The sequence below is a fragment of the Campylobacter sp. BCW_4338 genome, assembly GCF_001763255.1.
In the GTDB taxonomy this organism is placed as follows: domain Bacteria; phylum Campylobacterota; class Campylobacteria; order Campylobacterales; family Campylobacteraceae; genus Campylobacter_D; species Campylobacter_D jejuni.
The window spans coordinates 1-109,062 of record NZ_MJYJ01000066.1 but is presented as its reverse complement, the minus strand read 5'-3'; the positions used below and the strand labels follow the sequence as shown (position 1 = coordinate 109,062).

The 109,062-nt window shown below is 30.5% G+C and carries 118 protein-coding genes, 9 tRNA genes and 2 pseudogenes; 56 read left to right on the top strand and 73 right to left on the bottom strand.

The genetic code is table 11. The features are described 5' to 3' along the window. From AJN69_RS10665 to AJN69_RS09560, 4 genes and pseudogenes are all read right to left on the bottom strand, one after another. Window positions 1-104, bottom strand: a pseudogene (locus tag AJN69_RS10665) (autotransporter); the annotation flags it as partial. 206 nt (window positions 105-310) lie between these two features. Beyond that, window positions 311-1,087, bottom strand: a complete 777-nt coding sequence (locus AJN69_RS09570) for a UDP-N-acetylmuramate dehydrogenase (RefSeq protein ID WP_070288019.1) — start codon at window positions 1,085-1,087, stop codon at window positions 311-313. Further along, window positions 1,084-1,353 carry a flagellar biosynthesis protein FliQ gene (fliQ, locus tag AJN69_RS09565; RefSeq protein ID WP_002851290.1) on the bottom strand — a complete coding sequence of 90 codons (270 nt, stop codon included), beginning with the start codon at window positions 1,351-1,353 and terminating at the stop codon, window positions 1,084-1,086. The genes AJN69_RS09570 and fliQ overlap by 4 nt, the downstream gene beginning before the upstream one ends. An 11-nt stretch (window positions 1,354-1,364) precedes the next feature. Further along, the gene (locus AJN69_RS09560) at window positions 1,365-2,225 is read right to left on the bottom strand and encodes a menaquinone biosynthesis family protein (RefSeq protein WP_070285882.1); all 861 of its coding nucleotides are present in this window, start codon (window positions 2,223-2,225) and stop codon (window positions 1,365-1,367) included. Between the two features lie 106 nt (window positions 2,226-2,331). Here AJN69_RS09560 and recA point away from each other — a divergent pair, with 106 nt between their 5' ends. From recA to AJN69_RS09495, 12 genes are all read left to right on the top strand, one after another. Further along, window positions 2,332-3,363: a recombinase RecA gene (gene recA / locus AJN69_RS09555; protein ID WP_002862302.1), complete on the top strand. Its 1,032-nt coding sequence runs from the start codon at window positions 2,332-2,334 to the stop codon at window positions 3,361-3,363. Continuing rightward, window positions 3,363-4,607, top strand: coding sequence for a phosphopyruvate hydratase (eno, locus tag AJN69_RS09550; RefSeq protein ID WP_002856489.1), 1,245 nt, complete (start codon window positions 3,363-3,365; stop codon window positions 4,605-4,607). The genes recA and eno overlap by 1 nt, the downstream gene beginning before the upstream one ends. Window positions 4,608-4,672: 65 nt before the next feature. Continuing rightward, entirely contained in the window at window positions 4,673-4,876 is a 204-nt protein-coding gene (locus AJN69_RS09545) for a hypothetical protein (RefSeq protein ID WP_002839177.1), read from the top strand. Beyond that, complete coding sequence (gene cgpA / locus AJN69_RS09540; RefSeq protein WP_070285883.1) at window positions 4,866-5,528, top strand: glycoprotein CgpA; 663 nt, start codon at window positions 4,866-4,868, stop codon at window positions 5,526-5,528. The genes AJN69_RS09545 and cgpA overlap by 11 nt, the downstream gene beginning before the upstream one ends. Next, entirely contained in the window at window positions 5,528-6,376 is an 849-nt protein-coding gene (locus tag AJN69_RS09535) for a DNA ligase (protein WP_044778096.1), read from the top strand. Before cgpA ends, AJN69_RS09535 begins: the two co-directional genes overlap by 1 nt. A gap of 42 nt (window positions 6,377-6,418) precedes the next feature. Continuing rightward, window positions 6,419-6,496: transfer RNA gene (locus AJN69_RS09530), tRNA-Pro, on the top strand. Window positions 6,497-6,520: 24 nt separating this feature from the next. Next, window positions 6,521-6,597: transfer RNA gene (locus AJN69_RS09525), tRNA-His, on the top strand. A gap of 4 nt (window positions 6,598-6,601) precedes the next feature. Beyond that, window positions 6,602-6,678 (top strand) — tRNA-Arg (locus AJN69_RS09520). Between the two features lie 14 nt (window positions 6,679-6,692). Then, window positions 6,693-6,769: transfer RNA gene (locus tag AJN69_RS09515), tRNA-Arg, on the top strand. Between the two features lie 5 nt (window positions 6,770-6,774). Then, window positions 6,775-6,859, top strand: a tRNA-Leu gene (locus AJN69_RS09510). A gap of 174 nt (window positions 6,860-7,033) precedes the next feature. Beyond that, complete coding sequence (locus tag AJN69_RS09505) at window positions 7,034-7,477, top strand: hypothetical protein (protein ID WP_070288020.1); 444 nt, start codon at window positions 7,034-7,036, stop codon at window positions 7,475-7,477. A gap of 280 nt (window positions 7,478-7,757) precedes the next feature. Then, window positions 7,758-8,195, top strand: a complete 438-nt coding sequence (locus AJN69_RS09495) for a DUF411 domain-containing protein (RefSeq protein WP_044778617.1) — start codon at window positions 7,758-7,760, stop codon at window positions 8,193-8,195. 9 nt (window positions 8,196-8,204) lie between these two features. On the opposite strand, the gene AJN69_RS09490 is transcribed toward AJN69_RS09495, so the two are convergent. From AJN69_RS09490 to AJN69_RS09450, 9 genes are all read right to left on the bottom strand, one after another. Further along, the gene (locus tag AJN69_RS09490) at window positions 8,205-8,708 is read right to left on the bottom strand and encodes a conjugal transfer protein TraF (RefSeq protein WP_044794077.1); all 504 of its coding nucleotides are present in this window, start codon (window positions 8,706-8,708) and stop codon (window positions 8,205-8,207) included. Continuing rightward, on the bottom strand, window positions 8,669-9,157 hold the full coding sequence (locus AJN69_RS09485; RefSeq protein ID WP_002851267.1) for a TlpA disulfide reductase family protein: 489 nt from the start codon (window positions 9,155-9,157) through the stop codon (window positions 8,669-8,671). The genes AJN69_RS09490 and AJN69_RS09485 overlap by 40 nt, the downstream gene beginning before the upstream one ends. Continuing rightward, a complete protein-coding gene (locus AJN69_RS09480; protein WP_002860103.1) occupies window positions 9,154-9,807 on the bottom strand; it encodes an ABC transporter ATP-binding protein in 654 nt (217 codons plus the stop codon). The genes AJN69_RS09485 and AJN69_RS09480 overlap by 4 nt, the downstream gene beginning before the upstream one ends. Then, a complete protein-coding gene (locus tag AJN69_RS09475; protein ID WP_070288022.1) occupies window positions 9,804-10,922 on the bottom strand; it encodes an FtsX-like permease family protein in 1,119 nt (372 codons plus the stop codon). Before AJN69_RS09475 ends, AJN69_RS09480 begins: the two co-directional genes overlap by 4 nt. Continuing rightward, a complete protein-coding gene (locus AJN69_RS09470) occupies window positions 10,912-12,204 on the bottom strand; it encodes an ABC transporter permease (protein ID WP_083262302.1) in 1,293 nt (430 codons plus the stop codon). The genes AJN69_RS09475 and AJN69_RS09470 overlap by 11 nt, the downstream gene beginning before the upstream one ends. Beyond that, window positions 12,191-13,594 (bottom strand): Fe-S-containing protein, encoded by a 1,404-nt coding sequence (locus AJN69_RS09465; RefSeq protein ID WP_070252315.1) that lies wholly within the window; start codon window positions 13,592-13,594, stop codon window positions 12,191-12,193. The genes AJN69_RS09470 and AJN69_RS09465 overlap by 14 nt, the downstream gene beginning before the upstream one ends. 82 nt (window positions 13,595-13,676) lie before the next feature. Further along, window positions 13,677-14,216 carry an iron transporter gene (locus tag AJN69_RS09460; protein WP_002778842.1) on the bottom strand — a complete coding sequence of 180 codons (540 nt, stop codon included), beginning with the start codon at window positions 14,214-14,216 and terminating at the stop codon, window positions 13,677-13,679. Continuing rightward, complete coding sequence (locus AJN69_RS09455) at window positions 14,213-16,303, bottom strand: FTR1 family protein (RefSeq protein ID WP_070288025.1); 2,091 nt, start codon at window positions 16,301-16,303, stop codon at window positions 14,213-14,215. Before AJN69_RS09455 ends, AJN69_RS09460 begins: the two co-directional genes overlap by 4 nt. Window positions 16,304-16,654: 351 nt before the next feature. Beyond that, a complete protein-coding gene (locus AJN69_RS09450) occupies window positions 16,655-16,867 on the bottom strand; it encodes a hypothetical protein (RefSeq protein WP_002862290.1) in 213 nt (70 codons plus the stop codon). Between the two features lie 360 nt (window positions 16,868-17,227). Between AJN69_RS09450 and AJN69_RS09445 the strand changes: the two genes are divergently transcribed. The 6 genes from AJN69_RS09445 (at window position 17,228) to map (ending at window position 21,849) form a co-directional block, all read left to right on the top strand. Further along, window positions 17,228-17,410 (top strand): YjfB family protein, encoded by a 183-nt coding sequence (locus tag AJN69_RS09445; protein ID WP_002856010.1) that lies wholly within the window; start codon window positions 17,228-17,230, stop codon window positions 17,408-17,410. Window positions 17,411-17,551: 141 nt separating this feature from the next. Beyond that, a complete protein-coding gene (gene nhaA / locus AJN69_RS09440; protein ID WP_032603391.1) occupies window positions 17,552-18,700 on the top strand; it encodes a Na+/H+ antiporter NhaA in 1,149 nt (382 codons plus the stop codon). Further along, on the top strand, window positions 18,697-19,866 hold the full coding sequence (gene nhaA / locus AJN69_RS09435; RefSeq protein WP_070239897.1) for a Na+/H+ antiporter NhaA: 1,170 nt from the start codon (window positions 18,697-18,699) through the stop codon (window positions 19,864-19,866). Before nhaA (AJN69_RS09440) ends, nhaA (AJN69_RS09435) begins: the two co-directional genes overlap by 4 nt. Before the next feature lie 8 nt (window positions 19,867-19,874). Beyond that, window positions 19,875-20,336, top strand: coding sequence for a C40 family peptidase (locus AJN69_RS09430; RefSeq protein ID WP_002862288.1), 462 nt, complete (start codon window positions 19,875-19,877; stop codon window positions 20,334-20,336). Between the two features lies 1 nt (window position 20,337). Further along, window positions 20,338-21,081 (top strand): glutamate racemase, encoded by a 744-nt coding sequence (murI, locus tag AJN69_RS09425; protein WP_002871264.1) that lies wholly within the window; start codon window positions 20,338-20,340, stop codon window positions 21,079-21,081. Window positions 21,082-21,090: 9 nt separating this feature from the next. After that, window positions 21,091-21,849: a type I methionyl aminopeptidase gene (map, locus tag AJN69_RS09420; protein WP_070261500.1), complete on the top strand. Its 759-nt coding sequence runs from the start codon at window positions 21,091-21,093 to the stop codon at window positions 21,847-21,849. 370 nt (window positions 21,850-22,219) lie between these two features. On the opposite strand, the gene AJN69_RS09415 is transcribed toward map, so the two are convergent. The 13 genes from AJN69_RS09415 to dnaG all read right to left on the bottom strand — a co-directional run bounded on the left by AJN69_RS09415 (window position 22,220) and on the right by dnaG (window position 34,234). Then, entirely contained in the window at window positions 22,220-22,720 is a 501-nt protein-coding gene (locus AJN69_RS09415) for a flagellar FLiS export co-chaperone (RefSeq protein ID WP_070288026.1), read from the bottom strand. 55 nt (window positions 22,721-22,775) lie between these two features. Then, the gene (locus AJN69_RS09410; protein WP_052795476.1) at window positions 22,776-23,375 is read right to left on the bottom strand and encodes an ABC-type transport auxiliary lipoprotein family protein; all 600 of its coding nucleotides are present in this window, start codon (window positions 23,373-23,375) and stop codon (window positions 22,776-22,778) included. Further along, on the bottom strand, window positions 23,375-24,265 hold the full coding sequence (locus AJN69_RS09405) for an MlaD family protein (RefSeq protein WP_002862284.1): 891 nt from the start codon (window positions 24,263-24,265) through the stop codon (window positions 23,375-23,377). Before AJN69_RS09405 ends, AJN69_RS09410 begins: the two co-directional genes overlap by 1 nt. A gap of 2 nt (window positions 24,266-24,267) precedes the next feature. Further along, the gene (locus AJN69_RS09400; protein WP_002862283.1) at window positions 24,268-24,990 is read right to left on the bottom strand and encodes an ABC transporter ATP-binding protein; all 723 of its coding nucleotides are present in this window, start codon (window positions 24,988-24,990) and stop codon (window positions 24,268-24,270) included. After that, complete coding sequence (locus tag AJN69_RS09395) at window positions 24,991-26,100, bottom strand: ABC transporter permease (RefSeq protein ID WP_070288028.1); 1,110 nt, start codon at window positions 26,098-26,100, stop codon at window positions 24,991-24,993. It abuts the gene before it with no gap. A 1-nt stretch (window position 26,101) separates the two neighbouring features. Then, complete coding sequence (gene tkt, locus AJN69_RS09390; RefSeq protein WP_070288029.1) at window positions 26,102-28,000, bottom strand: transketolase; 1,899 nt, start codon at window positions 27,998-28,000, stop codon at window positions 26,102-26,104. A gap of 9 nt (window positions 28,001-28,009) precedes the next feature. After that, window positions 28,010-28,855, bottom strand: coding sequence for a polyprenyl synthetase family protein (locus AJN69_RS09385; protein ID WP_002883129.1), 846 nt, complete (start codon window positions 28,853-28,855; stop codon window positions 28,010-28,012). Beyond that, entirely contained in the window at window positions 28,852-29,946 is a 1,095-nt protein-coding gene (locus AJN69_RS09380; protein WP_002862279.1) for a PDZ domain-containing protein, read from the bottom strand. Before AJN69_RS09380 ends, AJN69_RS09385 begins: the two co-directional genes overlap by 4 nt. Then, window positions 29,943-30,254, bottom strand: a complete 312-nt coding sequence (locus AJN69_RS09375) for a YbaB/EbfC family nucleoid-associated protein (RefSeq protein WP_002851172.1) — start codon at window positions 30,252-30,254, stop codon at window positions 29,943-29,945. Before AJN69_RS09375 ends, AJN69_RS09380 begins: the two co-directional genes overlap by 4 nt. A gap of 3 nt (window positions 30,255-30,257) precedes the next feature. Beyond that, window positions 30,258-31,541, bottom strand: coding sequence for a UDP-N-acetylmuramoyl-L-alanyl-D-glutamate--2,6-diaminopimelate ligase (locus AJN69_RS09370; RefSeq protein WP_002862278.1), 1,284 nt, complete (start codon window positions 31,539-31,541; stop codon window positions 30,258-30,260). Beyond that, window positions 31,525-32,076 carry a hypothetical protein gene (locus AJN69_RS09365; protein WP_002855727.1) on the bottom strand — a complete coding sequence of 184 codons (552 nt, stop codon included), beginning with the start codon at window positions 32,074-32,076 and terminating at the stop codon, window positions 31,525-31,527. Before AJN69_RS09365 ends, AJN69_RS09370 begins: the two co-directional genes overlap by 17 nt. After that, window positions 32,063-32,335 (bottom strand): NifU family protein, encoded by a 273-nt coding sequence (locus tag AJN69_RS09360; RefSeq protein ID WP_002866611.1) that lies wholly within the window; start codon window positions 32,333-32,335, stop codon window positions 32,063-32,065. The genes AJN69_RS09365 and AJN69_RS09360 overlap by 14 nt, the downstream gene beginning before the upstream one ends. Before the next feature lie 81 nt (window positions 32,336-32,416). Further along, complete coding sequence (gene dnaG, locus AJN69_RS09355) at window positions 32,417-34,234, bottom strand: DNA primase (RefSeq protein WP_044779895.1); 1,818 nt, start codon at window positions 34,232-34,234, stop codon at window positions 32,417-32,419. A gap of 69 nt (window positions 34,235-34,303) precedes the next feature. On the opposite strand from dnaG, the gene AJN69_RS09350 reads away from it, so the two are divergent. From AJN69_RS09350 to aroC, 4 genes are read left to right on the top strand one after another with little or no spacing between them, the layout of a single operon-like run. Beyond that, window positions 34,304-35,290 (top strand): hypothetical protein, encoded by a 987-nt coding sequence (locus AJN69_RS09350; protein WP_044779894.1) that lies wholly within the window; start codon window positions 34,304-34,306, stop codon window positions 35,288-35,290. Then, window positions 35,277-35,717, top strand: a complete 441-nt coding sequence (rnhA, locus tag AJN69_RS09345; RefSeq protein WP_002851277.1) for a ribonuclease HI — start codon at window positions 35,277-35,279, stop codon at window positions 35,715-35,717. The genes AJN69_RS09350 and rnhA overlap by 14 nt, the downstream gene beginning before the upstream one ends. Next, entirely contained in the window at window positions 35,704-36,378 is a 675-nt protein-coding gene (gene rnc, locus AJN69_RS09340) for a ribonuclease III (RefSeq protein ID WP_002862275.1), read from the top strand. The genes rnhA and rnc overlap by 14 nt, the downstream gene beginning before the upstream one ends. Continuing rightward, window positions 36,378-37,466, top strand: a complete 1,089-nt coding sequence (gene aroC, locus AJN69_RS09335) for a chorismate synthase (RefSeq protein WP_070288031.1) — start codon at window positions 36,378-36,380, stop codon at window positions 37,464-37,466. Before rnc ends, aroC begins: the two co-directional genes overlap by 1 nt. 85 nt (window positions 37,467-37,551) lie before the next feature. Here aroC and AJN69_RS09330 read toward each other — a convergent pair whose 3' ends face one another. Then, window positions 37,552-38,535, bottom strand: a complete 984-nt coding sequence (locus AJN69_RS09330) for an MnmA/TRMU family protein (protein ID WP_044779892.1) — start codon at window positions 38,533-38,535, stop codon at window positions 37,552-37,554. A gap of 94 nt (window positions 38,536-38,629) precedes the next feature. Between AJN69_RS09330 and AJN69_RS09325 the strand changes: the two genes are divergently transcribed. Next, the gene (locus AJN69_RS09325) at window positions 38,630-38,791 is read left to right on the top strand and encodes a hypothetical protein (RefSeq protein WP_002778908.1); all 162 of its coding nucleotides are present in this window, start codon (window positions 38,630-38,632) and stop codon (window positions 38,789-38,791) included. 3 nt (window positions 38,792-38,794) lie between these two features. Beyond that, entirely contained in the window at window positions 38,795-39,664 is an 870-nt protein-coding gene (locus tag AJN69_RS09320) for a hypothetical protein (RefSeq protein WP_044779891.1), read from the top strand. 12 nt (window positions 39,665-39,676) lie between these two features. Here the strand turns inward: AJN69_RS09320 and AJN69_RS09315 are convergent, their stop codons facing one another. From AJN69_RS09315 to exbB, 3 genes are read right to left on the bottom strand one after another with little or no spacing between them, the layout of a single operon-like run. Next, window positions 39,677-40,360 carry an energy transducer TonB gene (locus tag AJN69_RS09315; protein ID WP_044779890.1) on the bottom strand — a complete coding sequence of 228 codons (684 nt, stop codon included), beginning with the start codon at window positions 40,358-40,360 and terminating at the stop codon, window positions 39,677-39,679. Next, a complete protein-coding gene (gene exbD, locus AJN69_RS09310) occupies window positions 40,357-40,746 on the bottom strand; it encodes a TonB system transport protein ExbD (protein WP_002851470.1) in 390 nt (129 codons plus the stop codon). Before exbD ends, AJN69_RS09315 begins: the two co-directional genes overlap by 4 nt. After that, window positions 40,739-41,164 carry a TonB-system energizer ExbB gene (exbB, locus tag AJN69_RS09305; RefSeq protein WP_002851166.1) on the bottom strand — a complete coding sequence of 142 codons (426 nt, stop codon included), beginning with the start codon at window positions 41,162-41,164 and terminating at the stop codon, window positions 40,739-40,741. The genes exbD and exbB overlap by 8 nt, the downstream gene beginning before the upstream one ends. Before the next feature lie 158 nt (window positions 41,165-41,322). Here exbB and AJN69_RS09300 point away from each other — a divergent pair, with 158 nt between their 5' ends. From AJN69_RS09300 to AJN69_RS09285, 4 genes are all read left to right on the top strand, one after another. Beyond that, on the top strand, window positions 41,323-42,066 hold the full coding sequence (locus AJN69_RS09300; RefSeq protein ID WP_044779889.1) for a DUF4261 domain-containing protein: 744 nt from the start codon (window positions 41,323-41,325) through the stop codon (window positions 42,064-42,066). 64 nt (window positions 42,067-42,130) lie between these two features. Further along, on the top strand, window positions 42,131-42,547 hold the full coding sequence (locus tag AJN69_RS09295) for a PepSY-like domain-containing protein (protein ID WP_044779888.1): 417 nt from the start codon (window positions 42,131-42,133) through the stop codon (window positions 42,545-42,547). 259 nt (window positions 42,548-42,806) lie between these two features. Continuing rightward, window positions 42,807-44,057 (top strand): aromatic amino acid transport family protein, encoded by a 1,251-nt coding sequence (locus AJN69_RS09290; RefSeq protein ID WP_044779887.1) that lies wholly within the window; start codon window positions 42,807-42,809, stop codon window positions 44,055-44,057. 14 nt (window positions 44,058-44,071) lie between these two features. After that, a complete protein-coding gene (locus tag AJN69_RS09285) occupies window positions 44,072-45,436 on the top strand; it encodes an L-serine ammonia-lyase (protein WP_002855898.1) in 1,365 nt (454 codons plus the stop codon). A 7-nt stretch (window positions 45,437-45,443) separates the two neighbouring features. On the opposite strand, the gene AJN69_RS09280 is transcribed toward AJN69_RS09285, so the two are convergent. The 7 genes from AJN69_RS09280 to AJN69_RS09250 all read right to left on the bottom strand — a co-directional run bounded on the left by AJN69_RS09280 (window position 45,444) and on the right by AJN69_RS09250 (window position 48,356). Continuing rightward, on the bottom strand, window positions 45,444-45,965 hold the full coding sequence (locus AJN69_RS09280; protein ID WP_002862267.1) for a hypothetical protein: 522 nt from the start codon (window positions 45,963-45,965) through the stop codon (window positions 45,444-45,446). Beyond that, window positions 45,946-46,956 (bottom strand): bifunctional diaminohydroxyphosphoribosylaminopyrimidine deaminase/5-amino-6-(5-phosphoribosylamino)uracil reductase RibD, encoded by a 1,011-nt coding sequence (gene ribD / locus AJN69_RS09275; protein WP_079396962.1) that lies wholly within the window; start codon window positions 46,954-46,956, stop codon window positions 45,946-45,948. The genes AJN69_RS09280 and ribD overlap by 20 nt, the downstream gene beginning before the upstream one ends. Window positions 46,957-47,157: 201 nt before the next feature. Further along, window positions 47,158-47,245 (bottom strand) — tRNA-Ser (locus AJN69_RS09270). Window positions 47,246-47,267: 22 nt separating this feature from the next. Then, window positions 47,268-47,341, bottom strand: a tRNA-Cys gene (locus AJN69_RS09265). An 18-nt stretch (window positions 47,342-47,359) separates the two neighbouring features. Beyond that, window positions 47,360-47,448, bottom strand: a tRNA-Leu gene (locus AJN69_RS09260). A 9-nt stretch (window positions 47,449-47,457) separates the two neighbouring features. Then, a tRNA-Gly gene (locus AJN69_RS09255) sits at window positions 47,458-47,532 on the bottom strand. 71 nt (window positions 47,533-47,603) lie between these two features. Next, window positions 47,604-48,356, bottom strand: coding sequence for a hypothetical protein (locus AJN69_RS09250; RefSeq protein WP_002895360.1), 753 nt, complete (start codon window positions 48,354-48,356; stop codon window positions 47,604-47,606). A 72-nt stretch (window positions 48,357-48,428) separates the two neighbouring features. On the opposite strand from AJN69_RS09250, the gene mutY reads away from it, so the two are divergent. Further along, window positions 48,429-49,448, top strand: a complete 1,020-nt coding sequence (gene mutY, locus AJN69_RS09245; RefSeq protein ID WP_070288033.1) for an A/G-specific adenine glycosylase — start codon at window positions 48,429-48,431, stop codon at window positions 49,446-49,448. Here the strand turns inward: mutY and AJN69_RS09240 are convergent. Continuing rightward, window positions 49,434-50,693 carry an MFS transporter gene (locus tag AJN69_RS09240; RefSeq protein WP_002851199.1) on the bottom strand — a complete coding sequence of 420 codons (1,260 nt, stop codon included), beginning with the start codon at window positions 50,691-50,693 and terminating at the stop codon, window positions 49,434-49,436. The genes mutY and AJN69_RS09240 overlap by 15 nt on opposite strands. Window positions 50,694-50,858: 165 nt before the next feature. On the opposite strand from AJN69_RS09240, the gene AJN69_RS09235 reads away from it, so the two are divergent. After that, window positions 50,859-51,716, top strand: a complete 858-nt coding sequence (locus AJN69_RS09235; RefSeq protein WP_057100607.1) for a radical SAM/SPASM domain-containing protein — start codon at window positions 50,859-50,861, stop codon at window positions 51,714-51,716. On the opposite strand, the gene AJN69_RS09230 is transcribed toward AJN69_RS09235, so the two are convergent. From AJN69_RS09230 to AJN69_RS09215, 4 genes are read right to left on the bottom strand one after another with little or no spacing between them, the layout of a single operon-like run. Continuing rightward, on the bottom strand, window positions 51,713-52,519 hold the full coding sequence (locus AJN69_RS09230) for an ABC transporter substrate-binding protein (RefSeq protein ID WP_002881816.1): 807 nt from the start codon (window positions 52,517-52,519) through the stop codon (window positions 51,713-51,715). The genes AJN69_RS09235 and AJN69_RS09230 overlap by 4 nt on opposite strands. Continuing rightward, complete coding sequence (locus AJN69_RS09225) at window positions 52,516-53,292, bottom strand: ABC transporter ATP-binding protein (RefSeq protein ID WP_002937913.1); 777 nt, start codon at window positions 53,290-53,292, stop codon at window positions 52,516-52,518. The genes AJN69_RS09230 and AJN69_RS09225 overlap by 4 nt, the downstream gene beginning before the upstream one ends. Then, the gene (locus AJN69_RS09220) at window positions 53,292-54,278 is read right to left on the bottom strand and encodes an iron ABC transporter permease (RefSeq protein ID WP_002856526.1); all 987 of its coding nucleotides are present in this window, start codon (window positions 54,276-54,278) and stop codon (window positions 53,292-53,294) included. The genes AJN69_RS09225 and AJN69_RS09220 overlap by 1 nt, the downstream gene beginning before the upstream one ends. Next, on the bottom strand, window positions 54,253-56,385 hold the full coding sequence (locus AJN69_RS09215; RefSeq protein ID WP_070288034.1) for a TonB-dependent receptor: 2,133 nt from the start codon (window positions 56,383-56,385) through the stop codon (window positions 54,253-54,255). Before AJN69_RS09215 ends, AJN69_RS09220 begins: the two co-directional genes overlap by 26 nt. Window positions 56,386-56,578: 193 nt before the next feature. Between AJN69_RS09215 and AJN69_RS09210 the strand changes: the two genes are divergently transcribed. Continuing rightward, window positions 56,579-57,334 (top strand): HugZ family heme oxygenase, encoded by a 756-nt coding sequence (locus AJN69_RS09210; protein WP_052858804.1) that lies wholly within the window; start codon window positions 56,579-56,581, stop codon window positions 57,332-57,334. Between the two features lie 13 nt (window positions 57,335-57,347). On the opposite strand, the gene prfA is transcribed toward AJN69_RS09210, so the two are convergent. The 6 genes from prfA to AJN69_RS09180 form a co-directional block, all read right to left on the bottom strand. Beyond that, window positions 57,348-58,415, bottom strand: coding sequence for a peptide chain release factor 1 (prfA, locus tag AJN69_RS09205; RefSeq protein WP_002858952.1), 1,068 nt, complete (start codon window positions 58,413-58,415; stop codon window positions 57,348-57,350). 18 nt (window positions 58,416-58,433) lie between these two features. Beyond that, window positions 58,434-58,697: a 30S ribosomal protein S20 gene (rpsT, locus tag AJN69_RS09200; RefSeq protein WP_002856547.1), complete on the bottom strand. Its 264-nt coding sequence runs from the start codon at window positions 58,695-58,697 to the stop codon at window positions 58,434-58,436. Between the two features lie 78 nt (window positions 58,698-58,775). After that, window positions 58,776-59,276 (bottom strand): phosphatidylglycerophosphatase A, encoded by a 501-nt coding sequence (locus AJN69_RS09195; RefSeq protein ID WP_002862253.1) that lies wholly within the window; start codon window positions 59,274-59,276, stop codon window positions 58,776-58,778. Window positions 59,277-59,280: 4 nt separating this feature from the next. Next, window positions 59,281-60,441: a sulfate adenylyltransferase gene (locus AJN69_RS09190; protein ID WP_070288036.1), complete on the bottom strand. Its 1,161-nt coding sequence runs from the start codon at window positions 60,439-60,441 to the stop codon at window positions 59,281-59,283. Further along, window positions 60,419-61,306, bottom strand: coding sequence for a response regulator (locus AJN69_RS09185; protein WP_070288037.1), 888 nt, complete (start codon window positions 61,304-61,306; stop codon window positions 60,419-60,421). The genes AJN69_RS09190 and AJN69_RS09185 overlap by 23 nt, the downstream gene beginning before the upstream one ends. Beyond that, complete coding sequence (locus tag AJN69_RS09180) at window positions 61,303-62,418, bottom strand: bifunctional 2-C-methyl-D-erythritol 4-phosphate cytidylyltransferase/2-C-methyl-D-erythritol 2,4-cyclodiphosphate synthase (RefSeq protein WP_070288039.1); 1,116 nt, start codon at window positions 62,416-62,418, stop codon at window positions 61,303-61,305. Before AJN69_RS09180 ends, AJN69_RS09185 begins: the two co-directional genes overlap by 4 nt. 122 nt (window positions 62,419-62,540) lie before the next feature. On the opposite strand from AJN69_RS09180, the gene AJN69_RS09175 reads away from it, so the two are divergent. After that, a complete protein-coding gene (locus tag AJN69_RS09175; protein ID WP_070283259.1) occupies window positions 62,541-63,647 on the top strand; it encodes an Mrp/NBP35 family ATP-binding protein in 1,107 nt (368 codons plus the stop codon). Between the two features lie 25 nt (window positions 63,648-63,672). Then, complete coding sequence (locus tag AJN69_RS09170) at window positions 63,673-64,833, top strand: tetrahydrodipicolinate N-succinyltransferase N-terminal domain-containing protein (protein WP_070288041.1); 1,161 nt, start codon at window positions 63,673-63,675, stop codon at window positions 64,831-64,833. A gap of 23 nt (window positions 64,834-64,856) precedes the next feature. Here AJN69_RS09170 and hisIE read toward each other — a convergent pair whose 3' ends face one another. From hisIE to AJN69_RS09090, 16 genes are all read right to left on the bottom strand, one after another. Continuing rightward, window positions 64,857-65,480, bottom strand: a complete 624-nt coding sequence (gene hisIE, locus AJN69_RS09165; RefSeq protein WP_002928365.1) for a bifunctional phosphoribosyl-AMP cyclohydrolase/phosphoribosyl-ATP diphosphatase HisIE — start codon at window positions 65,478-65,480, stop codon at window positions 64,857-64,859. A 1-nt stretch (window position 65,481) separates the two neighbouring features. After that, window positions 65,482-66,249 (bottom strand): imidazole glycerol phosphate synthase subunit HisF, encoded by a 768-nt coding sequence (gene hisF, locus AJN69_RS09160; protein ID WP_070248928.1) that lies wholly within the window; start codon window positions 66,247-66,249, stop codon window positions 65,482-65,484. Next, window positions 66,250-67,206: a COG2958 family protein gene (locus AJN69_RS09155; protein ID WP_070288042.1), complete on the bottom strand. Its 957-nt coding sequence runs from the start codon at window positions 67,204-67,206 to the stop codon at window positions 66,250-66,252. Continuing rightward, window positions 67,191-67,922, bottom strand: a complete 732-nt coding sequence (gene hisA, locus AJN69_RS09150; protein WP_070288044.1) for a 1-(5-phosphoribosyl)-5-[(5-phosphoribosylamino)methylideneamino]imidazole-4-carboxamide isomerase — start codon at window positions 67,920-67,922, stop codon at window positions 67,191-67,193. The genes AJN69_RS09155 and hisA overlap by 16 nt, the downstream gene beginning before the upstream one ends. After that, the gene (gene hisH, locus AJN69_RS09145; RefSeq protein ID WP_002862245.1) at window positions 67,919-68,506 is read right to left on the bottom strand and encodes an imidazole glycerol phosphate synthase subunit HisH; all 588 of its coding nucleotides are present in this window, start codon (window positions 68,504-68,506) and stop codon (window positions 67,919-67,921) included. Before hisH ends, hisA begins: the two co-directional genes overlap by 4 nt. Then, window positions 68,503-69,561, bottom strand: coding sequence for a bifunctional histidinol-phosphatase/imidazoleglycerol-phosphate dehydratase HisB (hisB, locus tag AJN69_RS09140; protein ID WP_070288045.1), 1,059 nt, complete (start codon window positions 69,559-69,561; stop codon window positions 68,503-68,505). The genes hisH and hisB overlap by 4 nt, the downstream gene beginning before the upstream one ends. Then, a complete protein-coding gene (gene hisD, locus AJN69_RS09135) occupies window positions 69,558-70,844 on the bottom strand; it encodes a histidinol dehydrogenase (RefSeq protein WP_070288047.1) in 1,287 nt (428 codons plus the stop codon). Before hisD ends, hisB begins: the two co-directional genes overlap by 4 nt. A gap of 7 nt (window positions 70,845-70,851) precedes the next feature. Continuing rightward, window positions 70,852-71,751 (bottom strand): ATP phosphoribosyltransferase, encoded by a 900-nt coding sequence (gene hisG, locus AJN69_RS09130; RefSeq protein ID WP_070288049.1) that lies wholly within the window; start codon window positions 71,749-71,751, stop codon window positions 70,852-70,854. Window positions 71,752-71,923: 172 nt separating this feature from the next. Then, window positions 71,924-72,277 (bottom strand): 50S ribosomal protein L17, encoded by a 354-nt coding sequence (rplQ, locus tag AJN69_RS09125; RefSeq protein ID WP_070290235.1) that lies wholly within the window; start codon window positions 72,275-72,277, stop codon window positions 71,924-71,926. Window positions 72,278-72,280: 3 nt separating this feature from the next. Continuing rightward, entirely contained in the window at window positions 72,281-73,294 is a 1,014-nt protein-coding gene (locus tag AJN69_RS09120) for a DNA-directed RNA polymerase subunit alpha (RefSeq protein ID WP_002855748.1), read from the bottom strand. Window positions 73,295-73,306: 12 nt separating this feature from the next. Continuing rightward, on the bottom strand, window positions 73,307-73,933 hold the full coding sequence (gene rpsD, locus AJN69_RS09115; protein ID WP_002856574.1) for a 30S ribosomal protein S4: 627 nt from the start codon (window positions 73,931-73,933) through the stop codon (window positions 73,307-73,309). Between the two features lie 28 nt (window positions 73,934-73,961). Next, entirely contained in the window at window positions 73,962-74,354 is a 393-nt protein-coding gene (gene rpsK / locus AJN69_RS09110) for a 30S ribosomal protein S11 (RefSeq protein WP_070288050.1), read from the bottom strand. Window positions 74,355-74,363: 9 nt separating this feature from the next. Beyond that, window positions 74,364-74,729 carry a 30S ribosomal protein S13 gene (rpsM, locus tag AJN69_RS09105; RefSeq protein ID WP_002800121.1) on the bottom strand — a complete coding sequence of 122 codons (366 nt, stop codon included), beginning with the start codon at window positions 74,727-74,729 and terminating at the stop codon, window positions 74,364-74,366. A 2-nt stretch (window positions 74,730-74,731) separates the two neighbouring features. Further along, entirely contained in the window at window positions 74,732-74,845 is a 114-nt protein-coding gene (gene rpmJ, locus AJN69_RS09100; protein WP_002781429.1) for a 50S ribosomal protein L36, read from the bottom strand. A gap of 171 nt (window positions 74,846-75,016) precedes the next feature. Beyond that, a complete protein-coding gene (gene infA, locus AJN69_RS09095; protein WP_002781436.1) occupies window positions 75,017-75,235 on the bottom strand; it encodes a translation initiation factor IF-1 in 219 nt (72 codons plus the stop codon). Window positions 75,236-75,322: 87 nt separating this feature from the next. Beyond that, window positions 75,323-76,120, bottom strand: a complete 798-nt coding sequence (locus AJN69_RS09090) for an MBL fold metallo-hydrolase (RefSeq protein WP_053872691.1) — start codon at window positions 76,118-76,120, stop codon at window positions 75,323-75,325. Between the two features lie 87 nt (window positions 76,121-76,207). On the opposite strand from AJN69_RS09090, the pseudogene AJN69_RS09085 reads away from it, so the two are divergent. Both AJN69_RS09085 and AJN69_RS09080 read left to right on the top strand, forming a co-directional pair. Then, window positions 76,208-77,502, top strand: a pseudogene (locus AJN69_RS09085) (MFS transporter). Between the two features lie 48 nt (window positions 77,503-77,550). Beyond that, window positions 77,551-79,182: a multidrug ABC transporter permease/ATP-binding protein gene (locus tag AJN69_RS09080; RefSeq protein ID WP_070274068.1), complete on the top strand. Its 1,632-nt coding sequence runs from the start codon at window positions 77,551-77,553 to the stop codon at window positions 79,180-79,182. Window positions 79,183-79,201: 19 nt separating this feature from the next. Here the strand turns inward: AJN69_RS09080 and cgb are convergent, their stop codons facing one another. The 3 genes from cgb to AJN69_RS09065 all read right to left on the bottom strand — a co-directional run bounded on the left by cgb (window position 79,202) and on the right by AJN69_RS09065 (window position 83,027). Next, the gene (gene cgb / locus AJN69_RS09075) at window positions 79,202-79,624 is read right to left on the bottom strand and encodes a single-domain globin Cgb (protein WP_044257687.1); all 423 of its coding nucleotides are present in this window, start codon (window positions 79,622-79,624) and stop codon (window positions 79,202-79,204) included. A gap of 108 nt (window positions 79,625-79,732) precedes the next feature. Then, window positions 79,733-81,217 (bottom strand): DUF2779 domain-containing protein, encoded by a 1,485-nt coding sequence (locus AJN69_RS09070; RefSeq protein ID WP_052776794.1) that lies wholly within the window; start codon window positions 81,215-81,217, stop codon window positions 79,733-79,735. A gap of 73 nt (window positions 81,218-81,290) precedes the next feature. Beyond that, window positions 81,291-83,027, bottom strand: a complete 1,737-nt coding sequence (locus AJN69_RS09065) for a DUF262 domain-containing protein (RefSeq protein WP_079355469.1) — start codon at window positions 83,025-83,027, stop codon at window positions 81,291-81,293. 64 nt (window positions 83,028-83,091) lie between these two features. Between AJN69_RS09065 and AJN69_RS09060 the strand changes: the two genes are divergently transcribed. After that, window positions 83,092-83,520, top strand: a complete 429-nt coding sequence (locus AJN69_RS09060; protein ID WP_052775254.1) for a hypothetical protein — start codon at window positions 83,092-83,094, stop codon at window positions 83,518-83,520. Between the two features lie 87 nt (window positions 83,521-83,607). Here AJN69_RS09060 and AJN69_RS09055 read toward each other — a convergent pair whose 3' ends face one another. The 5 genes from AJN69_RS09055 to AJN69_RS10465 all read right to left on the bottom strand — a co-directional run bounded on the left by AJN69_RS09055 (window position 83,608) and on the right by AJN69_RS10465 (window position 87,968). Next, window positions 83,608-84,171: a molecular chaperone gene (locus AJN69_RS09055; RefSeq protein ID WP_052776797.1), complete on the bottom strand. Its 564-nt coding sequence runs from the start codon at window positions 84,169-84,171 to the stop codon at window positions 83,608-83,610. Then, window positions 84,171-85,037 (bottom strand): DmsC/YnfH family molybdoenzyme membrane anchor subunit, encoded by an 867-nt coding sequence (locus tag AJN69_RS09050; RefSeq protein ID WP_052776798.1) that lies wholly within the window; start codon window positions 85,035-85,037, stop codon window positions 84,171-84,173. The genes AJN69_RS09055 and AJN69_RS09050 overlap by 1 nt, the downstream gene beginning before the upstream one ends. Continuing rightward, window positions 85,024-85,680: a DMSO/selenate family reductase complex B subunit gene (locus AJN69_RS09045; protein ID WP_002866871.1), complete on the bottom strand. Its 657-nt coding sequence runs from the start codon at window positions 85,678-85,680 to the stop codon at window positions 85,024-85,026. The genes AJN69_RS09050 and AJN69_RS09045 overlap by 14 nt, the downstream gene beginning before the upstream one ends. A gap of 10 nt (window positions 85,681-85,690) precedes the next feature. Further along, window positions 85,691-86,974, bottom strand: a complete 1,284-nt coding sequence (locus AJN69_RS10470; protein WP_350223098.1) for a molybdopterin dinucleotide binding domain-containing protein — start codon at window positions 86,972-86,974, stop codon at window positions 85,691-85,693. A gap of 196 nt (window positions 86,975-87,170) precedes the next feature. Next, entirely contained in the window at window positions 87,171-87,968 is a 798-nt protein-coding gene (locus tag AJN69_RS10465; protein ID WP_261664025.1) for a molybdopterin-dependent oxidoreductase, read from the bottom strand. Between the two features lie 295 nt (window positions 87,969-88,263). On the opposite strand from AJN69_RS10465, the gene AJN69_RS09035 reads away from it, so the two are divergent. From AJN69_RS09035 to AJN69_RS08940, 20 genes are all read left to right on the top strand, one after another. Beyond that, on the top strand, window positions 88,264-89,799 hold the full coding sequence (locus AJN69_RS09035; protein ID WP_070274071.1) for an ABC transporter substrate-binding protein: 1,536 nt from the start codon (window positions 88,264-88,266) through the stop codon (window positions 89,797-89,799). Next, a complete protein-coding gene (locus tag AJN69_RS09030; RefSeq protein ID WP_053872620.1) occupies window positions 89,799-90,743 on the top strand; it encodes an ABC transporter permease in 945 nt (314 codons plus the stop codon). Before AJN69_RS09035 ends, AJN69_RS09030 begins: the two co-directional genes overlap by 1 nt. Next, window positions 90,730-91,524: an ABC transporter permease gene (locus AJN69_RS09025; RefSeq protein WP_074487149.1), complete on the top strand. Its 795-nt coding sequence runs from the start codon at window positions 90,730-90,732 to the stop codon at window positions 91,522-91,524. The genes AJN69_RS09030 and AJN69_RS09025 overlap by 14 nt, the downstream gene beginning before the upstream one ends. Beyond that, on the top strand, window positions 91,521-92,231 hold the full coding sequence (locus AJN69_RS09020; RefSeq protein WP_044778686.1) for an ATP-binding cassette domain-containing protein: 711 nt from the start codon (window positions 91,521-91,523) through the stop codon (window positions 92,229-92,231). The genes AJN69_RS09025 and AJN69_RS09020 overlap by 4 nt, the downstream gene beginning before the upstream one ends. Beyond that, window positions 92,224-92,889 carry an ATP-binding cassette domain-containing protein gene (locus AJN69_RS09015; RefSeq protein ID WP_044778688.1) on the top strand — a complete coding sequence of 222 codons (666 nt, stop codon included), beginning with the start codon at window positions 92,224-92,226 and terminating at the stop codon, window positions 92,887-92,889. Before AJN69_RS09020 ends, AJN69_RS09015 begins: the two co-directional genes overlap by 8 nt. 113 nt (window positions 92,890-93,002) lie before the next feature. Then, the gene (locus AJN69_RS09010) at window positions 93,003-93,392 is read left to right on the top strand and encodes an NAD(P)H-quinone oxidoreductase subunit 3 (protein ID WP_002824972.1); all 390 of its coding nucleotides are present in this window, start codon (window positions 93,003-93,005) and stop codon (window positions 93,390-93,392) included. Then, complete coding sequence (locus AJN69_RS09005; protein ID WP_002777888.1) at window positions 93,374-93,877, top strand: NADH-quinone oxidoreductase subunit B family protein; 504 nt, start codon at window positions 93,374-93,376, stop codon at window positions 93,875-93,877. Before AJN69_RS09010 ends, AJN69_RS09005 begins: the two co-directional genes overlap by 19 nt. Next, window positions 93,874-94,668, top strand: a complete 795-nt coding sequence (locus tag AJN69_RS09000) for an NADH-quinone oxidoreductase subunit C (protein WP_079396964.1) — start codon at window positions 93,874-93,876, stop codon at window positions 94,666-94,668. The genes AJN69_RS09005 and AJN69_RS09000 overlap by 4 nt, the downstream gene beginning before the upstream one ends. A 1-nt stretch (window position 94,669) precedes the next feature. Further along, entirely contained in the window at window positions 94,670-95,896 is a 1,227-nt protein-coding gene (gene nuoD, locus AJN69_RS08995) for an NADH dehydrogenase (quinone) subunit D (protein WP_044778690.1), read from the top strand. After that, complete coding sequence (locus tag AJN69_RS08990; protein WP_002824979.1) at window positions 95,893-96,120, top strand: NADH-ubiquinone oxidoreductase subunit E family protein; 228 nt, start codon at window positions 95,893-95,895, stop codon at window positions 96,118-96,120. Before nuoD ends, AJN69_RS08990 begins: the two co-directional genes overlap by 4 nt. Beyond that, window positions 96,117-96,809 carry a hypothetical protein gene (locus AJN69_RS08985; RefSeq protein ID WP_002862215.1) on the top strand — a complete coding sequence of 231 codons (693 nt, stop codon included), beginning with the start codon at window positions 96,117-96,119 and terminating at the stop codon, window positions 96,807-96,809. The genes AJN69_RS08990 and AJN69_RS08985 overlap by 4 nt, the downstream gene beginning before the upstream one ends. Next, window positions 96,806-99,268, top strand: coding sequence for an NADH-quinone oxidoreductase subunit G (locus AJN69_RS08980; protein ID WP_002862214.1), 2,463 nt, complete (start codon window positions 96,806-96,808; stop codon window positions 99,266-99,268). Before AJN69_RS08985 ends, AJN69_RS08980 begins: the two co-directional genes overlap by 4 nt. Beyond that, a complete protein-coding gene (gene nuoH, locus AJN69_RS08975) occupies window positions 99,261-100,259 on the top strand; it encodes an NADH-quinone oxidoreductase subunit NuoH (RefSeq protein WP_002856570.1) in 999 nt (332 codons plus the stop codon). The genes AJN69_RS08980 and nuoH overlap by 8 nt, the downstream gene beginning before the upstream one ends. Before the next feature lie 9 nt (window positions 100,260-100,268). Continuing rightward, window positions 100,269-100,910, top strand: coding sequence for an NADH-quinone oxidoreductase subunit NuoI (gene nuoI / locus AJN69_RS08970; protein WP_044779865.1), 642 nt, complete (start codon window positions 100,269-100,271; stop codon window positions 100,908-100,910). After that, window positions 100,907-101,425, top strand: coding sequence for an NADH-quinone oxidoreductase subunit J (locus tag AJN69_RS08965; protein WP_002856161.1), 519 nt, complete (start codon window positions 100,907-100,909; stop codon window positions 101,423-101,425). The genes nuoI and AJN69_RS08965 overlap by 4 nt, the downstream gene beginning before the upstream one ends. Then, window positions 101,422-101,718 carry an NADH-quinone oxidoreductase subunit NuoK gene (nuoK, locus tag AJN69_RS08960; protein WP_002851490.1) on the top strand — a complete coding sequence of 99 codons (297 nt, stop codon included), beginning with the start codon at window positions 101,422-101,424 and terminating at the stop codon, window positions 101,716-101,718. The genes AJN69_RS08965 and nuoK overlap by 4 nt, the downstream gene beginning before the upstream one ends. Before the next feature lies 1 nt (window position 101,719). Continuing rightward, window positions 101,720-103,510: an NADH-quinone oxidoreductase subunit L gene (gene nuoL / locus AJN69_RS08955; protein ID WP_044779864.1), complete on the top strand. Its 1,791-nt coding sequence runs from the start codon at window positions 101,720-101,722 to the stop codon at window positions 103,508-103,510. Window position 103,511: 1 nt separating this feature from the next. Beyond that, a complete protein-coding gene (locus AJN69_RS08950; RefSeq protein ID WP_070274072.1) occupies window positions 103,512-104,999 on the top strand; it encodes an NADH-quinone oxidoreductase subunit M in 1,488 nt (495 codons plus the stop codon). Next, window positions 104,989-106,377 (top strand): NADH-quinone oxidoreductase subunit N, encoded by a 1,389-nt coding sequence (locus AJN69_RS08945; RefSeq protein ID WP_044779863.1) that lies wholly within the window; start codon window positions 104,989-104,991, stop codon window positions 106,375-106,377. Before AJN69_RS08950 ends, AJN69_RS08945 begins: the two co-directional genes overlap by 11 nt. A gap of 21 nt (window positions 106,378-106,398) precedes the next feature. Beyond that, entirely contained in the window at window positions 106,399-108,765 is a 2,367-nt protein-coding gene (locus AJN69_RS08940; RefSeq protein WP_070274073.1) for a flagellar protein, read from the top strand. A gap of 42 nt (window positions 108,766-108,807) precedes the next feature. Here AJN69_RS08940 and AJN69_RS08935 read toward each other — a convergent pair. Next, window positions 108,808-109,062 (bottom strand): methyl-accepting chemotaxis protein (locus AJN69_RS08935; protein WP_032600453.1); only part of this gene is annotated, 255 nt, incomplete at its 5' end.

Below are 109,062 nucleotides of genomic sequence, written 5' to 3'. Positions count from 1 at the left end.
GCTAAGAAAGAAATAGTAGCTAAAGATAAAACTATCTTTTTAGAATTTAAACAGGGTTCTTTACCCTCTCCTATAGGTGTTTTAGTTAATGTGATATTTTTCATAAGAATTTCCTCCCTTTATAATTTGTTCTATATATTATATTTTTTAAAAATAATATAAAATACAAAATAAAACGACAGAATATTAAAATAGTTATACTTAAAATATTATTAAATACTTATTATAATAAAACTATATGGTTTGAATTTATGTTTTATTTAAAGTTAGATTAAGAGTAAATTTTTTAGACTTTTATTGTTTTCTGTGTTTAGATTATAATCACTTCATTTTCTAAGTTTATGCCAAATTCTTCAAAGACTTTTTTTCTGGCTAATTTGATAAGAAAAAACGCATCTTCAAAACTTGCATTTTTTTTATTGATTAAAAAATTTGCGTGTTTATCGCTTAACATAGCATCTCCTTTGCTAAATCCTTTAAGTCCTACAGCTTCGATTAAACGTCCTGCAAAGTCGTTTTTTGGATTTTTAAAGATAGAGCCAAAGCTTGCTCCACTAGGTTGGTTGTTCCTTGCATTTTTTAAAGCTTTATCTTTAAGGGTATCAAAGCCAAAGTTTAGTTTAAATTCAGCCCAAAAAAAAGGCATATTTAAAGGACAAAAACGATAATCAAAATTTATATTTTCTCTTAAAATTTCGCCTTGAAAAGTAGCAATTTTGATTAAATTTTGACTAATACACTCTCCTTTAAGTCCTGCATTCATTTTCAAAAGCCCGCCAAGTGTACCAGGAATTTTGCTTAAATACTCAAAACCCTTAAGATTATTTTCTTTGGCAAAGCGATATATTTTGCTTGATTTTGTTTTGCAGCCTATGCGAAGATGGGTGAAATCTTTATTTTGATCTAAAATTTGTATAAAATCAAAACTATCTCCTAAAATTCCTATATTTTTAGGTTTAGGGCTGACTAAAAGGTTATTTGCGCCGCCTATTAAAAAACCATCAAAATCACAAATTTGATCCAAAACTAAAACTTCAAATTCATTTCCTATACGCACAGAAGAGTATTTTTTAAAATCAATGATCATTTGATAAAAGTTGGAATTTGATTTAGTATGTTTTCGGTAAAGTCAATCATAGTTGTAGTCATCCAAGGCATTAAAAAGATTAAAATAACTACAACCAGGATGATTTTAGGAACAAAAGAAAGTGTCATTTCGTTAATCTGTGTAGTTGCTTGAAAAATACTGATTACAAGCCCTGCAATAAGCCCTGCTAAAAGCATAGGCAAGGAAAGTAAAAGTGTGATTTTAAAGGTTTGCACTCCAAGAGCAACTAAGGTACTTTCATCCATTTTTATCCTTTTTAAGAATTTCTAGCTTCTTCGTATTCGCTAGGGATAAGATAATCATTTACATGTATGATTTTATCATAAAATTTATAATCATATCCTAGTTTAAAAAGCGTATCTACAGCTAAAAGTTGAGTTTGATTCATGCTAATGGAGTTTTTATTGGCATATAGATTAAGATAAGTATCCAGTTTTTCTTCATCAACACGGATAAGTTTTCTTTCCATAAGCATAGGGGCTAAAATTTTACGATTTGCATCGGCGATTTTTACAGCATTGGTTAAATCCTTTTCGATCTTAATCGCATCGCTTAAAGGCAAAGAGCGACGCAAAGCCATTCCACCTAAAGGCAAAGGTAAATTTTCTTTAGCAAATTCAAGCCATATATCCCAAAGTTCTGCTTCCACGCAAAGACTTTGATCAAATTCTAAAATGCTTTCATGGATCAAAACTCCTGCATCTGCTTCACCACTTAAAACTGCATTTTCAATGTCTAAAAAATTCTTATAAATAATTCTAGCTTCAGGATATTTCATACGAAAAATCAAAGCATTGGTGGTATTTGCTCCACTCAAAGCGACTTTAAAATTTCTTTTTAAATGCGTATCTTTTTTCTTGATGAGTTTTGGCCCATAACCTTCGCCAAAACTCACTGCTGTGCGTAAAAGCGCGTACTCAGAAGCGATTAAAGGATAAAGCCCAAAAGAAATAGCTGTAGCATCAAATTCATTTTTCAAGGCAAATTCATTTAAAGTTTGTATATCTAAAGCTGTATTTTCATAAGCAAAATCATTCCCCATCCACCCAAATTTAATAGCCATATACATAAAAATATCATCAGCATCAGGAGAATGTGCAATAGTAATTTTTTTCATCTATGCTTCCTTGTAAATCTTTGCTTTAATTCTAGCAAAATAAACCATTATTTAATTTTATTTTGTTAGAATTCTAACTAAAAATTTAGAATTTTTAAGGAAAGTTATGGATGATAATAAAAGAAAATCCCTAGATGCTGCCCTAAAAAGTTTAGATAAAACCTTTGGAAAAGGCACTATCTTAAGACTAGGGGATAAAGAAGTCGAGCAAATCGATAGCATAGGCACAGGTTCAGTTGGGCTTGATCTTGCTTTAGGTATAGGCGGTGTTCCAAAAGGAAGAATCATAGAAATTTATGGGCCTGAAAGTTCAGGTAAAACCACTCTAACTTTACACATTATCGCAGAATGCCAAAAAGCAGGTGGAGTTTGTGCTTTTATCGATGCAGAACATGCGCTTGATGTAAAATATGCTAAAAATTTAGGTGTAAATACAGATGATTTATATGTTTCTCAACCTGATTTTGGAGAGCAAGCTTTAGAAATTGTAGAAACTATAGCAAGAAGTGGTGCAGTAGATCTTATCGTAGTAGATAGCGTTGCAGCACTTACCCCAAAAGCAGAAATTGAAGGCGATATGGGAGATCAACATGTAGGACTTCAAGCAAGACTTATGTCTCAAGCTCTAAGAAAACTTACAGGTATAGTTCATAAAATGAATACCACGGTAATTTTCATCAACCAAATTCGTATGAAAATCGGTGCTATGGGTTATGGTACTCCTGAAACCACAACAGGTGGAAATGCGTTAAAATTTTATGCTTCTGTGCGTTTAGATGTTAGAAAAGTAGCAACCTTAAAACAAAACGAAGAACCTATAGGAAACCGCGTTAAAGTAAAAGTAGTTAAAAATAAAGTTGCTCCTCCATTCAGACAAGCCGAATTTGATGTGATGTTTGGAGAGGGTTTAAGCCGTGAAGGTGAGTTGATTGATTACGGTGTAAAACTTGATATCGTAGATAAAAGTGGTGCGTGGTTCTCTTATAAAGATAAAAAACTTGGACAAGGTAGAGAAAACTCAAAAGCTTTCTTAAAAGAAAACCCTGAAATTGCAGATGAAATCACAAAAGCGATTCAAAATTCTATGGGAATAGAAGGTATGTTCAGCGGTAGCGAAGATGACGAAGGAGAAGAATAATGTTAGTAATTGAAGATGTTAGAGCCTATGAAGTTCTTGATAGCAGAGGAAATCCAACCGTAAAAGCTGAAGTTACGCTAAGCGATGGAAGTGTAGGTGCGGCCATAGTTCCAAGTGGTGCAAGTACAGGTTCAAAAGAGGCCTTAGAATTGCGTGATAATGATGAAAGATTTGGCGGAAAAGGCGTTTTAAAAGCTGTTGCAAATGTCAATGAAACCATTGCAGATGAAATTTTAGGGCTAGATGCTTTTAATCAAACTCAACTTGATGATACTTTGCGTGAGCTTGATGGAACAAATAATTACTCAAATTTAGGTGCAAATGCGACTTTAGGCGTATCTATGGCAACAGCTCGTGCGGCTGCGGCTGCTTTGGGAATGCCTTTGTATCGCTACTTAGGTGGTGCAAATGCGAGCATTTTACCTGTACCAATGTGTAATATCATAAATGGCGGTGCTCATGCAAACAACAATGTAGATTTTCAAGAATTTATGATCATGCCTTTCGGTTTTACTAGTTTTAAAGAAGCTTTGCGTTCAGTTTGTGAAATTTATGCGATATTAAAAAAAGAACTCGCAAATTCTGGACATTCTACAGCTTTAGGTGATGAAGGCGGTTTTGCTCCAAATTTAGCTAATAACACAGAACCTATTGATCTTTTAATGACTTGTATCAAAAAAGCAGGTTATGAAAATCGTGTAAAAATTGCTCTTGATGTAGCAAGTACAGAATTTTTCAAAGATGGTAAATACCACATGGAAGGCAAGGCTTTTTCAAGCGAGGATTTGATCGAACGCTATGTAGAACTTTGTGCAAAATATCCAATTTGCAGTATCGAAGATGGTTTAGCTGAAAATGACTTTGAAGGCTGGATCAAGCTGACTGAAAAATTAGGCAATAAAATTCAGCTTGTAGGCGATGATTTGTTTGTAACTAATGAAGATATTTTAAGAGAAGGTATCATCAAAAAAATGGCAAATGCTGTACTTATCAAACCAAATCAAATCGGAACTATTACCCAAACTATGAGAACTGTGCGTTTAGCGCAAAGAAATAACTATAAATGTGTGATGAGTCATAGAAGTGGCGAAAGTGAAGATGCTTTTATAGCAGATTTTGCTGTAGCTTTAAATACAGGACAAATCAAAACAGGAGCCCTAGCAAGAGGTGAAAGAACCGCAAAATATAATCGCTTACTTGAAATTGAACTTGAAAGCGATGAATACTTAGGAGAAAAGCTCTGAGCGATTTACTTAAAGAATACGACGAAAGCACAAGAAAAAAAAGTTTTTATACCCATGTTATAAAAATGATTTTTTGGGCTTTTCTTGTTGTAATTGGAGCGATTTATTTTGGCAATATGTTTTTTGGGCAGTATTCTTTAGACACTTTATTAAGCTTAGAAAATACCAAAGAAGAGCTTAATAAAAAGATTATTTTACTTAAAGAACAAAACGCTAAAGCACAAAAAGATTATTTTGAATTAAAAGGATTATACCCAAATGAAAACTAGAATTTTAGCAATATTTTTTATTTTTACCTCTCTTTTATATTCTGATGAAAATCCTTTCAAGGCAGATCAAAATATAACCTTGGTTGCTCCACCTGAATTTCAAAAAGAGGAAGTTAAATTTAATTCTAGTGCAAGAATTTTAAAAAGCATCACTTTTAATTATATCAATTTAGACGGAAGTGAAGATAAGATTGATTTAGATGTTAATAAAAGTATTGATTGGCACGATACTTATACTATATCAAGATTTAAAAGCCCTGATCCTTCAAAAGTACTTGATGTTTCAGTTACTATACCTGAAAAAAATAGCTCTAAACAAGAATCAAACTCAACAGCCAATGTTGAAATACCTTTACAGGTTGCAAAGATTTATGATTTTATTTCTTACGCGGTTTATAAAAACAAAATAAAACTTAACACTAGTGATGAAATGATCACAGATTTTTCAGTAGGAAATCCAAGCAAAATCGTTATAGATTTTAGATCTGATTTGATTAGCCCTACAAAAAATATACGCCTTAGCAATTCTATTTTTAAACGCATAGACTTTGGATCTCACAAAGGATATTATCGACTTGTAATATATCTTGATGGAACTTATAATTATAATATTCAAAAAGATGCAACTGGATATATGATTAATCTGCTTTAATGAGATTTATTTTTTTAATATGTTGTGCTTGTTTAGTTTTTGCTAATGAAATTTTACTTCTTAGCAAATTCGATAAGCAAGATTTTAACTCTAAAGATTTTAATGCTTATTTGATGAGCGAAAAACTTGATGGAGTGCGTGGAATTTGGGATGGGAAATATCTAAAAACTCGCCAAAATTACCAAATAAAAACTCCTGACTTTTTTACAAAAAATTTCCCTCCTTTTGCTGTTGATGGTGAGCTTTGGATAGCAAGAAATAAATTTGATGAAATTTCAGCTTTAATTCGTAGTGGAGATAGCAATTTGACCTTATGGAAGGAAGTAACTTATAATATTTTTGATGTACCAAATGCTTGTGAAGAATTTCAAATTTCTACTTGCACTCTTAAAAATCGTTTGGCTGTTTTAGAAGAGTATTTGCAAAAATATCCTAGTGCCTATATAAAAATTATTCCTCAAATTCCAGTTGAAAATCAAAATAATTTAAATCAATTTTACGAAAGCATTATAAAAAATCAAGGTGAAGGTATTGTCATACGCAAAAATTTAAGTCCTTATGAAAAAGGCAGAAGTAAAAATGCTATGAAATTAAAACCCTATGATGATGCAGAATGTGAGTTGGTAGGATTTCGCAAGGGTAAGGGTAAATTTGAAAATCAAGTAGGTGCCTTACTTTGTAAAATGCCTAATGGACAAATCATTAAAATAGGCAGTGGTTTAAAAGATGAAGATAGAAAAAATCCTCCAAAAATTGGTAGTATTGTGACTTATAAATTTAATGGATTGACCAAAAATTCCTTACCTCGCTTTCCGGTTTTTTTAAGAATAAGAGATGAAAATCCTTGACTTTAAAATTATTTTGTGATAAAATATTTCCTTTTATTTATTCGGGGTGTAGCGCAGTCTGGTTAGCGCACTTGGTTTGGGACCAAGGGGCCGAAGGTTCGAATCCTTTCACCCCGACCATTTTTTATAAATTTATACAAAATGGTGAGTGTAGCTCAGTCGGTTAGAGCATCAGATTGTGGTCCTGAGGGTCGTGGGTTCAATTCCCATCACTCACCCCACTAAGCGCTCGTAGCTCAACTGGATAGAGCAACAGACTTCGGATCTGTAGGTTATGGGTTCGATTCCTATCGGGCGCACCACCAAGATTTTATATGCGTTCATAGCTCAGCTGGATAGAGCAACGGCCTTCTAAGCCGTAGGTCAGAGGTTCGAATCCTCTTGGGCGTACCACTTTAGCGGATGTGGTGAAATTGGCAGACACGCCAGACTTAGGATCTGGTGCAGCAATGCGTGAAGGTTCAAGTCCTTTCATCCGCACCACTTACTTTTATCATTTTCAAGCAAGAGTTGATTTCTCATAAATTTTTATTTCATTTTAAAATTTCTTATGATTACTAGATAAAATACAAATTTAATTTAGATAAATTTAAAAATTATCTTGCAAAAGATTTGAAAAATAATTAAAATATACAAAATTCAATTCAAGGAGATAAAATGAAAAAATTAGGTTTAGCTTTAGCAGCTTTAGTTGCTTTAAATGTGTCAGCATTTGCAGGGGTTATCACTATACATGATTCTAATTTAGTTAAAGTATCAGGAGGAGATGATGCCTATGCAAAAATAGCTTTAGAAGATGCTAAAGAAGAAATGAAAAATCAATTTAACACTGATAACTTAGAGATTTACGCTATAGAAAGTATCAAGAAAGATGATCCAGAACACTATAATGTTATTCAAAGGGGTGTTTTTAAAGTAATGAAACAAAGGATAGCAAAAGGAAAGATTATTTATTATAATGAATTCTTAGTTGTAGATAGAAAAACAAATTGGGCTGCTGAATGGAATATTGAATGTGTTAAAGGGGATAAATATACAAAATCAAACGATAAGGTTTCTTGTGATGGTGGCGCTGCTGATAAGTTCTATAATTTCAAATAATACTTGAAAGCTCTATTATTTTAGAGCTTTCACACCATAAAGGTTTTGACTATAAACAACATAGTATAAAATATATCTAAATTTTAAGCTTTTTAAGTTAAAAATTTCTAGTTTTTTAAAATCGTTTTATCTTTTATATCTTTGCTGTAAAGACAAAATCAGCACTCATTAAAAATCTTTTTTTGATTAAATTTTTGTAAATTCATTTTTAGTGTTAAAAATGTGATGGTATTAACTTTATAAAAGTATTATTATATATTTTTTACTTAGGATAGCGATTATGAAAAAAACAATTTTAACCATTCTTTTTTTACTTACTCTTACGCAGGCTAAGGAAATACAAGTTTATGAAAGTCCTACTTGTGGCTGTTGTGATCTTTGGGCTGATTATATGAAAGCTAAGGGTTATGAGGTTAGTGTTCATAAAACCAATGATTTTCTTAAAATCAAAGAAAAAATGGGTATAAAAGATGAGTATCAAAGTTGCCATACAGGTGTGATCGAAGGCTATGCTATTGAAGGGCATGTTCCTGAAAGTGCTGTAAGCTGGTTGCTTGAAAACAAACCTAAAGATGTTATAGGAATTTCAGCTCCTGGCATGCCGCAAGGAAGCCCAGGAATGGAACAAGGTTATAGTGAAAAATATCCTGTAATTTTGATGAAAAAAGATGGAAGCTATGAGCTTTATGGATATTTTATAGGGGATAAAAAGCTTTAAAGTAAATTTTTAGCTTTTTACTTTTTTGATTTCTTTTTCAAGTATGCTATAAGGAGTTAAGCCTATGAATTTTTCATCCATTTTTCCTTCTTTGAAAAAACTAAGCACAGGTACTCCATATATTTCCCCAATGGCACTTGAAAGGTATTTAGCTGCTCTTTTTTCATAAAACATTGCTAAATTAGATAAACCTTTTTCATCAGCCCAAGCTTTTGCATCGTTTGCATCGTTTGCATCGCCTAAAACCACAAAGATATTAAAATCATAATTTTTAGCCAAATTCTGTAAAATAGGAATTTGTTCTTTACAAACTCCACAATCTTTTGTGAAAAATACTAAGGCAAAATTTTGTGCTTTATCATTTAGTTTTAGGCTTTTTTCAAAACCATTGTAGGCAAAATTATAGGTTTTATCGTTATTTAAAGCTTTAAAATTTTCTCCACTATCACAAGCTACAAAAAATAAAGCTATGATTAAAGCAAAGAAATAAGCTTGGATTCGAAAAATTCCCATGGTTTTTCTCCTAAAATTCTATCTTTTATCATCCCATCTTTAATGATGATGGTAGTAGGGGTTGCAAACACAGCATAACGATCATTGGTGATTTTAAGATCGTCTTTTAAAACTTTTACATTTTTAAAGTCAAATTGTTCGGCTAAAACCTTAACCACATTGGCATTATCGATGGAATTTATAGCATAAACACTGATTTTATTGGGGTGATTTTGTATGAATTCATCTAAAGAAGGGAGCTCTTTTAAGCAAGAAGGGCAGCCATTTTGAAAAAAGACTAAGACTTTTAAACTTGTATTATCATCAGCAAGTTTTACAGCTTTTCCTAAAGTATCTTTAGCTGAAATTTCAGCGCTTTTTTCTCCAACTTTTCCAGTATCTTTTGAATTTTCAAAAGAACAAGCATTGAGCAAGAACAAAATGCTTAAGATTAAAAGGCTTTTTTTCATTTTAACACCCCATGTTGTAAGATAAGGGTTCGATCTGCGAATTTGGCTAAATCAGGATTGTGTGTGATTAAAACTATGGTTTTGCCTTCATTTTTTAATTTTTGCAAGGTTTGAAGAACGATTTGTTCATTGGCTTCATCTAAATTTCCTGTGGGTTCATCTGCGAGTAAAAGCTCTGGGTTGTTGATCAAAGCTCTTGCTATACAAACTCTTTGTTGTTCTCCGCCACTTAATTGGCTAGGTAAATGAGTGAGTCTATGTGAAAGTCCTACTTTTTCAAGAACCATTTTAGCATCTTCTTCATCTACGCTTGAGTGATAATACTGAGAGAGCATAACATTTTCTAAGGCGTTAAGATAGGGGATAAGATGAAATTGTTGAAAGACAAGTCCTATTTTTTCACGACGCAAGGTGATTTTTTGCTCCTCATCCATTTGCTCTAGGTTTTCATTGTCTAAGATATACTCTCCAGAGCTTGGAGTATCCATGAGTGATAGTATGTTTAAAAGCGTTGATTTTCCACTTCCTGATGGACCCATGATGGCAAGCCATTCTCCTTCATAGACGCTTAAGTTGATATTGTTTAAGGCTTTAACTTTGCCAAATTCTTTATTTAAATTGTTTATTTTAATAAGTTCTTTTTTCATCATTCACCTTTCAAATTTTCACACACATTGATTTTTAATGCTCTTTTTATAGGAAAAAATGCAGCCAAAAAGGCAAAAATCAAAGAAATGATTAAGGCTATAAAAACAGCTATAAATCTAAAATCAATACTAGAATTAAAAATCAAATAACCAAAGACATTGGCTAAAAATATCCCACAAAAAGCTCCGATTAAACTAGCAAAAAAACTTACTATAAAGCATTCACTAGCAAAAAGTTTAAAAATTTCACTTTTTTTTGCACCCAAGGCTAAACGCAGTGCGATTTCTTTTTTGCGAGAAAATATAATAGAACTTAAGGTCGTATTAACGCTAGTAGTGACTATGATCAATACTACAAGTATGATTAAAAACATTAAAGCTTTGATTTTTCCAAGTACTAAACCTTCGCTTAAGGATACTGAAGATATAGGTTTTGCATCGATGAATTCATTGCTGATTGCTTGTGTTTTGGCTTTAACTTCATCAAAATTTCCATAAACTACAGCATTAGCATAGTTAATACCGGTTTTATCGCTTAAATTTTGCACCACGCTTAAAGGAGCTAAAACAATGCTATCAAATTCATCATTGCTTGAAAGTATGCCTTTTATGGTAAGTTTTGTGCTTTTTCCATTGTTTGGATTGTAAATTTGAAGTTCATTGCCTGCTTTTAGGCCTAGTTGCTTGGCTAAATTAACTCCTAAAAAGGCTGAATTTTCATCAAAATCATTTAGAGAAAAGCTTCCTTCTTTAACTTCTAAGAAAGGTTTAGTGATTTTTAAAGCCCTAAAATCAGTGCCTAAAACTACCCCGCTTGTACTGCCTAAATTTAAAAAATCATACAAAAAAGGAGTTAAAGCTCTAGCCTTTAAATTTTCTTTTATTTTTTCATACTCAGCATTGGAGATAAAATTTTCATCCTGTTTAGGGCTTATCATTACATTTGCTCCATAGGCTTTTAATTCTTTAGAAAGTTTGGTGTCAATATCAAAATAAATATTTAAAAAAGCTGAGCAAGTAAGTGCTCCTATAAAAACACTTAAAACTATTATAAAAAGTCTTTGATAAGAAAAGCTAATGCTTTTAAAAAGCTCATTAAGGAAAAACTTATCTACCATAAAGCACTCCTGCAGCTGAAAGTTGTGTGATATTTTTTATAGGAAGCAAGCAACCTAGTAAGGCAATAAGTCCTGCAAAAATAAAGCTTAAAGGTAAAGCTACAAAGGCTATATCAATAAAATATCCAAAAATGCTAAGGCTGATGATTTGAGAAAGGGCTGTGCCAAAAATAAAGCCAAAGAAAGCGGCAAATAAAGCTACGATTAAATTTTCACTAGCAAAGATGAGATAAATTTGAAAAGTATTAGCACCAAGTACTTTTAAAAGTCCTATTTCTTTTTTTCTACGATGAATTTCAGAGCTCATCAGGCTTGAAATCGCAATACTTGCAACAATAAGACAAATAATGCAAGTAATGCCCATTAAGGATTGGATCTTTTTAACCACCAAGCTTTGAGCATCGCTTATAGCATTTAGAGCTTTTGCATCAGCACCTGGTAAGCCATCGCTAATTTGACTAGCGATTGAGCCTACATAGGCTGAGCAATACCATTTGTCATATTCTAACTGATCTAATTTTTCTTCTCCCATGCGACGTACTTTTTCAGAAAGGGCTGATTCAGGTATGGTAAAAGCTCTTACTTCTGCACTTGAGTAAAGCCCTTGTTTGTTGAGTAAATCTTGAGCTAAATTTAAAGGAGCGATGATTTTATTTGACATTTTAGGATTGGCATGAAGTAAAATGCCTGCGATTTTTACTTCTTTGCTTTGATTGTTTTCTCCTATGAGTTTGATAGTATCTCCTAATTTTAGTTTATTGTTTTTAGCAAAGTCTTCGCCTAACATGATTTCATTGCTATCATCTTTTGCCCATTCTCCTTGCACTGCTAAATAAGGATAAAGACTTTTTATACCTGTGATAAAATCATCATCATCTTTAATTTTTATGGCTTTTTGAAAATAAGTGCCATAAATAAGTGCTTTTTGCTGGGAGTTTTCAATGGTGATTTTACCTTCTAAAAAAGGAGCAAGTGCGGTGATGTTGTTACGCCAATAAATGTCTTTAATCATATATAAATTTTTTTCTTCTAGGTAGTTTTTGTTTTTTAAGGGTTCATAAAGTTCATTACCTATTTCTATACTAAGACTTGAGCCTTTGGGTAAAACAAGGATATTAGAGCCATAGCTTTTGAGTTGTTTGGTTACTTCATCGCCTATACTTAGGGTAATATTTAGCATAGTAGAGAGTAAAAGCGTGGCTAAAAAACAAGTAAGAAAGGCTAAAAATTTTTGAATTTTGTTTTTAAATATAGAGTTAAAAATCATTTTAGCCAACATCATTTCTCCTTTGGATTAAAAATTTCGCTTCGTTTTCTTCTACATATTTTGTAGGATCTTTTTTAAATTCTTCATAGTTGTTTTGATTTGAAAAATAATAAGTAATCCCTTTATAGCTATAAGAAAAAGGAGCTTGGGTGTTTATAACCTTTGTTTTTGATACAGGATCTTGCACTTCAATTTCTTTGATTTGACTAAAATAATTAGATCCTGCTATTACATCTTTAACATCTATGGTAATTTTTTTACCATCGTATTCGTATTTGAGTGGGATAGGATTGCAACCCCCGCTTTTGCCTACACTAGGCAAGAAAATACGCACATTGCAAGAAATGCAAATGAGTTGTCCATCTTTTTTGATATAGCCCATATCTCCACAAATCATACAAGCATCAAAAACAGCTACAGGAGAATCCCTATCTTCTCTTTTGTTGATAAGAAAAAACCTTATCACTTTGCCTTCAGCGCTGATATAAGCAAAGCGGTGGAGTTTGTTGTCCCTTAAAAGAGCTATATCAAAGATAAATTTGCCATTCTTATCGGGTAAAATTTCTTTAGGCTCATCTATGGTTAAAGGCTTAGAGCTTACCATAAAAAAGTATAAAATAATGCAAAAACTTATAACACAGGAGATAAAAACACTGGAAAAATAGCGATTAATAAGACTTGTTTTAGCTTCGTTTTTGCGATAATTTATATCTAAAATTTGTTTTTTGCTTATATTTTTTTTGCGAATTTTTAAGCTTAAGAATGCTAAAAAAGCGATGAAAATTAAATAAACATAAATTCCAAAAACACCAAAATAATTACTTTTTCCTACAAAACTTACTAAAAAAGTATGAGTTTCTATGATGGAATTTCGCATTAAAGTAAGCAAGATATTGGCTAGAGCTTTATCGCTTTCTATAAGGATAAGCAGTAAAAACAGCATAAAGCTTGTTTTTTGATTAAAATTTTTTTGCCATTTTAAAAAGAAGAAAATCAAAATACAAACAAGCAAGGCTAAAGCAATAAAACCTAAAGAACTTATACCTTCGCTATCGATTAAAGAGCTAGTAAAAATAGGGAAATCTTGACTTAAAAAATAATAATGCAAAGCGGTGCAAAAACTTAAAATTCCCAATAAAATAAAATTTAAAATTTCAATTTTTTTCCAAAAATAAAATATAAAGCTTACTAGCAATAAACCTATAAAAACAAAATCAAAATTAAAGATTAAATTTTCAGTTTTTAAAAATTGTGCTGCGATAAAAAAAGCAAAATATCCAAATAAAAAGCCCAAAAAGACTACTAAAAAACTTTTAAAAATATATTTTTTATCAGGAGTGATAAAGGCCATTAAAATACTTAGCGGTAAAACACTGATAAGAAAATGCACAAAATATATACTCATAATTTACTCTTTAAACATTGTTATTTTAATTTTTCAAATAAAAATAAAAATATTTAAACACTCGGAAAATCCGAGCGTAAAATCATTTTGGCGTGCCTGTGTATTTGAATTTATAATCTACTTTAAAAGGTTCAAACCACTTACCCACGCCTGTTTCTTCATCAACATGGCGTCCAAAACCTTGTTTTTCTGGATTTGAGATATAAAAAGTAAGTTCATAATTTCCTACGCCAAAGCCACCTTTTTTATCTTTTTCCATAGCGATATTTGCACCATAGTGAGGACCATCATCAGCCACCATAGGCATCAAAGTTCCACGTTTAATCGCACCTGTATCGGTATTTTTAAGTTCATAGGCTATGGTTAAATAAGGCATCCAAAAACCTTCTGGAAAACCATTTGGATTGTTTTTAAGTGCGTGAATGTCAGCTTCTAGGTGAATATCTGCTAAAGATGCAGCTAAATCAATACCTCTTGGCTCCATTTCAATGGGTTGTAAATAAACAGCGGCTATTTCCATACCATTAAGTTCTTTTGGATCACCGATTGGCACTTCGCCTGCAAATAAATTTGTGCTAATAACCGCAGCTGCAGCAACTACTGATAAAACTTTTTTTATCATGATTTTACTCCTTTTTTTGAAATTTGTTTTGTTATTAAAATGCCAATAATTAGCATGATCAAAACTATAAATTGAGGGATTAAAGTCTCATAGTAAGGATAAACTCCAAGCCATAAAATCGGTTCAAAATTCATAGGTATAAGACTAGGAATAATGACTTTTCCTTCTATGAGTTCAGCTATGCCTTTGCCTGTAAAAACAAAAACCATGTAAAAAATAATGTAAGAAGTGATATAGAAAAATTGTTTTACAGGTATGCGAATGGCTCCTGCTTTTAAAAGAAAATATAAAACAATAAGTATTAAAATTCCAAGTCCAAGCCCGCCAAAAACAGCACTAAAATCAGTGCTTGTTTTAGCATCAAAAAGCAAGGCTTGATAAAAAAGCACAGTTTCTGCACCTTCTCTATAAACAGCTAAAAATACGGTGATCCAAAGGGTTTTTGCGCTATTATTTGATATAGCATCTATAGCACCTTGTTTGATAAAGCTTGTCCATTTTTTATTTTGTGCGTTTGAAAGCAGCCAAAAGCCCACATAAAAGAGTAGCAATACGGCTATAAGCATGGTAATACCCTCTATAAGCTCTCTACTTTGTCCTGCGTTTTCTTTAAACAGCCAAGAAACTCCAAAAGCGGTAACAAAACTTAAAATCACTCCTGTAAAAAGAGCACTATAGGCGATATTTAGGCGATTTTTATTACCACTTTGCACAAGATAAGAAACAATGGCTACAACGATAATCAAAGCTTCCAATCCTTCACGGATAATAATGCCTAAAGCCCATATAAATAGCGAATAAGGAGTAGAATCTTGAATTTTGTCCACGCTGCTTGCTATGAGTTGTTCTAAGTCATTAAAAGTGGCTTCAAGCTCTTTTTTATCTGCGCTTGCTTTAATCAGTGCCACACCTTTGGAAAATAAACTTTCTATTTTAAGTTTTAAGCCGCTATCTACAGCACCGATTTTATTTTCCATACCGCTTGCTTCAAAAATATCTAGATAAATTCCTTGTAAATCATCTACTATAGAAGCACTAAAGCCATCATAATTTTTTAAAATTCCATCTAAAGCAAGTTTGATATCATTAGAAACTTTGGCATAATCTTTGCCTTTTGTTTCATCATTAAAGCCTGAAATTTGCAAACTTGAAAGTTCTGAATTTGGAATTTGCAAGAAAACATCAAAAATTTGTTCTTCTATGTTATCTAAGCCATCTCTTAAGCCTTTTTCATCTATTTTTGTATCGTTGATTTGGCGTATAAGGGTGCGTATGGCTTGTTGAATTTTTTGATCGTTTCCTGCTTTGGTAAATTTATTTACTAAAATTTCTACTTTGGTATTGCGATAATCACTAAATAAGGCATCATTTAAAAAATCTTTACTAGCTTGGTAGTTTTTTTCTTTAAAAGCATTAGCTGCCTGTGAAAATTTGGTAGAGATATTATCTAGTATAAATTGCAATCTTGCGTCCATTGCAGCAGCAGCTTGTAAATCAGCGCTTGCATTATCATCTGTAAGTTTGCTCGCATCGTTGTTTGTAGGTGTAGGAACTTGGGTGGTTAAAGAGCTTTGTGCTAAATCTTTTTTATCCACGCCCATCATTTGTGCGATTAAAGCTTCTGCATCAGCTTCGCGTTTGGCATTGGCTTCTAGGCTTGATTTTTCAGCTTTAGCCTTATCATAGTTTGTATCGCTTGCTTCTGCTTTTAAACGATATCCATTTTGTAAGATTGGGGCTACTTCATCAAGATCATAATAAAGACTATCAATTAAAGCATTAATTTGTGTTAAAGGAGCTTCATCTTTATACATGCGACGCAAATTTACAAATTTACGCTCCATGGTGATGGCTTTTCTTCCTATGTTTCTTCCTATAGGGCCTTCCATATTTTCAAAATGTTGAAAATACGCATCTTCGCTAAGCTTTTTAGCACCTAGATTATCACCCTTTTTGTAAGTTTCTATGCTTTGTTTTAGCATATCTTTGATAAGATTTGCTTCATTAATATAATCATCTACTCTAGCAAAAGCTGAGCTTGATAAAAAAATACTTATAATTAAAAATATAATTTTAAAAATTTTCATTATCATTACCCTTGGTTTTTGATAAAAATAATATTTATTATCAAAATAAATAATGGCTAGTATAATATTAAAAATCTTAAATAGAACTAAAAAATAAGCTTTTGTATCGATAATATTTTTTATTAATTATATTTAAGATATATTTTAATAAATTTTTAAATATATCTTATTTTTGTGATTTAATATGGGTTGTTTTTAAGTATCGCAAGGCTTTCTTCTAAGCTATGCACTTTGGGATATTGTTTTTGTATTTTTAATTTTTCATTTTTTAGTGTTTTAAAAGCTTAATAAAAATCAAAAAATCATTTATTGCGTATTCTTTAAGGAGATATAGCTATAGTATATTTTAGACTAAGCAGATATATCCAAAAGTTTATCTTTTTTGTTGGTATCTGTGTTTGTAGAATCGCTATTGTCTTTATTTACTTCTTCTTTCTCAGCTTCAGCTTCTACTTTCTCTTTTTTTTCTTGAGATTTTAAAGAAAAATCTATAGTTTGCCTATTTACTTCACTTTTGCCAAAATTTGTGGTATCCATAACGCCACAAGGTGTTACCAGTATCATTTCATTAACCTCTTAGTTTACAATGTTTACTAAACTTAAGATATTTTTTTCATTTTTTTCTTAAGTTGTAATTTTTGATTATATTATAAATCGTATAAAATAAGATAAAACTTAAATTTATTGAAATAAATTTTTATCCATTTAATTCACTTTTAAAAGTACCAACCATTTATATTTTGCTTATTGTTTCATAGTGTAAAAATTTTTAAAATAGGATTTTATCTTAAAAAATTTATGATTTTTAATTTCAGATATTGGTTTCCTTGAAAAATTTTAAAAAGTTTAGTAAAAAATATTAAGTTTTAAAAATATCATCCGATTTAAATAAAGTCTTAAGACTCAATCTAAAAGGAGGATGATATGGTTTCAGATGTTTCTATGGGTAATGCTAATTTAATGACTGCTGTTAATACTTCAGTTTTGAAAAAATCTATGGACACAAACGAGGCATTGATGAATGAACTCATCGAAGGTATGGAAGGTGTCTCTCAAGCCTCCGCTCCACAAGTTTCTAGCTCTAGTGGTTTGGATATTTACGCTTAAATATCTTAAGAACAAGCTTAAGAACTTGTTGGTATCTTGAGCTTGTTTTTTTAAATAATTATTTCTTTAGTATTTTTTCGTTATAATTTTGCCATTTTATTTATCGTATTAAATTTTTATAATATTTATTTAGGAGCAAGGATGCAAATGATAAAGAAGATGGTTTTAAGTGAAACTTTCCCTGGTATTTTGCTTATATTTTTTACATTTTTAGCCTTATTATGTAAAAATTCTTCTTTAAGTGTTATTTATACAGATTTTTTTCATGCTAATTTTACAGTAGGATTTGATCATTTTCAAATTTCAAAGTCGTTGGATTTATGGATAAATGATGGTTTGATAGCTATATTTTTTCTATGTATAGGGCTTGAGTTAAAATATGAAATTTTACGCGGACAGCTTAAAAATATAAGAGCTGTGTCTTTACCTATATTTGGAGCTTTTGGGGGTATGATTACTCCTGCTTTAATTTTTGCTACTATTAATTATTCCCATGATTTTGCTATGAAAGGTTGGGCAATACCTACAGCAACTGATATAGCTTTTGCAGTAGGCATTTTGATGCTTTTAGGAAATAAAATTCCTACAAGTTTAAAGCTTTTTTTACTTTCTTTAGCTATTTTTGATGATTTGGGCGCTATTGTTATTATTGCTTTATTTTATACAGATCAGCTTTCAGCTTTGGCGATTATTATTTGTTTGTTTTGTATATTTGCTCTGCTTTTGTTAAATTATTATCACATCACCCATCTTTCTTTGTATGTGTTAGTAGGTGTTGTATTGTGGATAGCTATGCTTAAAAGTGGAGTACATGCGACTTTGGCTGGTGTGATTATTTCTTTATTTATACCGCTTGATACAAAAAATAAAAAACCTTATTTGCATGAAGTTCTTAAGGATTTAAATCCTTGGGTGGTTTATTTTATCTTGCCTTTATTTGCTTTTGCTAATGCTGGGATTGATATCAGAGATATGCATCTTGGTTCAGTATTTTCACCTGTAAGCCTTGGAATTATTCTAGGATTATTTTTAGGAAAGCAACTAGGTGTTTTTACTTTTTGTTTTATTGCTATCAAACTTAAGCTTGCAAAACTACCTGAAAATATTAAATATGGAAAATTTTATGGTATATGTATTTTAACAGGCATTGGTTTTACGATGAGCTTATTTATTGATGGTTTGGCCTATAAAAATAGTGATATTTTTGAACATGCGGATAAACTTGCTATTTTAATAGCTAGTTTTTTAAGTGCCATTGTTGGTTTTATTTATCTTAAGATTGTTAAATGAATAATATAGTACATAAATTAAAAACTTTAGTTTTAAATGAGGCTTTTGGTGGTGTTTTACTTATAGTTTGTACTTTGCTTGCTTTGCTTGTGCAAAATGGATCTTTTAGCGAACATTATCGAGAATTTCTAAATTTAAAAGTCGGATTTAGTGTAGGTGAATTTGAGCTTAATAAACCTTTTTTGCTTTGGATAAATGATGGGCTTATATCTATATTTTTCTTTGCTATAGGGCTTGAGCTTAAGAAGGAATTTTTGCATGGGGATTTTAAAAATCCTAAAAATATTGTTTTACCTTTTATGGCTGCTTTAGGGGGTATACTTATACCTGCGATGTTGTTTGCTTTGGTAAATATAGGAGATGCTTATACTTTAAAAGGTTGGGCTATACCTACAGCTACAGATACAGCGTTTGCTTTAGCGATTTTAATGATGTGTGGTAAGCATATTCCATCAAGTTTAAAAATTTTCTTACTTTCTTTGGCTATTTTTGATGATGTGGGTGCTATTTTAATTATAGCTATTTTTTATACGACAAAATTATCAATAGTTGCTTTTGTCGTTGCAGGAATTGCTATTTTGGTAATGCTTGTTTTAAATATTTTAGGAATAACAAGAAAGTCTTTTTATTTTATTTGCTCAGTTATTCTTTGGATTAGTGTTTTAAAAAGTGGTGTGCATGCAACTTTGGCTGGAATCATAACAGCATTTTTTATACCGATGCAAACTAAAAATGGAGAAGCATTTTTAGAAGAAATTTATGAAAGTCTAAAATTTTGGCTCGCTTTTGTTATCTTGCCTTTATTTGCTTTTGCTAACGCTGGGGTAAATTTATCCAATATCGACATAGGAGCAATTTTTTCAGGTGTAAGTATAGGTATTTTCTTGGGGCTTTTTGTGGGTAAACAAGTGGGTGTATTTTTGTTTTCTTATTTGGCAATCCGCTTTAAATTTGCAGCCTTGCCCCAAGGTTCAAATTTGAAACAACTTTATGGGGTTTGTATACTTACAGGTATTGGTTTTACAATGAGTTTGTTTATCGATGGCTTGGCGTATGAAGTCAGTGATATTTTTAATTATGCAGATAATTTAGCTATTCTTATAGCTTCATTTTGTTCTGGGATTTGGGGTTTTATTTATCTTAAATTCTTTGCTACTCGATCTTAAGGGGACTGATGAGGCATATTTTTTTCATCATCACGATTGTATTCTTTATAAGTGGATGTAGTTTTTATCAGAATTTAAACTATACTCGTCCGATTTATAATACAAATAAAGAAACAAAACTTAAGACTATAGCAAATGAATGGAAAAAAACTCCTTATGTTTTAGGTGGAACTACTAAAAAAGGTGCTGATTGTTCAGGATTTACGCAGAGTGCATTAGCTCAGCTTAATATACGCATACCTCGCACTACAAAAACTCAATTAGGTTCTGGGAGAAAAGTTTCTAAATCAAAATTGCAAACAGGAGATTTGGTATTTTTTAAGACAGGTAGAGGGCCAAATGGTATGCATGTTGGTATTTATACGAGCAAGGGAAAATTTATACATTTATCTACTAAAGGTGGAGTAAAAGAAGTCGAGTTAAATAGTTCTTATTGGAAGGCTCGTTATATAGGAGCAAGAAGGTATTAAAGTGAAAATAGGTGTATTTGATAGCGGAGTAGGGGGGCTTAGTGTTTTAAAATCTCTTTATGAAGCTAGACTTTTTGATGAAATTATCTATTATGGAGATACCGCAAGAGTTCCTTACGGGGTAAAAGATAAAGATACTATTATCAAGTTCTGTCTTGAAGCATTGGAATTTTTTGAACAATTTCAAATTGATATGCTTATCATTGCATGTAATACTGCTAGTGCTTATGCTTTAGATGCTTTAAAAGCAAAAGCACATTTTCCAGTATATGGCGTAATTGATGCAGGGGTTGAAGCAACGATAAAAGCTTTACATGATAAAAATAAAGAAATTTTAGTCATTGCAACAAAAGCAACCATTAAATCAGAAGAATACCAAAAGCGTTTATTATCTCAAGGATATACAAATATAAATGCTTTAGCTACAGGGCTTTTTGTGCCTATGGTTGAAGAAGGTATTTTTGAAGGAGATTTTTTGCAAAGTGCTATGGAGTATTATTTTAAAAATATCACAACTCCAGATGCTTTGATACTCGCTTGTACTCATTTCCCTTTACTAGGTCGTTCTTTAAGTAAGTATTTTGGCGATAAAACAAAATTAATTCATTCAGGAGATGCTATAGTTGAATTTCTTAAAGAAAGAGAAAATATAGATTTGAAAAATCATAAAGCAAGATTGCATTTTTATGCTTCAAGCGATGTTGAATCTTTAAAAAATACTGCTAAAATTTGGCTAAATTTATAAGGAAATAAAATGATAGAATTGAAAAAACCAGATGAAATAGAAAAATTAAGAATAGCAAATCAAATTGTAGCAAAAACTTTAAATTTTTTAGAGAATGAAATTAAAATAGGAATGAGTTTAAAACAAATTGATAAAATGGCAGAAGATTATATTTTAAGCCTTGGTGCCAAGCCATCATTTAAGGGGCTTTATGGTTTTCCAGGTGCCATTTGTACATCTTTAAATCAAGTTTGTATCCATGGAATTCCAGATGATAAAATTATCAAAGAGGGTGATATTTTAGGTCTTGATGTGGGAAGTTTGATTGATGGGTATTATGGGGATGCAGCAAGAACTATTGCTATAGGAGAAGTTTCACCCACTGATAAAGCTTTAATCTCTTGCGCTAAAGACGCGTTATATCATGCTATAGATATTATTCATGATGGAATGCGTTTTAAGGAACTTTCAGCTGCTTTAGGCGAATTTATCCATGTAAGAGGTTTTGTCCCGCTTCGTGGATATTGTGGACATGGTATAGGACGAAAGCCCCATGGAGAGCCTGAAATTTTAAACTATTTAGAAAAAGGTGCGAGTGCAAAAAGTGGCCCTAAAATTAAAAATGGAATGGTGTTTTGCATAGAGCCTATGATATGCCAAAAAGATGGAACACCAAAACATTATAATGGAAAATGGGATGCTGGAAGTATTGATGGGCTTAATGCGGCTCATTATGAACATTGTGTTGCTGTGATTAATGGGCGTGCTGAAATTCTTTCTATGATATGATATTAAATTATAAAAATAATATTTTTTTCTTAAAATCCTAAAAATTTAAAATTTTTTAAATAATATTGTAGTAATATTCTTTAATAATTTAAGTTACTAAATAATATTTTTATCATATATTAAGTGTTATTAGAATAAAGTGTCACATCGTATTAAACTAAAACATAAATATGGTTTAGATAATTTAATAATTTTTATTAAATTATCTAAATATTTATTTTAGTTTAAAGAGATCTTTTAAGATCTCGTTTGGGTTAGGCTATTTCCCTCCCCCTTTTTATTCGTAGCCTAACTCTCTTTTAGAGTTTGGAAAATCTCTTTAAGCTAAAATATATTATATTTGCTTAAAGAGAACAAATGATTACCATTCTTATTTAAATAAATTTTTAAAATCCATTGTAGAGTTATAAATTCCAGCATTATCCACAGTTTCGCCCATGGTGATTGCGGTTGCTAACTCTGATAGAATGATTTTTATTTCATCTCTTTTATCTTGTATATAGGCCAATACACCTTCGTAATTACTTGTTTGAAGAATTAAAAGTGGATTAGCAATTTCAAATTCAAAAAGTTTTTTACCAACATAAACATTGAAAATATTTCCAAAAAGGGCTGTTCCCATGAAAGAGCAGTTTTGTATAAGTTGTGATGCTGTGGCATCAAGAGTTCTTTTTTGCATATCATCTGAATTTTCATCTATTCTTTCTAGAATGCTTTTTTCTATTTTTTTTAAAGACATATCAAGTACTTGAAGTGCTCCTATAAAATCATTTGCATCATTGATTTGAGAGCAAATTTGATTTGCTTTAAATTCATCCACGCTTTGAATTTCGCCTAAGTGTTTTTTAAATATATCTAAATCACTTTTCATTGTTTACCTTTCAAAAATATTGCTAAATATTTAAAAAGCAAAAAGTGTTCCTAAATTAGGATAAATTAGAATTTACCCAAAAAATAATCTCATTGCCAATTTTATTCAAGGCTTTTTGAAAAGCATTATAGGTAGAGCGGATATCTTTTTTTTCTATTTTTTCTTTAGTATTGAAAATTTTATGAGCTATTATTTGATTGTTTTCAAGATTTATGAAATTTACACTTACAGAAATTTGAGCGTAGTTTTCATTGTTATTAAGAATTTGCTCAAAAGAGTTAATCCTGCTTTCAAGAGCATAATCCGCACTTAAAGAGCTTGTTGAAGAAAGCAAGGTTGTAAAAATATTGCTTTGTTCAAATTTTGACAAAATTAAAAAAGAATAAAGATTGCTTGGTAAATCTCCCCAGAAATAATGTGCGTATTTGTTGCTAAAACCATTATCTATATAAACAATAGCTCTTGAGTTTAAATATAAAGGTGCATTTGCATTGCGAATTTTAAGAATTTTACCAGTTTTTTTAAAAAAAATATTTGAGTCTATTCCTTCGTCTTTTAATATGATATTTTCATTTTTATTGATGGTTTCGTGTCTTAAAGAGCATCCACATAACATAAAAATAAAAGTCAAAATACAGAATAATTGCTTTAGCATTATTTTTCTCCTGGTCCAAGTTTAGGTTTAGTTTCTTTAAAAATCAAATCAGCAGGGCTGTTTTGTAAATTTTCTATTAGAATATTGCTTTCAATTAAAATTCGTTTAAAAAGCTCTAAATTTTGCATCAAAGATGCTTTAATATCATCATAAGTGTTTAATTTTTCATCAGCTTTTTTTATGAAATTTTTTAAAATCATCGTGCTTTCTTTTATGTCTTTAAGACTGGAGTTGAAATTTTGCGCACTAAGGCTTATATTATCAGCCATTTTTCCTATTTTTAAACTTGTGTTTGAAAGATTAAGGCTTAAATTTTTAGAATTAGCATTTAAATTTGCACTTAATTCTGCTAGATTTTGCAAAAAGATTTCTAGATTTTTAAGATTTTTTTCGCTTAAAAGTTCTTTTGATTTATCATCGGCCGTTTTAACCAAAGAAAAAATATGTTCACTTTGTCTGTCTATGGTTGCTAAAAAACTTTCTTTAAAAGGAATGACTGGAAGTTTTCCCTGTATAGATACTAAATCTTTGCTATTTTTGCTTCCGCCTTGAAGTTGGACAAATTTAAGTCCTGTGATACCTTGAAGTTGCAAAGTAGCAAAGGTGTCTTCTTTTATAGGGGTATTGTTTTTGACCTTAATGCGTATGTTAACGCCGAGTTCATCTTGATTGTAAATGCTGATTTCTTCTACGCTACCTACTTCCACGCCCAAAAGCCTTACGGGTGCTTTTATGCCAAGTCCTGCAACGGATTCTTGTGTGTGAATTTCATAATACTTAAAACTTTCTTCTTTAGAGTATCCACCAAGCCAAAGTATGAAACCAAGACTTGCAAAAAACACTCCAAAAACAAAAAGTCCTACAAAAAAATAATTTGCTCTATTTTCCACTTTTACTCCATAAATCTTTTAAAAAGTCGTTCATTTTGCAGGCGTAATTCTTCATAAGTACCGCAAAATCCAACTTTTTTATTTTCTAAAATGATAAAACGATCGAGTAAATTTTTCATACTTTCTTTATCATGTGTAACCAAAATGATATTTAAATCAAAACTTTTTTTTAATTCTAAAACCAAATCGTCAAATTCACGACTACTATGAGGGTCAAGTCCTGAGGTAGGTTCATCTAAAAAAAGTAACTTACTATCAAGTGCTAAAGCTCTAGCAATTGCCACTCTTTTTTGCATACCACCACTAAGTTCGCTTGGAAATTGTTTTAAAACACTTTCGTTTAAGCCTACCATTTTTAACTTCATTAAAACCAGTTCTTGTATGCTATTTTCATCTAAATGAGTGTATTCTTTTAAAGGAATGGCTATATTTTCATAAACATTAAAAAAGCTAAAAAGTGCAGCAAACTGAAAAACCACACCCCATTTTTTACGCAAAGCAAGTGCATCTTCTTCGTTGATATTTTTAAGTTTATAGCCTAAAATTTCATATTCTCCACCATCAAAATGTTCAAGCATAAGCATTTGTTTTAAAAGGACGGATTTTCCACTTCCACTACCTCCTAAAATACCAAAAATTTCGTTTTTTTTGATTTCAAAACTTACGCCATCATGGACGATTTTTTCTCCAAATTTTGTAATGATATTTTGTGCTTTAATAACCATTTAAATTCCTGCAGAAGTTAAAATAACAGAGAATAAAGCATCAAAAGCTATCACCCAAAAAATAGCATTTACAACGCTTTTTGTGGTATAAATTCCTATGCTTTGTGTAGTGTTTTTTACCTCAAAACCACGAAAACAAGCAATAAGCCCTATTAAAAATCCAAAAATAGGTGCTTTTACAAGTCCTATAAAGATATGTTTTATATCTACAGCTTCTCTAAAGCGTCTTAAAAATTCGGCAAAAGAAATATCAAGATTTAATTTTGCAACTATCATTCCACCTATAATACTGATTGCATCGCTAATGGCAACGATTAAAGGCATAGCCACTACCAAAGCCATGACACGCGGAATAATAATAAATTCAAAAGAACGAAAACCCATAGTATTCATAGCTGCAATTTCATCAGTGATTTTCATCACTCCAATTTGTGCGGTATAAGAGCTTGCACTTCTTCCTGCGATCACTATGGCAGCAATTAAAGGTGCAAGTTCTCTAGTGGCCGAAATTCCCATCAAATCTACTATGAAAATATTGGCTCCAAATTGTGCGAGTTGATAAGCGGCCTGATAGGCTAAAACCACTCCTACTAAAAGAGCAGTTAAAATAACTATAGGCAAGGCTTTAAAAGCAGAATTTTCTATATGATATAAAAAAGCAATAAAGCGAAAATTTTTAGGATTTTTAAGGCATAAAAAAAGACTTGTGAAAAAAGCTCCTGTGAAATTGATGAATTTTCTTAAAATTTTTAAAAGTTCTAAACTTAATTTTCCAAGATCGATAAAGTATTCACTGAAATTTTTATGTGATTTTTTTGTTTTGCTTAGTCTTTGGTAGTTTTTTTCACAAAGTTCAAAAAGGGTTTGAAAGCGTAAATTTAAGCCTTCTTTGGTGATTTTAATATTTTTATCTTTAAGGTCATTTTCCAAAGCAAGGAAAAATCTCACTCCAGCGGTATCGATTGCTTTTAGATCTTTAAAATCAAAAATCACTTCCTTGCTTTGAATCAAAGCTAAAAAATCTTTTATTTTTAACTTATAAATACTTGTTTTATCCCAAATTCCAAAGATAAAAAGAGTGTTATTTTGAAATTTGAAATTTGTATTCATTTTATTTGCTAAGGATAAAATTTACAAGCTTTGAAACGCTAAAGCCAAAGTATTCAAAAACATCCTTGTCTTTGCCACTTTCTCCAAAACTTTCTATGCCATACACTTTATGGCAAAATTTATAAAGTTCATTAGAATGTGCTGCTTCAACACCTATAACTTCACCTTTTAACAATCTTTCTTGATAAGCTTTATCTTGTTTTTCAAAAAGTTCAAAACAAGGCATGGAAACAACATTGCAAGCAAAACCTTGTTTTTCAAGTTCGTTTGCACTTTCTAGACAAAGCCAAACTTCGCTTCCGCTCGCTAAAAGTGTAAATTTAGCATCTTTGCTTTCTTTAAGTAAATATGCTCCGTTTTTTACATCTCCAAAAACGGGTTCATTTAGAGCTTTGAGTTTTTGGCGTGAAAGCACAAAAGCACTTGGAATACCTGCATTTAGGGCTATTTGCCAAGCTTTGACATTTTCCACTCCATCAGCAGGTCTAAAGGTTAAAAAATTTGGCATAGCCCTAAAAGTGCTAAGTTGTTCTATAGGTTGGTGTGTTGGTCCATCTTCGCCCACACCTATGCTATCGTGTGTGAAAATGAAAAAATGTTTGATTTTCATTAGAGCCGCTATTCTTGCAGCAGGTTTTAAGTACTCGCTAAAGATGAAAAAAGTTGCCGAAAATGGTAAGAAAATTCCATATCTTGCAAAAGCATTGTTAATCGCTGCCATAGCGTGTTCTCTGATACCAAAATGGATATTTTTACCTTCTACAAAGTCTCCCATGCCGTGAAGTTCTGTTTTATTTGAAGGGCCTAAATCCGCACTTCCACCTAAAAATCCTTCTAAATTTTTAGCTAAAATATTTAAAATTTCACCATTGCTATCTCTTGTAGCAAGATCTTTTCCTTTAAAATCAGGATAAGCTATCTTGCTAAAATCAGGATTTAATAACCTTTCTAAAAGTTCTTTTTTACCACTTTTTTCAAGCTTATCTTTCCATTTTGCTTCTTCTAAATCCCCAAGTTCTACAGCACTTTCAAAGCGGATTTTGCTTGCTTGTGGGATATGAAAACTGATATTTGGATCAAAACCTGCTTGTGCTTTGGCTTTTTTAATCACTTCTTCGCCCAAAGGTGCACCATGGCTTTTATGACTGCCTTCAAGCTCTCCTGCACCCTTTGCTATAGTTGTTTTTGCGATGATAAGACAAGGTTTTGTGGATTTTTTAGCTTGTTCTAAGGCTTTATTGATTTCTTCGTAATTGTGTCCATTTATACTTAAAACTTCAAATCCTTGTGCTTCAAAACGCATTTTTACATTTTCGTTAAAGGCTAAACCTACATCGCCTTCTATGGAGATATTGTTGCTATCGTAAATAAGTATGAAATTATCAAGCTTGTGAAGTCCTGCTAAAGAACAAGCTTCATAAGAAATGCCTTCTTGCAAATCTCCATCTCCGCAAAGACAATAAATTTTATGATCGATTAAATCACTACCTAGTAAATTTTGTGCTTTTTTTGCCGCCATAGCAAAGCCTACAGCATTGGCAACGCCTTGTCCTAAAGGGCCTGTAGCAATCTCTACTCCAAGAGTTGAAATTTCAGGGTGTCCTGGGGTTTTAGAATGAAGTTGGCGGAAATTTTTAAGATCTTCTAGGCTTAAATCATAGCCACTTAAATGTAAAAAACTATAAAGTAAAGCACTTGCATGTCCACCTGAAAATACAAGTCTATCACGGTTTAGCCAAGTTGGATTTTTGGGATTGTGTTTTAAATGATAACTTAAAACACTTAAAATATCTGCTAAGCCCAAAGGTGCACCTGGGTGTCCTGAGTTTGCTTTTTGCACCATATCGGCACTTAAAAATCTTAGAGTATTTGCCTGTTCTTGTAAAATTTGAATGTCCATTTTTTGCCTTTATAAGTATTGAATTATTAAATTTTGTATCATTTGTGCGAGTTTTTCATTAAGTTTTTCTAAATCTTGTTCGCATTCACTAAGAAGATTTTCTTTTGTTTTTATGGCTTGTTCAAGTCCAAGCAAATTGACAAAAGAATTTTTATGAATATCGTTATTAGTAGGCTTTCCGCTTTGTTCTTGACTTGTAGTTACATCGATAATATCATCATTGATTTGAAAAATCAGTCCTAGTTTTAAACCAAGTTTGTAAATTTGATTGCTTTCTTCGTTGTTAAGTTCGCAAATTTCACAACCCATTTTTAAAGCTGCAGCGATCAATTTTGCGGTTTTATGTGTGTGTAAAAACTCAAGTTCATTTAAACTCAGTCTTTTGTCTTCAAAAAAACAATCAATAGCTTGTCCTATAACCATTCCATTAAGTCCTGCATTAAAGGCAAGGGTTTTGATGAGTTTGATTTTGATTTCATCTTTTAAATGAGCATGACTTAGAACTAAAAAAGCTTCAGTATTTAAAGCATCGCCAACTAAGATGGCTGTAGTTTCATCGTAGCTTTTGTGTAAGGTTGGAATTCCTCGTCTAAAATCCGCATTATCCATAGCGGGTAAATCATCGTGTATGAGTGAATAAGTATGGATAAATTCCAAAGCTAAAGCCACATCTAAAGCTTGATTTAAAAGTTCAGGTTTATTGCTTTGTACTACGCTTAAAAGCAATTGTGCGCGAAAATGCTTTCCTCCCGCTTTTAGCATAAGGGCTAAAGCTTCATTAAAAAAAGGATGAAAGCTTTCAACTTTAGGTAGATTTTTTTCTAAGTGATGGATAAAAAGTTCTTTTAAATTCACTTAGTAAGCCTTATGAAAAATTGAAATTTACCATCGCCACCTGAGTTGGCATTTCCGCCTAGTTCATTGTTGAAATTTGATAAAGGTAATTTAGTACTTTTGCGTTCAATTAAGATGCTAAAGTCATTACCAGCACTTAAAATATTTTGTAATTCTTTAAAATTATTTAAAATAATATTATTAACGCGTAAAATTTTATCTCCTACCATAAATCCTGCATTTGATGCTTTTGATTTTGGATCTATTTTGGTTACAACAAGACTAGTATTAACCGTTAAACCAAGATTGCTTGTGAAATTTGTAATTTTTGGTTTTGGTTTAGAATCAGGAAGGTTAAATTTGCTTAAATCTTTTGCAAAAACTTCAGTAGAAATATTTAAATCCATATTATCACGCAATACTTGAAAATAAAGAGTGCTTCCGCGATCTGCAAAAAGAATTTTTTCATTGAGTTTTCTTAAATCATTGGCGGGTAAGCCATCAACACTTATAACTTGATCGTTGATTAAAAATTGTGGATTTTTTCTTACATTGTTAACATAAATTTTATTTTCTCGAACAACAAAATCAACGCCAATATCCCCCCAATAAACATCGTTATATTTCATAAAATGTTTTAAATAGCGATTGCCTATAAAAGAGCTATTATTTAAAGCAATCCCCATCATTTCACAGCATGGAGTCCCTAAAAGTCCTATTTTAGAATTAAAATCAAGTTGATCTTTTTCATCAATATTTTGAGCTAAATACTTAATATGCCCTATATAAGGTTTATTAGGATCCCAAATTCCAACCCAATCATTACGAGTAAGTTTTTCTTCATCACCCATAGGAGTAGGGATTAGGCTAAAGTCAGTTCTTACAAGATATAAATTTAAAAATGGATCGTATTTTACATATTTGTTAAGCTTAGTATTAGGCTGTTTTAACACAGCAAGTAAATTTTCACTGAGTGCAAAAGCTGGCATTCCTTCATAGTTGAGCATGCTTGCCTTATTTCTTTCATAACCTGCTAAAAAATCTTCAAATTTAGGTCTTTCTATACCAAAAGACAAAGTAAAAAGCATGCAAATAATTAAAATTTTTTTCATAATTTCATACCTCCAAAACCGCCTAAAACATCATTCGCCATACTTGAGCGATTTTGCGCAACCATGGCTAAAACATCATTAATCGCAGAAATAAGTAAAATTTGCAAGGACTCTTTATCTTCAAGTAAAGAATCATCAATGCTAACATCGATAATCTCGCCTTTTCCATTAGCGCTTACTTTAACAAGTCCTGCTCCACTTTTGGCGCTAAATTCACGATTTGCAAGTTCTAGTTCTATATTTTTTGCTTTTTCTTGAACTTGATTTAAAAGTTCACCCATTTTAGAAAAATCCATATTTTCAAACATTGATTATCCTTGATTTTTTAAAATTTCATTAACAACTACTTTATCACTAAAAGGATATTTTATCCCTTTAATTTCTTGAGTAGTTTCATCACCTTTGCCTAAAATAACGACTAAATCGTCATTTTCTTTTAGTTCTAAAGCTTTTTTTATGGCTTCTTTTCTATCTTCTATCGTTAAAACTTTTTCTTTTTTAGCAAAGCCTGATAAAATTTCTTCCATGATGGTTTTTGGTTCTTCGCTGCGTGGATTATCACTTGTAATGATAGCAATTTTTGCAAAATGTTCGACGATTTTTCCCATTAAAGGGCGTTTGGTTTTATCTCTATCTCCACCTGCTCCAAAAACAACGATGAGTTTTTTATTTTTAAGAGTGTCAAGCACTTTTTCAATGCCATCAGGCGTATGAGCAAAATCCACAATCACACCTTTTGCTACTTGTTCTACCCTGCCACAAACTCCGCCAAATCCACTGATAGCTTTTTCCAAATCTTTTAAATCAGGCTTTACAAGTTCATTCACACAAGCACTAGCAACTAGAAGATTGTAAAGATTAAAAAGTCCTAGTAAGGGCGAGTCTATGTGAAAAGTTTGATTTTTATTTGTTACAATAGCACTAATGCCTTCTTCTAAAGAATAGGCTTTGATTTGATATAAAGCAGGATTTTCTATGCCGTAAGTAAAAGCGTTACGCACATTAAATTTAATAGCCAAAGCATCTTTGTTGATAAATTTTAAACTCTCATCTGTAAAAAAAAGTTCTTTTGCTTCTTTGTAATTTTCAAAAGTACCGTGAAAATCTAAATGATCTTGAGTGATATTGGTAAAAATTTTAGCAGCAAAATTTAAGCCTTCGATACGGTTTTGAACGAGTGCGTGTGAGCTTACTTCCATGATGAAAAAATCACATTTTTTTTGAGTGGCTATTTGTAGGTACTCTAAGGTTTTAAGAATAGGGGAGGTGGTTAAGGATTTTTCATCAATTTGTTCATCGTTGATAAAAGCTCCTCTTGTCCCGCAAAGCCCGCATTTATAACCTAAATCCAATAAGATAGAATAAATCGCTGCTGCGGTTGTGGTTTTACCATTGGTTCCTGTGATTCCTATGATTTGAATCTTTTCATCGATTTTTAAAAGTTTTTTACATTCATTTACATCAATGATTTTTGCACCTTTTTCTAAGGCTTGAGCGTGAAATTTAGCATTTTGTGTGGTTTGTAAAAAAAAGCATTCTTTTTCACACTCTAAGGTATTATCTGTAATGAATGAATTTTCAAGTTTTAATTTCACTTTTAAATCCTATGAGTTTTTCTTGGAGTTTGATAAATCTATCATTTGCCCAAAAATGAGGCATAACATTTTCTATATAATTTAAAGTCATATCTTTATAGCCATTATCAAGTAATTTTTCCAAAAAATCTAAAAAATCATCACGATTATCAATAACTAACTTAGTGCTGTTAATGATATTTTCAAAACTTTTTTGAAAACCAAGTTCTTCTTCGCTTTTTAAAAAATCTTGATAATTTAACGCATGCCCATCTTCAAATTCGTTTTCCTGTTTGTTTTCTTGTTTTTTAAATTCAATCGTACTTAAAATTTCTTCTAAGTCTTTATCAATGCTAGAGATTTTGTAATGTTCTATATAAAAATCAAAAAGTAAAGAAGCTTCTTTAGGAGATTTTAAAGCAAGATCACAAAGGCAGATAAAATTTAGCAAGCGTTTATTTTTGCGTTTTTCATAAGCCATAGAAAAATACATTTTTGCAGTTTTAAAATCTTTCTTGTAAAAATGTTCAATTCCAAGTTTTTTATAATTTTGCAAATTCGTCTGCTCCGCCGTTTAAATTGATTATAGTGATTTCTGGATGAATATCAATCTTAAGTTGCCTTTCAAGACCGTATTTTAGTGTCGTTCCACTTGATGCACAACCTTTGCAAGCTCCTATTAAATGGACATAAACAACCCCATTTTTAATCCCTAAAAATTCAAGCCCTCCGCCATCACGTTCAAGCATAGGCAAGCTCTTTTCTAAACTTGCTTTAACAGGATTTATAAGCTCTTCATCACTAAAAGGCATCATAATTTATCCTTAAAAATTTTTATATACTTTAGCGTGATTGTGTTTAAAAAAAGGTAAATTAAGGCTTGAAATTTAAATAAATTAAAAAGGTTCGTCATTATCTTGCGCGCTAAATCCTAAATCATAAGCTGTAAAGTTTTTGTTACTAAAAATTCCATTTAAGTTTCTAAATGATTGTTGCAGAATTTCTTCGTTTTTTTCATATTTTAAGAAGCTTAAATATTCTTTTAAAAAATTATTTAATTCTTCGGTATTTAAATTTTTAATTAAAAGATTTAAATTTTTATCAATAAGCGTAAAAAGTTGTTTTTTTAATGCGAGTGTAGAATTTTTAATTTTTACATTGTTTAAAAAAGCTAAATTAACCTTGCAAATACCTAACAAGAATTCGCTATAGTTTAAATTTTTTCGAATATTTTTACTTTCAAATTCTCTAATATCACTATCTTCATAACCTTTTTTTTCTAAAATTTTATCCAATAAAATTTTATGCTTAAAACAAATACTATCACTAATTTGCTTAAAATCGTTACATATATCTGGATGCTGTTTTAAAAAAGCTATAAGTTCTAATTCTGCAATGTGAATTTTTTCTTTAGGAAAATTGTATTTATTTTGAGAAATTAAAGGGGTTTGTATGGTTTTTTTTGAATTTTGTGATAAGACGATAAATTTTTCATCCACTTTTAATAAATTTGAAACTAGACTAGTGTAAGAATTTGCCACTAAAGGTTCAAGATTAAAGGTGAATTTTTGTATAGTTTCTAAAGCTTTTTGTTTGTCAAGAGCAGAAATTATGGAATGAGTGGATATTAAGCGTCTGATATAAAATTCACCAAGCTCTATTCCTTCATCGAGTATATTATGGAGTTTTGTGCTTTCATTTTTTGCTACGAGCTCAGCGGGATCTTTTCCGCCTTGTAAAATTGCCACTTTACCGTCTATTTTGTTTGTGCTTAATAAAAATGCAGATCGTGTCGCAGCTTTTAATCCTGCTTCATCATTGTCAAAACATAAAATCACTTTTGCATCATAACGGCGGATTAAAGGTAGATGATGTTCGGTTAATGCTGTTCCAAGAACTGCTACAGCATTGTTAAACCCTGCTTTGTGAAAAGCTATTGCATCCATGTAGCCTTCACATACTATTATTTCTTTTTTTTTGGCTATATTTTCTTTAGCGATGTTAAAAGCATAAAAAATTCTACTTTTATCAAAAAGTATATTTTGGGGTGAATTTACATATTTTGCCGGTGCATTGGGATTTAAAGTACGCCCTCCAAACCCTACTAATAAGTCTTTATGATCGTAGATTGGAAAGGTGATACGCCATATAAAACTTGCGTAAAATTCATTATTTTCATCTTTTTTTAAAGCTCCAACACTCATAGCATCTTCTAAAGGAATTTTTTGATTTTGCAATAATCTTATACTATCTTCACTTGCTCCTGCAAAACCTAATTCGAATTTGGCTATATCTTTGTCATTTAAAGCTCTTTGGTAAAGATAGGTTAAAACTTCTTTGTGGTGTTTGAGATTATCTTTAAAATACGCATTTAAGCTTGGTAGTATAGATTTTAGCTCTTTTTTATTTTCTTGTTTTTCTTTTGTATAGCTCAAAGTAAAATTACTAAGGCTTGCAACTTTTTCAACTGCATCGGCAAAACTTAATTTTTCATAATCCATTACAAATTTAAAAGCATCTCCACCAGCCTTGCAAGCAAAACAATGATAAAAACCTTTGGTAGGATTGATATGCATAGACGGGTTTTTATCTGCATGGAAAGGACAGATACATACAAAACTAGAGCCTTGTTTTTTTACTTCAATATAATTTTCTATAACATCAACAATATTAAGTCTTTGGGATAAATTTTCTATACTTTCTTTAGTTATCATTTTACAAACCTTGTTAAAATTATACAAAGATTTGGCTATAATTTGGCATAAAATTTTTAGAGCGAGACTATGGATTTTTTCTTTGTAGAATACAGAGACCCTTTAGTAGGGCTTATAATTTTAACCATTTTAGTATTTGTTGTAGCTGTTGCAAATTATATTTGGAAAATATTTGCTAACAAAGATGAAGAACAAAAGCTTGAAAAATTTATAAAAAAATTTGAAATGGATAACGCTCATAAAGAGTTGTTAAGAAATAGTAGCTTGAGTTTTGGAAATTTAAGTTTTTTGGCCGAAATTTTTACTAAAAGCGGAGAATTTGAAAAAGCAACTCAAATTTATTTGATTGCTCTTGAAAAATGTAAAGATAAACAAGAAAGAGAATTTATTTTCCTTTCTTTGGCAAAAGTTTATTTTAAAGCAGGATTTTTAGAGCGTGCAAAAGAAGTTTTATTACAAGTTTTAAAACTGCGTCCAAGAAATATACAAGCCTTAAAACTTTTAAAAATTGTTTATTTAAAACTTCGTTCTTATAAAGAAAATTTAGAACTTTTAGAATGTCTTTTTGAGCTTAATGAAGATGTACAAAAAGAGCATGATTTTATCAAAGCTTTAGAACTTTGTACTTTTAATATCACTGATGAAGAAAAAAAGAAAAAACTTTTAGAATTTAAAATAGAAGATAATCCTATGTTAGGGCGTTTAGTTTTTGAAAAATATCATATGTTTTTAGGGCAAAATTTTTTTGATATTTGTGATTTGCTTTATAGAGAAAATGAAGCGTTTAATTTAGAAAATCAAGATTTTTTAGAATTCTTTTATGCTTTGGGCAAAATTTCAAAGCATGATGATACACATCAGTTTGTTTTTAAAAATTCTAATTTTAAAATGTTAAAAATTTTAAAAGATAATTCTTTTAATGCGGGGTTAGAATTTTCATATCGTTGTTCTGAGTGTAAAAATGTTATGCCTTTATTTTTTTATCACTGTCCTATTTGTTATGAGTTTAATACTTGTACAATTATTTATGAAGTGAAAAACAATGAAACACATTGAAATTTATACAGACGGTTCATGTCTTAATAATCCAGGTTTTGGCGGATGGGCTTATATTTTGCGTTATAAGGAGTATCAAAAGGAAGGTTTTGGAGCTGAGGCTAATACCACTAACAATAGAATGGAGCTAATGGCAATTATTGAATCTTTGAAGGCTTTAAAAGAGCCTTGTGAAATTTCGCTTTTTACAGATTCTAACCTAATGGTTCAAAGTATTAATGAATGGCTAGAAGGATGGATAAAAAAGGATTTTAAAGGTAAAAAAAATATAGATTTATGGAAGGAATATATTAAAGTGGCAAAATCTCATAAGATTAAGGCTTTTTGGGTAAAAGCACATAATGGACATTTGGAAAATGAAAGATGTGATACATTGGCGCGTGAAGCTGCTTTGAAAATTGCAAGGGAAAATGATGAAAAACATTGAAAAACTAGAGCAGAGTTTAACTTATGAATTTAAAGATAAAAATCTTCTTATACATGCTTTAACCCATAAAAGTTTTAAAAAATCTTACAACAACGAACGCTTGGAATTTTTAGGTGATGCCGTGCTTGATTTAGTTGTGGGTGAATACCTTTTTCATAAATTCGCCAAAGATGCCGAAGGAGATTTATCTAAGCTTAGAGCGGCTTTAGTGAATGAAAAGTCTTTTGCAAAAATTGCAAATAGTTTAAATTTGGGCGATTTTATTTTTATGAGTGTTGCTGAGGAAAACAATGGAGGAAAAGAAAAGCCTTCTATACTTTCAGATGCGTTAGAAGCCATTATAGGTGCTATACATTTAGAAGCTGGGTTTGAGTTTGCAAAAACTATTGCTTTAAGACTTATAGAAAAAAATTTCCCTCAAATTGATGCAAAAATTCTTATAAAAGATTATAAAACAAAATTACAAGAGATTACACAGGGAAAAATCGGACAAACTCCGCAGTATGAAACAGTGCGTGCTTTTGGTCCTGATCATTTAAAGCAATTTGAAATCGCTTTAATGCTTGATGGTAAAGAACTTGCAAGAGCTATTGCGGGAAGCAAAAAAGAAGCACAGCAAATGGCAGCAAAAATTGCACTTGAGAAATTAGGAGCTTTATAGTGAATACCTTTGGTACGAGATTGAAATTTACAAGTTTTGGTGAGTCTCATGGTGTGGCTGTTGGATGTATTATTGATGGAGTGCCTGCTGGAGTTAAATTTGATGAAGAATTTTTACAAAATGAGCTTGATAAACGCAAAGGCGGAAGTAAATTTGCAACACCAAGAAAAGAAAGCGATAAAGCTCAGGTTTTAAGTGGAGTTTTTGAAGGATATACAACGGGTCATCCTATAGCTATAGTAGTTTTTAATGAAAATGCTCATTCTAAGGATTATGATAATTTAAAAGATCTATTTCGTCCTGCTCATGCGGATTTTACTTATTTTTATAAATATGGCATAAGAGATCATAGGGGTGGAGGTAGATCAAGCGCTAGAGAAAGTGTTGCTAGAGTGGCTGGTGGCGCAGTTGCAGCGATGCTTTTGCGTGAATTTGGTATTTGTGTTCAAAGTGGTGTTTTTGGAGTAGGAACTTTTGTATCAAATTTGAAAGAAGAAGAATTTGATTTTGAATTTGCTAAGAAAAGTGAAATTTTTTGCCTTGATCCAAAACTAGAAAGTGACTTTAAAAATGAAATTTTAAATGCTAGAAGTTCAAAAGATAGTGTAGGCGCTGCCGTTTTTACAAAAGTTAGTGGTATGCTTGCGGGACTTGGAGAAGTTCTTTATGATAAGTTAGACTCTAAATTAGCTCATGCTTTAATGGGAGTTAATGCTGTTAAAGCAGTTGAAATAGGTGAAGGTATTAATGCAAGCAAAATGCGCGGATCGTGTAATAATGATGCTTTAAAAGATGGCAAGTTTTTAAGCAATCATAGTGGAGGAATTTTAGGAGGAATTTCAAATGGAGAAAATCTTATTTTAAAAACTTATTTTAAACCTACTCCTTCTATTTTTGCCAAGCAAGAAAGTATAGATAAATTTGGCAATAATTTGGAATTTGAACTTAAAGGTAGGCATGATCCTTGTGTAGGTGTTAGAGGAAGTGTTGTAGCTAGTGCTATGGTGCGTTTAGTTTTGGCTGATTGTTTGCTTTTGAATGCGAGCGCGAATTTAAACAATTTAAAAAATGCTTATGGATTAAAATAAAAAAAGCCCATTTTAATGGGCTTGATTGCAATATTTTGAAAAGATTCAAATACTATATCGCTTGTTTTGCTAAATACTTTATACTTTAACTAATAAAAAATTGATTAATATCAGCCTTATTTTCAAAAGCTATACTTGTATAAGCTTGATTTTTAAATTTAAGTTCATAGTTTTTTCCTGCTTCGTGTTTAGTATAGGTAAGGGCTATTTTTAAGGCAAGTTTTAAGTCTTTTTCTGAAATTTTTTCATCTACCAAAGAGTAAGCTCCGATTAAATCCCCAAGTTCTATTACTTCATATTTAGGAGTTTTTAAACCTTTTAAAAGAGTATTTTCAAGTTCATTTCTACCTATGATCATTTTAGCTCCATTGGGCAATCTTAAATGACGACCATATTTTAAAAGTTGTGCGTCATTAACCTGCATATCTTTGTCAAATTCTATGAAATCTCGAATTTTTTTAGCAAAACTATCAAGAGTTAGCAAACAACCTCCACCTGGACTTTCAAAGTCTTCTAAGCCAAATTTAGCTGCAAGTTCAAGTTGTCTTTTGCGACTTCTTCCACTAATACCTTCGAGTTTTTCTCTATCTACCCAACCTTCTCTTTCAGGTTTGGTTAGAGGTAGGTTTTTTGCACACATAGGACGTAAGATTAAATCTTCTTCATCAAGAGCAAGTTTTTTAACCTTTGCCATCGCATCACTTCTTTGACTCATAGGGCGTTGTCCTAAAACTTCTCCTGTGATGATAAAACTTGCGTTTTCTTCTTTTAACATAGCAAGAGCAGTTTTAAACATAAAAGCATGACAATCTATACAAGGATTAAAATGTTTGCCATAGCCATATTGTGGGTTAAAAAGCACTTCTTGAAGATAGGAATTTCTTACATCTATCATTTCAAAATCCGCACCTACCATTTCCGCACGCTTTTTCATGATTTCGCTTTTATCACTTGTGCTTCCAAAACCTATGTTGATATTTAGAGCTTTAACTTCTATGCCTTGTGCAGTGATGAGTTTCATTGCAAGCATACTATCAAGCCCACCGCTAAAAAGAGCTAATGCTTTCATTGATTCCTTTCTGAGATTATAAAATTTTTTAAGATTTTGTCGATTATAAAAGGTATAATTTTAACTAAAAAATCTTTAAAATAAGGATTGGAAAGTGTTAAAAATAATTTTAGTTTTAAGCATTTTGAGTTCTTTTGCTTTTGCAAATTCTTGTGCTAACTACGAGCAAGAACTTAAAAAGTGTAATTCTTTAAAAAATTCACATGAGAGAAAAATGTGTCGTTTAGGTTTATTTGCAAAATGTAAAAAAGGATAAATAATGAAAATCGATACTTCTGCTAGTTTAACCCATTCTTTAACTAATAATGTTGATAAAAAAGAGCTTAGCGTATTAAAAAAAGAAGATCAAGATAAAATTCCCGTGCAAGATCTTTCGAGTTTAAATAGCGATGGTGTTAAGGTTGTTTTTGAAAATAAGCAAGGTGAACTTATAGCTTTAAATTTAAGCGATGAAAATTATAGTAGTTTGCAAAAAAATTTTGGTTCTTATATGAATTATGTTGCTAGAAATGATGGTAGCATAAGGCTTAATGGCGAAGCAAATCAATTTGTTTCAAATTGGTTTGAAAGTGTAAAAGATAATTTTGGTTCTTTAAATTCAAATTTAAATAATAAACAACAAAGTGTAAAATTAAATTTTAATACAAGCACCCTTCAACAAAGTATGCAAAATTTAGGCTTTAAAACAAGCGATGAAAAAATATCTGATGATGCAAATATAGAAGAAAAATTAAATTTTTTTATTGATAAAGATGTAAATAAAGATGGTAAAGTTGATGATAGCGATGTTAAAGAACCTAGCATGAGAGAAATTTTAAGTGACATTAAAGAGGCATCAGGTGGTGGAGCTAATGCTATGAAAACCATAGATCCGCAAAAAATCAATAAAAAAGATGATAAGGAAAATAATATCAAAGAAAAAGAAGACGAAGATTTGCTTCAAAAAGCCCAAGAAAAAGGTTTAAGTGCTTTAAGTGCTGATGAGCAGGCAAAGCTTGAGGCTAGTAATCCTGAAGAATTTGAAAAACTGAAGCAAAAATCTTTGCAAGAATTAAGTCAGAATTTAAGTAAAGATTTTCAAAATAAAATTGAAAATCAAGAAACACAAATTGTAGATAAGAGAGTGTAGTAAATTATAATTTTACCCTCTTAAGATTTTAAAATCATATATAATAGGTAGTGTAATTCTTAAATCTCCGTTATACTGTGGAAAATTTAAAGAAGCTTTTTTTATGCTTTCTAAAGCACTTTTATCTAACAAATCATATCCTGAGCTTTCTATGATTTTTAAATCTGCTAAAGTTTTATTTTCTTTCCATAAAAATTCTACTTTTACAGTTCCTTGCATACGCATTTTTTTTGCTTGCCTTGGATAAAATTGTGCTTGTTGTATAGCTTTTTGGATTTCTTTTAATACAGGGTGATTATCTTTTCCTTGTGTTAATTGGGTGATTTTAGGTTTGACATTTGTATCAGTTGTTTTTGTAAAAGTTTTAACTTCTTGAGTTGGTGCTATTGGGGTTTTATTTGGTATTGGATGTGGAGGTGTTTTTTTTATCTTTTTTTGCATTTTTTCAGGAGTTTTTTTAATAACTTTTGGCTGAGGTTTTGGTTTGATGGATTCTATAATGGGTTCTGTTGGTTTAGTCTCATTTGTTGGATTGGTTTGGGTAAATTGTTTTATTGCTAAAGAAAAAGAATCTTCGTTTTTAATTTCCATTTTAAAAAAGTCATTCGAGTGAAAAATGACAAAAAGCAAAGATATAAAGACTATAAAAGTTATATAAGAAGCTTGGTATTTATGATTTAAAAATAAAATTTTCATTTGTTTTTCTCAGTAAGAATTTGAAAATTTTCATGTTCTTTGGCTTTTAAAAAATCTATAATTTTTACAAAACTTTCAAATTTAGCATTTTTATCGCTTTTTAGTTCTACTATGGTTTTTTTATCAAGTGAAAAAATAGCATTTTGAACTTCATTTAAATCAGCTAATTTATCATTTAAATAAAAAGTATTTTTTTCGTCTATGGTTATAAGAAGTTTTTTTTCATTATTACTTATATTGGTAGCATTTTCACTTGAAGGAAGTGAGATTTGAATTTTTCCATGCGCAATAAAAGTTGAAATACTAAGTACTATAGCAAGCAAAACAAGCATAATGTCTATAAATGGAACTATATTTAAACCTTCATTTTTTGGTAGTTTAAGCATTTTTATTTGCCTTATAAGCATTGCTTAAGAGGGAAACTTTTCTAAGTAAGGCATTATAAGCCATTAAAGCAGGAATAGCAACCAAAAGTCCCAAGGCTGTAGCTTTAAGAGCTAAAGAAAGTCCTACGACTATAGATTTGACATCTATATTGCCCGCTAAGCCCATTTCGTAAAATGTAACCATGATGCCTATTACAGTGCCTAAAAGTCCTATATAAGGGGCATTGGAATAGATGATATATATAGTGGTTAAATTTTCACTAATCGCATCATCAAATTGCTCTTGATTCTCATAATTTTTAAAGTTAATTTTTCTAAAAAATAGCATTCTTTCTACAACACACCAAAAAGCTATAAATGCCATAATTCCTAGAATTAAAAAGATAATTAAATCGATGTAATCTTTTAGAAATTCCACATTTTTCTCCAAAAATATACTTATAAATTTTAAAAGATTATACTATATAAAAAATAAATTTATAATTAATATCAATTATCATAATTTTATAAGAAATTCTTGTTTATAGTTTTTATTTTTATTAGGTTATAATTTATAAAAATTTAATAGGGTTTAACATGACTATAGATTTAAATCACAATTTTACCTCTTTTGTTCTTCTTGATGAAGTTGATTTTAATTTTTCGGAGTTAAAAAGCATTTTAGAAGATAAATTTAATATAAAAATAACTGATGAAAATTTTACCAAAGAGGGCGTGATTTTTTCATATGAAAATATGTTGGTTACTCTAAATTTGATTAAAAATCCTATACCTAATCACGAAGCAGAATACTATGCAAATTTTAATTTTATATGGAAAGATGCCTTAGAGCAAACTAAAAAACATAAAGCTCACCTTCTTATAGCGGTGCTAAGTCAAGATCAAAGCAAATTAGAACAAGCTAAAATGTTTACGAAAATTGCAGCTTTATGTTTGGATAATAAACATGCTTTAGGTTTTTATACAGGTGCAGTTGTTCTAGAGCCCAGTTTTTATATAGAAAATGCAAAAATGTTAGATGATAATCGCTTACCGGTATATAATTGGATATATGTTAGTGTTTATCCTAGTGAAAATGGAGTTAATGCTTATACTTATGGGCTTAGAAATTTTGATAAATTAGAACTTGAAGTTTGTGATTTAAACATAGAAGAAAAAGAACTTTTCTTTTGTATTTATGATATTGTTTTACATATTTTAACTTATGATATTAATCTAAAAGATAAAGATATTTTAAAATTTGAAGATGGAAAAGAAATAAAATTTATAAAAAGTCAAGGTATAAGTGTTGAGAACGAAAGCTTGAAAATTATTTTTTAAGTTTCACATTCACTTCACAGTTTTGAGTTAAACTTTCGCCAACCAAGACAAAAAAGGAGAAACTATGAAAGCAAAATTAACTTTACTTGCTTTGTTGGGCGCTACGGTGCTTTTAGCTAAAGATATGGTTGTTCCTGCTAGCGAACTTCCAAATAATGCCAAAGAATTTATTTCTAAAAATTTTAAAACCGCTCAAATTGGTTTAGTGAAAAAAGATATAGATTCTTATGATGTAATTTTAAATGATGGAACTGAAATTGATTTTACGATCAATGGAGATTGGAAAGAAGTTGATGGAAAATATAAGGCTTTACCGCATACTATTTTACCTAGTGTTATGAAAAAAGTAAGCGCAACTCAACCAAATGCTCAAATTCTTGAAATAGATAAAGAAATTAATGGTTATAAATTTAAGTTTAATAATAACATGAAAGTTTATACGGATATGCAAGGAAATGTCCTAGGTCAAAAATTAGATTAATTTTTGAAAATTTAACTCCCTTAGAAAATTTGATGCAAAAATTTGGAAGCATAGTCTTCCAAATTTTTATTTTTTGATTGCAAAACCCAAAATATATTTAGTTTTAAAATAATACTTTATTGATACAGGTGATTGTTTTTTTATAAAATTAAATTTACAAAATGTTACATAAGATTTAAAATATTTTTTTTAAAAAATAATTATTTATAAATATTTTGCTAAAATAAAAGAGATGTAATCTTAAATTTAAGGAAGAATAATGAATACTCCTAAATGGACTAGTCACGATACAAGGTGGGTTTTATCTCTTTTTGGAACAGCTATTGGAGCCGGTGTACTTTTGTTACCTATTAGTGCTGGGCTTGGTGGATTGATACCTTTGTTAGTTATACTTGTTTTAGCTTTTCCTATGACTTACTTAGCTCATAGAAATTTATGTCGCTTTGTGCTTTCAAGTTCTAATCCAAAAGATGATATTACTTTTGTTGCAGAAGGTTATTTTGGCAAGGGTGGTGGATTTTTAATTACGCTTTTGTATTTTTTTGCTATTTTGCCCATTTTATTGGTTTATAGTGCTAATCTTACAACAACTTTACTTGAATTTTTAGTCAATCAGTTTAATTTCAATGCAGATCTTACTCATGCTGCTCGTTGGTGGGTGAGTTTTTTGATTGTTGGAGTTTTGGTTTTGATTTCTATTCTTGGTGAAAATGTTGTGACAAAAGCAATGAGTTTTCTTGTTTTTCCTTTTATTATATTTTTATTTATTTTTTCATTGCTTTTAATTCCACAATGGAATTCATCATTATTTACAAATGTTGATTTTTCCGTAATTTCAACAAGTAATTTTTGGGTTACTTTATGGCTTGTTATTCCTGTGATGGTATTTAGTTTTAATCACTCTCCTATTATTTCTTCACTTGCTTGTTATTGTAAAAAAGAATATGGTGATTATGCTGAACCTCGCGCTAGAAAAATTATTTCTTTGGCAATTATTCTTATGGTTTTTGTTGTAATGTTTTTTGTTTTTTCTTGCGCTTTAACTTTTACACCAGAAGATTTTGCATCAGCAAAAGATCAAAATATCAATATTCTTACCTTTATAGCAAATAAATTTCCTGAAGTTTCTTTGCTGACTTATGTTGGGCCTATTGTTGCACTTGTGGCCATTAGTAAAAGTTTCTTAGGACATTATCTTGGTTCTCAAGAAGGCTTAAACGGTATTTTATATAAAGCAAGTAATGGTAAAATTCAAGGTAAATTCGCTCAAACTTTAACAGCGATCATTACCTTTGTTATCGCTTGGCTTGTTGCGTATAAAAATCCAAGTGTTATAGGAATTATTGAGGCTATTGGTGGTCCTGTTTTGGCTATTTTGCTTTTCTTGATGCCGCTTTATTGTATTTATCGTTTTGATATTTTGGCAAGATTTCGTAATAAATTTTTAGATCTTTTTATTTTGGTAATGGGAATAGTTGCAATTTCTGCTGCAATTCACAATCTTTTATAAATTAAGGATAAAAAATGAGTAATTTAAGCATTTTTAAAATAGGTGTCGGTCCTTCTTCTTCTCATACTTTAGGGCCTATGCTTGCTGGAAATTTATTTTGTAAAAAAGTTGCTAAAAAGCTTGATGAAATTGATAGAGTTGAGGTTACTCTTTATGGTTCTTTGTCATTAACAGGTAAAGGACACTTGAGTGATAAGGCTGTAATTTGGGGGTTAAATGGCCTAGAAGCTAAAAATTTAAGCGCAGCAATACAAGATGAAGTAAATAAAAATGCTATTGAAAATGCTCAAATTGATTTTTGTGGTGAGAAAAAACTTTGTTTTAATTATGAAAAAGATTTGATATTTTCCAAAGATTTTTTACCTTTACATGAGAATGGTATGAAGATTAAAGCTTATGATTGTAAAGGTGGGTTAGTTGATGAAGAAACTTATTATTCTGTAGGTGGAGGCTTTGTTTTAACAGCTGCACAATTAGAAAAAAAAGGTAAAAATTCCAACCAAAATAAAAAGAAAAAACTAGATATAGAGCTTAACAATGCAAAAGAAGCTTTAGAGCTTTGCGATAAAAGAGATTGGGATTTAGCAGAGCTTTCTTATCGTTACGAATTGCAATTTCACACTAAAGAGGAAATTCGTGCTTATTGTCTTGAAATTTGGGAAGTAATGCAAGAAGTGTATTATAATGGCACTCATCCAAATGAAGATTATTTGCCTGGAAAACTTCATTTAAAGCGTAGAGCTAAAGGACTTAAAGAAAGAGTGGCGATGACAGCTGATCCTATGGGCATTATCGATTTTATTTCTTTATATGCTATTGCGATTGCTGAAGAAAATGCTAGCGGAGCAAAAGTTGTAACCGCACCAACAAATGGAGCATGTGCTGTTATCCCTGCTGTTATGCTTTATCTTAAAAACCATACTATAGGTTTTAGTGATGAAAAGGCTATAGAGTTTTTATTAACAGCAATGCTTATAGGTTCTTTTTATAAGAAAAATGCAAGCATTAGCGGAGCAGAAGCAGGCTGTCAAGCAGAAATTGGTAGTGCTAGTTCGATGGCAGCTGCGGCTATGGCAACAGTTTTAGGGGCTAATGCTTTTAAAGCATGCAACGCTGCTGAAATGGCAATGGAACATCATCTAGGTTTAACTTGCGATCCAGTTGCAGGGCTTGTGCAAATTCCTTGCATAGAAAGAAATGCCTTTGGAGCTATTAAGGCTATAAGTGCTGCTAGAATGGCAATGACACGTAAATCTACTCCTATGGTAAGCCTTGATGAGGTTATAGAAACCATGTATGAAACAGGAAAAGATATGAATTATAAATACAAAGAAACTTCTTTAGGTGGTCTTGCTACAAATTTAAAAACAGTATGCTAAAGTGTTTTTACACTTTAGTGTATTTTTTCATTCTTTGACTTAAAAATTCTTTCATTTCTTCTTTGGAAAAACTTTTAAGAATACGAATTTGCTTAAAAAGCAAGCCAAGATTAATTACTCCCATCACTAAAAGCAATAAGCAAATCATTAAAAAAACAAGATCTATGGCTCCAAATTCATTAATCATAGCCAAACTTGCAAAAAATACACTCGCTAATAATAAAAAAAATAAAAGCAATATTTGTTTTAATTTTGCTTCATTAAAATTATCGCAATTTTGAGTGAAATTTCTAAAAAGTATGATCTTTTTACCCAAATTTGAAACTAAAATTTCATCATTTTCTTTAAATAAGCCTTCTTTTAAACTTTGATAAAAAAAGATTTCATTGTTTAAATTTAAAGCATCTTTATAGCTTGATAAGGTGTAGTCTTTGTAAAAAAAGGATTTTAATTCATTTTTCTTTTCTATTTTAAATAATCTTAAATCATTTCTTGCATAAAAAAATCCACTAAAGTTCATAAATGCCATAAGTATCACTCCCTAAAAAATTCCTATAAAGTGGCTTGAAATTTAAAGGTATTGTAACATTTTTTTCATCATTTAAACTTGAACTTTGAAAAATCAAAAACATATCTATTTCATCTTTAAAGGTTTTGAGAAAATTTTCTCCACCCTCATACATTAAAAATTTAGTTTCACTTGGAATTTGGGTATAAATTTGGCGATTTGGAACTTTAAATAAAGGGATATTTTTATCAAAATTATCTATATTTTGACGGCTTAAGATACAAAGATTAGGCGCTTTTGCTTTGCAAAGCCTAGCATCTAGTATAGGGTGATCTTTTCTTATGGTTTCTCCACCGACTACAAGTAAATCAATCACCGCTCTAATTTTATGTGCATAAGTACGACTTAGCTCATTGCTTACGATTTTACCAAAAGGTGAGCCGTTCATAGAAAGGGCTAATTTAAAAAGTTTAAATTGCCCTTTTTGCCATTTTAAAAAAGGTTTTAAAAGTTTTTTTCCTTCTTCTTTAAGTATGTCAAATTCAACCTCTACACCTTGTTTTTTTAAAAACTTAGCTCCACCGCTTGCGATTTTATTTTCATCTTTAACGCTGATGAAAATTTTTTTAAAACCTAGCTCGCTAAAGAGTTTTGCGCAAGGAGGCGTTTTTCCTTGATGAGAGCAAGGTTCAAGCGTTACAAAAGCTATGCTATCTTTAAATACACCTTGATGGTTTTTGCAAATAAACTCATGTAAAGCGTTTGCTTCTTTAGGCAATGAAATTTCAGGTCTTAAACTTTTAAAAGCATGAGCTATGGCATTAAGTTCTGCATGAGCCAATCCAGCTTTTTCATGAGCTTTTATGGCTAAAATTTTTTCATTTTTATCTAAGATTACACAGCCTACAGCCGGATTCGGATAGGTTAAAAACTGATATTTCCAAGCCTCATTTAAAGCTAAATTCATATAAAATTCTTTCATTTGGCTACCTTGTATTTTAAAATTTGACATATTTTTAAAATTTTATATTTTTGTTTTAAGATAATAAATTCTAAATTTTCCATTTGTATTTCTTATTTTAGTTATATTAACCATAGTTTTTCTAAGTTTTTTAGGATATAACAAAAATAGTAAGACCGAAATTATTTTTCATCTGTAGCATCCTTTATAATTTTAGGAATGACATAAGCTTGATAAACTAGAAAGTTTTGGTGGCCGGGAGAAAGGGATTCGAACCCCTGGAGGTGTGACCCTCAACGGTTTTCAAGACCGCCGCTTTCGACCACTCAGCCATCTCCCGATAAAGTAAAGTTTTGCCTTTTTGGAGGCGACATCCGGATTCGAACCGGAGATCAAGGCTTTGCAGGCCCATGCCTTACCGCTTGGCTATGTCGCCCTGATAATGTTGAAAAAGTGGTGCCCGAGGCCGGACTTGAACCGGCACGGAAGAAAAATTCCGAGGGATTTTAAGTCCCTTGTGTCTACCAATTCCACCACCCGGGCGGGTGATTATGGAGCGGGAAACGAGATTCGAACTCGCGACCCCAACCTTGGCAAGGTTGTGCTCTACCCCTGAGCTATTCCCGCATAAATTTCTGAAAGAATTGAAGATAAAAGTATAGCAAAATAAACTTAAAAGGAGTTTATTTTGCCTTAAGTTATTTGCAAATAAATAAAGCTTTCGCGCTTAAAATTTGTTCTTTTTCGCTGATAATTGGAGATGAAAGTTCTATATTGTCAGATTTTGCATTTAACATTCTAGGTGCGATATTGGCATTTGTATTTACTTGTAAATTTTTCAATACACAAGTTTTATTAAGATCTAAAGAGTAAGTTTTTTCATATTCGTATGATGTTTTTAAAAGCTCTTTGTAGAGATTTTCTTTGTTGTTGTTTAGTGTATCTTTTGAAAATTTTGTTTGTATGGCTGGTGTTGAAACGCTGATGAAATTATTTTTAGCTATGATAGAATTGATGTCATTTAAAAGCTTGTTAAAATCTGCAAGTTGGTTTTCTTTAAATTCACATTCTAAATTCGCATCAAATCTTTGACCTTTTGGAGTTTGTATACCATCTTTATAGGAAAAATTAGGTTCTAAAGAAAAACTTCCTCCGCTACAAAAATTTTCTTTTTTTGAGCGTTCTAAAATTTGATTGAAAGTATTTGTGATTTCGGCTTTTTCACTATTGTCTAATGTGATTTTTGAACTTAAATTTTCATTTGCCCAAAAATTAATATTTGCATATAAAATATCGGGTTTTAGTGTATTGCTTACTTCTATATTTCTTGAAAAATATAAATCATGATTAGAGTCTTTTTTGCCTAAAAATTCTACATTAAAAACTACTCCTGCAACAAAAAGTAATAAACATAAAAAACCTATACCTAAACCTTTAAAAAAAGCTAACATGGATATCCTTAATAATTTAATTTGAGCTAATTTTAGCAAAAAATTTTAAAATTTTTTGTTATACTCTCATTTATGCAAAAAAAAGAGCTTGAAAAACTACAAGAAAATTTACTTCTTTGGTATGAAAAAAATGGACGCAAAACTTTGCCTTGGCGTAATTTACAAAGTCAAAATTGTGATGAAAGTTTAAAGCATATTGATAGAGCTTATGGGGTTTATATCAGCGAAATTATGCTTCAGCAAACTCAAGTTAAATCAGTTTTAGAAAGGTTTTATTTCCCCTTTTTGAAAAAATTTCCTACTTTGCAAAGTTTGGCTAATGCTAATGAAGATGAACTTTTAAAGGCTTGGCAAGGGCTTGGTTACTACACTCGTGCTAGAAATTTAAAAAAGGCAGCTTTAGAATGTGTGGATAAGTTTGGAGTTAAATTACCCAAAGAAGTTGAGGATCTAAAAAAATTAAGCGGTATAGGAGCTTATACAGCAGGTGCTATAGCTTGTTTTGGCTATGATCAAAAGGTTTCTTTTGTTGATGGCAATATACGCCGTGTGCTTTCTCGTCTTTTTACTTTGGAAAATCCTAGTATGAAAGAACTTGAAAAAAGAGCTAAAGAGCTTTTAAATGTAAATCATGCCTTTGATCACAACCAAGCTTTGCTTGATGTAGGGGCTTTGGTTTGCGTGAGTAAAAATGCAAAGTGTGGGATTTGTCCTTTGTATGATTTTTGTCAAGGCAAATTTCATACAGAACTTTATCCAAGAGCTAAAAAAATACTTTATGAGAGTGTAAATTTAAATCTTTTTTTGTTTGAATTTAATAAAAAATTTGCCATAGGGCAAAGTCAAGATAAGCTTTATAAGGGTATGTATAATTTTCCTTTTTTTAAAGAAGGAGAGTATAAACTTTCTAAAGATATGAGTTTTATAGGGGAGTTTAAGCACAGCTATACTAAGTATAAACTTAATATCAAGGTTTATCATCAAATTTTAAACAATGAAAATAAAAATTATGAATTTAAAACCTTAAAAGAGTTAGAAAGTACCGCACTTTCAGCACTTTCTTTAAAAGCGTTAAAATTAATTAAGCTCTGATTTTTTAGGCAAACATAAAGTAGCTATAAGCATGATGATTGTAAAAATAGCTATATAGATAAAAAAGCCATTTTCTATACCTGCATTTTTAAATTGTAAAGCAACCCAAGGAGCAGATCCTCCAAAAACAGCATTTGAAATAGCATAACCCAAACCTGTCCCTAAAGCTCTTACATGTTCAGGAAAAAGTTTTGCTTTAAAAATCCCAGCAACTGAAGTATAAAAACTTAAAATAACAAACAATAATACCACCAACATAAATGTCAAAGAAGGATTATTTTGTGCGTTATTGGCTATAAGTGAAAAAATAGGATAAATTCCTACCAATGCCAAAATACAAAATACAATTAAAGATCGTTTGTGACCTATTTTATCTCCTATATATCCAAAAAGAGGTTGAATGATCATTAGTATAAATAAAGCACCTAAGAAAAGATTATTAACAAGCATTTTATCCATACCCGTATTTTCCATAAAAGTTTTAGTATAAGTTGTAATAGTATAAAAAGCTAAAGAACCTCCAGAAGTAACCCCAAGCACCATTAAAAAAGGTTTCCAAGATTTGCATAATGCTTTTAAAGTACCACGATCTTCATGCTGGTGAAGTTTTGTAGCACTTTCATTCATCATTTTTCTTACAAAAAGCGAGCCTAGTGCTAAAATTCCGCCTATTACAAAAAGTATTCTCCAAGCATAATCTTTCATATCATCAATGCTAAAAAATAAAAACATTATACTAATGCTTGCAACGGCCAAAAGTTGACCACCTATTAGGGTTACATACTGAAAAGATGAGTAAAAACCGCGTTTTCCTTCTGTAGCAAGTTCTGAAAGATAAGTAGCTGCTATGCCATACTCCCCGCCTACACTAAGACCTTGAATGAGTCTTGCTATTAAAAGTAAGATAATAGCAAGATCTCCCACTGTATCTTTGCTTGGCAAGGCTGCTATCATAAAAGAGCCCAAAGCCATTAAAACCACTGATATAACCATAGATTTTTTACGACCTACTTTATCAGCTAAAGAGCCAAAAAGCCAAGAGCCTATAGGACGCATAAAAAACCCTGCTGCAAAAACCCCAAAGGCATTGATTTGCTGGATAACAGGATTATCTGAAGTTGAAAAAGTATGAGCAAAATAAGTTGCTGTAAAAGCGTAGATATAAAAGTCAAACCACTCTACTAAATTTCCGCTACTTGCAGCAATAATAGAGCGAATTTTTTTCGTGCGAGTAAGCTCTTGCATAAACCCTTCCTTAATTTTAGATTTTTATTTAAGTATAGTGTGATTTTTGTTTAATATATTTAAAAATAAAGAAGAGAAATAAAAAAGATAAAAATATCGATAAAAATGTTACATATTTTAATAAATTTCATAAATTTTGGTAAAATGTTTACTCTAGGAAATATAATGAAATTTAAAAAAATATATATAGAATTAAGCGATATTTGTGGTTTAAAATGTGATTTTTGTCCTTCTCAAAAAGGAATTCGCGGGGTAATGAGTGAAGAAAAATTTCAAAACTTAGCTTATGAAATTTCTAATAAAGCTGAGCTTTTTACCTTTCATCTTTTGGGCGATCCTTTGCTTTTACCTAATTTGGAAAATTATCTAAAAATCTCAAAAAGTGAAGCTATGAAACTTGAAATCACTACAAGTGGCTTTTATCTAAATTCTAAAAATCAAGCTTTATTGTTAGGGTATGAGAATATCCATCAAATCAATATTTCTTTAATGTCTTTTTTAAGTCAAAGCAAAATTTCTTTAGAACAGTATTTTAAGCCTATTTTAGAACTTTGCAAAAAGCATTTAGAGCAAAAAAGCCTTTCTTTTATCAATCTAAGACTTTGGAATTTAGATGCTAATTTTAAAGCACCTAAGTCAAATTTAAAAATTTATGAGTTTTTATCCAAAGAATTTGAAGTTAAGATCGATACAAACTTAAGTAAAAATCGCTTGCAAAGACATATTTTGCTTCATCAAAATAAACTTTTTAAATGGCCAAATTTAAAAGATGAACCCCTTTATAAAAAAGGAAAATGTCATGCTTTAAAAGAGCAAATTGGGATTTTAAGTGATGGAAGTTTGGTGCCTTGCTGTTTGGATACTAAAGCAGATATTAACTTAGGAAATGTTTTTGAAAATAACTTTGATAAGCTTTTTAAATCACCGCGTATAAAGATGATGAAAAAAGCTTTTGAAGAAGATAAACGCATAGAAAAACTTTGTCAAACTTGCGAATTTTTTAAAGCAAGATTGGGTGATTAAAAATTGTTATTTTCTAGCTTTGTTTTAAATTCTTGAATTCTATCTATTATCTTAGGACTAAGACGTAATAATATATGTGTATCTTTGTTAAAATAAATACTTCCTGTTTTAACTGCTTTGGTATTTTTCAATAAAGCATTTGTATCTAAAAGGTTGTTTTTAGCATTAATTCCAAGAATGAGTATGTCTGGATTTTGTTTCAGTATATATTCTGCTGATATAACAGGTCTTGAAATTTGACTTTGCGGGCTTAAATTTTTAATCCCTATGAGTCTTAAAATATCAGCTATTAAAGAATTATCATTAAAGGCCATTAAAGGGTTGCTAGAATAAAGATAAATCGCACTTTTATTTAGGGGTTTATCGCTTAATTTTTTTAAATTTTGGGTAAATTCTTGTTTTAAAAGCTCTGCTTCTTTTTCTTTTTTGGTGATTTGGCCTAAGGTTGTGATATTTTTTGTTATATCTTCTAAACGCTCGGCTTTTAAATTGATACTTTTGATACCAAAATTTTTAAGTCCTTCTTCTAAATTTAAAGAATAAGAGCTTAAAATCACCAAACTTGGTTTTAATGCTACTATTTTTTCAAGTGAAGGATTTGAAAAAGTGCCTACGCTTGTAAGTTTTGAGGTTTGATCTTTAGGATAGATATTTGAGTGTTGTAAAGTGGCAATGCCTACGATTTGATCTTCAGCTTTAAGCATAAAAAGGGTTTCTATGCTTGCAGGATCAAGCACTACAAGGCGTTCTTTTGCATTTAGTGTGATTAAAAATAAACTCATAATAATTAAAATTTTTTTCATTTTTTCTCCTTTAAAGCTAAAATATAAGGTTTAGAATTTTTATAAATAATCTCGCAGTTTAAATCATAAATTTCTTTTAAAATTTCTTGAGTAAAAAGCTCTTTGCTCGTTCCAAAATACTTTATTTCTCCTTCTTTTAAAAAAAGGATTTTATCGCAAAACATGGAAGCTAAATTTAAATCATGCAAGATAGCAACAACGGCTATATTTTTTTCTTTAACTAGTTTTTCGCAAAGAGTTAAAAGCTCTATAGCATAGTTTAAATCAAGGGCTGAAGTAGGTTCATCTAAAAAAAGAATTTTTGGCTTTTTAAGCAAAGCTCTTGCTAAAAGCATTCTTTGAAATTCACCCCCACTTAAAGAAAGTATGCTTCTTTCTAGAAAATTTTCAAGTCTTAAATCCTTAGCAAATTCTTTAATTTCTAAAATATCTTCTTTAGAATAAGAACTAAAAGCGTGTTTTAAATTCGCATATTTGCTCATTAAAAGCACATCGATGACTTTTAAAGGGGTGTTTAATTCTGATTTTTGAGGCACAAAGCCGCAAATTTTGGCAAATTCTTTAAGAGAAAAATCTTTGATATTTGTATTAAAAAGACTTATCTCTCCTTTATTTGGACTTAAATTTTTAAGTATAAGTTTTAAAAGAGTGCTTTTACCTGAGCCATTTGGCCCTAAAATTCCTATAAAAGCCTGATTTTTAAGTTCTAAATGAATGTTTTTTAGTAAATCTTTTTGGTGATAAGCAAAGCTTAAATCTTGTATTTTTAGCATTATAAAAATCTCCTAGCACTTAAAGCCAAGTATAAAAAAATAGGAGCTCCAAAAAATGCAGTTAAAATTCCAATCGGAATTTGTACAGGGGCTAAAAGAGTTCTTGCTAAAGTATCACAAATAAGTAAAAATAATCCTCCAAATGCTGTACATAAAGGGATAACTAAGGCATTATCATAATTTTTAAGCAAAAGTCTTATAGTATGAGGAATGATGAGTCCAACAAAGCCTATAAGTCCGCTAAAAGCAACCGCAAAAGATACAGCCAAAGATGAGACAATGAGTAAATTTATCTTTAATTTTTGAGCATTTACCCCTAGATTTCTAGCTTCATCATCTCCGCTTAAAAGTATGTTTAATTCGTTTTTATGAGCGTAAAAATAAAACAAACAAAAAATTAAAGGCAAGATTAAAATTCCCACACGAAACCAAGAAGCATTGCCTATATTTCCCATAAGCCAAGCGACTATTTTAAAAGAATCCTCGCCTATAAGATAAGTGAAAAAAGAAGTAAAAGCTCCTAAAAAAGATGAAGCTGCTATGCCGATAATGAGTAAAGTCGCTATAGAAGCTTTAGAAGAAATTTTAAAAACTCCTAGGGCAAAAAAGGCAGAGCAAACAAAACCTAAAATTCCATAATAATAATCATTCAATTTTAACAAATACGCCAAAACCGCTCCAAAGGTTGCCGCAGAAGCTATACCTATGATATAAGGATCAGCTATAGGATTTGAAAATACATTTTGAGTGATAGCCCCACTACTAGCTAGAAGCATACCGATTAAAATCGCCATTATAATCCGTGGTAAGCGTCCATCTATGATGATTTGTCTTAAAATTTCATCTTGGCTAAAGATATATGAAAAAAGTTCTTTTGGGTTTAAATTCTCATCTCCTAAGCAAAGTGCTGTAAAAGAAGCGATTATATAAGCTACCAAAAGCCCTATAATCACTAAAATTTTAGAATGCGTATTTAAATTCAACATAGTAGTTTCTGCCATTCCCAACTAGGTATTGATCATTTATACTGTCTTGGTATGTGTAGTATCTTTTATCGAAAAGATTGCGAATTCCTGCTAAAATTTGTAATTTTTTATAATTATATTTCATACCAATATCTGTTAAAAAATAATCCCTTATCCAAGAATTTTTAGACATTTTTCCTGTATTTTCATTTATAGTTCCACCATCTTTTGCTCTAGAAAAATAGGTTAAATCAATAAAATTTGAGAAATTTTTATTCCAAGCGTATTCTAGCCCAGCTGTGGCTTTGATTTTTGAAACATAAGGAATTCTCATGCCGTCATTAACGCCTTTAGAAATTTTAGCATCAAGATAAGTTAGACTTTCTCTAAAGATTAAATCATCATCTAAAAAATTTTGACTCAGACTTAATTCTACTCCTAGACGGCGAGTTTGATCTATATTATAATATTTCCACCAAGATCCACTAGTAGAATGAGGGTTTCCAAGATAAGAAATTTCATCTTTGCTTAGGGTGTAAAATAAAGTTAGATTAAAGCCGTAAAAATCCCACCAAAAATCATCAATACCTAGTTCAAAGGTATCAAAGATCTCAGCTTTTAGGTTCGACGAATAATAGGGTGGTATTCCATTACCAGTTTTGTTGCGATTGGCAAATTGAGCAGGTGTAGGAGAAACAAAACCTCTTTCGTATTTAAGATAAAGATTGCCTGTGTCAGAGTATTTAAAGTTAGGAGTGATTTCAAAAGCAAAATTATTGGTGTTTTTATCGGTATCAAAAAGGGTTGTTGAGTCTGTGATTATAGGATTTGATGATGGCGGTCTTCCGTTTATACTCATTTCATTTCTATAAGATCTATTGGTATTATAAGTGCTAAATTCATATCTAGCTCCACCGGATAAAGTGAAAAATTCATTAAAATTATGAGAATCAAGAGCGAAAATAGAATGGCTTTGTTTAGTCATATCCATTAAAGTTGTCATCCTGTGATAATTTATGACACCTGGAACGCTATAATACACCAAACTCTTTCTTTTTGCATCATGGTTTGTAAATTCATAACCAAAAATAAAATAAGAATTATTTGCATAATTTAGTTTGTTTTTTAAACTTATCCCTGTAAGTGTGTCTTCAAAACCACTTCCATTTTGATAAGCTGTAGTTCCCATCATAGAAATTTCATCTTTTAGATAATTGATCTTTTGATTTTGCCAAAAAGCTTCTAGGTTAAATTCCCATATATCATCAAAATAGTAATGATAATCCAAAGAAATTTCAGGGCGATTGATTTGTGTGATATTGTCACTATTGCCTTTTTGGGTTGGATCGCTTTGAGCTTGTGCTTTTGTTAGATAGCCACTGCTGGTATTTTTGCTTTTAAAATAATTATAACCCAAAGTTAAATCGCTATTATCATTGATATTAATATAGGTTTTTGTGTTGATAAAATAACCTTTTTCATTATAACCTTCTTGATATCCATCAAGGTTAAAACTTTGTATATCAAAGCTAAAAGCTAAATTTTCATTTATTTGTTTGGCGCCATTGATACCTAAATTTCCACCTAGTCCGCCATGATCATAAGCACTGCTTTTTAAATTTATAGCAAAAGCATCTGATTTTTGTTTTTTTGTAATGATATTAATCACACCCCCTCTAGTACCACTTCCATAAAGCACAGATCCACCCCCAGGTATGATTTCTATGCGTTCTACATTATCTAAATTGATACTATCTAGTGGGGTCACACCATGGGAATTATCAAGAACATTAATAGCACGCCCATCGATCATAACTTTTACAGCTATATTGGATTTATCTCCTTGTCCACGCATATCTATATTGCGTCCAAGTCCAAAATTTACAAAGCTAATACCCGAAATTCTTTCTAAGGCTTGTTCTAAGGAAACATAACCTTTATTTTGCAGATTTTTGCCTTCTATGCTGATTACATTGCGTAAATTTGAGTCTACATCTTGCTCAAAACCTGTTGCACTAACAACAACTTTTTGTAGATTGATAGCTTCATTTGACTCTTGTGCATTTAAATTAGTTATTAGTAATAATGCAAATAAAGATAATTTAAAAACTTTTTTATTTGGGTACAAATTTTACTCCTTAAATAAAATAAATAATGATAATTTATATCATAATAATTTAGAATGAAATTTATCCTTTATTAACTTAATTTGGTATAAATTTTTGTTAAAATAGATAATTTTTATATTTTAAGTTATTTTTAATTTGATAATTGATACCATTTTTTTTAATATTTTATTTTAAAATCAAGAAAGGATAAAAATGAATTTTGAAAGCATTATTTCTCATATGAATGATCATCATAAATCAAATTTAGTTGATCTTTGTAAAAAATTTGGTGGTATTGAGCAAGTGCAAGATGTTTTTCTAAAAAGTGTTGATTTTAATGGCTTGGATCTTGTTTACAATGATAAAGAAAATTTACGAGTGGAATTTCCTAAAAAAGCCGATGAAAACACGATTAAAGATACTATAATATCCCTTTGCATGAGTGCAAAGAGCGAGCAAAATTTTAGTGGCGTAGAAAAAGAATTAAATGAATTTATGCTAAGTTTTAATTCTGTAGCTTTGGCAACTTTAAATGCAAATGGAGAAGTTGTTTGCTCGTATGCACCTTTTGTAAGCACACAATGGGGAAATTATATTTATATAAGTGAAGTAAGTGAACATTTTAACAACATCAAAGTAAATCCAAACAATATAGAAATAATGTTTTTAGAGGATGAGAGTAAAGCTGCTTCTGTTATACTTCGCAAAAGATTGCGCTATAGAGTAAATGCAAGCTTTTTAGAGAGAGGTGAAAGATTTGATCAAATTTATGATGAGTTTGAAAAACAAACCGGAGGAGAAGGAGGCATTAAAACTATACGCAAGATGCTTGATTTTCATCTAGTAAAGCTTGAATTTAAAAAAGGACGCTTTGTAAAAGGTTTTGGTCAAGCTTATGATATAGAAAATGGAAATGTTTCACATGTAGGTGCTAGTGGAAATCCACATAAATTCCCACATAAGCATTAATTTATATAAAATCTTATAAATTTTGTTCTTGTAAAGCTTGGGCTTGATGATGAGTGATTAAAGGTTCTATGATTTCATCAAAAAGCCCATCTTGCATAATGGCATCTAAGCGATATAAAGTAAGATTTATTCTATGATCACTGATACGATTTTGTGGAAAATTGTAAGTGCGAATGCGTTCGCTTCTATCTCCGCTTCCTACTTGTGATTTTCTTGCTTCGCTTTCTTTTGCTAGTCTTTCACTCTCTTGCATTTCATAAAGCCTTGCTTTTAGGACTTTCATCGCACTTTCTTTATTTTTGTGTTGGCTTTTTCCATCTTGATTGACTACAACTATACCTGTAGGGATATGAGTGATGCGAACAGCTGAATCAGTAGTATTTACACTTTGTCCACCATGTCCTGAAGATCGCATCACATCAACTTTAAGATCGTTTGGATTGATTTCAATTTCTATATCATCAACTTCTGGCATTACTGCCACGGTGATAGCAGAAGTATGCACGCGTCCTTGGGATTCTGTTTGAGGAACTCTTTGAACACGGTGCGTTCCACCTTCATATTTAAGTCTTGAATAAGCTCCTGTTCCTTTAACAAGCATGATGATTTCTTTAAATCCACCTACACTTCCTTCGCTAGAGCTTACAATCTCAAGTTTATAGCCGCGATTTTCAGCATATCTTGCATAAGCTTTTACAAGATCTCCTACAAATAAAGATGCCTCATCGCCACCTGTGCCTGCACGAATTTCAAGAAAAATATTTCTTTCATCATTGGGATCTTTAGGAAGAAGTAAAATTTTAATCTCTTCTTCAAGTTTTGGTTTTAATTCTTCTAAAGTTTTTAGTTCTTCTTTTGCAAGTTCCCCAAGTTCTGGATCGTTTAGCAAAGCTTTATTTTCTTCTATATTGTCTAAAGTTTTTAAATACTCTTTAGCTTTTAAAACGATAGGTTCTAAATTTTTTTGTTCTTTAGAGAGTGTAGTCATTTTACTGATATCGTTGAGTATATCAGAACTGCTAAGAAGAGAATTTAACTCTTCAAAGCGTTTTAAAAAAGGATCTAGTTTGCTAGCTAACATTAAAAACTATATAGAAAATTATGCGATTTTATTTACTAAAAGGGCTAAGCGGCTTACACGGCGAGAAGCAGTTTGTTTTTTAATGAAACCGCGACTTACCATAGCATGAATGCTTTTATTAGCTACTTTTAAAGCTTCATTAGCAGCATTTTTATCTCCATTTGCTGCAGCTTCTCTTACGGCTTTAGTTATATTTTTAAGTCTTGTTCTATAGAATCTATTTCTTTCTGTTTTTTTAATAGTTTGTCTTGCTCTTTTTTCAGCAGATTTATGGTTTGCCATTTATATTTTCCTTTTTTGAAATTAAAGACTAAATTATATAAGAATAAAATTTAAAATTTCATTAATTTAAGCAAAATTTCAAAATAAATCTTTTAAATTTATATCCCAAAAAACTAAATTAAATTTGAGTAAAAATCCATAAATTACCGCACTTAAAAGTCCAGCAAACAATCCTGCTAGCATATCATCAAGCATTACACCTAGTCCGCCTTTGACTTTTTTATCTATCTTGCCAATAATAGAAGGTTTTGTAATGTCAAAGAGTCTAAATAAAACAAAAGCCAAAACAAAATTGACTATCGAGTTTTCAACACTTGCTGCAATAGCACAAGCAAGAAAAACCCCAGCAACTTCATCAATAACTATGTGTTTGTCATCGTGAATTCCTGTTTTTTTTTCATAATCATCTATAACACGAATACTTGCAACAAAAATTAAAATGCTTAGTAAAAACAAAGTATTAATCCCAAGATATTTAAGTATAAAAAAAGCAGGTATTAAAGCAGCGATAGTACCAAAAGTACCACTTGCCTTTTTTATAGAACCTGAATAAAAAAAAGTTAAAAATAATTTTTGCATTTTGTTACACCATATAAGACATTTGATGAATTTCTAAAAGTTTTTGATAAAATTCTTCATCATTTTTGTATTCTAAAATTCCATCAGTTGGAAAAAGCTCATTATAAATTTTTTGCATATTTTTTAATCTATTTGGAAAAAGAGAAGTTAAAATAACACTAGATACTTCCTTGCGTATGAAAATTGCTGGAGGAATGATGCCCGCTCTTAACAAATCTTTTAAAGACTGAGAATTATAGTGCAAATGGTGATGACAGCCATGAGGGCAAGATCTTGTGCTAACAATCATGCGACATTGATCGCAAAATACAAATTCAGGTAAAACAATCACTTCTATGCCATAATCCTTGGAAAAATCATCAAGTATGGTTTTTGGTTGATTATCATCATAAAACATTCCAAGTCCTGTATGATTTTGTCCTACTACTAGTTTGGTGCAACCTAGACTTTTTGCAATAATGCTTTCTAGGCCAGGATTTAAATGAGCGTGAAAAATATTAATATTTTTTAATGGAAAAATGAAAATTCTATCCGGTGGAAGATAGTTTTGAATAAATTTTTTCAAATAAGATTCTTTAAGTTCGAATTCAAACCCATTTGCATCAAAAGATTCTACAAGAAAAATTACAACTAAATCTGCTTTATCAATAGTCCAACGAAATATTCTTTCATGAGCACGATGCAAAGGATCAAAACTTGAAACTATAGCGGTAATTTTTTGTGCATTAAGATTGTTTTTGATTTGTTGAAAATTTTCTTTTATTTTTTTAATTTGAGAATTGTAAATTTCTATTTTTCCACTTATGCAAGTTGTTCCTATGTCTTTTAGAGAGCAAGTGTTGGGATTGAAAATATCAGAAAATTTTTTATTATTTTTAAATTGGCTTTTAAAATCTATATGTCCTACTACTTTTTCATCTAGTATGAGATCGATTCTATCGCCAGATTTTATATCATTTAGTGCTTCTTCAGCATTTTTTGGTGCAAAGCTTAAGGGATAGGGAAAACTTTCTCCTTTAAATTTTCCTGATTTAATGATTTCATTGACTTCTTTTTCATTCATTAAATGAGTGCAAGTGCCTAGCAAACCTTCTTTAATAAGTGATAAGATGCCAAATTCATTTTGATCTATGGTAATGTTTTTATTTTTTCTTGCTAATTTCATATTTCTTCCTTTTTTCCCATAAAGATTTACGTGAAATGCCTAATTTTTTTGAAAGATCAGTATCAGGAAATATATTTTGGTAGTTTATAATAACATATTTTACATACTCATCTATGGTTAAAATTTCGTTGCTATCGATATTTTTTTCATTATCATTTAAATTAATGCAGTTTATTTTTAAATCATCTGTATTTGAATTGGTATGCAAAATAACATTTTTGTTTTGTATAAAATCTAGGAGTTTTTCCTTTTCTGCTGCTTTTAATGCTTGAAAATTACTCAAAAATAAGAGATTGTTTTCTGTGGGAAGTCTCATAACTTTTTCAACTGAATTTGTAGATGTTAAATCAATAAAAGAAAGAGTAATGTCACATTCATTTGCATAATTAAAAACAAAAGCATCAGCACTGCTTTGCTTGTTGGATTTTAATATCAATGGAAGTTTTAATTTTTTATAATTATACTCTGGAATTTTGATTGTTTCTAATCTTGATTTGATATAGCTTTGATAAGCTTTATTAAGGATTGAAAGTTTTCTAAAATCCTGATAATGCTTTATTTTTCTAATCAGCTCTTCTATCATAAAGGGTTTTTGAATATAATCACTAGCACCTAATTTCAAAGGATTTGAAACTGTATCTGTACTTATATAAGAAATAAGCAAAATAATAATACTATGTTTAAACTGACCTACGGCTTTTAGAAAATTATTAGTATTTGTAGAAAGCAGTACAATATCATAGTATTTTTCACCATTGTATTCATCAAACGAGTTGATAATTTCACAGCTATATCCAGCATCACTTAGTTTAATGCTAATGCTTTGCGCTAGATAAATTTCATTTTCAATAATTAAAACTTTCATAATCTTGTCCAATCAAAATATTTTAAATTTACACTACTAAGCACTGCCATACCTTCTTTTCTTCCAATAAAACCCAATTTTTCTGTTGTTGTGGCTTTAACATTGATTCTAAATTCATCTAAATCTAAAGTATGAGCTATATTGCTTTGCATAGCTTGTTTAAAGTCTTTAAGTTTAGGGCTTTGTGCCATGACGCAAATGTCTATATTAATGAGTTCAAAACCTATTTCTCTGACTCTATCATAAGCCTGTTTTAAAAGCTCCATGGAGTTGGCATTTTTAAATTTCATATCAGTATCAGGATAAAGCTCTCCTATATCTCCAAGTCCTGCAGCACCTAAAATCGCATCGGTTAAAGAGTGAGCTAAAACATCTCCATCGCTGTGTGCTTTAAGCCCCATAATAGGATGAATTTGCACTCCTGCTAAAAGCAAAGGGCGATTCTCTCCAAATTCATGCACATCAAAACCATTGCCAGTAAAAATTTCAAAGCTAGGTTTAGGTAAATCAAGCTTTTTAAGATCTTCTTTAAAGGTTAGTTTTCTTGCATTTTCTTCACCTTCAACAAACCAAATTTTTCCACCCATTGCAGCTATAGCTGTGCTATCATCTGTAAATTCTAGGTTTTGATCCAAGGCTTTTTTAAGCAATTTGGTTTTAGAAATTTGCGGGGTTTGAATGAGTTTGATTTTTTCTCTTTGCAAGGCTTCATTGTCAAAAAGTGTTGTATCTGCAACTTTTAAAGCAGGGGTAATACAATCTGCTTTATCTAAATTTTCAATCAAACGATCAAACAAATTTTTACTCACCAATACCCTTGCTACATCACTTACCATAACAAATTCGCTATCTATGAGCTCTAAGGCTTTTTTTAAGGATTCTGCTCTGGTATCACCACCTTCTATGAATTCATAGTTTTTAGTAAATTTTTTCATATAAACGATATTACTAGAGGTAACAACTATTTTTTTAAAAGGATAAAAAGAGCTTAAATTTTTTGTTGCATAAAGCCAAAGAGGGTCATTTCCAAGTCGTAAAAATTGTTTTTTTACCTTTGTGTTAAAACGAGTAGAATTTCCAGCTGCTAACATAATGAGGCTCATTTCACTCATTTTTTCATTCCTCTTTTTAATATTGTTGGTTTTTATAATGTTACCATATTATACACTTATAAAAAGCTAAATTTTATCATTTTATTAGTAAAATTGATTTTTTTAAAAAACAAGGAAAAGACATGAAAGAACAAATTTTAGAGAAATTAAAAACTGTAAAATATCCTGGCTTTGAAAAGGATATAGTGAGTTTTAATTTTGTAAAAGATATTAAAATTCAAGATGATGGTGTATTTATTGATATAGAAATCGTTTCAGCAAATCCTGAAGTAGCTAATGAAATTCGTAAAAATGTTACTGAAGCTTTATCGAGTTTGGCTTTAAAAAGTATTGAACTTAATATCATTACTCCAAAAATTCCTGAAGAAAAAAGTAATTCAAGAAGTGGAAAAAATATCGCTCCACAAGTAAAAAATTTCATCATGGTTTCAAGTGGAAAAGGTGGTGTGGGCAAATCTACAACTACAGTAAATTTAGCAATTTCTATGGCTAAAATGGGAAAAAGAGTAGGTATTTTAGACGCGGATATTTATGGGCCAAATATTCCAAGAATGCTAGGTGAAACCAAAACTCAGCCTGAAGTAGTAGGGCAGAGATTAAAGCCTATTTTAACTCATGGTGTTTATATGATGAGTATGGGGGTTTTGATTGAAGAGGGTCAAGGTCTTATGTGGCGTGGAGCTATGATTATGAAAGCAATCGAGCAACTTTTAGCTGATGTGATTTGGCCTGAACTTGATGTATTGTTTTTAGATATGCCTCCAGGAACAGGCGATGCACAAATTACTTCTGCACAAAGTATTCCTATTACTGCAGGAGTTTGTGTAAGCACACCTCAAACCGTATCTTTAGACGATAGCAAAAGAGCTTTAGATATGTTTAATAAGCTTCACATTCCTATAGCGGGTGTGATTGAAAATATGAGTGGATTTTTATGTCCTGATAATGGTAAAGAGTATGATATTTTTGGTAAAGGAACAGCTGAGGATATGGCAAAAGCTTATAAAAGTGAAGTTTTAGCACAAATTCCTATAGAAATGATAGTAAGAGAAGGTGGAGATGAAGGCAAGCCTGTGAGTTTTTATCACCCTGAAAGTGTGAGTTCAAAGCGTTATTTAATGGCGGCTGAAAAAATTTGGAGCTTTATAGAAAAGATTAATAATGAAGGTGGTGCGGATAATTCTGCTATACAACCTGTGATGAATGGAAAAAGTGCGTGTTCGCATTAAAAATTAAGTGGATAAGGAAAAGAAAATGATTAATACTAAAGAAGATTTTTTACTTTTAATCAAACAAATCGAGCAAAAAAGTGGCTATAAAAAACCTAAAGCTTTTGGTATAGCAAGGCTTGATAGAGGACAGCTAAATAAAAATAAAATCTTGCAAGCAAGTTTTGCTTTGATTAATTATGAGCAAAATTTTGGCTCAGCAGCAATCATGCTTGAAGCTTTTATGCAAAGGGGTGTGGAGATTGATTTTAATGCGAGTGAGTTTGTACAAACTTTGAAATTAGAAGATATTGATTTTGCACTTTCTTGTTTTAAACCTTTTTTAGAAGAAGAGGGGCATCAAAATATTGATTTATTAAAGCTTATCAAAGATAAATTTAAAGACAATGAATTTGCTTTTGTTTGTCTTTTTGAAGATAAAGAACCTTTAAGTGTAGAAAGTGTTTATCTAAAACTTTATTTACTTTCTACTAAAAAAGTGCCTTTAAGAAGTATCAATCTAAATGGAGCTTTTGGACTTTTAAGCAATGTAGCTTGGAGTGATGATAAGCCTATCGAGCTTGAGTATTTAAGAGCAAATGAAATGCGTTTAAAAATGAGCAATCAATATCCAAAAATCGATTTTGTTGATAAATTTCCAAGATTTTTAGCACATATTATCCCTGAAGATAATACAAGAATTTTAGAAAGTTCTAAAGTAAGAATGGGTGCGTCTTTAGCAGCAGGAACAACCATCATGCCAGGGGCAAGTTATGTGAATTTTAATGCAGGCACAACAGGAGCTTGCATGGTTGAAGGGCGTATTAGCTCAAGTGCTATAGTAGGAGAAGGTTCTGATGTGGGTGGCGGAGCTTCAATTTTAGGTGTTTTAAGTGGAACAAGTGGCAATGCTATAAGCGTAGGTAAGGCTTGTCTTTTAGGGGCTAATTCAGTGACAGGAATTCCTTTAGGGGATAATTGTATAGTTGATGCAGGTATTGCGGTGCTAGAAGGAACGAAATTTTTACTCAAAGATGCCGAAGAACTTGCCAAACTTAATCCTTATTTTTCTTTTGATAAAGAAATTTACAAAGGCTTAGAGCTTAAAGGTTTAAATGGGCTACATTTCCGTCAAGATTCTATAAGTGGTGCTATGATAGTAGCTTTAAATAAAAAAGCAGTCAAACTTAATGAAGCCTTGCATTGATATAAATTTATTTACATAAAGCTTTAAGCTTTATGCCTTTCTTTTAACTTTGAAATCACATCTGAGAAGCTAAGATTTGCATCTGCAAGTAAAACACTTAAATGATACATTAAATCCGCTGCTTCACAAATAAGCTCTTCTTTATCTTTTACTGTCGCTGCCAAAGCTGTTTCTACGCCTTCTTCACCAACTTTTTGTGCGATGCGTTTTGTACCACTTTTGAAAAGTTTTGCTGTATAAGAAGTATTTTCATCGGCATTTTTGCGTGAATTGATAAGCTTTTCAAGTCTGGCTAGAAAAACAAAATCCGCATTTTTAGAAATTTTTTCAAAACAAGAAATATCACCCGTATGACAAGTAGGTCCTACAGGATTTGCTAAAATTAAAAGCGTGTCATTATCACAATCTAAGCTTAAATCTACGATATTTAAGAAATTTCCACTTTCTTCACCCTTCATCCAAAGACGCTGTTTTGTGCGTGAAAAAAAGACTACTTTACCACTTTCTAAGCTTTTTTCTAAGGCTTCATTATTCATAAAGCCTAGCATTAAAACTTCACAAGTTTTTGCATCTTGGATGATGACAGGTAAAAGATGATCCACTTTTTGCCAAGCAATTTTTTCATTAAGTTCTTTGAAATTTTGCATATTATATCCTTATACTTAAACCTTGATTTTTAAGATAAATTTTTAATTCTTTAATGTCTATAAGTTTTTGATGAAAAACAGAAGCAGCTAAAGCCCCATCTATACCTAGTTTAAAAGCTTCTAAAAAATGCTGATTTTTTCCCGCTCCCCCGCTTGCAATCAAAGGTACTTTGCAAATTTTATATACAGCTTCTAATTGTTCTAAATCATAGCCATTTTTAACGCCATCTTGATTCATCATATTTAAAACAATTTCGCCTGCACCTAGATCTTGTACTTCTTTAACCCATTCTAAAGTGCTTTTTCCACTATGTTTGCTTGTTTTTTCATCGCCTGTGTATTGAAATACTTTTAAATTTCCATTTTCATCTTTGAAACTATCAATCCCTACTACTACGCATTGCACGCCAAAGCTTTTAGCAAGGCGTGTGATTAGGCTTGGATCATTTAAAGCAGGAGAATTGATAGAAATTTTATCTGCCCCATTAGCTAAAAGTTCAGCTGCATCTTCTTCGCTTTTAATACCCCCTGCAACACAAAAAGGAATATTGATATTTTTTGCTACTTCACTTACCCATTCTCTTGATATGCGTTCTTTTCTAGCACTTGCAGCAATATCATAAAAAACAAGCTCATCAATACCATTTTGAGAATAATACCTAGCAAGCTCTATGATATCTCCCATATCTTTATGGTTTTTAAATTGTGTTCCTTTTACTACTCTGCCATCTTTGACATCTAAACATGCAATTATGCGTTTTGTAAGCATTTATTTCTCCAAAATACATTTTTCTTTAAGATATTTTTCCATTTCTTCATCGCTTTTAATTTCATCAAAATTAGTTTGAATTTTTGCTTCCTTGCCCACTTTAATTTGTTTGTTTATATCATCAATAAATTCTTTAAAATTTGGATTTTTATTAATCAGCATATTTAGTGTTTGAATATCAAGTTCTTTTTCTTTTGCACTAATTAAAATTTGAGAATTTGAAATATCTTTTTCAAGTTTTATCACTCCTATGCCAAAACTTTGATTTAAGCGTCTTAACTCACTTAAAACTTCGCTATCAATTTCTTGTAAAACAACCAAATAGCCCTCATTTGCCCAGCTAGAATTGCTTACAGCTTGAAAATAGCATTCTTTTAAATTTGAAAAATTTAAAGCAATTTTAAGTTCAAAAGAAAAAAGTTTATAGCTATTTTGTTTGATATTTTCTAAAAGTGTTATGGTTTCTTTTTCATAATCATCGTAAGGAAAATAAACCCCTACAATATCAGGATAATTCCACTTATCTTCCCCGCCCTTACCCTTTTTGCTTTGTTCGTGGTAAATTGTTTTGCAATTTAAATTAAAATCTAAATTTTCATATAAAAATTTTACAAGCAAGGGGTGTAAATCTCTTTCATGAAATTTATTTTTTTCTTGTTTTTCATTGGTAATTTCATTTTTATCATCAAGCTTTAAAAGTTCATTTTCTCTTTCTTTTAACCAAAAAGTTCTGGGTTTTTGGGAAGCTTTAATAAATAAAGAATTGTGTTGTAATTCTTTTATATCCACATATATCCTAGCTCCTAAAGTAGCAATTGGAGTTTGCCCTATACTAGAAAGCTTTTTATCTAAGCCTTTTTCAAGAGCTTTTTGCCAAATTTCATTAGCACTTAAAGGTCTGTCACTTTGTTTTAAAATTTCTAAAGCAAGTTCTTTGTAGCTTAATTTACTAGACATCTTATCCCTTCTTCTACACTAAAAACTCCGTCTAATAAAGCTTTTCCTACGATAACCCCACTACAAATTCCTTTTAAGTTTTCAAGGTCTTTTAAGCTCGCTACTCCACCACTTGCTTGAATGCAAATATTAGGAAAAATTTCATGGATAAGTTTATAAAGTCTTACATTTACTCCTTGCATGGTGCCATCTTTTGAAATATCTGTGCAAAGTATGTGTTTTAAGCCTTTATTGCTATAAAAATCTAAAACTTCCATAAGCTTCTTATTGCTTGCTTCTTGCCAAGCATTTACAGCCACAACATAATCTTCTTTTAAAATCGTATCTAAGGCTAAAACTATAGCTTCACTACCAAATTCTTTTAAAATTTCAAGACATAAAGTCACATCTTTAATCGCTATAGATCCTATAACTACTCTTTTTACTCCACAATCAAGCAAAGCTTTAACTTCTTCTTTAGAGCGTATGCCTCCACCTACTTGTAAATTGACACTGATTTCTTTAGCTAATTTTTCTATCAAAGCAAGTTGTCTTTTGCTAGGATCTTTTGCACCTGTAAGATCTACAAGATGAAGTTCTTTCGCTCCTGCTTTTTCGTATTCTTTGAATTTCTTTAAGGGATTGTATTTATATACTTTTTTTTGTTCGTAATCCCCTTTTACAAGACGCACCACTTCGCCATCTATAAGATCGAGTGCGGGTATGATTTGAGTCATCCTATATCCTTAATAAAATTTGAAATTAAAATTTCTCCCGCTTCACTGCTTCTTTCAGGGTGAAATTGCACCCCGTAAAAATTATCTTTCATTACACTTGCGCTAAATTTTTGCGAATACTCACAATCTGCTATAGTGTATTCTCCAAGTCCTACACAATAACTATGCACAAAATAAAAATAAGCCCCTTCTAAACCTTTAAACAAAGCATGAGAGCTATGAACTTGATTCCATCCCATATGTGGAAAAGTAAAGCCTTCTTTAGCTTTAAATTTTTGAGTTGTAAAATCTATGAGTTTTAAGGTTTCTTGATTTAATTCTTCGGAAAAATTTCCTAAAATTTGCATACCTAAACAAATACCAAGTAAAGGTTTTTTGGTATTTTTAATAAAATCAATAAGATTAAATTGTTCTAAATTTTTCATCGCTTCTTTTGCAGTACCCACTCCAGGTAAAAAAAGCTTATCCGCACTTTCAAGTTCTTTTAAATCCCTACTGATAGTTGCATTAAAACCTAATCTATCCAAACAAAATTTCAAAGATGCTAAATTCGCACAGGCTGTATCGATGATGATGATTTTCATATCACTCCTTTAGAGCTGGCTAAATTTTCACCTTCTATTTTCACTGCCATTTTTAAAGCTTTTGCAAAGGCTTTAAAAAGTCCTTCAGCTTTATGATGATCGTTTTTGCCTTTAACTTTTAAATGCAAACTCACGCCCATAGCATAGCTTAAAGAATAAAAAAAGTGTTCGATCATTTCTGTGCTTAAAGCTCCTAAATGAGATTTTTTAAATTTGGCTTTATAGACTAAATGAGGACGATTGCAAAAATCCATCGCACAACTTGCCAAACACTCATCCATAGGTAAAGCAAAACCATATCTTGCAATGCCGATTTTATCCCCTAAAGCTTTTTTGATACAAGCTCCAAGTGCTAAGGCTACATCTTCAACGCTATGATGCTCATCGATTTCTAAATCCCCTTTACAAGAAATTTCAAGCCCTATACCTCCATGTACAGCGATTTGCTCTAACATGTGATCAAAAAAATCAATACCTGTTTTAATGCTAACCTTGCCCCCATTTAAGCACACTTTTACTTTTATATCTGTTTCTTTAGTAGTTCTTTGATAACTCGCACTTCTAAAAGAACTTAAAATTTCATTTTCTATTTCTTTCCAAGAAAGTTCGCCGTATCTTAAACCACGCACACTTAAATTTGAAGCTAAGATCATATCACTCTCACGATCTCCTATAACAAAACTTTGCTCCTTGTTATAAAGTTCGTGTTTGATATATTCTTCTAACATAGCGGTTTTAGGTTTTCTACAAGCACAATTTTCATTTTCAAAATGCGGACAAATAAAAATATCTTGAAATTCTATACCACAACTTTTTAAAATATCAAGCATTTTTTCATGAGCGATTTCAAAATTTTCCTTTGGAAAACTTGGCGTTCCAAGACCATCTTGATTGCTTACCATGACAAATTTAAATCCAAAATTTTTTAGTTTTAAAAGAGTAGGAATAGCATCTTTTTCAAAACGCAATTTTTCAAGAGTATCGATTTGAAAATCGCTTTTTGGCTCCTCTATTAAAGTGCCATCTCTATCTATAAAAAGGATTTTTTGACTCATTTTAAGCTCTCTAAACGAAAAGTTACTGCATTTTTGTGTGCATCTAAATGCTCATTTTGTGCTAAAATTTCAACACTTTTACCTAAAGCTAGAAAGCCTTCTTTGCTTAGCTCTTGAACGGTCATTCTTTTACTAAAATCTGCCAAACCTAAACTAGAATGCGTTTTAGTAAGTCCATAAGTAGGTAAAACATGATTAGTCCCACTTGCATAATCACCCATAGACTCTGGAGAATAAGCTCCTAAAAATACCGATCCTGCGTGTTTCACACCTTTTAAAAGTTCTCGTGGATTTTGAGTTTGTATGATCAAATGTTCAGGAGCGTAAAGATTTGAAATTTCTAAGGCTTGATTTAAATCTTTAGCTATGATAATGCGTGAATTAGCAATGCTTTTGCTTGCAAGCTCTTTGCGAGGCAAAAGTTCTAATTGACTTTGGACTTCATCGCTTGTTTTTTTAGCAAAATTTTGACTTAAACACACCAAAATCACTTGAGAATCTGCACCATGTTCAGCTTGTGAAAGCAAATCACTAGCTACAAATTTTTCATTAGCCAAATCATCAGCTATTACTAAAACTTCACTAGGTCCTGCTTGCATATCAATAGTCGCTCCGTTTATATCGCTACTTACTTGGCGTTTTGCTTCGGTTACAAAGGCATTTCCTGGGCCAAAAATTTTATCCACCTTTAAAACACTTTGGGTACCGTAAGCCAAAGCTGCTATAGCTCCTGCACCGCCCATTTGATAAATTTCATCCACGCCACAAAGCTTGGCACAAAAAAGCACGGCATCATTGATTTTTGCAGGACTTGCTAAAACGATTTTTTCACAACCTGCAATTTTTGCAGGGATAGCTAACATTAAAACCGTTGAAAACAAAGGTGCTAAACCCCCTGGTATGTAAAGTCCTACTTTTTCTATAGGGCGTGTTAAAACCTCACATTTAACGCCTTTTGTAGTTTCAAGAGCGATTTCATGTGAGATTTGGGCTTCGTGGAATTTTTTGATATTTTCATAAGCTACTAAAATAGCGTCTTGTAAATCTTTATCCAAACGATTACTTGCTTGAGTAATTTCTTCTTGAGTGATTTTAATATTAGAAATTTCAGTCTTATCAAATTTTAAAGCTTGTTCTATCAAAGTTTCATCACCTTTTTCTTGCACTTCTTTAATGATAGAACTTACTATTTTTGAAATTTCATCTTTCGCACTTATAGCAGGGCGTTTTAATGCTTCTTCTTTTTGTTTTTCATCTAAATTATCATATACTAAAATTTGCATTTTTTACTCACTTTAACATTTTTTCTATAGGCAGAACCAAAATCGAACTCGCACCTTCTTCTTTTAAAGCCTCCATGGTTTCCCAAAAAAGATTTTCTTTACTTACCATATGTAAAGCTACATTTTTTTCATCGTGTGCTAAAGGTAAGATAGTCGGTCTTTCAACTCCTGGAAGTAGGGCTTGAATTTTATCAAGCTTTTCTTTTGGAGCATGAAGCATAATGTATTTAGATTCTCTTGCTTGCATTACTCCTGCTACACGCAACATAATTTTATCCACTAAAGCTTGTTTTTCTTTGCTTAAAGCATTTTCTTTTTGAATCAAACAAGCACGAGATTCATAAATGACTTTAACTTCTTTAAGATTGTTTGCTTGTAAAGTTGCCCCGCTTGAAACAAGATCGCAAATCGCATCGGCTAAATTTGCCCTAGGGGCTACTTCAACAGAACCTGTAAGCATACAATTTTTATAATTAATCCCATTTTCTTTCATAAAACGCTTTAAAAGTTGTGGATAAGAAGTAGCTATCCTTAAGCCTTCAAAATTTTTCAAACTTTGAACTTTATTTTCTTGAGGTAAGGCAAGAGAAAGACGACAAAAGCCAAAATCTAGCTTTTTTAAAAGCTTATAGCTTGGATTTTCTCCTAAAGACTGGCGTTCAAGTTCATTTTCTTCTAAAACATTTTCTCCTATAATGCCTAAATCTACAACCCCATCAAAAATAAGCCCTGGAATATCATCATCTCTAACGCGTAAAATATCTATGGGTAAATTTGTAGAAAAAGCGATCAAACTTTGTTCATGGATATGCATTTTAACACCACATTCTAAAAGAAGCTCTATGGATTCTTTTGAAAGTCTACCTGATTTTTGTATCGCAATGCGTAAACGAGTGTTTTCTTGCATAACATATCCTTGAAATTAAAAATTAAAAACTTATATTAGCATAAGTAGTTGAATTTTTAGCAAGGGTTTTAGAAAATAAATAAATTTAATTTTATTTAAAATAATTATTTAAAACTTTTTATTTTTAGGGTATTTAATTGAAGTATTAATCCTAGCAAAAGCTAGGATTTGATTAAGCTACAAATTCGATGAAAGCCATTTCAGCAGCATCACCACGGCGAATTCTTGTTTTGATGATTCTTGTATATCCACCATTGCGATCTTTGAATTTCGGAGCAATTTCAGTTACTAATTTATTAGTAGCGTTTTTATCTTGTAATGAAGCAAAAACTGCTCTATGAGCGTTAAAATCTCCAAGTCTTGCTCTAGTAATCAATCTTTCTACATAACCTCTTAATTCTTTAGCTTTTGGTAGAGTAGTTTCGATTTTTCCGCTATTTACTAAAGCTATAGTTAAATTTTTTAATAAGGCAGTACGATGAGATGAAGTTCTGCCAAGTTTTCTATATCCATGTTTATGTCTCATTCTTTATCCTTCGTTTTGTGCTTTTAATTCTGCGATTTTATTTTTAAGTATTTCTTTATTATCGCTAAGCTTAGAAGTTCCCACAGGAAAACCTATGCTTTCCATGATGTTTTTAATTTCATCAAGAGATTTTTTACCTAAATTTTTAAGCCCTGCAAGTTCACTTACACTCATCAAAGCAAGCTCGCCTATGTAAACTACTCCTGCTTTTTCAAGACAATTATAACTTCTAGCACTTAAATTTAAATCTGTAATGTTTTGCAATAATTTAGTATTTTCTAGTTCATTGCTTGTTGCTTGATTTTTAATTACGCTTCTAACATTGGTAATTTTATCAAATACTGATAATTGTTTATACATAGCTTCTAGAGCATTTTGAAAAGCCTCATTTGGAGTGATTTGTCCATCAGTTGTTACGGTTAAAACCACTTTTTCATAATCAGGATTATCTTCAAATAAAACTTTTTCAATATCATAGGTTGCTTCTCTTACAGGTGTAAAGAAAGCATCTAAAGCTATAAATTTAGGATCATTTATAAGCTCTTTAATTTCTTCGCTTGGTACATAGCCAATACCTTTTTCAACAATCAATGTGAATTTGAGTTCAGCATCTTCGTTGATTGTTGCTAGATAGGCGTCTTTATTTACTACTTCTACTTGATCATTATTTAGATCTTTGCCGTAAATTTCTTTTGAGCCTTTAAAGCTAAATTCTACTATTTCTTTATTTGATTCGCCTTTAATTTTAAAGCGTAGTTTTTTTAGATTAATGATAAAAAGTGCTACATCTTCAAGCATACCACGCATGCTATCAAATTCATGAGCTACGCCATCAATATGAATTGCAGTTGGAGCATATCCTATGGTGCTAGTGTAAAGCAAACGGCGTAAAGGATGGGCTAGGGTGATTCCATAGCCGATCTCAAAAGGCCAAGCACTGATTTTAGCCACAGTATCACTAATGTTTTCTATTGTAAATTCTGTTGGCGTATAAGCAGATGTTGTAATGTTTCTCATATTTAGCCCCTATTACTTAGAGTAAAGCTCAACGATAAATCTTTCCTCAACCGGAATGACAACTTCTTCTCTCTCAGGTTTTCTTGTGAAAATTCCAAATCTCTTATCTTTTTCAACATCAACCCAAGCAACGATTCCAGTTTGTGCTGTAAGTTCGATAGCTCTTGTAATTTGAGGATTGTTTTTGCTTTTTTCGATGATTTCGATTTTAGCACCTGCTTCTACTCTAAAGCTAGGAATATCCACTCTTTTACCATTTACTAAAACATGTCCATGTGTTACAAGTTGTCTTGCAAAACGACGTGTTGTAGCAAAACCCATTCTATATACTACATTGTCTAATCTTTGTTCTAAAAGTTGGATAAGTAATACCCCTGTATTTCCTTCTCTTCTTGCTGCTTCAGCAAATAAACGACGGAATTGCTTTTCACTTACTCCATACATAAATTTAGCTTTTTGTTTTTCTCTTAATTGAAGTCCATACTCACTAATTTTACCTTTTCTTGCTCCGTGTTGTCCTGGTGCATAAGGGCGTTTATCTAGTGCACTTTTGCCAGCTAGTCTTCTTTCCCCTTTTAATGCTAAGCTAACACCAAAGCGTCTTTCTAATTTTTCTACTGGTCCTCTATATCTTGCCATAATATTCTCCTAAATTTTTCTTAATATCTTAGACACGACGACGCTTAGGCGGTCTGCAACCATTGTGAGCTAATGGAGTGATATCTTTTAAGAAAGTTACTTTAATTCCTTCCATAGCACCTACACTCTTAACAGCAGTTTCTCTACCGCTTCCTGGTCCTTGTACTTTAATGCCTACTTCTTTAATTCCGTGTTCTTTTGCTTTATTTAAAGCGTCTTCTACTGCTTGTTGTGCTGCATAAGGAGTTGATTTTTTAGAACCTTTAAATCCTAAACCACCTGCACTACTCCAAGCGATAACATTTCCCATTTCATCAGTTACTGTAACCATAGTATTGTTAAAAGTCGCACTGATATAAACAATACCTTTTGCTATATTTTTTTTAACTACTTTTTTCTTTACGATTTTTCTTTTTGCCATGATTTATCCTTATGATTTTGCACCAACAGTTTTTCTCTTACCTTTTCTAGTTCTTGCGTTTGTTTTTGTTTTTTGTCCGCGAACTGGTAAGCCTTTTCTGTGTCTTAAGCCTCTAAAGCTTCCTAAATCCATAAGTGCTTTAATATCCATAGCAACTTGTTTTCTCAAGTCCCCTTCAACCATATAGTTTTCTTGAATTTCTTTACGGATAGCTGCTGCTTCATCTTCACTTAACTCATGAACTCTTTTATCATAAGAAATTCCTACTTTATCTAGAATTTTTCTTGAAGTGAAAAGCCCTATACCATAAATATAGGTTAGTCCATACTCAATTCTTTTTTTCTTTGGTAAATCCACACCTGCAATACGAGCCATGTTTATCCTTGTCTTTGTTTATGTTTTGGATTTTCGCAAATAATGCGAACCACGCCTTTACGGCGAACTACTTTGCACTTGTCGCACATCTTTTTAACCGATGGTCTCACTTTCATGAGCGTCTCCTTGAATGAATTCCACTTGATTTACGACTACATCAGGTTTTATGAATAACCAACTATTTTCAAAATAAGTGGTGGATTTTAAAAATACTTCTTCATATAGTTCGATGTAATTTGTCGCAAAAACTCTAATTTTATCTAAAATTAGCTTTTAAATAACTTAGATTATTTATATCTAAAAGTTATACGCCCTTTATCAAGGCTATAAGGTGTAAGTTCTACTTTTACTTTATCACCTGGCATTATTCTTATATAATGCATACGCATTTTTCCTGCAATATGACATAAAATTACATGTTTGTTGTCAAGTTCAACCTTGAAATTTGCATTAGGCAATGCTTCAAGTACGGTGCCATCAATTTCAATTACATCATCTTTTGCCAAAATTTTCTCCTTTCATGAAATAAAAAGGCTATAATTTTAGCAAAAATTATTAAAATTTTTACTTAATTTTTAGTAATTTTTAAGTAATTAATCTAAAAATTTAGGTTCGATAAAAGGCACATGAGTCCCTATAACTTTGAGTTTTCTTTCTTTAAATTCTTTAAGTAGTTTTTCCCTTGTTTGTATAGCCTCATTTTGATCTATATCAAATTTTATAGCGATTTTAGGTTTTGGAATTTGTATATCATAAAGATGAAGTAAATCTCCCCAAAAGACTATTTTATCATCAATTATTATAGCGTTTTGTCCTGGGGTATGTCCATAAGCAGGTATGGCTTTAATGCCTGAATTTTGAAAGATTAAATCTTTAGAGTGGTTAATAAATTCTATATTTTTAAGTTTAAGTAAGGTGTTTTTAATTTCTTGTCTATCGCTTTTGATCCAAAAATCATATTCTTTTTTATCGATTAAAATTTGAGCTTTTGGAAAAAGATTTTCTTCGCTCATTAAAGCTCCTATATGATCAGGATGTGCATGTGTTAAGATAATATGAGTGATATCTTTAAAATCGGTTTTTTGGATATGTAATTTTTCTTTTAATGTATCAATAGTATCTAAAAACCCTGTGTCTATTAAAGCATTAAAATTTGGATTTTTTATCAGAGCAATATTATGCTCATTTCTTTTGATTTTTGTGCGAGTTTTTTCTATAAAATTCTTATCTTCATCGCTTTGTGGCACTAAAAAAGAAAATAATAAATTTAAAAATTCATCATCAGATTGTTTAAGTGGGATTATATGGGTTTGATTTGAACTTTTGCTTGTGGTTTTTTCTTCTAAAAAATAAAGATTGGTTTTTAAAAGAGTGGTTATAAAATTAAACATATTTATCCTTAAATTTTTTAGATAATATTTTGGAAATGATTATAGTATAATAAAAACAATGTTTTTAAAATTTAAGGTAATTAATCAATGAGAAAATCAAAATTTGGAACAAAGGAAATTAAGATCTTAGGACTTTCTTCACTAGGAGGAACTTTAGAATTTTATGATTTTATTATTTTTGTCTTTTTTGCTGAATATATAGCCAATGTATTTTTTCCTAAAGGTATGAGTGAATTTTGGGCTTTATTAAATACTTATGGAGCATTTGCAGCTGGATATTTAGCACGTCCTTAGGTGGTATAGTTATGGCACATTTTGGAGATAAATTTGGGCGTAAAAACATGTTTATGCTAAGTATTTTACTAATGGTTCTTCCTACCTTTGTCTTAGCTTTTATTCCAGGTTATGAAACTCTTGGGTTTTTAGCTCCTGTTTTATTGATACTTATAAGAATTTTTCAAGGCATAGCTATAGGTGGAGAATTGCCTGGAGCTTGGGTTTTTGTAAGAGAGCATTGTCAAGAAAAACAAAAAGCTTTCTTTTTAAGCTGTTTAAATTCAGCTATGGCTTTAGGAATTTTGTTAGGAAGTATAGTATTTTTAATCATTAATGCTTTTTTTAGTATAGAAGAAATTGCTGCTTATGCATGGCGTATTGCTTTTTTTGTAGGTGGAATTTTTGGGATTATTTCTATTTATTTGCGTAGATTTTTGCAAGAAACTCCTGTTTTTAAACAAATGAAAAAAGAATCATCGCTTAGTTCTTTTCCACTTAAAGATTTATTTAAAGAAAAGGATATTGTAAAAAATTTATTTTCATCAATGATGATGACTTGGGTTTTAACAGGTTGTGTTATTGTGCTTGTTTTATTGATGCCTAAATTTATGCCTAATATTTTAAATTTAAGTGGGGTTGAAGGAAGTTATTTACAGATATTAGGAATTTTGGGAATAGCTTTAGGCGGGGCTTTTATGGGTTATCTTGTAGATAAATTTGGTTTATTTAAAATTTGCATTTTCTTTTCTTTAACTTTTGTATTTTTTTCTTTTTTATATTTTTATGCTTTATACGAGCTTAAAAATTTGGTTTTGGTGTGTATTTTGTATTCGATTGTTTGTTTTTTAGGTGGGATTAATGTGTTTGCACCTATTTTAATGAGTGAAGTTTTTAGAGCTAAAATAAGATTTTCAGGAATTTCTTTTTCTTATAATATTGCTTATGCAATTTCAGGCGGTATTACTCCGCAACTCGTTTTTTGGCTTAATACACTCGCGAGTAAAAATGAAAATCCATTTTTATATGGTATGAGTATATATATGATTTTTTTAGCGTTATTGGCTATTTGTGCTGTTTTTATAGTAAAAGATAAAATAAAATTTTGATAATCACTCTAAAATGTTATAATTAAAATTATATTTTGGAGTTTATAAATGCCTTTTATTATCGAATTACTTAAGCAAAATAAATTAAAGTTGATTTCTTTTTTGCTTTTTTCTTTTATTACAAGTGCTGTTGGAGTTTTAACTCTTGTTTTTATCAATGATTATTTGCTTAAAAATGCACAAAACATTCCTATTTTTTATTTTATTGTTTTGCTTTTGATATTTTTTATAAGTTCTACCATAGTTGAACTTGGACTTAGTGTTTTTGGACAAAATTTTATTTTTAAAATGCAAAGGCGCGTAGTAAAGCAGATCTTAGACACTCCTTTATTAAGAGTGGCTAAAGTAGGTAAGGCTAGAATTTTAGCTTCTTTGGGAAGTGATGTGAGAAATATATCTTTTGGGCTTTTAAGATTGCCTGATTTTTTACAATCAAGTATATTGATTTTATGCACTAGTGTTTATTTATGTTATCTTTCACCACAAATTTTTGCTTTGTGTGTGGTATGGATTATGGTTATTTTTATTACTAATAATTTTTTGATGATGAAAGTATATCAGTATTTTAGAAAGGCAAGGGAAAATGATGATGCTTTACAAAATAATTACCAAAATATACTAGATGGACATAAAGAACTTTTGATCAATCGCGATAGAGCCAAGCTTTACTATGAAGATGAATTTGAAAATAATGCAAGATTGAAAAAGAAAAATAGTACTTTAGGCAATCTTTTTAACAATCTCTCAAACAACTGGACAAATGTAACTCTTTTGGCTTTAGTGGGCGTAGAGTTTTACTTAGCTTTAAAATTTGAATGGGCAAGTGTTGCAGATACTACAACTATAGCTCTTTCTATTTTGTTTTTACGAACCCCTTTAGTATCTATGATAGGATCTTTTCCTACTTTGCTTTTGGCAAAAATCGCTTTGGATAAGATCGCAAAATTGGAATTAGATGATTATATAGAAGGTTTTAAAAAAACACATTATATTAGTGAATGGAAAAAAATTTCTTTTAGAAATACTCAATTTGCTTATGAAGAAAATTTTCACTTAAATCCTGTAAATATAGAACTTAAAAAAGGTGAATTGGTATTTTTAATAGGTAAAAATGGAAGTGGTAAATCCACTTTTTGTATGCTTTTGACAGGACTTTTTAAGCCAAGCAAAGGCGGAATTTATGTTGATGATACGCTTATAGATGATAAAAAGTTAGATGAGTATAGATCTCTTATTTCTGCTGTTTTTAGCGATTTTCATCTTTTTACTAAAACCTTAAATAAAGAAAATTTTGCAAGCGAAGAAAAAATTGCTTTTTGGTTGGAGTTTTTAGAACTTAAAGATAAAACAAGTGTCAAAGATAATGAACTGACCTTAACCAAACTTTCTACAGGGCAAAAAAAGCGTTTAGCTATGCTTATAGCCTTGCTTGAAGAAAGGGATATTTTAGTGCTTGATGAATGGGCGGCTGATCAAGATCCTGTTTTTAGAAGATTTTTTTATAAAAAACTTTTACCTTTGCTAAAAGAGCAAGGTAAAACAATCTTTGCTATCACACATGATGATGCATATTTTGATAGTGCTGATAGAATTTTCTTGGCTCAAAATGGTGAAATCGGCGAATTAAAGGGTGAGAATATAAAGGAATTAGCTAAAAATTTAGTAGAAAAATTTGATTAAAGCCCAAAATGGGCTTATATTATTTATCATAGAGCTTTTTTTCTATATCGATATAAAATTCAGCAATTTTTCCATAAGCAACTTCCCAAGCTTTAAGGGTGGCTTCATCAGGATTTAAAAGATTTTTAATAGCTTTTAAAAGGCAAGCTCCAACTATAGGATAATGCTCTTCTTTAACCCCTAAATTAACATGAGTTATGGCAACTTTATCAACAAAGTTTCTCATATTTTCCAAATTTTCTATATTTTTGGCTGCCATTAAAATCGCCATCGCTAAAGCTTTTGGTTGTTCTCCTGAAATTTGTTTTTCCATATTAAACATAGGTTTTACCTCAGGATAATCATTAAACATTATTTTATAAAACTCATTAGTTAAATCCTCTCCATTTTTTTGCAAAATAGGCACACAATCTTTGATGATTTGAATTTGTTCTTTTGTCATAATTTCTCCTTTTTATTGTAAAAGAGATATTTTATATCTTAAAAAGGAGAAAAAAATTGACTTGTGTTAAAATTGAGATATTTATAAGAAATTTTAATTTAAATATTTTTAAAATTTTGTAATTTCTTCTAAATGTTTTAAAATTTTTACCATTGCTAAGGTATCTAATTTGCAATATTCAAGCAAGGCTTTACGATACTTAACTTGTGTGTTTTGATCCATATTTTGCATAAGTTCAAAGCTTTGCATGGCTTCGTTTCCATTGTGGATCAATTCTAAGTCTTTGTAAGCTTTCTCCATATCAGGAATTAAAGCGGGTAGAACTTTTTTTATAGAATAACTCCCTTGCATTTTATAATGATAATAATCTTTGTTTTGAAAAGGAAGCATAAGATCTTTGATATTTTTTTCTATATTTAGCAAATACTCGCTCAATTCAGGATAAGTAATTGCTAAATTTCTTATCACGCCTTTTTCAAAGCTAGCATTATAAGCAAGCACGCAAACATCTTTTGGAATATTATTGATTAATTTTTTTGCAAGTTCATATCTTGGATCAACTCCACACTCACTTAAAAATTCTTTATGTTCTAGTTTGTCTTTATGATCTATATGTAAAGAGTATTGAAAGGGAATCTGCATATAAGGTTTTATACCTTTAAATTCAGGTACAGCTTGCATAAAAGTTTCAAAATCTAAGTGATAAATAGGATAATTTAGAGTATCTAAAAATTTTTTAATATTATCTTTGTTTATATAAATTTCTTTATTTAGCGAAGCTTTGATTTGAATTTGCTGATTTTCATTAAAGTTCGATAGATCTTTGATATCTTTTAAATCGATTATATTTTTATAATAAAATTCAAATTTTTTATTTGTATTAAGTCTTGAAATATTAAAAATATTTTCATTTTCACATAAATTTCTTTGTTTATTCCAGCAGTATTCATAGCTTTCGCACTCATAAGGATTAAAACAATGTGTTCCTATGTCAATATTTGGCTCTTCTTTTTTGTTTAAAATTTCTTCAAAATATTTTAAATTTTCTTTGACTTGTTCTTGATATAATAAAACTTCTTTTGTGATATCATTGATTATGAAAAGTTTATTTATATCAAGAAAATCTTCTCTAATATATTCATTGTTTAAGTAGATTAAATTTACTTGTTTGATTTTATAATTTAAATTTGATAAAACATAATATTGCAAAGAACAATCATCTGTATAAATATTTTTTAAAGAAGTAGAGCTTTTAACCTCATTTATAATTAAACCCTCTTTGGTATTTTGCAAAATATCTATCATAACCAAAATATCGTTATAGCAAAAAGTAGCTTCATAAATAACTTCTTGATTGTTCTTTAATAATTGCCTAGTTTGCTCACATTTCTCATCAAAAGAACTGTTTTCAAATTTTATCTTTATACCACTTGGAAAAAGTTTGTAGGCTAATTCACCTATTTTATTGCCCGTGCTAAATTTAGCCAAAGCATTCTCATTCGGAGTACTTAATACTTCGTTTTTATAAGTGTTTAGCCATAAAGATTTAGCACATTGTATGCCTTTTGTATATTTTGATTTTGATAAAAACATTATTTGCCTTTTGGAAATTATATAAAAATTTATAGAGTAACAGTATCTAATTTTAAGCTATGAAAATCATAGCTTAAAAAGATAAAATATTTGTAATTTTTTCTATTAGCTCTTTTTTTCTTCTTTCAAGAGAATTTACATCCCACTCGTTATAGTTATGTATTACATCTTGGGTTATTGTGTAACAAGTTTTAACTTTATCTTTGTTTGCATAAATTTCTTTTTTTCTAGCAAAATCATAATTTAATGCTTGCACATTTTTTCTCATAGATATTAATGTTAAATTTGCTAAAGAATTAGTCCATTTTTCTCTTTCGTCTTCTGTAAATATTTTATCCCAATTATATTCTTTATATTTTATAGGCAATATATGTTCTATTTGTATATTTGCATCCAAAGGTATAAAACTATGATGATTATTATCTGTAGCAAAATATTCTAGCATTAATAAAATAGGTTTATCCCATTTTTTGCCATAAACATAATAATATTCTAAATTTTCTATATAATTTTCTTCCATGTTATTATTTTTTATATTTTCTAATATTTCATTTTTTATTTCTTGAATATTAGATTTTTCTTTTACTAGCTTTAAAATTCTAAAACTTGTTTGTTTTATTGTGGCAATGGTATTTCCAGCAATCCAATTTTTATAATAATAAGATAGTAATAATTTTTTAAGTTCATCAAAATACTCATAATTATTAAATAAAGCTGTTGTTAAAATACTAGTCCAATATATTTCATGTCTTAAATATCTTAATAGGTAAATATACTTATCTTCCATTTTCAATAAATCTATATATGATTTTGAAAATTTTTGTATATCATTAATTATTTCTAATGAATTTTTATTATTTTTTTTAAAATTATCTAATAATTCTTTATCCAATCTAGTTTTAGGATTTGAAGTTATGGTGTAATATAAATATGTATTTAACAAGGAAAATAGCTCTAGCCCATTATTTTTAATATTGTCATTTATAGAATTCCAAGTTGCTTTAAATATTTTTCTATCTTCATTATCTAACTCATACATTAATGATGATTTTAATATATCAACAGGGCTTAGTGGCATACCTCTATCATTTAAAACATTAAATATTTTAATAGCACTATCTTGAGATGGACAAATTATAACTGTTAATACTACTTTTTCATATATCCAAATTATAAAATCATTTATCTTTATTTCTTTATATTCATTTAGTTTATTTTGTAAAAGGCTTTTAAAATAATAAGCATTTATAATATATTTATCATTTTTTAAGTCATTTTCTATTTTTTTAATATTTTTAAATTCTTCAAATTTTATACCTTGTAAAATATTTTGTTCAAAACCATTTTGATTGTATTCATTTGTTAAAAATCTTAATTTCCTTTTTGTTTCTTCGTATCTGTCTTGAATGGATTTTAATATAAAATCTTTTGCTTTATCATTTATTTGTTCCCAATATAAGGCTTTAAAAACACAAGATAAAATTATGAAGGTAGTCATTCTTTGCTGACCATCTATAATATCAAACCTTTGATCTTTTTCATTATTCACTAAAACCAAAGAACCACAGAAATAATTTTCATTTTTATTATTTGTGTATGCATTAAATAAATCATCAATTAAATCTGATAAATTTTCTTTATCCCAAGAATATGGTCTTTGATAGTCTGGTATTTGATAGAATTTACGATTATCTGCTAATATATCTTCCAAGCTACTTATATTGGCTTTTATTTCCATAGATATTCTCCTTAATTTAAATTTTAATATACGTTGTATATAATTTTTAACACTTTGATTATAAATAAACATATATTAAGTAAAACTTAAATTGTAAAGACAAAGAATTATTAAAACGCCAAAATAAAGGATTGGAATGGCTTTAGCACTTAGTAGCATACAAGAATATACTATTAAAAGAGGTAAAAAATCTTTTTGGATGTGTTTTAATATCCCAAATAATGATTTTTGTATCAATAAAACAAAATATGATAATTATTTTGATAAAAATAAGACAGATTATAAAGCTAGAAATGAATTTTTAGCTTTTATGAAAGAAAATTTTCCTAAAGTTGGCTTATATAAGATATTTGATACTGCTCCAATTGGGGTTTTAGTATATCCTTATTTAGGAAGTATTGCTGTTGATTGCGAAGAAGGAGATGAGGTTTATCAAGCCATAAATAGTAAATACGAAGATGAAAATCATATTCCAAAATCTATGGGTGCTGTTTTTTGGGAAATGAGTCTTGAAGTAGCGCAAGAATTATACGAAGCTAGAAAATTTGATTTTGATAATTTTTAAAAACATTGTATAAATATAAAGAAATTTTTTAAAATTATAAAATATCATAAATGATATTGTAGAAAATGCTTAAAATATAAAACCTTGCTAGAATAAGCAAGGTTTATTCAGTCTTTTAAAAAAATCTTTCATTAGCATTATCAAAGCTTTGTAAAAATCAGATTTTGATTTATTATAAACATCAAAACTCCACATATTAAACCAAGTAAAAAATTCTTCTTTTAAGAATTTTTGCAAAGTTATATCATCTTGTTTTTTGATTAAAAAACTAATAAATAATAATTCATTTATCAAGCTATCTGCAGGTTCTTCATTAAAAAAAGAAAAAAAGTTATTTTGCGCAAAAATTTGCTTAACTTTATCAGAATTATCTGAATAAATTTCTTTATTTTCATCAAGATAAAAAGAAGCAAAAGGCGGTGCTTTTACATAATCAACATCGCTTAAAAACAAAGATGTAAAATCACTTGCTATTAATTTATCATCTTCGTTTGAAGATGATAAAAGCTTTAAAGCGGTGCATTGTAATTTGCTATTATTTTTTAAAAACCAATTTTGCCAGAATTTTTCTTTTTTAAGTTTTTCTAGCAAAAAATGATTAGGTGGATTTTGCAAAAAATTGATAAATATATCTATTGCCAATTTTTGCATTAAGAATGTCCCAACATGATTTGAGTACTTATAAGTCCATAAAATAGCATTCTAGTGGTAAACACCCCTAAAAATGCACAAAGTAGGGCAAAATAAGCAAAAAATTTACTTTTAAATTTTTCATGTAAATAATTATGCAAATACCAAGTAACAATCCCAAGTCCTAAGAATGTAAAAGAAAGTGATATAAACCAATCATAGGTTCCACCTAAAAGTTCAAAAGGATTTACAAGCCCCATAATCCAAGTTTGTCCTACATGTAGGGTTTGTAAAACTATAGCAGTACTTAAAAGCCCTATGCCTATAAGTCCTGTAAAAAACGACATTTTTCTTTCATGTTCGCTATTTTCAAAAAAACAATAATAAACAATAGCACCTAAAAATATAGCACTAGCAAAAAAATAAAGCAAAGTAATCTTAAAATCCCAAGTAGGTACACTTTCTTGCATGGAGCCATAAGCTCCACTCATAAAGAAAAGTCCTAAAATTCCACATATTAGCGTAAGATAAAACACCCAATTTGAAGTTTTTAGATAAAGCAAAAAGCCCAAAGCACACACAAGAGATACAAATAAAATTTCATTATTCATCCAGCCTATGTGCCATTCATTGTTTGCATAAAAAACACCCATTCTATTTAATACATTAAAAATGTGTGTAATATCATTTAAATGAAAAAATGAAGGGATAAAAGCAACCATCATTGCAATTCCTAAGGCTAATCCAAAAGACTTTAAATTCGCATAATTTTTGTAACCATTTATAAATGCAGGTGCATAAACCAAACTAAGTCCAATTACAGCTTGTGCTAAAATAGTAAATAATACCAAAGGCATTTCGCTTAAAATGTGATTAAATGATGTCATTTTTAACTCCTTGGTAGTTTTGAGGTAGATGAAAAATCGCACTTTTATTACCTGAAGGCAAACTATGTTTTTCAGGCACTATACATAAATTTGGATGCGTGATAGAAGCATCAGGTAAAGGTGTGATAGAGGCTAAATTTCCATGTTCTTCTCTCAGTTTTGTTATATCTCCTGCTTTTAATGCTCTAAAAGGACAAGAGTCCACGCAAATTGGATTTTTACCTTCTTTTAATCTCTCATAGCACCCATCGCATTTGCTCATATGACCACTTTCATGGTTAAATTGAGGTGCGCCATAAGGACATGCCATAGCACAAGCTTTGCAGCCTATACACATACTATCATCGATTGCTACTATTCCCCATTTTATTTTCATTGTTGCACCGGTTGGACAAGCTTTAAGACAAGATGGATTAGAACAATGATTGCAAGAAATAGAAGTGTAGTAAGCAAAAACACTTTGTTCAAAACTTCCATCTTCTTTAGCTGTCCAATTTCCCCCTTCAGTCTCAAACACACGGCGAAAATTAACCCCCACAGGCATATTTTTATAATCCTTGCAAGAAAGTGAGCAAGTCCTACAGCCTACGCATTTGCTTTGATCTAGCATAAAACCAAATTGTGAATTTTCTTCTAATTTCATCTTTTTCTCCTTAAACTTTTGCAATTTCAACTAAAATAGAATGTTGTCCATTTCCTTTAGAAATAGCAGTTGGTACTATACTTGCCAAAGAATTCACACAAGTTCCCACATCGATACCATTTTCATATTTTGCCCATGCACCTTGTGGTGTTACTGCACAACCTGGTATGATTTTTGGAGTAACTTTTGCAATGCCTTGTATGATTCCTAAGTCATTTCTTACTTGCGCCACATCGCCCGTTTTGATACTTCTTTGCTCTGCATCTATGGTATTTATCCAAATTTCTTGTGGATTAGCTTCTCTAATTTGTGGAATTTCCCAAAAGCTAGAATGTGTTCTACCTTTGTAGTGATAGCCAAAAAATTGCAAAGGATATTTTTGTTTTAATGGATCTAAAATCCCTTCTCTTTGGCTTTCAAAAACAGGAATAGGCACTATTTGTTGTCCTTCTTTTAATTTCCAAGTTTTTTGCATTTGTGCAAGTTTTGTGCTATAAATTTCTATCTTTCCGCTAGGAGTTTTTAAAGGATTATTGATAGGATCTTTTATAAAACTTTGTAATGCCACTACAGGTTTTACAGGCTCAAATTTTACAAGTCCTTTTTCGCACATTTCTTCAAAACTAGGCAAAAGTGGATTTTTTTTCATACTTTCTTCATAAAGGTATTTTAGCCAATCTTTTTGTGTTCTTCCTTCGCTAAATTCTTTTTCTATGCCAAGTCTTTTAGCAAGTTCAAGACACATTTCATAAATAGGTTTTGCTTCGCCAACTGGCTCGATAGCTTTTTGACAATAAATAATATAAGGCTTATTGCTATAATATCCTGCGCTAGGTCTTATAAAATCTTCTTGCTCCAGCATAGTTGCATCAGGTAAGATATAATCTGCGTAGTTATTTGACGGAGTTCTAGTTACATTAACATCTACTATACACTCACACAAATTCTCATCGCTTAAAATATCATGCACTTCTTTAATGGTGCTGTGCTGATTTGTAAGACAATTTCCTGCTGTATTGAAAATAAATTTGATATTTTGTTTTAATTGTGTTGTGTCACGCACCCCATCACTAATATCTGTCATTTCTTTTCCGCGATAAATAGCTTCTGTAAATAAAAAACAAGGAATAGAATCTTTTATTGGATTTTTAAAAGGCATACCCATTATATCATATGTTTTACTTGACCCTGTTCGACATCCTGTATTTGTCCCTTCTATGCCAATATTTCCTGTAATACAAGCTAGAGTTGCTATCGCCCTTGCATTTTGTTCTCCATTTGAATGTCTTTGCACTCCCCAACCTTGTTCTATAAAACAAGGCTTTATGGTGGCAATTTCTCTTGCAAGTTGAACTATGCGGCGTGCTGGAATTTTTGTAATCTTGCTAGCCCAATCAGGAGTTTTTTCTACTCCATCGTTTAGTCCTAAAACATAGCTTTCATAGCTTGAGTTTTGGTTGTATCTTGTGGCAGAGTATTTTCGCTAAAGCTTATGGTGTATTTATCAAGAAAAGTTCTATCAAGCAAATCTTTTTATCATCACATAAGTTAGCACAGCAATCAAAGCTGCATCGGTTCCTGGTGCTAAAGGCTTTTTGATAAGCATAGCCTACTCCACCACCTCCCATTCTAGTTTCAACATGATTTGCTCCAAAAAATATAGCTAATTTTGCAGAGCGTAAAGTGTATATATCGCTAGCAGGAGATCCACCATAGAAAAAATTCATAGCATTTGAAATTTGAGCCGTAGAATAAGAATTATGATAATTTAAATAACCACCATAAAGACTTAAAAGTCTAGCCCATGGACCTTGTGTACAGCGATTAATTATTGTTCCTGTTGTTCCTGTTGCATAATTTATATAAAAGGCTTCATTGCCGTATTTTTCTTTAATTTCTTGCATTTTGGCAGAAATTTCATCAAAAGCTTGTTCCCAAGAAATAGGCATAAATTTACCTTCACCTCTTTTTCCCACTCTTTTTAATGGTCTTTTTAAGCGATTTGCATTGTAAACTTTATATCTTGAGCTTCTACCTCTAATACAGGCTCTTGCTTGACGATTATCAAAGCTATCATCACCTTCATTATCAGTACTGACATATTTAATAATTCCATCTTGAGTATGCACTTTTACAGGACATTTTGTTCCGCAATTTACATTACATCCAGCCCATTTGCTGATCAATGGTGGAGTTTTTAATAAATTTGCACTTAGACTTATAGGACTTAAGGTTAAGCCGCCAAACAAAGAACTCCATTTTAAAAAATCTCTACGATTTTGTTCCATGTTATCTCCTTACATTTATGTGACAAAAGTAATTGCGATTATAATACAAATAATAATTTTATTCAATTAAAATTAAGACTTTAAAACTCCTAAATATAGGCTTTATAATGGATTTTTCGTTTATGAATTTAACTTCAAAAAATAAAAATTTGAATAATATAATGATAAAAATTTATTAAAATAGTATTTAAATATAAATTTATAACTAAAATATAACTTTATCCCCCGTATAGGCTTGCGAGTTGAGTTTTTTTGTTTTATAATTTTGTGCGTTATTAAAATAAAAAGGTTTTTTATGTTGAGATTTTTAATTTTTGCAATGTTGTTGTTTGTGAATTTAGAAGCAAAAATCCCAAAAGATACACTTATTATAGCAGTTGAAAATGAAATCGCAAGGATAAATCCTGCTTATAGTGAGGATCATGATGCAGTGATTAATCTTGTATTTTCAGGGCTTACGCGTTTTGATGAAAATATGAGTTTAAAACCTGATTTGGCTAAGTCTTGGGATGTTAGTAAAGACGGGCTTGTTTATGATATTTTTTTAAGAGATGATGTTTTATGGCATGATGGAGTCAAATTTAGTGCTGATGATGTGAAATTTAGCATAGAAGCCTTTAAAAATCCTAAAAACAATTCTTCTGTTTATGTCAATTTTGAAGACATTAAAAGTGTGGAAATTTTAAATCCTTCTCATGTAAAAATCACACTTTTTAAACCTTATCCTGCATTTTTAGATGCTTTAAGCATAGGAATGCTTCCTAAACATTTGCTTGAAAATGAGAATTTAAACACAAGCTCTTTTAATCAAAATCCTATAGGTACAGGTCCTTATAAATTTGTAAAATGGAAAAAAGGTGAATATGTTGAATTTAAAGCTAATGAACATTTTTATCTTGATAAGGTAAAAACTCCAAGACTTATTATAAAACACATTTTTGATCCTTCTATAGCTAGTGCTGAGCTTAAAAATGGCAAGATAGACGCAGCTTTAATCGATGTTTCTTTGCTAAATATTTTTAAAAATGATGAAAATTTTGGAATTTTACGTGAAAAATCGGCTGATTATCGGGCTTTAATGTTTAATTTTGATAATGAATTTTTAAAAGATTTAAAAGTAAGACAAGCTTTAAATTATGCAGTTGATAAAGAAAGTATAGTAAAAAATCTTTTGCATGATTATGCTTTTGTAGCTAATCACCCTTTAGAGCGTTCTTGGGCAAATCCTAAGAATTTTAAAATTTACAAATATGATCCTAAAAAAGCCGAGGATTTACTTGTAAATGCAGGTTTTAAGAAAAATAAAGATGGAAATTTTGAAAAAGATGGGAAAATTTTAGAATTTGAAATTTGGGCGATGAGTAATGATCCTTTAAGGGTAAGTTTAGCTGGAATTTTGCAAAGCGAATTTAGAAAAATAGGAGTTGTAAGCAAGGTAGTGGCTAAACCTGCTGGAAGTTTTGATTATTCTAAAGTAGATAGTTTTTTAATAGGCTGGGGAAGTCCTTTAGATCCTGATTTTCACACTTTTAGGGTATTTGAAAGTTCGCAAGATAGTGCTTTAAATGATGAGGGTTGGAATTTTGGACATTATCATGATAAAAAAGTGGATATAGCCTTGCAAAAAGCAAGAAATACTTCAAATTTGGAAGAGAGAAAAAAATATTATAAAGATTTTATAGATGCTTTGTATGAAAATCCTCCTTTTATCTTTTTAGCCTATCTTGATTTTGCTTTAGTTTATAATAAAGATTTAAAAGGTATCAAAGCAAGGACTTTAGGTCATCATGGAGTGGGTTTTACTTGGAATGTTTATGAGTGGAGTAAATAGTGCTAAAACGCTTAGTTTTTAGTCTTGTCGTAGCATTTTTTAGCACTTTTTTATGTTTTGCTTTGCTTTATTTTAGTAAAGGCGGTATAGCTTATGTTAATGGAGTTAATTCACAAAGTAAAGAATTTATTCAAAGAATAGAACAAAATTTAGGGCTTGATAAGCCTTTGCTAGAGCAGTATAAAATTTGGCTTTTTAAGGCTTTAAAAGGAGATTTAGGGGTTTCTTTTTTAAGTGGAGAAAGTGTTTTAAAGCTTATAAAAGAAAGAATTTTTAATACTTTTATTTTGGGTTTTAGTGCCTTAATGCTTTTATTTTTACTCAGTGTTTTTTTGGCACTTTTAGGATATTACTATAAAGAAAGTTTTATAGATAAAATCATCACTTTTTTAGCTTTTAATTTTTTTGCTTTACCTCCTTTTGTTTTAGCTTTATTGTTTGTTTTAATTTTTGGAATTTTTTGGAAAATTTTGCCTGTTATGGGAAGTAGTGATATAGGCTTTGAAGATGATTTTTTAAATCGTTTAGAGCATTTGATTTTACCTGTTTTGGTGCTCGTTTTATCACATTTGGCGTTATTTTTAAGGATTGCTAGAAATTTTATCAATGAAAGTTTTTCTCAAATTTTTATTCAAAATTTATATGCTAGAGCTTTGAGGGAAAAAGATATTTATTTTTTAGTTTTGAAATATTCTTTAAGTCCTATTGTGGCTTATTTTGGGGGAAGTGCTTTAAGTTTTATGATGGGAACTTATGTGGTAGAAAGTGTCTTTGCTTACGAGGGGCTTGGGTCTTTACTTTTTAAAAGTATTATTTTTAAAGATTATCCTGTTGTGCTTGCGCTTATATTTTTTAGTGTTTTGCTTGCAGCATTTTTTACATTTTTAAGTGATATTGTAGCTAGGATTTTAAATCCTAGATTAAGAAGGCTTGATTTTGTTTAAATTTCTTATCATACTTGCGCCTTTAATTTTTTTGTTTTTATGCGCCTTGTTCGCACCTTTTTTGACTCCTTTTGATATTTTAAGCACTCATTTAGAAAATTTGCATCAAGCTCCTAATTTTACTTATATTTTAGGGACTGATTTTTTAGGCAGGGATTTGTTTTCTCGTTTGCTTTTTGCTTTGAGAAATTCTTTGATTATAGGTGTTGGTGGATCTTTATTGTCTATTATTTTTGCTTTGTGTTATTTGTTTTTAGCACGATGTTTTTTTTATATTTTTTGGATGCGTATTTTAGAGTTTTTTTTAGCCTTGCCTGCTTTTTTACTTATGATGTTTTTTCAAAGCATGATAACTTCTGATGTGTTTTTGATGATTTTTTTAATCGCTTTAATTCATTGGTGTTTCATAGCAAGAATTATAGAAAGTGAATTAAAAAGACTTGAAAATTTAGATTTTTACAAAGCAAATATAGTGCTTGGAAGAACTAAATTTAGAGCTTTTTTTAAAGATTTAATACCCGCTTTAAAAACACTGATTTTTACACTTTTTATATTTAATATTGTTCATGCTATAGCCACAGAAGCTACTTTGAGTTTTTTTGGACTGGGCTTAGGATTTGAAATTCCAACTTTAGGTACTCTTTTGAGTGAGTCTTCAAAAGCAGTTTTTATAGGTGCTTGGTGGATGATACTTTTTCCACTTTTAAGCTTGCTTTTGTTGTTTTTACCTCTTTTATGGTTGGGTAATTTTTTACAAAAAATTTGGGGTATAAGATCTTGAAGGTAAGAAATTTAAATATCAGTTTGAAGAATAATTTATTGCTTAAGGATATTAATTTAGATATAAAAACAGGCAAAACTTTAATGATACTAGGACAAAGTGGAGTGGGTAAAAGCTTGTTAGGAAAAGCTTTGGTAAGACTTTTAGATTCTAATTTCACAATAAGTTTTGATGAATTAAGTTTTCATAATTCTTGTATTTTTAATTTTAACAAAGAAGAACTTAGAGATTTTCGTTCTAAGGTGGCACTTGTTTTACAAGATGCAGAGCTTAGTCTTTATCCTTATTTGGATATCGGAAATTTATGTCATCTTGTTTTAAAAACTCATACAAAATTAAAACAAAAAGAAAGAAAAGATTACGCTTTTTCTTATTTTAAAAAATTAGGATTTGAAAATCTTGATCGTTTATGGCATTCTTATGCTAATGAATTAAGTTTGGGTATGGCAAGAAGGGTGAGCCTAGCTTTAGCATTATTAAATCAACCCCAAATTTTAATTTGTGATGAAATCACAGCTTCTTTGGATAAAGAAAACGCTTCTAAGATCATATCGATTTTAGAAGAATTAAAAAATACTACAGCCTTAGTTTGCATCACTCATGATTTAAATTTGGTAAATTCTTTAGCAGATGAAATTCTTATGCTAGAAAAAAATAGTTCAAATTTATATAGTTTAGATGAGTTTTTAAGGTATTATAATGCTTAAAGTTTGTAATTTAAGTAAGTTTTATGAGCTTAAAAAGCATTGGTATTTAAAAAAAGAAAGACATATTGTTTTTGATAATATCAATTTTTCTTTAAATGAAAATGACAATTTAATGATTTTAGGTAAAAGTGGTGCAGGTAAAAGTACATTAGCTAGAATTCTTTGTTTTTTAGAAGATCCAAGCGAGGGTGAGATATGGTATGAAAATCTTAACTTACACAAGCTTGATAAAAACAAACAGAGACTTTTAAGAAAGCAAATTCAGTATTGCTTTCAAGATCACAAAATGACTTTAAACCCTTATAAAAAAATCAAAAATCTTATACAAGATGGTTTGGAAAATTTTAATTTACAAAAGAATGATGACTTGATTTTAGAATTTTTTGATTTTTTTAGTCTAAAAAAACAAATTTTAGAACAAAAACCCTATGAATTAAGCGGAGGAGAAGCCACGCGTGTAGGTCTTATCCGTGCTTTGGTTTTAAATCCTAAATTGTTGATTTTAGATGAAATTACTTCAGCGCTTGATATTAAAACTTCTAAAGAAATTTTAACTTTTTTATATGACTATCAGCAAAAAAATAATATTTCTTATATATTTATAACCCATCAAAGTGATCTTTTTTATAAATTTAATCATAAAAAATTAAAACTTTAAAAAAATATTTTTTAATATAAGTTTCAATATAGAAAGTTTAGAGTAAAATAAAGAAAAGTGTAAATTTAATTTTTGTTGTGGAGTGATTAAAGTGCTTTAAAAAAGGAGAATAAATGTCTCATATAGATGCTTCGCATCCTTATTTTGGTATTTTTTTAATGCTAGTACTTGCTAGTGTTATTTTTTTTGGACTGGTTTTTTTAGCTTCAAAAATTGGTAATAATTTTGCCGCAAAAAATCGCAAAAAATTAGGACTTGGAATTTATGAATGTGGTCCTATTCCTGTTAAACAAGCTAACAAGATTAACTCTCAATTTTTCATCATCGCCTTAATCTTCATACTTTTGGATATAGAAGTTGTGTTTTTATTTCCTTGGGCTTTGATTTTTAAAGATTTAGGTTGGTTTGGGCTTTTAGAAGTTTTTGTTTTTATCGTACTTTTAGGAGTTGGATTTTTATATGCTTATAAAAAAGGAGCGTTTGCATGGCAGAGCATCAAGTAAATTATGCAAGTGGTTTGCCCGTCGTTTTAACTAGCGTTGATAAACTAGTTCAATGGGGTAGGAGTAATTCTTTATGGGCTTTATCTTATGGACTTGCCTGTTGTGCGATTGAGATGATGGCGGCTGGGGGTTCAAGATATGATTTTGATAGATTTGGAACGATTTTTAGAGCTTCGCCACGTCATAGCGAAGTGATGATTATCGCAGGAACTTTATGTAAAAAACACGCTGAATTTACAAGAAGACTTTATGATCAAATGCCTGATCCTAAATGGGTGATTTCTATGGGAAGTTGTGCCAATACAGGTGGTATGTTTAATACTTATTCTACTGTTCAAGGAGTGGATAGAATTATACCTGTAGATATTTATGTACCAGGCTGTGCTCCACGCCCCGAAAGTTTTCAGTTTGCTTTGATGATTTTGCAAAAAAAGATTCGCAAAGAAAAAGCAAGTCGCAAGATCGCACCTAAAAGGTTGGTATGATGAGAAAGTATAGCGATAAAAAAAATGCTCAAACTCAAAATTACTATAAAGATAGATTTTATCACGCACCACACACTGTAAAATCTGATGTTAATGAAAGTGTTTTTAAAGATGATTTTGAAGTTTTAAAAACTCAAGTAGAAATTTTAAATTCCTTTATAGAGCTTGATTTTTGGGTAATAGAAATTAAAAAAGAAGACAATGTTAAAACCTTGCAAATGCTTAAAACTTTAGGGTATTTAAGTTTTACAGAGGCAAGTGCTATTGATTTTATAGCAGATAGAAATGGTTTTGAAGTGTTTTATCAGCTTTTAAATTTAGAAAAAAAATTAAGAGTGAGAATAAAAACTTTTGTAGGTGTAAAAGAGCGTTTGCAAAGCGTGGCTCATGTTTTTAAAGGGGCAAATTGGAGTGAGAGAGAAATTTATGACATGTTTGGAATTTTCATCATAAATCATCCCAATTTAAAACGCATTTTAATGCCTGATGATTGGTTTGGACATCCGCTTTTAAAAACTTATCCTTTAAAGGGTGATGAGTTTGCAAGATGGTATGAGATTGATAAAATTTTTGGTAAAGAATATCGTGAAGTAGTGGGTGAAGAACAAAGAGATTCTGGTTTTGTTGATGATAAAGATACGCTAAATTTTGCAAGACTTTATCATGAAGTGTCAAAAGGTGGTCAAAAGAAGGAAATTTCCTTTAAACAAGAATATCAAGAAGATGAAGGCGTAGCTTTTGTAAAAAAAGTAAAACGTGATGAAGCAAAAATTTTAGAGAAAAGGCGTTAAAATGCAAATTCCTAGCAAGTTAAAACCTTATTATGAAAATATAACTTTTGAGCAAGAAGACTCAAAAATGATTATCAATTTAGGCCCTCAACACCCTTCAGCACATGGAAATTTACGTCTTATTTTAGAACTTGATGGAGAGCAAGTTGTAAAAGCGCGTCCTTGTATAGGTTATATGCATCGTGGTATGGAAAAAATGGCTGAAAATATGATTTATCAAGAATTTATTCCTACTACTGATAGAATGGATTATATCGCTGCTTCAGCGAATAATTATGCTTATTGTGCAGCGGTTGAAAAGCTTTGTGGTTTAGAGATTCCACGCCGTGCAGCAGTGATACGCATGATACTTTTAGAATTAAACCGTATTGCATCACATTTGCTTTGGCTTGCCACTCATGCGCTTGATATTGGTGCGATGAGTGTGTTTTTGTATTGTTTTAGAGAACGTGAGTATGTTTTGGATTTGATAGAAAAGTATTGTGGCGCAAGGCTTACGCATTCTTCTATGAGAATAGGTGGGGTTATGCTTGATTTACCTGAAAATTATCTAGAAGAAATGCTTGCATTTTGTGATAAATTTCCAAATGATCTAAAAGATTATGAAGATCTTTTAGATGATAATAGAATTTGGCGTTTAAGAACTGAAAATGTAGGTGTGGTTACTAAAGAGCAAGCCTTAAATTGGGGTTGTACAGGTGTGATGTTAAGAGGAAGTGGTATAAAATACGATATACGCAAAGAAGAGCCTTATTTGCTTTATAATGAAGTTGAATTTGGTGTGCCTTATGCTACACAAGGGGATTCTTATGCAAGATATAAAGTTTATATGCAAGAATTTCGTGAAAGTTTGAAAATCCTTAGGCAATGTGCCACGCTTTATAAAGATACTCCACCTGAAATTTTAGCTACGCATCCTGAGTATGTAAGTGCTTCAAAGGAACAAATTTTAACGCAGAATTATTCCTTAATGCAACATTTTGTTTTAATCACTCAAGGTTTAAAACCTCCTAAAGGCGAAGTTTATGTGCCTACCGAAAGTCCAAAAGGTGAGCTTGGCTTTTTTATCCATAGTGATGGTACAGGAAGACCTTATCGTTTAAAGGCTAGAACGCCTAGTTATTGGCATTGTGCGTTTTTTGAAGAAATGCTTGTAGGTACTTATTTGGCTGATGTTGTAGCCATTATGGGTAATGTAAATATAGTTTTAGGTGAGATAGATCGATGAGAAGAGTAGATTTAAGAAAAAGCAAAGAGCTTTTTGAAGATTTAGCACAAATCATAAAAGAAGCAAAACAAGGCGAGGTTTTAGTGGTGCTTTTTGAAATCGGCGATTTTTCTCCTGTTGAAAAAAGTTTTTCTTTTGTAAAAGAACAAGGCTGTGAGCTTTTAAATTCTTTGAAATTTAATCAAGTGGATTGGACTATTGTTATAAAAAAGGAGAGGGTATGATTTATGATAATGCTCTTTGTTTTTTAGATATGCCAAGCCTTAAAAACAAAAATTTATGTGAAAAAATAGGTGTAAATAGTATTAATATTTCTTGTTTGGAAGATAAAAATTTAAAAGCTAAATTTTACAAATGCGAAATTGCAAGTTTGAGTTTTGTTTTAGCCTTGCTTTGTAAATTAAGCGATGAAGGACAATTTAGCGATTTAGATGAGGGATATTTAAGTGCTGAATCTTGCTTTGGAGAGGAAGAAGCAGGTGAAGTGCTTGCTTTTTTAAAAGAGGCTAAGTATTTAATTATAGATAAAAATATCCATTTTTATAAAGATAGCGAAAATATCAAATATTTTTTGAATTTCTTAAGCGTAAAATATGAATTAAAGATTTTAGATAGCGATGAAGAAGAATGCGATTTTAAAAAGGCAAAATTAAACACCTTAAAAGAACTAGATAATTATGATGGTTTAGTGCTTTTTAGAGCAAATTTGCAAGATAAAAATTTACATTGTTCAAAGCAATTTTTACAAATTGCAAAATGCAAAGATCAAAGTGAAGTTAAAATTTTGGCTAAAGATTTTAGTTTTAAAACCAAGCTTTGTTTAGATGAAAATTTACAAGGCACCATAGCTTTTTTAAATTATGAAAACAATGGTTTTGATTTTACTCCAATTCGCATAAAGGAAGCAAAATGACAGTTAAGATTAATGGTATAAATTGCGCCTTTGAAGAAGGCGAATATATTTTAAATATAGCAAGAAGAAATGATATTTTTATCCCAGCGATTTGCTATCTTTCAGGCTGTAGTCCTACTTTGGCTTGTCGTATGTGTATGGTTGAAGCTGATGGTAAAAAGGTATATTCTTGCAATACTAAAGCAAAAGAGGGTATGGTTGTAGAAAGTGATTTAAAAAATCTTTGGGATGAAAGAAATGAGATCATGCAAGCTTATTGTATCAATCATCCTTTAGAATGTGGAGTTTGCGATAAATCAGGCGAGTGTGAATTGCAAAATTTCACTCATAAAAGTCGTGTAAATGTTCAAAAACATTGGATTAAAGACACGCATAAACCGCATAAACATTGGGGAATGATTAATTACGATCCCGCACTTTGCATAGTATGTGAGCGTTGTATTACAGTTTGTAAGGATAAAATCGGCGAAAGTGCTTTAAAAACCGTTCCTCGTGGCGGAGATAGTGTGGATAATAGCTTTAAAGAGAGCATGGGAAAAGATGCTTATGCGATTTGGACTAAATTTCAAAAAAGTTTGATAGGTCCTGCAAATGGCGACACGCTTGATTGTTCATTTTGTGGGGAATGTACAAGCGTATGCCCAACAGGAGCTTTGATAGGTTCGAAATTTCAATACACTTCAAATATTTGGGAACTTAAAAGAATCCCTGCTTCAAATCCGCATTCAAGCGATTGTGAGTTGATGTATTATGATATTAAGCAAAGTGGTATTAGCAATCAAAAAGAAAAAATTTATCGTGTGAGTAATGATTTTGCCTTTGCGAGTTTAAATAAGGCTGCAAGATTTGCTTTTGATACGCAAAATGAGGCAGATAAAGATGAAAAAGCCTTTAAAGAACTTGTGGAGCTTTTTGAGAAAAATGAAATTAAAAACATTAAATTTAATAGTTTTATTACCAATGAAGAAGCTTTGATTTTACAAAATTTAAAAAAGAAATTTAATCTTTCTTTGATCAATGAAGAAGCTTTGAAATTTAAAGAATTTTTACAAGAATTTATCGCTAATTCTGGCGAGTTTTATAGTGCTAATACTCAAGATATAACAAAAAGTGATTTTTTGGTTGTGGCTGGAATGCTTTTAAGATATGATGCTCCAACACTTAGCTATAAAATCAATAATGCTTTAGTGATGAATAAAGGCTCAGGGCTTTATTTTCATCCTATGGAAGATATGGGTATAGCAAAATATTCTAAAAATTTTATTTCACACATTCATAAAAGTGGCGATGAAGAGCAAATTTTATATTTTTTACTTCAAAAATTTAGCCAAGATGAAGGTATTAAAACTCATTTAGCAGAGTTTTTTGTTAGTGAAAATAAAGAAATAGAAGAAAGTATCAACGAAGAAGTTGTAGAGCAAGTCATAGAAAAAGATGAAGAAGGCAATGAAATCCAAAAAGAAGTAAAAAAAGTCGTGCCTAAGAAAGTGAAAAAAATCATAGAAGTGCAACGCTCTATTTTTGCTAAAAATTTAGGCATAGATGAAGATAAATTAGAAGATTTATTGCTTAAAAAAGCAAATTTTACTCTTGTTATAGGGAGTGATTTTTATTTTCATAAAAATGCGAAAAAACTTGCTAAATTACTTGCTTTGATCCAAAATACCACTCCTTTTAAAGTCTTTTTAAATCCTACGCATACCAATACCTTAGGTGTGGCCATGATTTGCGATTTGGATAAAAACACACAAGAAGGCAAGACTTTAGGTTATAATGAAAAAGGTGATTTTAGTTTTTCTTATGAAGAGCATGCAAATTTAGCTAGTGCGAGTTTAAATCAGCAAGAAGGAACTTTTTTAAATTACGATAAAAGAGTGGTGCCAACTAACGCTGCTTTAGAATTTAAGGGATATTTTTTAAATGATTTAGCTAATGCTTTAGGTTTTGATGAGGAATATACCATAAATTATACTAAGAGACTCCCTATAAATAAAGGTTTTTCTCCGATTGATTTTGATCATTTAGACAATTTTTATACCAATGCAGGCGATTGTAAAAGGGGATATGAGCTTAATTTAGAATGTTTTAAACAAGTTGCTAAAAAAGAATTCATCTCTCCAAATTTTGAAAATTTAAACCCAAAAGAAGATGAAATTTTGCTTTATAGTGCTAATCCTAGCTATCAATTTGGTAGATTTTCAAATCGTGCTAGTGCGATTAATGAGGTGATTTTTTTAGGTGTAAGTGAAAATTTAGCTAAAGAGAAAAATTTAAAAGATAAAGATCTTGTAAAACTTAAAATAAAAGATAAAGAATTAAGCCTTAGTGTGCGTGTGGATAAGGATATAAAAAATGGAGCTTTCTTACCGTATTTTGATGAAAAACTTGACACGCTAAGCTTTTTTGATGAAAGATTTGTTGTGGCGAATTTAGAAAAATTAGGAACAAACCATGAGTGATTTTGCTTTTTTTGCTTTAGAGGCTTTGATTAAATGTATTATTGTCATTGCAATATTTGCGAGTTTAGCAGGTCTTGCAACTTATGCTGAAAGAAAAGTTTTAGCTTATTTTCAAAGACGCATAGGGCCTGATATGGTAGGGCCTTTTGGGCTTATTCAACTTGTAGCTGATATGATAAAACTTTTTACTAAAGAAGATATAATCCCTTCAAATTCGCAAAAATTTATTTTTGCTATAGCACCTTTGATTTCTGCTATTTGTGCTTTTGTTTCTTTAGCGGCTATTCCTATGCTACCTGAATTTACTTTATTTGGAAGGGTGATTCAGCCTATAGTGGCAGATATCAATGTAGCTTTGCTTTTTGTCATCGGCACTTCAGGACTTTGCTTTTATGCGGTGTTTTTGGGTGGACTTGCAAGTAATAATAAATGGTCGATTTTAGGGGCTGCAAGAGGGCTTGTAGCGATTATTTCCTATGAAAGCGTAGGAGCTTTGGCTTTGATTGCTATTGTAATGCTTGTAGGTTCTTTTTCTTTGGTGGATATTAACAATTATCAAAGTGATGGATTTTTTTCTTGGCTTATTTTTAAACAGCCCTTGGCTTTTGTGCTTTTTATAATTGCTTTATTTATAGAGACCAATAGAACTCCGCTTTGTTTGACGGAAAATGATGCTGAAATTGTAGCGGGTTATGGAACGGAGTATTCGGGTTTAAGATGGGGTATGTTTTTTATAGGTGAATATGCTTCTATGATAGCTGGAGCTATTTTGGTAACTCTTTTGTTTTTAGGGGGTTTTAATAGCTTTTGGATTATTCCTGGTTGGATTATGATGATAGTAAAATCAAGTTTTATTTTCTTTTGGTATTTTTGGGCAAGAGCTGCTTTTCCGCAATTGCGTCCAGATCAAGTGATGAAAATGTGCTATTTGATCTTAATCCCTTTAGCGGTTTTAAACCTTTTAATCACTGCTTTGGCAGTTCTTTTATAGGAGTTTGATATGAAAAATTATTATTTAGTGGATGAGAAAAGAAAAACTCCTGTTAGCACTTGGGAGAAAATTTCACAAGCTTTGCGTAGAAGCGTTAAACTAGAGCTTTTTGTAGGGCTTTTTGTGATGATGAGAGAATTACTTAAGAGAAATAATAGCGCTACGATTAAATATCCTTTTGAAAAGGTAAAGCTTGACAATCGTTACCGTGCTGTTCATCGTTTGATGCGTTTTATAGAAAGCGAAAATGAAAGATGTATAGGTTGTGGGCTTTGCGAAAAAATTTGCATTAGCAATTGTATTAGAATGGAAACTTCTTTAGATGAAAATGGGCGTAAAAAAGTAGGAAATTATAGTATTAATTTAGGGCGTTGCATTTATTGTGGTTTTTGTGCTGAGGTTTGCCCTGAACTTGCTATAGTGCATGGAACAGAGTATGAAAATGCAGCTGAGCAAAGGTCTTATTTTGGCTATAAGCAAGATTTTTTAACTCCTATTGATAAGCTTAAAAATCAAGTTGAATTTGAAGGAGCGGGAAGCCTTAGAAAAGATGCTGATTTATTGGTGGTAAAAACACCAAATTATTACGATGTGATGCAAGAAAGAGCCTTAGAAAATCAAAATACACAAGAGCAAGGAGAAAATAAATGATAGAAAATTTGGCTTTTGTATTTTTTAGTGTAGTGGTTTTAGGCTTTTTTGGCATTGCGGTTTTAAGTAAAAATATGCTTTATTCTCTTTCGGCTTTAGCGGGTGGAATGGTGTTTTTATCGGGATTTTATTTTTTACTTGATGCAGAGTTTTTAGGCGTGATACAAATTATTGTTTATAGTGGAGCTGTGCTTGGACTTTATAGTTTCGCGATGATGTTTTTTGATGCTTCTAAAGAATTTAAAGAACAACTTAAAGCTAAAAAAAGTTTTTTTACTTTGGTAGTTTTAAGTGCAATTTTACTTTTGGCTATGCTTATAGGTTTTAAATACCAAAATATCAGCACGGATTTGCCTTTAAATGATCCTGCTTTGTTTGATTTTAATAAACAACTGGCTTTAGCGATTTTTTCAAAATATCTTTTAGCTTTTGAATTTATAGCTATTTTGCTTTTGATTGCTTTAGTTTGTGCTATCACTCTTACTCATAAAGAGCTTACAAAGGAAAAACAATGATAGAAAAGTATTTTTTTGTCGCTATTTTAATGTTTGTTATAGGGCTTGTAGGGATTTTAAAAAGACAAAATCTCATTATGCTTTTTATTTCGAGTGAAATTTTATTAAATAGTGCTAATTTAGCCTTGGTAGCAGCTTCTAAAATGCACAATGATTTAAATGGACAGGTTTTTGCACTTTTTATCATGGGTGTAGCGGCTTGTGAAGTAGCTGTTGGTGTAGCTTTGTGTGTGCTTTGGTATAGAAGAAAAGGCACTTTAGAGTTAAAAAGTTTAAAAGAAGTGGAGGCTTAGTATGCAAAATTTGGCTTTGATTTCTCTTTTTAGTCCTTTTATAGCTTTTTTGTTTGCAAGTTGTTTTGCTTTGAGTGAGAAAAAACAATTTGTAGGGATAATTTGCTCACTTCTAATAGCTTTGAGTGCTTTTTGTTCTTTGTATTTGCTTTTTTGCAATGAAGCTTTTAATGTGAGTTTGTTTGAATGGTTTGCTGGAGTAAATTTTGGCTTTGATATAGATGCCATTTCGCTTACTATGATGAGTGTTGTAGGTATTGTAGCTACTTGTGTGCATTTTTATAGTATTTTTTATATGGCTCATGATGAAGGTTTTAATAAATTTTTTGCTTATTTGGGGCTTTTTGTCTTTTCTATGCTTTTTTTAGTTATGAGTGATAATTTCTTAGGACTTTTCGTAGGTTGGGAAGGCGTTGGGCTTTGCTCTTGGTTGCTCATAGGTTTTTGGTATAAAAACGATACTTATTCTTTTGCAGCTAATGAAGCTTTTATTATGAATCGTATTGCGGATTTGGGTATGCTTTTAGGAATTTTTTGGCTTTATTTACAAGCAGGAACTTTAAAATATGATGAAGTTTTTTCCATGGCACAAAGCCTAGATCGCAACGCTTTGATCTTAATCGCAACTTGTTTATTTATAGGGGCTATGGGAAAATCTGCACAATTTCCTTTTCACACTTGGCTTGCTGATGCTATGGCAGGGCCAACTCCTGTTTCTGCATTAATCCATGCAGCAACCATGGTAACAGCGGGGGTTTATTTGGTAATTCGTGCTAGCACGCTTTATGATTTAGTTCCTGAGGTTTCTTATATTATTGCCTTACTTGGAGCTTTTGTAGCGATTTTTGCAGCCTCTATGGCTTTGGTGGCTAGGGATTTAAAACGCATTATTGCTTATTCTACCTTATCGCAACTTGGATATATGTTTGTGGCTGCAGGACTTGGGGCTTATGGTATAGCTTTATTTCACTTAGCTACACATGCTTTTTTTAAATCTTTACTTTTTTTAGGTGCTGGAAATGTAATGCATGCTATGAATGATAAATTAGACATTAAAAAAATGGGTGGACTTTTTAAACCTTTAAAATTTACAGCTATTTTGATGTGTATAGGATCTTTAGCTTTAGCAGGAATTTATCCTTTTGCAGGATTTTTCTCTAAAGATTTGATTTTAGGATATTCTTTCATTTCTTTTCACCATGGTATTTTTTTGGTGCTTTTAATCGCAGCTTTTTTAACAGCATTTTATAGCTTTAGACTTTTAATGTTGGTATTTTTTACCCCTGCAAGGCATGATGAACATCCACATGAAGCAAGTAAAATCGCACTTTTAGCTATGAGTCCTTTGATGGTTTTAGCTATTATTGCAGGATTTTTTGAACATAGTTTTTTTGAATATTTAAGCACAAAATTAGTTTTTATCGATGCGCAAAATCAAATTGTAATGATTTGTGCGAGTGTAGCAGCTATTTTGGGTGTAATTTTGGCTATTTTTGCTTATAAAAATTCTTGGTTTAAAGAAAATATTGAAGAAAATAAAATTCACAAACTTTTAAGTAATGATTATTTTATTCCTAGATTCTATCATCAATTTATTGTTTCAAAATATGAAAGCTTATGTGCGATTTTAAAACATTGTGATCTTTATATTTTTGATAGAATAGTTGAAAAAATTGCTTTTTATTCTCAAAATATTTCACAAAAAATGATTATGCCAAACAGCTTAAACTTAATGCTTAGATTTTTGGTGGCAGCTTTTGTGATTTTGTTGATTTTGGTATGGATGGTGTAAAATGCTAAATTATTTGATATTTTTTCCTTTAATTTCTGCTTTTGTGGTTTTGCTTTTAAATCGCGGAGGCGTTAAGGTTTTTAGCGTTGTTGTAAGTTTTATAATTTTGGCTTTAAATTTGGATATTTTTGCGGATTTTTTACAAGGGGCAAGCTTTGATTATAATCTCTCTTTTAAAATTTTGAAATTTTTTAGCTTTCATGTAGGAGTAGACAGTATCGCAATTATATTGATGCTTTTAAGTTCTTTGATGATATTTTTAAGCTTTTTATTTTTAAAGCTGGAACAAAAAGCACTTGTATCTTGTATATTCTTTTTAGAATTTTCCATTATGGGACTTTTTAGCGCAAAAGATGGTTTGTTATTTTATGTTTTTTGGGAATTTTCTCTTTTGCCTTTGCTTTATATTATGGGAGTTTATAGTAAAGATTTTAGAGCAGGGGTGAAATTTTTTATCTATGCTTTTGCGGGTTCAATTTTAATGCTTGTGGCATTGATTTATCAAGCTTATTTAAATTATCAACTTTTAAACATCTTCACTTTTGACTTAGAAATTTGGAAAAATAATGCCTCGGCAGTAAATTTCACAGAGCAACTTTTACTTTTTGGAGCATTTTTTATCGCTTTTGCTATCAAAGCTCCTTTATTTCCACTTCATACTTGGGCACCTAAGGTTTATGCAAATTCGCCTGTGCTTGTTTCTGTAATGCTTGTAGTTTTTAAAATGGCTCCTTTTGGATTTTTACTTTTTTGTTTACCACTTTTTCCAGATGCGAGTGTGTATTTTATGCCTTTAATTGTAGCTTTATGCATAGTGAGTATCGTTTATAATGCTTTAATTGCTTATAGAGCAGAAAATATTAAAGAATTGATCGCTTATAGTTCTATTTCACATCTTGGTGTGATGATTTTGGGAATTTTTTCTTTAAATGCTTTGGGTATTAGTGGTGCGGTTTTTTATATGTTTGCACACGGTATTGTAACAGGAACTTTATTTTTAATGGTTGAACTTTTATACCAAAGATATCATACCTATGATATTTCTTTTTACCATTCTTTGGCCAAAAAAGCACCTTTATTTTCAATTTTCTTTATGTTAATTTTACTCGCAAGCGTTTCTTTGCCTTTAACTGTTTCTTTTGTGGGAGAGTTTTTAATTCTTTTAGGTATAGCAAAGATTAATTTATTTTACGCTTTGTTGGCAGGTTTGGTGATTATTTTAGGAGCGATTTATATGTTCGCAGTATTTAGAAAAATATTTTTCATGCAAAAACAAAGCTTTATAGAGGGTTTTTCTTTACGTTTTAGAGAAATAGTAGCGCTTGTGTGCATTGTAGTAATGATTTTTGGACTAGGGCTTATGCCAAATATACTTTTAAAGCCGATACAAAAAGATGTGGATAATCTTATAAAAACAATGAATATTAGAGCTGTTGAGCAAAATACTTTAGATTTTTTATCTAAAATAGGAGAGGCAAATGTTAAATAATTTTTTAAATTTAGAACTTTTAAATATAAGCTTATCTTATCCATTTTTATTTTTAATTACAACTGCAATAGTTCTTTTGCTTTGCTCTGGTTTTTGGAAATTTCATCGATCGTTTTATATCGGTATAAGTTCTTTATCTTTAATTGTAAGTGCTTTTTTGATTTTAAATAATGCAAATGCTCAAGGTTTAGAAGCAAAAGCTTTTTTGGCTACTTTAAATAATGATATTGTTTCATTTTATGCTTCTTTGGTGATTTTGTGTTTTTCATTTTTATATCTTTTAATGCAAAAAGAAGAAAATCAGGGTGAATTTTATGCTTTATTTTTATTTGTGATTGCATCTTTGCTTTTGATGGTTTCAAGCTCAAATTTAGTACTTATTTTTATAGGACTTGAAAGTTCTTCTTTAGCACTTTATACTTTAATAGCAATGCGTGGAAGTAATAATGCTATTTCAAGTGCGATAAAATACTTTAGTGTAGCGGCTGTAGGAGCTGGGTTTTTTGTTATGGCTGTAGCTTTTATTTATTTAAAAACAGGAACTTTAGATTTATCTGCTAATTTAGCGTTAAAAAATGAGTTTCAAAAAGATCCCATGCTTTTGGGTGCTGGAGTGATGATTTTTGTTCTTTGTGCAATCAAGCTTTCTTTGGCACCTTTTCATTTTTGGCTTAAAGATGTGTATTATGCAGCACATACAAATTTGGTTGCTTTTATTTCAGTTGTGCCAAAAGTTGCCATGTTGGTTGTGGTTATTCGTTTGTTTGATTTTTTAAATAATACAGGTTTTGAATATATCATAATAGTTCTAGCGATTTTTTCTATGCTTATAGGTGCTTTTGCGGCTCTAAGTCAAAACAATATCAAAAAAATGTTTGCTTATAGTTCTGTAGTGCATTCTTCTTTGGTTTTGGTAGCTTGCATTCCTTTATTAAAAGAACAAAATTTTGATGGAATTTTGCTTGCTATTTTTGGATATTGGACTTTATTTGCTTTTGCAAATTATGCTGTATTTATGATTTTAGGCAATTATGAGAATAATTCTTATGAGAGTTTAAATGGGCTTTTGGTTAAAAAACCTTTAATTGCTTTTTGTTTAAGCATTAGTGTGCTTTCTTTAGCAGGTGTCCCGCCTTTTGGAGTATTTTGGGGTAAATTTATGATTTTAAATACAGTAATTTTAAATGGATATTGGTATTTGGCACTTTTTGTGGCTTTATCTTCTGTTATTATGCTTTATGCGTATTTAAAGATTTTAATTCATGCTTTATTTATGAAAAATGATAGGGTTTATAATATTAAGTTTAGTTTTATACAAAATTTTATTTTAGCTTTTTGTGTTTGTATAAGCACTTTTGCTATATTGTTAATGTTATAAGAGTTTTGCTATAATTATTTTATGAGAATATTATTTTTAATTTTATTAAGTTTTTTAAATGCTTTTGCTTTTGAGCTTGTTTTAAACACGGGTCGCGAAAATAATCAAGCTTTTGCAGTTTTACATGCGAGTAATGATTTAGAATTTACATGTCAAAAATTTATTACCGAATCAAAAGTTCATTTTGAATGTGATATTGTAGGTATGGTTGATAATAAATTAAAAGATCAGAGTTTTTCTGCTTTTGATTTAAAATTTATACAAGAAGCTCAAAAAATTAAAATGATCATTTTGCCAAAAATACAAGCAAGAATGTTTGACACTTCTCAAAATATTTATATAGATAAAGAACTTAGTTCATCAAGTTCGCATAAAAGTAAGGCTTTTACTTTTATTTTTGCACCAGAGCTAGCACCTATTAAAGACTATGATGGACTTGATTTTAATATCAATTTTCCACACGAGAGCTTGCCTTATGTTGGAGCTTTGGATTTAAATTCTGATCCTGTTATTATCCCTCAAAGTGCAGATATTAATACTTATTTACGCATCAAAAAAGAATACGATAAGGCTAATTATAGTCAGGTTGCTATTGATGCGCAAAATGCTATCAATAGATATCGTGGCAGTATTTTTACTAGTGAATTTATACTATATAAATTAAGAGCTCAAAATAAACTTTACACCCAAGATCCAAGCATGCGTGATCAACAAATTTTAGAAAAGATGATTGATGATGCTAAAAATTGGACGCGTACTTTTACAAGTGATAAAAATTTTTCAGAAGTTTTACATATAATGTTAAGAACTTATATCGCTTTAGCCCAGCGTGCTGATGTGGAATATACAATGTCGATTTTGGATAATGAACAACCTAATAATTATTTTACTCAGTTATCAAAACTTGATTATGCAGACTATATTTATAATTTAAATGAAAAAGAAAAAGCTGTAAATATTTATGAAAATACTTATTTTAATACAAAAAATTTAGATTTAGCTGCAAGAGCAGCTATGAGTTTGGCAAAGAATTTGCTTTCAAATGGGCAAGTAAATAAAGCTATAGAGTATATTAACACTATTTTAAAAGCCAATCCTGAATATTTTGGAAAAGATATTCCAAGATCCTTAGAACTTGCTAAATTATTTAATCAAAAAGGACAATTTGATATAAGTGCAAGTATTTATGAAGATGCCTTTGCTAAAATGTCCAAACTTGATCCAAGTTATGAAGAAACTTTAAAAGATTTAGCCTTAGTTTTATCACATACTAACAGATCTAGTGATGCTAAAAAATACCTTGATTTGTATATGGATGATTATTTAGATGGTAGGTATTTAGATGAAATCAAAAAAGCAAGTGATGAGGTATTCTTTGCTTTAGGTGATAATAATGCAAGCTTTTTGCATCAGCGTTATACAGATTTAATGAAGCAATATGCAAATAAAGATGAGAATATTGCAAATAAAGCTTTAGATGAAGATGTTGCACTTTATTATAAAGAGGGAAATTTTAGTGCGATTTTAGCTTATAAAGATCTTATAGAAAGTAAAAAAATTCCAAATGCTACTCAATTTTTAGAGAAAGCAGCTGTTAATGATTTAAAAAATGCGATAAAAGCTGATAATTGTATCAATGCTGCAAATATTTTTATGCGTTTTAGCGCTTATGATATAGGTCAGAAAATTGATAATAAAAAACAAATGTTAGCTTGTCTTATCAGAACTTCTAATGTTGAACAAGCACTTGATTATATAAATAAAAATTATAGCGAAGATTCTATATTTTATGGTCTTCAAAAAGCATCTATTCTTTTTGATAATAAACAATATCCTCAGGTGATTAAAATTTCTAAAGATATAGCTAATTCTAGAATTTTAAAAAGCGATGATGAGAATTTTAAGGCTTATTATTTGCAATTTTTGTCTTTGTTGCGTTTAAATGACTACAATCAAGCCATTAAAATTTTGCAAATTTTAGAAAGTTTTCCAATGAATTTTAGTATGGTAGAAGTCTATGATGCTTTACTTTCTTATGCTAATGATCATAATATGCAAACAACTATTTTAACTTACGCACCTAAGGCCATTGACTATCAAAATTTTAAAGGTATAAATCTTTTTAGTCCTAATTTAGAATTTATGTATCTTGATGCTTTGGCTAAAATCAATAAAAATGAAGAAAGTTTAGCTGTTTTAACAGATTTGCTTAAATTAAAACTTTCAGATGAAGATAGAGCAAGAGCTTTATATATCCAAGCTTTAACTTATGAAAGAATGCAAAATATACAAGCTGAAAAAGAAAGTTTAAAACAATGTCTTGAAATCAAAAGTGTTTCAAATTGGCAGAATTTATGTAAGAGTAAAAATCAAATTTTAAATCAATAAGTAAATTTAGAGATAACTAGCTTTTTAGCTAGTTATCTAAGGTTAAAACCTCTTCTTCTTAACATCTTCTAAGATATTATTAGCTATATCACTTACTGTACTAGAAATAATAGCTGATTCATTAGCAATTTCAACATTATCTTTAGTAGTTTGATCAATTTGTGCTACGCTATCATTGATTTGAGTAATACCTGCAGTTTGTTCTTTAATACTTTCTGCCATATCATTGATAGATTGAACAAGTAAATTAGTATTAGCTTCTATTTCAGATAAAGACTTTTGAGTTCTCTCAGCTAG

Coding starts and splice junctions, on each gene's coding strand:
- AJN69_RS09570 (WP_070288019.1), bottom strand. CDS start 1,087: ATGATCATTGATTTTAAAAAATACTCTTCTGTGCGTATAGGAAATGAA.
- fliQ (WP_002851290.1), bottom strand. CDS start 1,353: ATGGATGAAAGTACCTTAGTTGCTCTTGGAGTGCAAACCTTTAAAATC.
- AJN69_RS09560 (WP_070285882.1), bottom strand. CDS start 2,225: ATGAAAAAAATTACTATTGCACATTCTCCTGATGCTGATGATATTTTT.
- recA (WP_002862302.1), top strand. CDS start 2,332: ATGGATGATAATAAAAGAAAATCCCTAGATGCTGCCCTAAAAAGTTTA.
- eno (WP_002856489.1), top strand. CDS start 3,363: ATGTTAGTAATTGAAGATGTTAGAGCCTATGAAGTTCTTGATAGCAGA.
- AJN69_RS09545 (WP_002839177.1), top strand. CDS start 4,673: ATGATTTTTTGGGCTTTTCTTGTTGTAATTGGAGCGATTTATTTTGGC.
- cgpA (WP_070285883.1), top strand. CDS start 4,866: ATGAAAACTAGAATTTTAGCAATATTTTTTATTTTTACCTCTCTTTTA.
- AJN69_RS09535 (WP_044778096.1), top strand. CDS start 5,528: ATGAGATTTATTTTTTTAATATGTTGTGCTTGTTTAGTTTTTGCTAAT.
- AJN69_RS09505 (WP_070288020.1), top strand. CDS start 7,034: ATGAAAAAATTAGGTTTAGCTTTAGCAGCTTTAGTTGCTTTAAATGTG.
- AJN69_RS09495 (WP_044778617.1), top strand. CDS start 7,758: ATGAAAAAAACAATTTTAACCATTCTTTTTTTACTTACTCTTACGCAG.
- AJN69_RS09490 (WP_044794077.1), bottom strand. CDS start 8,708: ATGGGAATTTTTCGAATCCAAGCTTATTTCTTTGCTTTAATCATAGCT.
- AJN69_RS09485 (WP_002851267.1), bottom strand. CDS start 9,157: ATGAAAAAAAGCCTTTTAATCTTAAGCATTTTGTTCTTGCTCAATGCT.
- AJN69_RS09480 (WP_002860103.1), bottom strand. CDS start 9,807: ATGATGAAAAAAGAACTTATTAAAATAAACAATTTAAATAAAGAATTT.
- AJN69_RS09475 (WP_070288022.1), bottom strand. CDS start 10,922: ATGGTAGATAAGTTTTTCCTTAATGAGCTTTTTAAAAGCATTAGCTTT.
- AJN69_RS09470 (WP_083262302.1), bottom strand. CDS start 12,204: ATGATGTTGGCTAAAATGATTTTTAACTCTATATTTAAAAACAAAATT.
- AJN69_RS09465 (WP_070252315.1), bottom strand. CDS start 13,594: ATGAGTATATATTTTGTGCATTTTCTTATCAGTGTTTTACCGCTAAGT.
- AJN69_RS09460 (WP_002778842.1), bottom strand. CDS start 14,216: ATGATAAAAAAAGTTTTATCAGTAGTTGCTGCAGCTGCGGTTATTAGC.
- AJN69_RS09455 (WP_070288025.1), bottom strand. CDS start 16,303: ATGAAAATTTTTAAAATTATATTTTTAATTATAAGTATTTTTTTATCA.
- AJN69_RS09450 (WP_002862290.1), bottom strand. CDS start 16,867: ATGATACTGGTAACACCTTGTGGCGTTATGGATACCACAAATTTTGGC.
- AJN69_RS09445 (WP_002856010.1), top strand. CDS start 17,228: ATGGTTTCAGATGTTTCTATGGGTAATGCTAATTTAATGACTGCTGTT.
- nhaA (WP_032603391.1), top strand. CDS start 17,552: ATGCAAATGATAAAGAAGATGGTTTTAAGTGAAACTTTCCCTGGTATT.
- nhaA (WP_070239897.1), top strand. CDS start 18,697: ATGAATAATATAGTACATAAATTAAAAACTTTAGTTTTAAATGAGGCT.
- AJN69_RS09430 (WP_002862288.1), top strand. CDS start 19,875: ATGAGGCATATTTTTTTCATCATCACGATTGTATTCTTTATAAGTGGA.
- map (WP_070261500.1), top strand. CDS start 21,091: ATGATAGAATTGAAAAAACCAGATGAAATAGAAAAATTAAGAATAGCA.
- AJN69_RS09415 (WP_070288026.1), bottom strand. CDS start 22,720: ATGAAAAGTGATTTAGATATATTTAAAAAACACTTAGGCGAAATTCAA.
- AJN69_RS09410 (WP_052795476.1), bottom strand. CDS start 23,375: ATGCTAAAGCAATTATTCTGTATTTTGACTTTTATTTTTATGTTATGT.
- AJN69_RS09400 (WP_002862283.1), bottom strand. CDS start 24,990: ATGGTTATTAAAGCACAAAATATCATTACAAAATTTGGAGAAAAAATC.
- AJN69_RS09395 (WP_070288028.1), bottom strand. CDS start 26,100: ATGAATACAAATTTCAAATTTCAAAATAACACTCTTTTTATCTTTGGA.
- tkt (WP_070288029.1), bottom strand. CDS start 28,000: ATGGACATTCAAATTTTACAAGAACAGGCAAATACTCTAAGATTTTTA.
- AJN69_RS09380 (WP_002862279.1), bottom strand. CDS start 29,946: ATGAAAAAAATTTTAATTATTTGCATGCTTTTTACTTTGTCTTTTGGT.
- AJN69_RS09375 (WP_002851172.1), bottom strand. CDS start 30,254: ATGTTTGAAAATATGGATTTTTCTAAAATGGGTGAACTTTTAAATCAA.
- AJN69_RS09360 (WP_002866611.1), bottom strand. CDS start 32,335: ATGATGCCTTTTAGTGATGAAGAGCTTATAAATCCTGTTAAAGCAAGT.
- dnaG (WP_044779895.1), bottom strand. CDS start 34,234: ATGATAACTAAAGAAAGTATAGAAAATTTATCCCAAAGACTTAATATT.
- AJN69_RS09350 (WP_044779894.1), top strand. CDS start 34,304: ATGGATTTTTTCTTTGTAGAATACAGAGACCCTTTAGTAGGGCTTATA.
- rnhA (WP_002851277.1), top strand. CDS start 35,277: ATGAAACACATTGAAATTTATACAGACGGTTCATGTCTTAATAATCCA.
- rnc (WP_002862275.1), top strand. CDS start 35,704: ATGAAAAACATTGAAAAACTAGAGCAGAGTTTAACTTATGAATTTAAA.
- AJN69_RS09330 (WP_044779892.1), bottom strand. CDS start 38,535: ATGAAAGCATTAGCTCTTTTTAGCGGTGGGCTTGATAGTATGCTTGCA.
- AJN69_RS09320 (WP_044779891.1), top strand. CDS start 38,795: ATGAAAATCGATACTTCTGCTAGTTTAACCCATTCTTTAACTAATAAT.
- AJN69_RS09315 (WP_044779890.1), bottom strand. CDS start 40,360: ATGAAAATTTTATTTTTAAATCATAAATACCAAGCTTCTTATATAACT.
- exbD (WP_002851470.1), bottom strand. CDS start 40,746: ATGCTTAAACTACCAAAAAATGAAGGTTTAAATATAGTTCCATTTATA.
- AJN69_RS09300 (WP_044779889.1), top strand. CDS start 41,323: ATGACTATAGATTTAAATCACAATTTTACCTCTTTTGTTCTTCTTGAT.
- AJN69_RS09295 (WP_044779888.1), top strand. CDS start 42,131: ATGAAAGCAAAATTAACTTTACTTGCTTTGTTGGGCGCTACGGTGCTT.
- AJN69_RS09290 (WP_044779887.1), top strand. CDS start 42,807: ATGAATACTCCTAAATGGACTAGTCACGATACAAGGTGGGTTTTATCT.
- AJN69_RS09285 (WP_002855898.1), top strand. CDS start 44,072: ATGAGTAATTTAAGCATTTTTAAAATAGGTGTCGGTCCTTCTTCTTCT.
- AJN69_RS09280 (WP_002862267.1), bottom strand. CDS start 45,965: ATGGCATTTATGAACTTTAGTGGATTTTTTTATGCAAGAAATGATTTA.
- ribD (WP_079396962.1), bottom strand. CDS start 46,956: ATGTCAAATTTTAAAATACAAGGTAGCCAAATGAAAGAATTTTATATG.
- AJN69_RS09250 (WP_002895360.1), bottom strand. CDS start 48,356: ATGTTAGCTTTTTTTAAAGGTTTAGGTATAGGTTTTTTATGTTTATTA.
- mutY (WP_070288033.1), top strand. CDS start 48,429: ATGCAAAAAAAAGAGCTTGAAAAACTACAAGAAAATTTACTTCTTTGG.
- AJN69_RS09240 (WP_002851199.1), bottom strand. CDS start 50,693: ATGCAAGAGCTTACTCGCACGAAAAAAATTCGCTCTATTATTGCTGCA.
- AJN69_RS09235 (WP_057100607.1), top strand. CDS start 50,859: ATGAAATTTAAAAAAATATATATAGAATTAAGCGATATTTGTGGTTTA.
- AJN69_RS09230 (WP_002881816.1), bottom strand. CDS start 52,519: ATGAAAAAAATTTTAATTATTATGAGTTTATTTTTAATCACACTAAAT.
- AJN69_RS09225 (WP_002937913.1), bottom strand. CDS start 53,292: ATGCTAAAAATACAAGATTTAAGCTTTGCTTATCACCAAAAAGATTTA.
- AJN69_RS09220 (WP_002856526.1), bottom strand. CDS start 54,278: ATGTTGAATTTAAATACGCATTCTAAAATTTTAGTGATTATAGGGCTT.
- AJN69_RS09210 (WP_052858804.1), top strand. CDS start 56,579: ATGAATTTTGAAAGCATTATTTCTCATATGAATGATCATCATAAATCA.
- prfA (WP_002858952.1), bottom strand. CDS start 58,415: ATGTTAGCTAGCAAACTAGATCCTTTTTTAAAACGCTTTGAAGAGTTA.
- rpsT (WP_002856547.1), bottom strand. CDS start 58,697: ATGGCAAACCATAAATCTGCTGAAAAAAGAGCAAGACAAACTATTAAA.
- AJN69_RS09195 (WP_002862253.1), bottom strand. CDS start 59,276: ATGCAAAAATTATTTTTAACTTTTTTTTATTCAGGTTCTATAAAAAAG.
- AJN69_RS09190 (WP_070288036.1), bottom strand. CDS start 60,441: ATGAAATTAGCAAGAAAAAATAAAAACATTACCATAGATCAAAATGAA.
- AJN69_RS09185 (WP_070288037.1), bottom strand. CDS start 61,306: ATGAAAGTTTTAATTATTGAAAATGAAATTTATCTAGCGCAAAGCATT.
- AJN69_RS09180 (WP_070288039.1), bottom strand. CDS start 62,418: ATGAGTGAAATGAGCCTCATTATGTTAGCAGCTGGAAATTCTACTCGT.
- AJN69_RS09175 (WP_070283259.1), top strand. CDS start 62,541: ATGAAAGAACAAATTTTAGAGAAATTAAAAACTGTAAAATATCCTGGC.
- AJN69_RS09170 (WP_070288041.1), top strand. CDS start 63,673: ATGATTAATACTAAAGAAGATTTTTTACTTTTAATCAAACAAATCGAG.
- hisIE (WP_002928365.1), bottom strand. CDS start 65,480: ATGCAAAATTTCAAAGAACTTAATGAAAAAATTGCTTGGCAAAAAGTG.
- hisF (WP_070248928.1), bottom strand. CDS start 66,249: ATGCTTACAAAACGCATAATTGCATGTTTAGATGTCAAAGATGGCAGA.
- AJN69_RS09155 (WP_070288042.1), bottom strand. CDS start 67,206: ATGTCTAGTAAATTAAGCTACAAAGAACTTGCTTTAGAAATTTTAAAA.
- hisA (WP_070288044.1), bottom strand. CDS start 67,922: ATGACTCAAATCATACCCGCACTCGATCTTATAGATGGCGAAGTGGTG.
- hisH (WP_002862245.1), bottom strand. CDS start 68,506: ATGAAAATCATCATCATCGATACAGCCTGTGCGAATTTAGCATCTTTG.
- hisB (WP_070288045.1), bottom strand. CDS start 69,561: ATGAGTCAAAAAATCCTTTTTATAGATAGAGATGGCACTTTAATAGAG.
- hisD (WP_070288047.1), bottom strand. CDS start 70,844: ATGCAAATTTTAGTATATGATAATTTAGATGAAAAACAAAAAGAAGAA.
- hisG (WP_070288049.1), bottom strand. CDS start 71,751: ATGCAAGAAAACACTCGTTTACGCATTGCGATACAAAAATCAGGTAGA.
- rplQ (WP_070290235.1), bottom strand. CDS start 72,277: ATGAGACATAAACATGGATATAGAAAACTTGGCAGAACTTCATCTCAT.
- AJN69_RS09120 (WP_002855748.1), bottom strand. CDS start 73,294: ATGAGAAACATTACAACATCTGCTTATACGCCAACAGAATTTACAATA.
- rpsD (WP_002856574.1), bottom strand. CDS start 73,933: ATGGCAAGATATAGAGGACCAGTAGAAAAATTAGAAAGACGCTTTGGT.
- rpsK (WP_070288050.1), bottom strand. CDS start 74,354: ATGGCAAAAAGAAAAATCGTAAAGAAAAAAGTAGTTAAAAAAAATATA.
- rpsM (WP_002800121.1), bottom strand. CDS start 74,729: ATGGCTCGTATTGCAGGTGTGGATTTACCAAAGAAAAAAAGAATTGAG.
- rpmJ (WP_002781429.1), bottom strand. CDS start 74,845: ATGAAAGTGAGACCATCGGTTAAAAAGATGTGCGACAAGTGCAAAGTA.
- AJN69_RS09090 (WP_053872691.1), bottom strand. CDS start 76,120: ATGTTTAATTTTATAACCACTCTTTTAAAAACCAATCTTTATTTTTTA.
- AJN69_RS09080 (WP_070274068.1), top strand. CDS start 77,551: ATGCCTTTTATTATCGAATTACTTAAGCAAAATAAATTAAAGTTGATT.
- cgb (WP_044257687.1), bottom strand. CDS start 79,624: ATGACAAAAGAACAAATTCAAATCATCAAAGATTGTGTGCCTATTTTG.
- AJN69_RS09070 (WP_052776794.1), bottom strand. CDS start 81,217: ATGTTTTTATCAAAATCAAAATATACAAAAGGCATACAATGTGCTAAA.
- AJN69_RS09065 (WP_079355469.1), bottom strand. CDS start 83,027: ATGTTTATTTATAATCAAAGTGTTAAAAATTATATACAACGTATATTA.
- AJN69_RS09060 (WP_052775254.1), top strand. CDS start 83,092: ATGGCTTTAGCACTTAGTAGCATACAAGAATATACTATTAAAAGAGGT.
- AJN69_RS09055 (WP_052776797.1), bottom strand. CDS start 84,171: ATGCAAAAATTGGCAATAGATATATTTATCAATTTTTTGCAAAATCCA.
- AJN69_RS09050 (WP_052776798.1), bottom strand. CDS start 85,037: ATGACATCATTTAATCACATTTTAAGCGAAATGCCTTTGGTATTATTT.
- AJN69_RS09045 (WP_002866871.1), bottom strand. CDS start 85,680: ATGAAATTAGAAGAAAATTCACAATTTGGTTTTATGCTAGATCAAAGC.
- AJN69_RS10465 (WP_261664025.1), bottom strand. CDS start 87,968: ATGGAACAAAATCGTAGAGATTTTTTAAAATGGAGTTCTTTGTTTGGC.
- AJN69_RS09035 (WP_070274071.1), top strand. CDS start 88,264: ATGTTGAGATTTTTAATTTTTGCAATGTTGTTGTTTGTGAATTTAGAA.
- AJN69_RS09015 (WP_044778688.1), top strand. CDS start 92,224: ATGCTTAAAGTTTGTAATTTAAGTAAGTTTTATGAGCTTAAAAAGCAT.
- AJN69_RS09010 (WP_002824972.1), top strand. CDS start 93,003: ATGTCTCATATAGATGCTTCGCATCCTTATTTTGGTATTTTTTTAATG.
- AJN69_RS09005 (WP_002777888.1), top strand. CDS start 93,374: ATGGCAGAGCATCAAGTAAATTATGCAAGTGGTTTGCCCGTCGTTTTA.
- AJN69_RS09000 (WP_079396964.1), top strand. CDS start 93,874: ATGATGAGAAAGTATAGCGATAAAAAAAATGCTCAAACTCAAAATTAC.
- nuoD (WP_044778690.1), top strand. CDS start 94,670: ATGCAAATTCCTAGCAAGTTAAAACCTTATTATGAAAATATAACTTTT.
- AJN69_RS08990 (WP_002824979.1), top strand. CDS start 95,893: ATGAGAAGAGTAGATTTAAGAAAAAGCAAAGAGCTTTTTGAAGATTTA.
- AJN69_RS08985 (WP_002862215.1), top strand. CDS start 96,117: ATGATTTATGATAATGCTCTTTGTTTTTTAGATATGCCAAGCCTTAAA.
- AJN69_RS08980 (WP_002862214.1), top strand. CDS start 96,806: ATGACAGTTAAGATTAATGGTATAAATTGCGCCTTTGAAGAAGGCGAA.
- nuoH (WP_002856570.1), top strand. CDS start 99,261: ATGAGTGATTTTGCTTTTTTTGCTTTAGAGGCTTTGATTAAATGTATT.
- nuoI (WP_044779865.1), top strand. CDS start 100,269: ATGAAAAATTATTATTTAGTGGATGAGAAAAGAAAAACTCCTGTTAGC.
- AJN69_RS08965 (WP_002856161.1), top strand. CDS start 100,907: ATGATAGAAAATTTGGCTTTTGTATTTTTTAGTGTAGTGGTTTTAGGC.
- nuoK (WP_002851490.1), top strand. CDS start 101,422: ATGATAGAAAAGTATTTTTTTGTCGCTATTTTAATGTTTGTTATAGGG.
- nuoL (WP_044779864.1), top strand. CDS start 101,720: ATGCAAAATTTGGCTTTGATTTCTCTTTTTAGTCCTTTTATAGCTTTT.
- AJN69_RS08950 (WP_070274072.1), top strand. CDS start 103,512: ATGCTAAATTATTTGATATTTTTTCCTTTAATTTCTGCTTTTGTGGTT.
- AJN69_RS08945 (WP_044779863.1), top strand. CDS start 104,989: ATGTTAAATAATTTTTTAAATTTAGAACTTTTAAATATAAGCTTATCT.
- AJN69_RS08940 (WP_070274073.1), top strand. CDS start 106,399: ATGAGAATATTATTTTTAATTTTATTAAGTTTTTTAAATGCTTTTGCT.